Source organism: Mesorhizobium sp. B2-6-1 (genome assembly GCF_006440475.1).
Taxonomy (GTDB): domain Bacteria; phylum Pseudomonadota; class Alphaproteobacteria; order Rhizobiales; family Rhizobiaceae; genus Mesorhizobium.
In genome coordinates, this window is the sequence record NZ_VFUH01000004.1 from 169,993 (window position 1) to 283,926 (window position 113,934).

Consider the following 113,934-nt stretch of genomic DNA (forward strand, 5'->3'; position numbering starts at 1 on the left):
GAACTGCTGTCCGCAGAGCGCGAGGTGGTGCTCGAGCCGGACGGCGCCAGCGATCCTTCGATCACCTATGCGGTGGTGTGGAAACAGCGGCCGAACCTGTTGGGATCGCTGCCCAATCTGCGCGCCATCTTCTCGATCGGCGCCGGCGTCGACCACATCTTCTCCGATCCCAGCCTGCCGGACGTGCCGATCGTCAAGGTCGTCGCCGGCAACCTGGCCCAGCACATGACCGAATATGTCGTCTGGCGGGTGCTCGATCATCACCGCCAGGGCCTGCTGTACCGGTCGCAGCAGCCGAAGAAGATATGGCGCGAGCCGGCGCAGCGCACCGCTGAAGACATCTCTGTCGGCATCATGGGGCTCGGCAGTCTCGGCCGCGCGGCGGCGTCGGCGCTGTTGTCGCTCGGCTTCGCGGTCAATGGCTGGTCGCGCACGGACCGGCCGATGGAAGGTGTCGCGACCTATTGCGGCGAGGCCGGGCTTATCCCGTTCCTCAATGCCACAGACATACTGGTCGTGCTGCTGCCGCTGACGCCGGATACCAAGGGTATCATCAATTACGGCGTGCTGAAGGAATTGCGCAAGCGCAACGGTCTTGGCGGCTCGGTGCTGATCAATGCCGGTCGCGGCCGCCTGCAGAAGGACGCCGACATCGTGCGCGCGCTGGACGACGGCACGCTGAAGGAAGCGAGCCTCGACGTGTTCGAGGTCGAACCGCTGCCGAAGACCAGCCCGCTATGGGCCCATCCGAAAGTGTTCGTGACGCCGCATGCCGCGGCCACGTCCGATCCCGTCCATCTGGCGCCGATCATGCTGCGCCAGATGGACGCCTTCGAGCGGGGCGAAAAGCTGGAGAACCTGGTGGACCGCAAAGCGGGATATTAGGCCGCTGGCATGTGGTCATCGGGACCGCCTTCAGGCGACATGTGTTAGCCGGGCAGAGCGAACTTCTTCTGCTTGTCCGGCTTGCCGCAATCGCGGCGCTCGATAGACCGGTTCATGGCGTCGATCTCGCCGCTTGCCTTGTCGGCATCGCGCTTGGTCTTGGAGCGGATATCCGGAATGAACGGGCCGAAGCCCATCGCGGGGTTGGAGAATGTCGGCTTGGCCTGCTGGGACAGATTGTATTGCCGAGCCAGGGCGTTGCGTTGCGCCAGCAACTGGCCGCAAGGCACGCTGTCATATTGCAATGAGGACTGGACGTTTTCGTCCTGGCGCTCGGACATGGAGTTGCCGACACAGCCCGCCATAACGAGGCAAGATGCCAAGGCCATCATGTTCCAGCGCATGGAAAATCCCTCCGTACGACACTGCCCCGACATAATCCGGCATGCGATTGGGGCTTTTTCGCAGCAGAGGCACCCGCAGGCCTCAGACCGCGTCGCCTGACTGCTGCCCGGCGGTTGGCTGTAGGCCGAGTCAGCAGTCTCTTGCAACAGGCTTCCCGCGCCCGAATTAGCCACTATCTTGGAACAATGCGCGCCAGCGACCTGCTCCATCCCCGGCCCGAGGGCCTTTACTGCCCGCCGGGCGACTTCTTCATCGACCCGGTGCGGCCGGTCAACCGGGCGCTGATCACGCACGGCCATTCCGACCACGCACGCTCCGGCCACGGCTCGGTGCTGGCGACGCAGCAGACACTGGACATCATGGGGCTTCGCTATGGCGAGGGTTTTGCAGGCACGACACAGGCGGCTAGACTGGGCGAGCGAATTGCCTTCAACGGCGTCGACATCAGCTTTCATCCGGCCGGCCATGTGCTGGGCTCGGCGCAGATCGCGGTCGTGCGTCAGGGCATGCGCATCGTCGCCTCCGGCGACTACAAGCGGCAGCAGGACGCGACATGCCTGCCGTTCGAGCCAATCGCGTGCGATGTGTTCATCACCGAGGCAACCTTCGGCCTGCCGGTGTTTCGCCACCCGCCGGACGAGGAGGAGATCGCGCGGCTCCTGAAATCGGCGGCGCAGTTCCCCGAACGCTCGCATCTCATCGGAGCCTACGCGCTGGGCAAGGCGCAACGGGTGATGCGGCTGTTGCGCGACGCTGGCTACGACAAGCCGATCTATATCCACGGCGCGCTGGCCAAGCTCAGCGACTACTACCAGAGCCAGGGCATCGATCTCGGCAGGCTCGAGCCGGCGACGGTGGAGAGCGCCAGCAAGGATGATTTCACCGGCGCCATCGTCGTCGGCCCGCCGGCCGCCTTCGCCGATCGCTGGGCGCGGCGCTTTCCCGATCCGATCTCCTGCTTCGCCTCGGGCTGGATGCGCATCCGCCAGCGCGCCAAGCAGGGCGGCGTCGAGCTGCCGCTGATCATTTCGGATCATGCCGACTGGGACGAACTGACCGCCACGATCAAGGAGACCGGCGCAGAGGAAATCTGGGTGACACACGGCCGCGAGGAGGCGCTGGTGCGCTGGTGCGAACTCGAAGGCATCGCGGCGCGGCCACTGCATCTGGTGGGGTATGAGGACGAGGGCGATTGATGGCATGAATCGCTTCGCCGAACTGCTCGACCGCCTTGTGCTGACGCCGTCGCGCAACGGCAAGCTGACGCTGCTGACTGATTATTTCCGCAGCGTCGAGGATCCCGATCGCGGGCTGGCGCTGGCTGCCATCACCGGCGATCTCAACATCGCCGCGATCAAGCCGGCGATGCTGCGCATGCTGGTGACCGAACGCATGGACCCGGTGCTGTTCGGCTATTCCTACGACTATGTCGGCGATCTCGCCGAGACCGTGTCGCTGGTCTGGCCGCAGACGCCCGGAACCATACCGAACCGTGAGCCGACGCTCGGTGAGGTGGTCGCGAAGCTGCAGGCGGCGAGCCGCTCCGACGGCCCGAAAGTGCTGTCAAACCTGCTCGACAGTGCCGGCATCTCGGCCCGCTTCGCCATCATCAAGCTGGTCACCGGCGGGTTGCGCATCGGCGTGTCGGCGCGGCTGGCCAAGCAGGCACTGGCGGATTTCGGCAAGGTCGACGTCGCCGAGATCGAGGAACTCTGGCACGGGCTGTCGCCGCCGTACACAGCCTTGTTCGCATGGCTGGAAGGCAAGGCCGCAAAGCCCGAGAGGGCCGCGCGGGCACTGTTCCGGCCGGTGATGCTGTCCAACCCGGTCGGCGACGGCGATCTCGAGAGGCTCGACCCCGCCGATTACGCGGCCGAGTGGAAGTGGGACGGCATCCGCGTCCAGGCGGTGTCGGAAGGCGGCATCCGCCGGCTCTATTCGCGCACCGGCGACGATGTCTCCGGCGCCTTTCCCGACCTCGCCGAGGCGATGATTTTCTCGGCCACGCTCGACGGGGAATTGCTGGTCGGCGATCCCCGGGAAGCGACAGGGACATTCTCGGATCTCCAGCAGCGGTTGAACCGCAAGACGGTGTCACTGAAGATGCAGCAGCAATATCCGGCTTTCATGCGTTGCTACGACCTTTTGCAGGTCGGCGCGGAGGATTTGCGGGGATTGCCCTTCCGGGAGCGGCGCGTCCGCCTCGAAAACTTCGTGAAAACGCTCGACCCGAGCCGCTTCGATCTTTCGCCATTCGTCGCGTTCTCGGACTGGCAGGCGCTGGAGGAACTGCGCCGGGCGCCGCCGCACCCGATCATCGAAGGCGTGATGCTGAAGCGCTGGGATTCGCCCTATGTCGCCGGCCGGCCGAAGGGGCCCTGGTTCAAATGGAAACGTGACCCGCACACGGTGGACGCCGTGCTCATGTACGCCCAGCGCGGCCACGGCAAGCGCTCGAGCTTCTACTCCGATTACACGTTCGGCGTCTGGTCCGGAGCGGAAGGCGAGGAGGAACTGGTGCCGGTCGGCAAGGCCTATTTCGGCTTCACCGACGAGGAATTGAGGCAGATCGACAAATATGTCCGCGACAACACGATCGAGCGTTTCGGGCCTGTGCGCTCGGTGCGCGCCGACCGTGACAACGGGCTGGTGCTGGAAGTCGCCTTCGAAGGGCTCAACCGTTCGACGCGTCACAAATCCGGCGTTGCCATGCGCTTTCCCCGCATCTCGCGGCTGCGCTGGGACAAGCCCGCCAACGAGGCCGACCGCATCGAGACGCTGCAGGCGCTGCTCGATCGTTGATCGCACCCTCTCCGGTGCCGGCGCTCAAGGCTCGACGGAGACGCGTATCTCGTAAATGTTGACCGCCTTGCCCCGCTTGTCGAAATCGGAGTTGATGGCGATCGTTCCGGCCGAGCCGGGCCGCTTGTCAGGGAATTTCACGTCGAAGAGATATTCGTTGCGCTGCTGGCCGACCGCATAGCGTTTGCGGCCGCAATCACCAAGCTCGCCGAAATTGCAGTCGACCGAGATCTGCGTGTCCTTGCCGTCCTCGGCGCGGGCGACGATATCGAACACGGCGTGCTTGCCGGCGAGCTTCTCCAGCACGCCTTGCCCGACATCGAAGCTGATCGCCGAACCGGAAGCGCCGGACTGGATGCGCAGGAATGGCCCGGAATCGTCCTTCATCGTTTCCGCCTTGGCGTCCGACGGAGCGCTGACATGCGCCGGGTCGGTGGGCGAAAACACGTTGATCCAGTTGCGCGCCTGATCGGCAGCGCCGGGCTTTTCCGGCCCGGTCTCGCCATCGGCCGGTGTGAAATCGTCGTCCTCGACGGTCGGCGGCGCTTCGGGCGGAGCGGTGTCGAGCTGAGCCTGGGTCTTGAAGACGCCGGTCTGCATGGCGAAAAACAGCCCGATGCCGACCGCGGCGAGCAGCGTCACGGTGAGGAAGATGGCGGTCAGCGGCAGCCGCCGGCCCCTGATGCGCCTCTCGTCGCGATCGGGCGCCACTTCAGCCGTCGCCTCGGACGAAGCGGGAGCCGACATGTCGATGGACGGCACGCCGGAAAGGGTCGCGTCGGGCATGATGTCTGGAACGACCGGCAAGACGCGCGAGCGCGGGGCATCGGCAGCCGGCTGTGCAGGCTCGTCGACGGAAACTGCGGGCGGCGCCGCGCTCTCGCCGGTTGCGGCGGGTGCAGCCGGGCTCGCCGGAAGCTCGACCGCCGGTGCATCGGACTCAGCCTGGGGAGCGACATCCGGCACCGCCGGCAGGAATTCGGATTCGATTTCGGTGATCTTGGCCTGTATCGCCTTGCGGCGCTTGATGGCGACTTCCACCGTCACGCCGGGATTGGCCTGGAGCGCGCGGTCGAGCGCGGCGAAAGCCGAGCGATAGACCTTTTCGCGGTATGCGCGGTCCTCGGCATTGCCTCTTTCGAGGGCGTTCCGGATCGCTTTTTCGATTGCGTCCAAGCGAGATCCCTCTGTGCGTTGCCCAAACCTCGCCATGATCGTTAGCCGCAGCCGACCAATCAATCAACGGGCGAGCGTCCGCATTCTGCCTCGTTGGAGTGTCCAAAGTCCATCTTGGCGGTATTCCGGCAACGAAATCAACATGCTTCATTGATCTTTGCCGGCAGGGAGGCACGGGGCCAGGCGCAATGTCCCGGCCGATCGGTAAGGGCGTGGCAGCCGGCTTTGTCGGCGATGCGTCGGGGCGGAACGACGCGCAACACGAATTGCCGGGCCGCATCCTGAATTCGCGATCGCCCATCTTGAATTCGCCGTCGGTTGAGTCTATCACCCAGCCCATCTTGGAGGCCTAACGCTTCCCGGGCCGCTTTAGCTCAGTTGGTAGAGCACATCATTCGTAATGATGGGGTCGCGTGTTCGAGTCACGCAAGCGGCACCACTTCCCCAGCCACTGCTGCCGTCGTCATGACATCTGTCCCTGCCACAAGGGTAATCCACTTTCGGCAGCGAAGTCTTTGTCCTCCGCGTAGATCGGTTCGCCTCTTCTCACCACCCGCCGAAGCAGGGCCGCATCTTCGTTGGCGTGATATCGAAAGGCGTTTCGGGTGTCGTATCCGTGCCCGGCCTGGGACAGGGAAAACCCGCTGACGACGACAGGGGCGAAACCGGCGAAACGCGCCAGTATGATCGCGAAGGCCCCGGTGGAGATCTTCCGGTGCCAGCCGCGGAACATATGATACTTGCCGCTAAGCTGCCAGACGACGCTGGCAAGCTGCCATTTGGTAAGCGCCTGCAAGGTCTCATAATGATAGTCGAAGGTGCGACAACCGGCTTTCAGCTTGTCCTCGACATCAGGCCAAACCGGGATGATCAGGTGCTTTGCCTGCCGTCCTCTCAACAAATCACGCTTGTAGAAATCCTGTTCGCTGGCGTCGACAAAAATGCCGCGGCGGATCACGGCAATATCGGGAACGGGGAGGCCGACGGTTTCCGCCAAAAGCTGGGAAGCATTGACGGTCACAAGTGCCCAATCGGCATCATGTCCCTGCGGGAGGCGAAAATTCGGCGCCGAGCCCATCACCAAGGCGGGACCCGTGGCCTTGGGCAGGCGAAGAATTGGCTTTGAGAAGGCTGGCAAGAGATCCGAAAGCGGAGTTTTCATCCGGGAATCTGAACCGCCTGTTCCTCAAACGCGCGCAGGATGCTCTCTTCCCGGCTCCACAATTCGTCCCATTGCGTGGTGCCGGACCAACCCGCAAACCAAGGGCCGCCGAGCGTATAATGCGCCAGCGAGACATCGGCGGGATCGAGTTCGGAAGCCGAAGCCCCGACGAGGTAGTTCCACGCCAGGGGCAATTCGCCGATCTCATGGTCCTCAAGCCATTTGAAGGCGTGGAGGTCACGTCCGGGCCACGTATTGAGCATCTCCTTGGTCAGCCGCTTGTTGGCGGGATGATCCAGATTCCATAAAACGACCGACGACCAGTTCTTGCGGCGATAGAACGTCTGCGTTTGTCCGTCCATCTTGACCGCTTCGGATTCGCGTTGCTGGTGCTTGACCGCCATGATCGCGTAGGAAGGATCGAGCAGATCGAGCAGTTTGACCGGATCCTTTAGAAACAGGACGTCGCAATCGCAGAACATGGCCCAGCCGCTTTGCCCCATGAACGGAACGGCAAAGCGCGATATGGCAAACTCGGTCGCCATCGGCGCCTCGGAAATCGGGCACCAGAGCTTACCGTCACGTACTTCCATCGGCCGCGTCATGATTCCTTGGGCTACAAGGTCCTTGAGCACGAGCGGCTGTATCTGCAACGGGGTGCTTGTCCGCCGATAGGCGCTCCATCGCGCCACGTCTAGAACTCGGGATTCGCGCGGATCATAGCCAATGTAGATTGGTATCATGTGGCAGTTCTATAATCTGATGTGAATTTAGACGAATCTAGCATGGCAGCACTGCACGCGGAAGACCAGAAGCACATTCGCAATGCCGTGTGTCCGGGTTGCCACGAGCGTTTCATCTCTGAAGGTGTCGATGGTGTTTTTGCGCGACAAGAGCCAAGCAACCGGCATCGCGCCTCTTGACGACGGACCTGTCGAGCGGGTCGTCGCACTCACATTTGAGACAGCTCACCAGCAAGCCACATCGACCGTTGTTATTGGACCTCACATCTCCTGGCCTGGCCCGTCCAGAGTGGCAGACCGAGCGAGCCCGCCACATGCGGATCGCTCGTATAAAGGGGGAAACCGAGCGCCAACAGCGCCAGCAGGGTGGCACGGTCGGAACCGACGTGCATCCGGTCGATGTTCAGTTTGTTGTACACATGGCCGTGCGAACCTGGGTCAATACCCGTGATGATCACGGCCGGCGCGCCGTTATGCAAGGCGTAAAGGACCGCCGTGATCCCGGTCGAGAACTTCTCCTCCAGATGCATCTCGAAATTGGGCACACCCATCACTGCTTCGTAGAGCGCCATGCGCTGGTGACGGGTCATCGTGCGCAGGTCGCGACAGCGGTAGTTGAAGGCCGCGATGTTGCAGCGCAATTCCTCCATCGTGCGGTGTGCACGCACAATCCAGAGCAGATCGGTCTCCTGGCCGGTCAAGACGGCGCGCACGGCCACAGCGTTGGGCTTGGTCGCGTCAAGTTGGTTGACGTAAAGAAATGTCGCGTCAGGAGTACCCATCCCCCAGCGGGCAGTCACGGTCTGCGAGCCATTCACGGTAAAGAGTGTGAAAGCATCGCGCTGAAAACCCACCGGCGGGTTCGAGACCGGCGCGGAGCCTACGATGAGGACCGGCTTTGTAAGCGGCACAGGGTGCCGTGGCGCCTGGGGATGCAGCAGGCGATATAACAGTTTCCGCTTAACCACCAGAAGCGGGTGATCGAACAAGCGCTTGCGCAGCGGCTTCTGTGCATCGGGATTCGCTGCGCTATGCTCTGCAATCTCCAGAGCGATCCCCTTGGCCTTCGCCAAACCGGCCTCCTCTCAATGCTTTCCCGGGCATGTACTCCCCCCTGCCAGCCGGCGTTGATCAGCGGCTTGATCGTTGGGGCAGGCAGCAACCATAACGTGACGAATCATTTCCTCCGGCGCTCTGATGGGAACCCTTCGCTTTTCCCCAAGCGCTTCAAGCCTCTCTCACTCAATGTCGCAACTCTACTGTATTCGGCACGAGACTGCATGCGGGTTGCTGTTGTTTGTTGCTTCTGATCACGGTTCGATAGAACTCCGTCCGAAACTCATGGTGCCAGATCGGCAGCATCGCCGAAGCGATAGCCGCGCTCAATACTCAGCAGAGGATCAATCTCCACCAGCCGAACAGGAATTTCAACATCCAATTTCGACAGCAAACGGCAAGACACATTGCTGCAACTGCGACCGAATCTACAACTGGGACCGAGACCCGACCTCAAAACGCCGCCTGGCACTGTGGATCGCGATGCTGGCCGAATGCATCCGCCATTGTCGAGACCGAGGTTTGATGTGAAACTCCCGGCGTCAGCATGGGAGGTCAAAATGCCCAACAGTTTCAAGACCGGAGACGTCGTCAAGCTGAAGTCCGGAGGCCCGAAGATGACGATAAGCGACGGTGCCGCCTCCGGCACATATATGTGTCATTGGTTCAACCGCGAGGGCGATGTGTGGACCCCGCAGCATGCCGGCTTCAAGCCGGACCAGTTGGTGGTGGCGGACCAATCGACATAGAGCGGTTCACCGCTTCGCGGAAGCGGCGAAACGCTCTATCTCTTTGTTTTTACGCAATTCCCAAGGGAAAGCGCTACGCGCTTTTCCCGGAAAGCCGTACACACTTTTCTTGGAATTGCTCAAGTTCCTGCCCTTCAGCTGAAGGGTTCGAACATGGCGCAAGCAGCGCCCGATCGGGCGCGTTGTTGCGGCATGCGCCTGCCGGCACAAAAGTCACCGACGGATTTCTACCGCCGCTGCGTTTAACGGGAGAAGCGTCGCCACGGCACAATGCCATGGCAGCGCGCTAACCGGAGACGCCAGCATGATACGCCGTTCGATCCTTGCCGCTGCCTTGAGCCTGCTGACCGCCACGGCGTTCGCCCAGACGGCGACACAGCCTCCGGCCGCGACGTCCCCTTCTGCACCGCCCCCCACTGCCGCGCCAGCCACGTCAAAGACCAGGCCCGACATCACGCTGGCCAAGTTCCAGAAGCGGCGTGAGAAGGCGATCATGGCCGCCGACACGGATGGCGACGGCAAGATCAGCCTGCTGGAATGGGAGGCCCTCCAGGCAAAGCGCGGCACCAAGGGCGACCCGACACAGTCCTTCGCGCGCGCCGACTCGAACCATGACGGCTTCATCGACCGCGCCGAGCTCGATGCGTTCTTCGCCCAGCGCTTCGCCAGGCTGGACAAGAATGGCGACGGCGTTCTGAGCGTCGACGAAATGCCGGGCCACAAAACCGCTCCCAAGCCGGAGCAATGAACGGGGGTAATGGCACGCGATGAGCATCAGGGGTGCGCCAGCCGATGAGCGCGGATCCGGACGAGGAGCTGGTTCGCCGTATCGGCGCCGGCGATCCGGCGGCCGTGCAAACGCTCGTCGCGCGCAAACTGCCGCGTATCCTGGCGCTTGCCGTGCGCATGCTGGGCGACGCGGCGGAAGCCGAGGATGTCGCGCAGGAGACCTTCGTCCGAATCTGGCGGCATGCCTCGGGCTGGCGGCGCGGCAATGCCCGCTTCGACACCTGGATCCACCGGGTGACGCTGAACCTTTGCTACGACCGGCTGCGCCGCCGCCGCGAATGGGTGACAGACGATCTGCCGGAGGTGGTAGACCCGGCGCCGCTTCCGGATACCCAGCCGCGGGAAGACACGTGGCGCGTCGAACAGGCCTTGCGAGCCATCGCCCCGCGCCAGCGCGAAGCCATCATCCTGGTCTACTATCAGGACATGTCGAACATCGAGGCGGCCACGACCCTGGAGATCAGCGTCGATGCCCTGGAGAGCCTGCTTTCGCGCGGCCGCAGGGCGTTGCAGGCGATCCTGGCCAGGGACGGTGTCCATGAATGAGAACCGCGCCGCCATGAAGGCGCAGCGTTCGCGCCTTGCCGACACCGCCTGGCAGCCGGCTCCGATGATCGCCGCGCCGTGCGGGCACGCGATGCCAGCGGGCAAGGGGCCAACAGGCAAGGGAAAGACCGATGTCTGACCGATCCAGGGACGCACCGACGATGGATGCCGAACGCTTTGCCGTGCTGGCGGCAGCCTATGGCGGCGACTTGCGGCGATGGCCACAGGCCGAACGCGCGGCGGGCAGCATCCTTGCCGCAAGCGACGCGGGCGCGGCCATTCTGAGGGATGCCGGCAAGCTCGACGCCCTGCTCGACAGCTATCGCGTCGAAGCGCCCGGCAAAGCGCTGCACGGCGGCATAGTGAGGGCTGCCGACGGTCATCTTGCCCAACGCTGGCGCCGGCGCTTGTGGTGGCTGGGGCTCGGACTTGCCGGCATCGGCCTGGCCGGCGCGGTTGCCGGATCGGCTTTGGTGATCGTCGCCACGCCTGAGGTTCAGCCCGATCAGTATGTGCTGGACGCCAATACGACGGCGTTCGGCGATGCCGGTCCCGACGACACGATCGAGGAAAACCTATGAGCACGGGCCGCAAGCTCCTCATCGCGTCCGTGGCGCTGAACGTCTTCCTGGCCGGCGCCCTTGCCGGCGGCGCAGTCTGGCTGAGAAGCGGCAAGGCGGGCCAGGGCTATTCGCTGGAAGCGGTCGGAGGCCGGCTTCCGGACCAGGAACGCAGGATATTCCGCAAGGCGTTGCGTGAGGTCCGGCGCGAATCCCGCCAGGTCATCCTCGACGGCCAGCAGGCCAGGCGCGAGGCCGCCGACCTGCTGCGGCAGCCCACCCTCGACACGGCAGCGCTGACAGCCGCGCTCGAGCGGGCCCGCAACGCCGACGTCACCATGCGCATGCGGCTGGAGCAGCGCATCGTCGAGTTTGCCGCGGCAAGTTCGGCAGAGGATCGCGGCGTTCTGGCTGAGGGGCTGACAAGACGCGCCGGGCTGCCGCCGGCGCCAAAAAAATCGCCATAAGCACCGACGGAATGCGCCGAAGCCGCCGTTTAAGGCAAGAAGGGCACACCTGCCGGACCGCCTGGTGCGAACAGGTTTTCAACTTCGAGACCATTTGGAGTATCGTCATGAACCGTCTGACACAATACGCGGCGGCCGCCGCGCTTGCCTTGACCGGAACGGCCGCGACCGTTGCGGCGGCATCCGCCACGCCGATGCTGGCCCAGCCAAGCGCCCCGGCGCTGATCGAGCATGTGGCATGGGGTTGCGGCCCCGGCTGGCATCCCAACGACTGGGGGCGCTGCGTGCCCAATCGGGGGGTTGTGTATCCGCGTTATTACCGGCCCGGCCCGGTCTTCCACGTCTGGCACCCCCATCCTGTCTGGCACCCACATCGGGTCTGGCACCGCTGGCGTCACTGGTAAGCGTGCGCGGGGGCCAGCCGCTTCACCGGCCTGGCCCCCTCGACCGCAGCAACCGATCCGACCTGAGCGCATCGCGCCGAAAACGGGTTCATGCGCCGCGCTGGGCCTGAACAAGGAGCTGACGTGGCTATCCCGGCCAAAGGCTCCATGCCGCCGGACGCCGCCCTGGTCGGTGGTGCTGCTCGCCGGCGGCGCGATCAAGGGCGGCCGCGTCATAGCCGACTGGCCGGGCCTGAAGCCGGCCCAGCTCTACGAGCAGCGCGACCTGGCGCCGACCAGCGATGTCAGGGCGGTGCTGAAAGGCCTGCTCGCCGACCAGTTCGGGCTTTCGGCGGCGGTGCTCGTCGACAAGGTGTTCCCGGAGTCCGCGATGGTGAAGCCGATGCGCGATCTGGTCGTCTGAATTCCCATCGCACATGGCGATTAAGGTTAAATTTACTATGGAATTGTTCGAAAGCTGCAAATGACACAAAGCTCCCCCAAAGGAACGCACAGACATGTTCGTGGGGAAAGCCATATCTCGACCTCAAGGGCCTTTGCGGGCCTTCTGCCATCCGCTGGCGTTGGTGCTGATCAGCCTTGCGGGCGTTTTTGGTGCCGGCCGAGCCGAGCATGAATGGCTGTCGGTGCCGTTCTCGCTGACATTGGTGGCGGCGCTCGCGGGAGCGGTGTTCCTGACATCGGGGCGCCTCGCCTTTTCCGTCTATCTCGCCTGGATGGCCGTTGCCCTGGTGACGCTGATCTCGGCGGTCAAATTCCGGATGAAGGGGTTCTCGCTGCACTTCTACGACACGATCTTCGTGTCCTCGGATCCGGGAGTGTATCGCTTCCTGCTCGGCTCCTATCTCCACCTCATCCTGCCTGTCGCCGCGGTGTTGGTGCTTGGCATCGCCGCAGCGATCCTGATCTTTCGCGCCGACCGGAAGCTTGGCTGGCCCGCATCGGCGCGCGCCCTGCTTCTGGCCCTCCTCGTCACGCTGGTGCCGCTGACCTTTCCAGCCGAGGCTTCGAAGGACCGGTACTTCTATTATATGCAGGGCCGGCACATGTCGGCCTTCTTCATCTCACTGATGGATCTGCGCAACCTGGTCGTCGAGCCGGCGTTCGAGCAGCGGCTGCAGGCCGTCGCGCCACAGCCACCCTTCGCCGACACGGTCGACTGCGGCGACCGGGCAGCGCTTCCCGATATTTTCTTCGTGTTGAGCGAAAGCCAGTCCGATCCAAGCTATTTTCCGCAGATCGCCAGCGGCGCGGGATTCCGGCAGCGATTTGCACCTGCCGCCGGCGAGCCCCGCCCGATGCAGGTCGAGACGTTCGGCGGCGGCACCTGGATCAGCAATTTGTCCTTGATGACCGGGGTTTCGGCCACCGATTTCGGCTGGCGAAGTCCCTATCTGACGATCACGCTACAGGACAAGGTCGCCGGCGCGTTGCCGGAGTTGCTGGCGCGCTGCGGCTATCGAACGGCCGTCATGACGCCGATGGACTTTACCTTCGTCAACGAGGGGCCTTTCTTGAAGTCGATCGGGTTCGAGAACGTCCTCGACATCAAGGATATCGCCGCGCCCTTCTACCATCTGCGCGACCGTTTCTATTATCACGCGGCGGAGGCATTCATCGCCAGGCACCGCCGGGAAGACGGCCGGCCACTGTTCCTCGAAATCCAGACTATGTTTCCGCACTCGCCCTATGAGGGGCGGATGGAGCCGGGATTGAAGATGGAAGGCGAGCCTTTCGCGGACGATTTCCAGGCCGGCGAATATCTGCGCCGCATGGCGATCGCGCGCGGCGACCTTCAGGATTTTCTCAAGCAGCGGGAAGCGGAGGCCGGCAGGCGCGGCGCCGTGGTGCTCGAATTCGGCGACCACCAGTCCTCGGCGACCAAACCGTTTGTCGATGCGACCGCAGGCAGTGACGCGCTGGCCAAGCTTGACTCGCTCGCCTATCGCACCTTCTACACCCTCACGACCTTCCATCATCCACTGCGTCACCCGATGCCCGATATGGCGTCGCTCGATATTGCCTTTCTCAGCGCAAGCCTGCTCGATGCCGCCGGCCTGCCGATGTCACCCGTCATGTCTGATCTGGTGCGGTTGCGTGACCATTGCGGCGGCAGGTTCCATGGCTGTGCTGACCGGGCCGAGGTGGATGCACATCTGCGCCGCCGCGCCGATTCAGGACTGCTGCATCTTTTCCCGCAAGCTGCGCCGCTTCATTCACAAGTCGAAACACAGTGACGGCGCGACGCGGCCTCAGTGTGTCGGCCCGGCCCCCAGCGTCGCCACCGTCTTGAGGGCACCGTCGAGCATGTCGCCCTTCTCGTCCTTCAGCGCCGCCTCGCGCAGCCGCCTGATCCAGTCAGCGGCGTCGGCGCGCCCCTTGAGCAGGTCGAGCGCCGACAGCACGCGGTCGAACTTCGACTGGGCACGGACATGGGTGTCGCTGTAGCCCTTGATCAGCCGGCGGCAGTTGAGGATCTCGACGGCCAACGCATAGTCCTCACGCGCATGGCCCAGCGCCAGCGCGTACCAGCTCTCCAGATGTGCGGCTTCCACCTTGTGGCGCAGCAGGCGGCGGCGCCAGCGGCGCAGGCCGCCGATGAACCACAGAGCGGTGAAACCGGCAAAACTATCGGTACGGATGCGCCGGCCGCGATTGATGCGACGGTCAAGGAAGGCGGCGAGCTTCGGCCGGTTCTCGATGTAGCTGCCCAGCCCCGCCGGCAGCGTGCCGCAGAACTCCTCGATGCGCGGATGGAAATACTCGGTCACCTGCAGGACCGAGTCATCCCTGACGCCGACCTCCTTGCGCACGCGCCTGTCGCGGGTCGAGCGCGTCTTCAGGTCGGCGACGCGGATCATGTCGTCGTAGCATAGGGCGTTCGCCAAATGCTTGGCGGCGGCGATCGAGAGGGCATAGGCTCGATCAGGCCCGTCCAGCACGACGGCTTTGTCCAGGCGGTCGAGATATTCGCGTCCGTAGGCAATGTCCTGATAGTCCACGACCTTTCGCAGACCGCGCAGCGCCATGTCGCGCACCGCCACGGGCATCACGTCGATGCGGGCGGCCAGGGCCTGCCAGCCTCGCAGGAGGTCTTGCGGGCCACTCACCTGTCCAGCGGCCAGGGCGGAGCCGACGACAGCCGCTTCTGCCGGCTTTGGCGCAGCCGATGATGCCGTGCCGCGCGCGCGATCATAGGCGGCGCCGAAGGCGGCGAGGCTGGCCTTGACGCCGCGGCCACCGGCGCCGATCGCCTCTTCATAGCTTTCGCGTACGAACGGCAGGGCGTCGGAGCCCGCCAGCGCGCCAAGCAGGCTGGCCGAGATCATGGAGCCGCTGTCGGCCGCGATCTTTTCCATATCGAAAGCGATGAAGCGCTTCGATGCGGCTTCTGCCGTCGCGTACACCTTCGACGACGACGCCCTGCCGTCGCCGGGCTCGATCTTTTCCGACACGGCGGCGATGCGGTGCGAAGAGGTGATCAACGTCGTGCGGTCGGGGGTGACGAAGCCGCGGATAATCGCGCGGCCGGCTTCCATCAGCTCGGCGGCGATCAAAATGTCGACGTCGCCTTGCGAGGGCGACAGCGCGAAGACCGGCAGGCGGCCGGTGTCGCGGGCCGCCTCGACATAGTAGATGGTGGCGCCGGTGCGCTGGGCGACGCCGGCCACCGAGGTCGATTGCGCCACGTACCCGTTGCGCTCGGCGACGTCGGTGATCCAATCGGCAAGCACGCCGCCGCCCTGGCCGCCGACGGCAAGCACCGCAAGCTTGATAACGCGTTCGTCGTCGGCGGCGCCTGTCTTCGGGCGCAGTGAGGCGTTGTGATCAAGCATCGGCGAACACCAGACGGCGGCCTTCGCGGCGACGCTGCAAAAGACCGATGACGGCGCGCCGGGCGCTCTCGAGGAAGCGGTCCCAGCGGCTCGGGTTGTGCACGACATCGGCGCGATAGAAGGACGGGCACAGCACCGCCGCATCGGCGACCTCGCCGCAATTGCCGCAGCCGACGCAGTTCTGGTCGATGCTCGCGACGGGATCGTCGCGCAGCGGATCGTCGAGCGACGTCACCGACAGCGACGGGCAGCCGGACAGCCGCATGCAGGCATGGTCGCCGGTGCAGATGTCCTCGTCGACGCCGAACTTCGGCTTGACGACGCGCGTTCCACCCTTGATCGCATTGTCGACCAGGGGCTTTTCGCGGCGCTGGCGGTTGAGCATGCATTCCGACGAGGCGACGATGACCTTCGGGCCTTTCTCGTCCGTGGTCAGCGCCTCGCGCAGAGTGTCCTGCATCTTGCCGACATCGTAGGTGCGGTCGACATGGCGCAGCCACTTGACGCCCATGCCTTTCACCGCCTCTGTGATGGGATGCTTGGTCGACTTGGTCTTGTTGCCGGCGCGAGACGACAGGATATCCTGTCCTCCCGTCGCGGCCGAGTAGAAATTGTCGACGATGACGATGACGCCGTCGTTCTTGTTGAACACCGCATTGCCGATCGAGGAGGTCAGGCCGTTGTGCCAGAAGCCGCCATCGCCGACGAAGGAGATCGAGCGGCGCTTGGCGTCGGGTGAATTGAAGGCCGAGGCCGAGGCCGGGCCGAGCCCGTAGCCCATTGTGGTGGCGCCGAGTTCGAAGGGCGGCATGATCGAGAACAGGTGGCAGCCGATGTCGGACGCGATGTGGTGCTTGCCGAGTTCCTGTTCGACCAGTTTTGTCGCGGCAAAGATCGGCCGCTCCGGGCAGCCGATGCAGAAACCGGGCGGTCGACCTGGAACGACATTGATCAGGTCCGCCGTGTCGACGCCGTCGCCGACCTTGTTGGGAGCCCGCACTTCGCCGGGCAGAAGATGCGGCGCCTCGGTGCGCAGGAAGGCGCCGATGCCGTCGAGCATGACCTGGCCGGTATATTCGCCGGCCATCGGCAGGTGCTCCTTGCCGACCAGGCGGGTGCCACGCCCGGCCTTGTGCAGCATGGCGGCAAAGGCCTGTTCGATGTAGTTGGGCTGGCCTTCCTCGACGACCAGCACCGCCTGCTTGCCTTCGCAGAAGGACAGAAACTCGTCGTCGATCAACGGATACACGGCATTGAGCACGTAGAGCGGCACGTCGGTCTCGCCATAGGTGTCGGCAAGGCCGAGCCGCTGCAAAGCGCGGATGACGGAATTGTACATGCCGCCCTGCATGACGATGCCGACGGAGCCGTGATCGGAACCGAAGATCTCGTTGATCTTGCGGCTCTTGATGAAATCCACCGCCGCCGGCCAGCGCTTCGCGACCTTCTCCTTCTCGTGCAGGAAGGAAGCGGGCGGCAGCACGATGCGGCCGGTGTCGCGGCGGGGCGCCTCCAGCGCATCGGCCACCGTCATCGGCGGCCGCTTGTTGTCTTTGGCGGTGAAATGACCGTGGACATGGCAGCAGCGGATGCGCACCTGCAGCATGACAGGCGTGTTGGAGGCCTCGGACAACTCGAAGCCGTCTTCCACGGCCTTGACGATCGAGGGCAGGTTCGGGCGCGGATCGAGCAGCCAGACCTGGCTTTTCATGGCGAAGGCATGGCTGCGCTCCTGCATGATCGAGGAGCCCTCGCCATAGTCCTCGCCGACGATGATCAGCGCGCCGCCGGTGACGCCGCCAGATGCCAGATTAGCGAGCGCGTCGGAGGCGACATTGGTGCCGACCGTCGACTTGAAGGTCGCCGCGCCGCGGATCGGATAATGCACCGAGGCCGCCAGCATGGCGGTGGCGGTGGCTTCCGAGGCGCTCGCCTCGAAATGCACGCCGAGTTCGCCCAGAATGTCCTGTGCGTCGGCCAGCACGTCCATGAGATGGCTGATCGGCGCACCCTGGTAGCCGCCGACATAGCCGACGCCGCATTGCAGCAGCGCCTTGGTGATGGCGAGGATGCCTTCGCCGGCAAATTCCTCGCCCGCGCCGAGCCTCAGCTTTTCGACTTCCTTGGCAAAAGACCGTTCGGCCATTTTTGGCCTCCTTCCGTTGCCGCCCGGCTTCGGCGGCGCGTAGCTCTAGATGTCGTGCTTGCGAATGTTCTTCAGCATCTTCTGCAATGTCGCGATCAGCGCTGCATATTCGGCATCGTCGACATCGTCGAACATGGCCTCGAAAGCGTCATGCATGGCCGGCCAGGCACGGGTGAACTCGGTGCGGCCCTCGTCGGTCAGGAACACATGGCGGATGCGACTGTCGCTAACCCCCTGCTCGCGCCGCACAAGCCCCTGCCCCTCAAGGGTGTCGAGCGTGCGGCTCAAGGTCGACTGCTCGATCACCGTATAGACCGAGAGGTCGTTGACGGTGACGCCGTCGGTGACCGACAGCACCGCGAGCGCCCGCACCTGCGAAATGGTCAGGCCCTGCTTGCGGAAATCGTCGCGCAAGGTGGCGTTGTAGCGGCCCATGATGCGGTTCATCAGATAGGGCGCGAATTGCTGCAGGCCGATCTGGCCCAAGGTCGAAATGCGCTGGCGCTTTTCCGCGATTTTCTGCTCCATCACAGTCTCCCCGCCAGGAGAAAGCCGGAGCCGCCGCCGAGGCCCGCGCCCGGATGGGTCGAGGCGCCGATATGGTAGAGGTTCTTGATGCCGGTCTGGTGATTGCGGCTGGTCTTGAACGGCCGCCACAGGAAGGACTGGTCGACGGTCGAGGACCCGCCATAGGGGTCGCCGCCGACCAGATTGATGTTCATCGCTTCGAGATCAGCAGGCGAATAGGCGCGGCGCGCGATGACGCTGTCCTTGAAGCCATCGATATGACTGGCAAGGATCGCTTCGGCGCGATCGGCATAGACCTCGCGCAGCGCGTCGGTCCACTGCCCGTCCGCCGGTGCCTGCAGCTTGCCGGCGGCATCACCCTTGATGTGACGGGGAGCCTCGGGCAGTTGCAGCCACAGGATCGCCTTGCCTTGCGGGCAACGCGAGGGATCGAGCGCGTGCGGCTGGCCGACGCAGATGGTCGGCACTTCGGGCAGCATGCCCCGCACCGCCTCGTTGCAGGCCTTCGATACCCCGTCCAACCCAGGCGTCAGATGCAGCAGCGCCACCTTGTCCAACCCCTGGCCTCGCCATGAAGGCGGCTTGTCGAGGGCATAGTGGATCTGGAAATTGCCTTTGCCGTAGCGGTATTTTTGCGTCGCTTCGACGTCGGTTTTGGGGCCGTCACTGCCGAGCAGCCGACCGTAAAGCTGCGTTGGCGTGACCGAGCAGATGACGCTCTTCTTCGCATGGACGGTTTCGCCCGAGGCCAGCCGCACGCCGGTGGCGCGACCTTCGGTCAGGATGATCGAGGCAACGTCGGCCTCGGTGGAGATGACCCCGCCGCGCTCTTTGACAAGCGCCTCGAAGGCCGACAGCAGGTTCTTCGCCCCGCCCTTGACGATCGGCGCGCCCGCAGCTTCCAGCGCGAAGGCGATGACCTTGGCGATCTGGCCGGAGAAAGCATCTTCCGGCCCAAGTCCGGCATGCAGGACCCACGGTGCCCACAGCGCGCGTATGGTTTCGGACCGATAGGTGCTCTCCAGCCATCCGCGCGCCGGCACCAACGCATCGCCGAGAAAGGCGGCCAGCCCGCGCGGGCTCCGCCGCCAGGCATCACCGGCGAGCAGCTTCGCCGTCGGGTAGGTCCACAGGCTGCCGCCGAGCAGGCCGAACAGCAGCCCGGCATTGCGCTCGATGCCGCCGACATCCTCGGCGTGCTGGTCGCCGTCGCCTGCGGCGATCGCATTGAAGGCGGCGATGTTGGCGGCGCGGTCGGTGCTGAGCACGGCATGGCTGCCGTCGGGCCGCAGCACCCCCGTCGGGGTGGCCGCGTGACAGAACTCCAGGCCATGCCGGGCCAAGTCCTTGCCCAGCGCCGCGTAAGCCGGCGAGGTAATGAACAGCACGAATGTCGTCGCCATCACATCATGGATGAAACCGGGCGCGGTGATTTCCTCGGTGCGCATGCAGCCGCCAATGCGGTCGTTGCGCTCCAGCACGAGTACCTTTGCGCCCTTGCCGCCGAGCATCGCCGCGCAGACCAGCGCGTTGATGCCGCTGCCGACGATGATGTGGTCGGGGGCGTTCATTGGCGGTGGCTTTTCGTCGGCGGGTGGGATTCAATTGCGTGGGACAGCGCTCTACGGCGCCCCCCTCTGCCCTGCCGGGCATCTCCCCCACAAGGGGGGAGATTGGCCGTCATCTCGGCTTTCGCCAATTTCCAACGTCGCAGGATGGTATGCGGCGCCCGAGCCGCCAATCTCCCCCCAAGTGGGGGAGATGCCCGGCAGGGCAGAGGGGGGCGCCGTAGAGCGCGAGCGCCGCCAGTCTGCCTCCCTATCGCATCGCCCGCGCGCATGATCTTCTCCCGAAGATCCACTTCGCCCTATTTGCCCGGCACCAGCGCCAGGGCGCGGATCGGGCTGCCGGTGCCGTGCTCGATCTTGAGCGGCGCGGCGATCAGGATGGCGCCCTTCGGCGGCAACTGGTCGAGGTTGCACAGGCTGGCCAGACCATAGCGGTTGGCCTTGTGCATCAGCGTGTGGGCCGGGAATGGCGGCTCCATGCCGCCGGCCTTGCCGGCATCGGTGCCGATCGTCTCCGAGCCCCAGCCCTTGATGTCCTTGCTGATCAGGAACTGGATTGCTTCCGCCGTCGGGCCGGGCGTGTGTGGGCCGGTCTCGTTGGCGTTGAGGAATTCGGCTTCCGAGCCGTTGCGCTTGTACCAGTCGGTGCGCATCACCACCCATTCGCCGGCGTTGATGGCGCCATGCTTGGCTTCCCACGCCTTGATGTGATCGACGGTGAGCAGGAAATCATGGTCTGCGGCGGCTTCCTTGGAGCAGTCGATGACATTGACCGGACCAATAAAGTTCTGCGCCGGAATGGTGTCGGTGGCGCCATCCGGATAATCCTTGCCGCTGATCCAGTGCTGCGGCGCGTCGAAATGCGTGCCCGAGTGTTCGCCGAGCTTCAGCCAGTTCCAGGCCCACCAGGGACCATTCTTGTCGTAACGGGAGATGTTATGGATCTCGACCTTCGGCGTGTCGACGGCAAGTTCCGGCGGCAGCTTGATCAGCGGCGTGTCAGGACCGAGCGGCGCCGACAGGTCGACCACCTTGATGGCGCCTGAAAGAAGCTGGCCGGCGACTTCGCCGAGGAGTTGTTGCGTGTCCATGGTCTCTGTTCCCTCTTGTCTGATGTGCTGAAGGCTCGTCTCGGCCCTTAATATCCTACTAGACGAAAACATATGCATCTGCAATTATCTTTAAGCATAAAGGAAATGGGTGCGGGGCGTGAGCGAGTTCGACGCCATCTTTGTCGGGGCGGGCCACAACAGTCTGGCTTGCGCCGCGCATCTGGCACTCAAAGGCTGGAAAACCGGGGTTTTTGAGCGCAGTGCAACGATCGGCGGCGCCGTCCAGACCCGCGAGTTCACGCTGCCGGGTTTTCGGCACGATTTCGGTGCGATGAATCTGAGCCTGTTCGCCGGCTCGGCCTTCCACCGGAAATATGCAAATGAATTGAACGCCCACGGGCTGGAATTCGCGCCGGTCGCCGACTGTTTCGCCAGCGCCTTCCCGGACGGACGCTGGTTCGGCGTCAGCAACGATCTGGAAAAGACGGCCGCGCGCATGGCTGCCTTCTCCGCCGCCGATGCCGCCACGTGGCGCAAGCTGGTCGCCGCCTTCCCGGCGGAAGCAGAGCATCTGTTTCGCCTCTTGGGGTCACCGATGAGCGCCCGCGCCCTTGCCGGCACGGTGTGGAACCTTTGGCGCAAGAAGGGCCTTACCGGCGCGCTCGATACCGGGCGCCTGCTGCTTTCCTCGCCCCGCGCGTGGCTGGAGGAGACTTTCGAGTCGCCCCATGTGCGGGCGACGCTCGCCACCTGGGGCATGCATCTCGACTTTGCGCCCGACATCGCAGGCGGTGCCGTGTTCCCTTATCTGGAATCCATGGCCAACCAGAGTTTCGGCATGGTGCTGGGCAAGGGCGGCGCCCACACCATCATTCGTGCCTTATCGGGGATGGTCACGGGCGCCGGCGGCAAGATCTTCACCAACGCCGAGGTGGCCGAAATCACGGTTTCGGCCGGCAAGGCGACGGGTGTGCGGCTCAAGTCCGGTGAGACGCACACGGCCACCAGGGCGGTCATTGCCGGCGTTGCACCCAAGGCGTTGGCCGGCACGCTTTTGCCCAACGGTTCCGGCGACGCCGGCTTCGACACGGCGATGCAAAAATTCCGCCACGCGCCGGGCACCATGATGATCCATCTGGCGCTGGACGATCTGCCGGACTGGCGCGCCGGCGCCGAGTTGCGGCAGTTCGCCTATGTGCATCTGTCACCGTCGCTCGACGCCATGTCGCGCACCTATCAGCAGGCGATGGCGGGCGTGCTGCCGGACGAGCCGGTGCTGGTCCTCGGCCAACCAACCGCGGTCGATCCGTCGCGCGCGCCTCAAGGCAAGCATGTGCTGTGGGTGCAGGTGCGCATGCTGCCGGCAGAAATCCTTGGCGACGCCGCCGGCAAGATCACGCCCGCGCATTGGGATCAGGTCAAGGATCGCTATGCCGAGCGCGTGCTCGACATCGTCGAAACCTACGCGCCCGGCCTGCGAGCCAAGATCCTTGGCCAGGCCGTATTCTCGCCCATCGACCTCGAGCGCGAGAACCCGAACCTCGTCGGCGGCGACCAGGTTTGTGGTAGCCACCACCTGGCACAGAATTTCCTGTTTCGCCCGGCACGCGGCTACGCCGGTTGGAACACGCCTGTGGCCAATCTGCATCTCACCGGTGCCGCCACATGGCCGGGCGCCGGCACGGGTGCCGCCTCGGGCTTCATGCTGGCGCAACAGCTTGGCGGGAGGTAGCAGCCGAAAGGCATTGGGGTGGAGCAAGGCAAGGTACGGTTGCCCAGGGAACCCGCTGATCAAACAACGAAGCCGTGCACGGAAAACAGAAAAACCAACAAGGGGAACGACCATGACAATCAACAGACGCGAATTGCTCGGATACGGTGCCGCCGCACTCGGGGCGACGGCCATCGGCCTGCCGAAGATCGCCGGGGCGGCGGCCGGCGAACTGACCATCGCCTACAATGTCAACCTGCCGTCCTGGGATCCGACCACCGGACCTTCGGCGGTCAACCCGACCATCCAGGGCCTCTACCAGTCGGTGTTCGATCAGTTCATCCCGCAGAAGCCGGACCTGTCCTTCGCGCCGGGGCTGCTCACCGAGTGGGGCTGGAATGACGACCGCACCAAGATCATGATGACGGTGCGCGAGGGCGTAACCTGGCATGACGGCTCGCCGTTCACGCCCGAGGACGTGGTCTGGTCGTTGCAGCGGGCCGGCGATGAAAAGACCGGCAACCCGATCCAGTTCGTGTGGAAGAACGTCAACAACTTCAAGATCGAGGGCAACAAGATCACGGGCGATGTCGTGCAGTTCGACCCGGTCTACTTCAAGTGGATGTCGTTCCTCACGGGCTACATCATGCCGAAGGCCTATTACGAGAAGATGGGCGCCGAAGGTTTCGAAAAGGCTCCGATCGGCACCGGCCCGTACATGGTCGAGAAGTTCGAACGCAACGCCTTCCTGCGGCTGAAGGCCAATCCGAAGTACTGGGGCGGCAAGCCGGCATTCGAGAACGTGACGATCAAATTCGTCACAGACGCGGCGAGCCGTGTCGCCGAAATCGAGTCCGGCTCCTCGCAGGTGACGCTCGAGATTCCCTATGAGGAGTATGACCGCCTGATCGCCAAGGACGGCCTTGCCGGCTCGATCAAGAATGTTTCCGACATCGGCATGATCTTCTTCAACGACGTCGAGGCGATGCTGGACAAGAACGTGCGCCAGGCAGCCGTCATGGCGGTCGACAAGGAGCTTCTGGTCAAGCGGCTGCTGCGCGGCTACGGCCAGCCGCTCGCCACGCTGGAAACGCCGGAATACGCGGCCTACGACGCGTCGATCAAGGTCGAGCACAATCCGGAAAAGGCCAAGCAATTGCTGGCCGCTTCCGGCTATTCGCCGGAGAAGCCGGTCAAGTTCACCATCCAGACGACCAAGGGCTTCAAGCCCAAGGACTACGAGATGATCCAGGCGATCGTCGGCATGTGGCGCAAGGTCGGCATCGAGGCCACCATTGAAGTCTACGAGATCGCCAAGCATTACGAATTGCGCGCCGCCGACAAGCTGGCGCCGGCGGCCTTCTACAACTGGGGCAACGCCATCGGCGACCCGACCACCTCGACCGGCTTTGCCATGTATGGACCGAGCCCGCACTCGGTGTGGGACAGCCAGGATCTGATCGACATGATCAACCCGCTGTGGGGTGAGAAGGACGAGGCCAAGCGCATCGCCGGCTGGAAGGCGGTGGACAAATACATCGCCGAGCAAGTCTATGTGCTGCCGCTGATGCAGTATGCGCAGCCGATCGTGCATGCCAAGGGCGTCAACGTCGTGCAGCATGTGTCCGGCGCGCTGTTGCCGGCCCTGATGACCCCGGCCTGATATCGGCCGGGCTTGCCGCGCGCCGTCCATAGCGTCGGCGCGCATCTTCTTTCGGCATACGAGTCTGCGGGCTCCAGCAAAGATTTACATGCTCCTGCAACGATTCCTGATCCGTCTTTTGACGATGCTGATCACGCTGTTCGGCGTGGCCGTCGTCGTCTTCGTCGTGATCCGCATCGCTCCCGGCGATCCGATCGCCATGATGCTGCCGCCCGGCGCGACCGATGTCGACATCGCCCGGCTGCGGGCGCTCTACGGCCTCGACAAGGCGATTGTCGAGCAGTTCTTCATCTGGCTGTCCGGCGTCGTCAAAGGCGATTTCGGCACCTCGATCTCGCTGCGGCAAGACGTGCTCGGGCTTGTCTTCAACCGGCTGCCGGCAACGCTGGAACTCGCCATCGTCGCGCTTATCATGGCGGTGGCGATCGGGGGGACGATGGCCATCCTCGGCGCCCGCGAACGAGGCACGGCGGTGGAAGCCGGCATCGACATCGCCAGCGGGGCGGCACTTTCCATTCCCGACTTCCTCTGGGGCCTGGTGCTGATCCTGCTGTTCGGGGTGCTGGTGCCGATCTTCGACATTTCCGGCCGGGTCTCGCCGCAACTCGACCTGCCCTTCGTCAGCCAGTTCTATCTGTTCGAAAGCTTGCTTCGGCTCCGCCTCGATCTCACATGGGATCTCCTGAAGCACATGCTTATGCCGGCAGTGGCGTTGGCATTGCCGCTGGCGGCGATCATCTCGCAGCTACTGAAACAATCGCTGAAGGAAGTGCTCGACCTCGACTATGTCGTGCTGGCGCGGGTGAAGGGTTTTTCGGAAACGCAGGTCATCCTGCGCGAGGCGCTGAAGAATGCCGCCCTGCCCACGCTGACGCTGGTCGGCGTGCAGTTCACCTTCCTGATCGGGGGCACGGTCATCGTCGAGCGGCTGTTTTCCTATGAGGGTCTCGGCAACATGGCGATCGACGCGGTCATCAACCGCGACCTGCCGCTGATCCAGGGCATCGTGCTGGTCTTCGCGCTGTTGTTCGTGCTGATCAATCTCGCCGTGGATATGATGTATGCGCTGCTCAATCCGAGGCTGCGCCATGGATGAGAGGCGCATCTCGAGACACGGCTCAAGCGCCAGGCTTTGGCTGGCCGGCGGCTGGCTGCTGCTGGTGCTGCTGGCGGCGATCCTGGCGCCGCTGGTCGCGCCGCGGGACCCGCTCGCGCAGGATCTTATGCTCGAACGTTTGCCGCCGTTCTGGCTCGATGGCGCGGAGCCCGGCTATTGGCTGGGCACCGACAGCCTCGGCCGGGATCTCTTGTCACGCCTGATCTTCGGCGGGCGCATCGCCTTCATCGTTGCGTTCGCCGCCGCCAGCGCCGCCTGCCTTGTCGGCTCGACCCTGGGCTTGATCGCTGGCTATTTCGGCGGCTGGGCCGACCGCATCATCTCGCGCATCGTCGATGTCTGGATGGCATTCCCGCCGGTGCTGTTCGCCATCCTTTTGGTTGCCGTGCTCGGCACGGGTTTGAGCTCTGTCATCCTGGCGATCGCGATCATCGACTGGACGCGTTTCTGCCGGGTCATCCGCGCCGAGGCGATGGGCCAGTCGCGCATGGACTATGTCGAGAACGCCCGCATCGCCGGCTATGGCCGCATCGGCATCATGCTGCGCGAAGTGCTGCCCAATGTGGTGCCATCGATCGTGGCGCTGCTGTCGCTGGAAATGGGCATCGCCGTCATCGTCGAGGCGATCCTGTCCTTCGTCAACCTGTCGATCTCGACCGACGACCCGACCTGGGGCGGCATCATCGCCGAGGGCCGGCTGTCGATCCACCAGGCCTGGTGGGTGCTGGTATTCCCGCTGATCACACTGATCCTGACCGTGCTGTCGTTCAGCCAGTTCGGCGAGGCGCTGAAGACACGTTTCGATCCGGTGCTGCGATGAGCGCCTGTCTCGATATCAAGGAGTTGAGCGCCGTGCTGCCGAACGGCCAGCGCGTGCTGCGCTCGGTGTCGCTTGCCGTGCAGCCCGGCGAAGTGCGAGCCCTGGTCGGTGAAAGCGGCGCCGGCAAGACGATGATCGGCAAGGCGGTACTTGGCGTCTTGCCGTCGAGCGTGCGCATCGTCGAGGGCGATATGCGGCTCGAGGGCGAAGATCTCGGCAAGCTCAACCCGAAGGCACGGCGCACGCTGATCGGCGCGCGCACCGCACTGATCCCGCAGGATCCGCTGACCGCGCTCAACCCGTCGCGCCGCATCGGCCCGCAAACGATCGACCGGCTGGTGCGCATCCTCGGCTGGAGCGGCGAGAGGGCCGAAACCCGCATCCGGCAATTGCTGGACGAGGTGCAGATCCGTGACCCCGACCGGGTACTGAAAAGCTACCCGCACGAGCTTTCCGGCGGCATGCGCCAGCGCGTGCTGATCGCCGCAGCCTTCGCCGCCGAGCCCCGGCTGATCGTCGCCGACGAGCCGACCACGGCGCTCGACGTCACCGTGCAGAAGCAGATCCTGCGGCTCATCGCTGCGTTGCAGCGCGAGCACGGCACGGCGATCCTGTTCGTCACCCACGACCTCGGCGTCGTCGCCAAGATCAGCCAGAAGGTCTCGGTGCTCTATGCCGGCAAGGTCGTGGAAGAGGCCGAAACAGCTGCCCTCTTCGCGGCACCGCAGCACCCCTACACACGGGCACTGATGGCGGCAACGCCGCGCTACACCGATCCCCTCGCCTCGCTAAAGCCGGTCGACGAGGCAGTGCTGGCCGGGCTTGCCACGGAGATTGCGGCCGCGGACCAGGCGTGGAGGCGACCGCATGGCTGAGCCGCTGTTTTCCGTGCGCGGCCTGAAAGTCGCGCTGCCCGACATGACCCGCAAGCCGCTGATCGGCCGCGCGCCGCTGGCGGAAATCCTAAAGGGCCTGGACTTTGACCTGCCCAAGGGATCGGTGACCGGCATCGTCGGCGAGTCCGGATCCGGCAAATCGACGCTCGGCCGTGCCCTGGTACGACTGCTGGAGCCCAGCGCCGGCAGCATCAGCTTCGAGCGCCTCGACATCACGCATCTGCCGGAGGCGGAGTTGCGGCCGCTGCGCCGCGATCTGCAGATGATCTTCCAGGATCCTATGTCGTCGCTCAACCCGCGCCGCACCATTGCCAGCATCATTGCCGCGCCGCTGAAGCAGAACGGGCTTGGCGACAATCTCAGGGACCGCGTGGCCGAGGCCTTGCAGCGCGTCGGCCTGCCGCAGAGCTTCGCCGGCCGCTACCGCCACGAACTGTCGGGCGGCCAGCGCCAGCGCGTCGGCATAGCGCGCGCGCTGGCGCTGGCGCCGAAATTCGTGCTGGCCGACGAGATCGTCTCCGGCCTCGACGTCTCGACGCAGGCGCAGATCCTCACCCTTCTGGAGAAACTGGCGGAGGAGATGGGGCTGACGGTCGCCTTCATCAGCCACGATCTGTCGGTCATCCGGCGGCTGTGCCGGCAGGTCATCGTCATGCGCGAAGGCAGGATCGTCGAAGCGAGCGCGACGGACGCTCTCTTCGAAAATCCCCGACAGACCTACACGCGCGACCTGATCGCGGCCATCCCACTGCCCGAAATCGACGACGGCTGGCTGGATATTCCTTCCGCTGCCAAGGCTCCGACATGAATGCATACGCACGCCGAAAAGCGGGCTCGGATGTGCGACCGGCCAATGACAAAGCCCCGCCAAATGGAGGAGAAACTGACATGAAGACAACAATTCGAAATGCAGCACTCGCTGCCGCCATCCTCGGCAGCACCGGTATGGCGGCAGCAAGCTCGATCCCCGGTATGCGCGGGCACGACCACACCGGCATCACGGTTCCCGACATGAAGCAGGCGGTCGATTTCTTCACCGACGTGGTCGGCTGCAAGAAGGCGATGTCGTTCGGCCCGTTCGCCGACGACAAGGGCACCTTCATGCAGGATCTTCTCGGCGTCGATCCGAAGGCTGTCATCGAGCAGGTCACCATGGTTCGCTGCGGCACGGGGTCGAATATAGAGCTGTTCAAATACACCGCGCCGGACCAGAAGGACCTGACACCGAAGAACAGCGACATTGGCGGTTTTCACATCGCCTTCTATGTCGACGACGTCGCGGCGGCGAAAGCCTATCTCGAGGCCAAGGGCGTAAAGACCAGGTTGGGGCCGCTGCCGGTCAAGGAAGGACCCGCCGCCGGCCAGACCATCCTTTACTTCCAGGCGCCTTGGGGCTTGCAACTGGAAGCGATCAGCTATCCCGACGGCATGGCTTACGAGAAGAGTGCCGAGACGGTGCTGTGGAGCCCGAAGAACCCGGAAAAGTGACCCCACGGACCGCGCGTGCGGCGATGCGCGAGCGCGCGGTCCGCTATTTCGCATAATCGTTTCGGCATAAAACTTTAAGCTTGAAATATCTTGGCCCCGGCGCGATACTGAAATCAAGCAAGCGAAGAGGAGATCGCACAGATGAAGGTTGCGGTTCTCGGCGGCGGACCAGCCGGCCTTTACTTCGCCATTTCGATGAAGCTGAGGGACGCCGCGCACGATGTGACGGTTTTCGAGCGTAATCGCGCCGACGACACGTTCGGCTGGGGCGTCGTTCTGTCAGCCGAAACGCTTGAGAATCTGGCCAGGAACGATCCGGTCAGCGCCGTCTGGATCAAGAAGCATTTTGCGTATTGGGACGACATCGCCGTGGTCCATGACGGCGTGCGCACTGTATCCTCAGGCCACGGCTTCTGCGGCATCGGCCGCAAGCGGCTCTTGATCCTGTTGCAGCGGCGCGCACGCGAGCTCGGTGTCAAGCTGGTGTTCGAGACCGACATCGCCGATCCCCGGCCCTATATGGAGACGCATGACCTGGTCGTCGCCGCAGACGGGCTGAATTCCAGGGCGCGCAACAGCTTCGTCGACATCTTCAAGCCCGACATCGACACGCGCAAATGCAAGTTCGTGTGGCTCGGCACCCACCAGAAATTCGACGACGCCTTCACCTTCATCTTCGAAAAGACCGAGCATGGCTGGGTGTGGGCGCACGCCTACCAGTTCGACAGCGACACCGCGACCTTCATCGTCGAGTGCAGCGAACAGACCTGGGCCGCCTTCGGCTTCGGCGCCATGACGCAGCAGGAATCCATCGCCGTCTGCGAGCGCATCTTCGAAAAGCATCTTGGCGGCCACAAGCTGATGACCAATGCCAACCACATCAGGGGTTCGGCCTGGATCAATTTCCCGCGCGTGCTGTGCGAGCGCTGGTCGTTTGAGAATCTGGCGCTGATGGGCGACGCGGCGGCCTCAGCCCATTTCTCGATCGGCTCCGGCACCAAGCTGGCGCTGGAAAGCGCTGTCGCGCTGGCCGAGTATGTCGAAACCGAACCGGACCTAAAGGCCGCCTTCCGCAAATATGAGGACGCGCGCCGCACCGAGGTGCTGAAGCTGCAGTCGGCGGCGCGCAACTCGCTCGAATGGTTCGAGGAGGTCGAGCGTTATCTCGGCCTCGATCCGGTGCAGTTCAACTATTCGCTGCTGACCCGCTCGCAGCGCATCAGCCACGAAAACCTGCGGCTGCGCGACGCGGAGTGGCTTGAAAGCGCGGAGGAGTGGTTCCAGCGCCAGGCGGGCGCCGGCGCCAACAGACTCCGTCGCGCCCCGATGTTCGCGCCCTTCCAGCTGCGCGACATGCGGCTCAACAACCGCGTGGTCGTGTCGCCGATGGCACAATACAAGGCTGTCGACGGCTGCCCGACGGACTGGCATTTCACGCACTATGCCGAGCGTGCCAAGGGCGGCGCCGGGCTCATCTATATCGAGATGACCTGCGTCAGTCCGGAAGGGCGGATCACGCCCGGCTGCCCGGGCTTCTATGCGCCCGAACATGAGATGGCGTGGAAACGGCTGGTCGGCTTCGTCCATGCCGAGACCGAAGCGAAGATCTGCGCGCAGATCGGCCATTCCGGCGCCAAGGGCTCGACACGGGTTGGTTGGGAAGGCACCGACGTGCCGCTGGCGGCGGGCAACTGGCCCGTCATGGCGGCATCGGCGGTGGCGTGGTCACCTGAGAATCAGGTGCCGAAGGCGATGGACCGCGCCGACATGGACAGAGTGCGCGACGGGTTCGTGGCTTCGGCTGAGATGGCCGACCGCTGCGGCTTCGACATGCTCGAGATCCACGCCGCGCACGGCTATCTCCTGTCGTCCTTCATCACGCCGGTCACCAACCGGCGCACGGATGCGTATGGCGGTTCGCTGGAAAACCGCATGCGATATCCCCTTGAAATCTTTCGCGCCGTACGCGCCGCCTGGCCGGCGCAGAAGCCGATCTCAATGCGCATTTCGGCCAATGACTGGGTCGGCATCGAAGGCGTAACACCCGCCGACGCCGTCGAGATCGCGCGGCTGTTGCATGAGGCCGGCGTCGACATTTGCGACGTCTCGGCAGGACAAACTTCGGTGCTGGCAAAGCCGGTCTATGGCCGCATGTTCCAGACGCCGTTTTCCGACCGCATCCGCAACGAGGTCGGCATGGCGACGATGGCGGTCGGCAACATCTATGAGCCGGACCATGTCAATTCGATCCTGATGGCCGGCCGCGCCGACCTGGTGGCGCTGGCACGGCCGCATCTTGCCGATCCCTACTGGACGCTGCATGCGGCGGTGGCGCTCGGCGACCGTGGCGTGAAATGGCCGGATCCTTATCTGCCGGGGCGCGACCAGATCTACCGACTGGCCGAACGCGACGCCGCAGCGGGGCTGAAAGTATGACGGCCGCCGCGATGATCGCCGGCAGCCATGCCCTTGTCACCGGCGGCGGGTCTGGTGTCGGCCGAGCGATCGCTCTGGCGCTGGCTGGTGCCGGCATCGACGTCACCATATGCGGCCGCCGCGAGGCGGAGCTGGCCAAGGTGGCTGGCGAAAGCAAAGGCGTTTTCGCCATCACTGCCGATGTCACCAATGAGGCGGCGATGGCATCGCTTTACGAGACGGCGGAGGCCGCGCGCGGGCCGTTCGACATCGTCGTCGCCAATGCCGGCATGGCGGGCAGCACGCCGGCGCACAAGACCACGCTGGCCGACTGGCAGCGGACGCTGGACGTCAACCTGACCGGCGCTTTCCTGACGGTGAAGCCGGCGCTCGCCGGCATGGCCGCGCGCAAGGCGGGCCGCATCGTCTTCATCGCGTCTACCGCCGGACTGAAAGGCTACGCCTATGTCGCGCCTTACGTGGCGGCCAAGCATGGCGTCGTCGGCCTGATGCGGGCGCTGGCTGCCGAGACGGCGAAATCCGGCGTGACCGTCAATGCGGTGTGCCCGGGGTTTGTCGAGACGGACATGTTGGACGAGTCCATCGAGCGGATCGTTGAAAAAACCGGCCGTTCGACTGAACAGGCGCGGGCGAGCCTTGCCGCGACCAATCCACAAGGCCGCTTCATCCAGCCGCAGGAAATTGCCGCCGCCGTGCTGTGGCTGTGCGGCGATGCGGCGGCGTCGATCACCGGACAGGCAATTTCGATCTCAGGAGGCGAAACATGGTAGCCGGCCCCCTGCCCGCGCCGTCGGGACCCGGCAAGGACCGCTTGCGGCTGTGGATCAGGCTGCTGCGCGCCTCGCGCACGATCGAGGCCGAACTGCGCGAGCGGCTGAAGAAGGAATTCAACACGACGTTGCCGCGCTTCGACGTGATGGCCGCGCTCTACCGAGCGCCCGAAGGCATGCTGATGAGCGATCTGTCGCGCTTCCTGCTGGTATCCAACGGCAATGTCACGGGCATCGTAGATCGGCTCGTATCCGAGGGGCTGGTCGCGCGCGCCCGCCGCAATGGCGACCGCCGCACCTCGATGGTGCGGCTGACGGATGAGGGCTCGAAGTCCTTCGCAGTCATCGCTGCCGCTCACGAGGGCTGGGTCGGCGAATTGCTGGGCAAGGTGAGCGAGGACGACGCGCGCCGGCTGACCGGCATGCTGACCTCGTTCCGCAGCAACTGGGAGGGACGCGAATGAGCAAGATGGCCGGCTTCAAGCCGAAGCATTTCCTCTGGCAGGTCGAAGGCCGGATCGCCAAGGTCCGGCTCGACCGGCCGGAGCGCAAGAACCCGCTGACCTTCGACAGCTATGCGGAACTGCGCGATACATTCCGCGACCTCGTCTATGCCGACGATGTCGATGCCGTGGTGTTCCTGTCCAATGGCGGGAATTTCTGCTCCGGCGGCGATGTCCACGATATTATCGGCCCGCTGGTCAAGATGGACATGAAGCAGCTCCTGGCCTTCACCCGCATGACCGGCGATTTCGTAAAGGCGATGCTGAATTGCGGCAAGCCGATCATCGCGGCGGTCGACGGCGTGGCGGTCGGCGCCGGCGCCATCATCGCCATGAGCTCCGACATCCGCATCGCCACGCCGGACGCCAAGACGGCATTCCTGTTCACCCGCGTCGGTCTTGCCGGCTGCGACATGGGAGCCTGCGCGATCCTGCCGCGCATCATCGGCCAGGGCCGCGCCGCCGAACTGCTCTACACCGGCCGCAACATGACGGCTGCCGAAGGCGAGCGCTGGGGGTTCTACAACAGATTGGTCGATGCCGCATCGCTCGAGGCCGACGCGCTCGACATGGCGGCGCGCATCGTCTCCGGCCCGACCTTCGCCCACGGCATCACCAAGACGCAGTTGAACCAGGAATGGTCGATGGGCCTTGACCAGGCGATCGAGGCGGAAGCTCAGGCGCAAGCGATCTGCATGCAGACGCGCGATTTCGAGCGGGCGTACAAGGCGTTCGTTGCCAAGGAAAAGCCGGTGTTCGAGGGGAATTGAGGATGAGCGGGTTGATGGAGACGTTGGCGGGACAGCGCCCCCCTCTGGCCTGCCGGCCATCTCCCCCTCTAGGGGGGAGATTGGCAGCTTCGGCGGCGGCAGCCATCCTGCGGCGCAGGCGATTCGCGAAAGCCGAGATGAGGATCGATCTCCCCCTTAGAGGGGGAGATGTCCGGCAGGACAGAGGGGGGCGCCGTAGAGCACGGACTCTGGAGAATAGCGGAGGCAGAAATGCCTGACCGCTCCTTCCTCGACTGGCCCTTCTTCGAAGACCGTCATCGCGAACTGGCCGGGCACCTCGAGGCATGGTGCGCGAAGAACCTGCCCGTCGATCACCATGACGTCGACACTGCCTGCCGCGAGCTGGTGCAAAAACTCGGCCGGGACGGCTGGCTCAAGCCGACGGCGCTCGACACCGACAATCCGGGACCGCTCGACGTGCGCACCTTGTGCATCACGCGTGAGACGCTGGCGCGGCATGACGGGCTCGCCGATTTCGCCTTCGCCATGCAAGGGCTCGGCACCGGAGCGCTCAGCCTGTTCGGCACGCCGGAACAACAGCAATGGCTTTCGAAGACGCGCGCCGGCAAGGTCATTTCCGCCTTTGCGCTGTCGGAACCGCGCTCGGGATCGGATGTCGCCAATATGGAGATGACAGCGACCCGCGATGGTGACGGCTATGTCCTGTCGGGCGAAAAGACCTGGATCTCCAATGGCGGCATCGCCGATCTCTATGTCGTCTTTGCCCGCACAGGCGAGGCACCCGCCGCCAAGGGGCTATCAGCCTTCATCGTGCCCGGGGACAGCAAGGGCCTCGGCATCGCGGAGCGCCTGGAAGTCATAGCGCCGCATCCGCTGGCACGACTGTCTTTCGATCAGGTCCGCCTGCCCGCCTCGGCGCTGATCGGCAAACCGGGCGACGGCTTTCGCATCGCCATGTCGGTGCTCGACGTGTTCCGCTCGACCGTCGGCGCGGCGGCACTCGGCTTTGCTCGCCGCGCACTCGATGAAAGCATCAAGCGGGTGGCCGAACGCAAGCTGTTCGGCGCGCCGATGGCCGAGCTGCAGATGGTGCAGGGCCATATCGCCGACATGGCGCTCGACGTCGATGCCGCGGCGCTTTTGGTCTACCGCGCCGCCTGGACCAAGGACATGGGCGCGGCGCGGGTAACGCGCGAGGCGGCGATGGCCAAACTGTTCGCCACCGACAAGGCGCAGGAGGTGATCGACAAAGCGGTGCAACTGCATGGCGGCGACGGCGTCCGCAAGGGTCACATCGTCGAAAGCCTGTATCGCGAGATCCGCGCGCTGCGCATCTATGAGGGTGCTTCCGACGTGCAGAAGGTGGTGATCGCGCGACAGGTGATGGGGGCGGCCTGAACAGGGCGCGTCGTCGGACTGGACTGTTTTCGAACGCGGATATTGCGGAGAGTTGAAATGCACGAGATCCTACAGCCGGATGGCTGGGCCAAGCCAGTCGGTTACGCCAATGGCGTAGCGGCTCGCGGGCGGCTTGTCTTCGTCGGCGGACAGGTCGGCTGGAATGGGCTGTGCCAGTTCGAGACCGACGATTTCGTCGGACAGGTGCGGCAGACGCTTCAAAATATCGTCGCGGTGCTGGCGGAGGCCGGAGCTGAGCCGCGGCACATCACGTCGATGACGTGGTATTTCACCGATAAGAGCGAATATCTGGCCAATCTCAGGGGTATAGGCGAGGCCTATCGCAAGGTGATCGGCCGGCATTTCCCGGCGATGGCCGCGATGCAGGTGATGGCACTGGTCGAGGACCGAGCCAAGGTGGAGATCCAGGCCACCGCGGTTATTCCGGAATAATCGGCCGTCGCTTCGTCATCCTGGGTGCAGCAAGGAGCGTAGCGATACGGCGCAGACCCCAGGATGAGAAATCAGGAAGGCATGGGCCAGACTATTCTCCGCGAAGGCCGGCCTGCTCCAGCAGCGGCAGCACGTGATCGCAGAAATAGGGGAGTTCCTGCGTGTAGTTGACGAAGGACAGCGCAATGCCCTGGTAGCCATGCCCGGCAATGGCGGCCATAGCGGCGGCGATCGTTTCGGGCGTTCCGACCAAGGGATAGGTGCCGGCGCCGCCGGCGAAACGCTGGCGATAGCGGTCATAGGCATACGGGTCGTGCGACCGCGAGAATTCCTTTTTGCCGGCCATATGGGCATCGACCGCCTCACGGTCGGCCAGATCGACGGCATAGCGTGTGTAATAGGCCTGCGCCTCCTCCATCGTCGGCCGGCAGACGACATGCGCCACGGTGTAGACGCCGACCTCGCGGCCAGCCTTGCCGGCCCGCTCACTGATATCGGCGACATGTTTGCCGGCATCGGCCATCTCGGAAAAGGTCGTGAACAGATAGTCACATCTGGCGGCAGCGAAATCGCGGCCCGGACCGCCGAAAGCCGCGTTCATCGTCACCGGTCGCGGAACTTGCAGGCTGGCCGGCCGGCTCACGGCTTCCTTGAGACGATAATAAGTGCCCTCATAGTCGAGAGGTTCAGCCGACGCATACAGCCTTTCCAGAATTTCGATCCATTCGGCGGCCTGATCATACCCCTTCTCGACCAGCGGCGTGCCGAACATGCCGAATTCCTTCGGGTTCCAGCCGCAGACGATGTTGAGGCCGGCACGGCCCTGGCTGATATGATCGACCGTCGCCAGCGCCTTGGCGGCGTAGAGCGGATGCACGAGGGGCACATGCACGGTCATGAACAGGCCGATCCGCTCGGTGGCCACACTGAGCGCCGCCGCCCAGGTGAAGGTCTCGAACGACCATTCGCGCACCCTGTTGCGGCCGCCAAAGCCGCGCCAGCGCGCGATCGGCAGCAGGAATTCCAGCCCCGCGCGGTCGGCGATCTGCGCCGCCGTCAGATTGTCGTGCCAGCTTGCCGTCCAGCGTTCAGGCACATCCGATATGGCAAGGCCGCCGTCGGCATTGGTCGAGAAGACGCCGAGCTTCAGTCTGTTTGGGCCGTGCAGGGGATGCGCTTTGATCATGTCCGGAACTCGCGGCGGGAGATCGACACGCTAGGCCCGCGCGAAAATATTTCAAGCCTGAAATAGCTTCGCCTCGCCGCTGTTTGCGGATATGAATTCCGGCACGACAACAAGGGGATGGAACGATGAGCGGGTTTCGCCACAAATGCATCTGTAGGGAAAGCCTCGTCGGTTCCTTTGCCGCCATTCCGCATCCCGTTGCGGTCGAGGTGATGGCGCAGTCCGGTCTCGATTTCCTCTGCATCGATTGGGAACATGCCCAGATTTCGCGCGACATGATCGAGGCGATGGTGCGCGCGGCCGACATCCATCGCGTGCCGGCCATTGTGCGCGTGCCCGGCCATGCACCGGAAGCGATCGCCGCGGCATTGGACAGCGGCGCGCAAGGCGTGCTCGTCCCGCGCGTCTCGACCGCCGCCCAGGCGCAGGCGGCGGTGAAGGCCTCGCGTTATCCGCCGACCGGCGAGCGCGGCGTCGGGCCCGGACGGGCCGCCGGCTATGGCTACCGCATCTCCGAATATCTCGCTCAAGCCAATGACAGCATCGTCGTGGCGGTTCAGGTCGAGACATCGGAAGGGCTGGCCAATATCGAGGCGATCGCCGCCGTCGAGGGTGTCGACGTGATCTTCGTCGGGCCCGGCGATCTCTCCGTATCGATCGATGCGATCGGCCCGAAAGGCGCCGACAAGCTCGCGCAAGCGATCCGCAGGATCATCGATGCGACGATCGCGCATGGCAGGACATCCGGGATCTTCTGCGCGAGGCCGCAGGATGTCGCCCAATGGGCGACACTCGGCGCCAGTTTCTTTATCCTGGCCAGCGACACGATGTTTCTGGGGGCTGGCGCTGCCGCCGGCAAAGCCGGCGCGGATGCTGAGCTGGGCGGTAGCGGCCGCAGCTAGCGCTATCGAAAGGTTTGCCAGGCGCCGTCGCCGCCAACTTTTTAAGCTTAAAACTTTTGCCTTGAAAACTGCCGCGGTTTGGATAAGCATTCCTCGATCGATGGCGACTGCCGTTCCGGACGGGCTTGCCGGACATCCATCGTGGTGCATCGGGTGGGATCAAAGGGTTTCAGTCCTTGTCGTTCATGCTGCCCCCAGTCATCCTCCGACACGCGCCATGCGTGCGATGGCGTGCGCGCGCCAGATCCGCGATCCGCATACCGAGAGCATCGCCAACCTTGCCTTCCCGCCCATGTGCGTCTGCCGCGACCGGACAGCGCCCGACCGTATGGCGGCGAGCATGAATTGACGCCCCGCTGGGAGGTGGGGCGGCAAGAAACCGTGCGGGCATCAGCCCGCCCGATCAACAACCAGAGGGAACACCCCAGAGGGACCAACAATGAGCCTGACCCGTCGCAATCTCATCCTCCTCGCGGCCGCCATCGGCATCGCCGCCGGACCGGCAACCGCCTATGCCGCCGATGTGCTCAATGTCGGCGCCTACCCGACCAACCCTCCGTTCGAGTACAAGAACGAGAGCGGCACTTTCGAGGGCTTTGAAGTCGACATCGTCAACGAAGCGGCAAAGCGCGTCGGCATGACCACCGACATCGCCGATCTCGGCTTCCAGGCGCTGTTCGCCGCCACCACCTCGAAGCGCATCGATGTCGCCATCTCGTCGATCACCATCACGCCGGAGCGGCTGAAGTCGCAGTCGTTCACGCAGCCTTACTATGATTCCGACATGGGCATCGCCACCAAGACCGACAGCCCGATCAAGGCCGAGGCCGACCTCAAGGGCAAGATCGTCGGCGTGCTGTCCGGCTCGACCGGCGAGACCTGGGTCAAGGCGCATCAGGAGGCCGATGGCCTCAGCGACGTAAAGGGCTATGACACACAGCAGAACCTTTTGCTCGACCTCAGCGCCGGGCGCATCGACGCGGCTGTCAGCGACATTCCGGGCATGCAGTACTCCTTCACCAAGATGAAGGATCTCACCGTCAAGGAACGCATCAAGACCGGCGAACAGTACGGGCTGATGATGACCAAGGACCACCCGCTGCTCGGCAAGCTCAACGACGCGCTGACGGCAATGAAGAAGGACGGCACGCTGGCCGCGATCCACAAGAAGTGGTTCGGCAGCGACGCGCCCGCCGATTCCTCGACCGCCAAGGAAATGCCGGTGCCGAAGGCCTGAGCGGCGGCCGCCAAGGAGAACGTGCCGGCTCGAAAGGCCGGCACGTTCCGTTTGATACATAGTCTCCCGGAACCAGCGCGGCGCGGCAAAACCGCTTTCGCTGTTCCGGACCTCTGCTCCGGCGTCAAGGGACGCCAAACGGTTCGGGAAAGCCTCCCATGTCGCTGCTCGATACGTTCTTCAACGCCGACGTCATCGCGTCCAGTCTGCCGGCGCTGCTGCGCGGCTTTCTCAACACGCTGCTGCTCGGCCTGCTCAGCATCGGCATCGGCATCCCCATCGGCCTGGTGATCAGCCTGTTGCGGCTTTATGCGCCGAAGCCGCTCAGATGGCTGGCGGTCGGCTACACCGACATCTTCCGCGCGCTGCCGGTGCTGGTGGTGCTGATCCTGATCTACTATGCGCTGCCCTTCCTCGGCATCCGCCTGTCGTCCTGGGCTTCCGCCGTGACGGCCTTCGCCATCATCATGTCGGCCTATTCGGCGGAAGTGTTCCGCTCCGGCATCGAAAGCATTCCGCGCGGCCAGTTCGAGGCGTCGCAGGCGCTCGGCCTGCCGTTCCTTTTGACCTTGCGCAAGGTGGTGCTGCCGCAGGCGGTGCGCGTGGTCATCCCGCCGATGACCAGCAACTGCGTCTCGATGTTCAAGGACACCTCGCTCGCCTCCACCGTGGCGCTGCCGGAACTTTTGAAAGAAGCGACCAATGCGCAGTCGCTCTACGCCAACCCCTCGCCGCTGATCGGCGCAGCCCTGGTCTATCTCATCTTCCTGTGGCCGATGGTTCGCCTCGTCAGCCTGCTTGAAGGCCGTTTCAAAACCGAGAAGACGCGCTGACCGCGCCTTCAACTTCCCCTCTACCGAGCACTTCGCAGGAGACGACCATGAACAAGCATCAAGCCGCCAATGCGACCGGCACTTCCGGCGCATTCCCTGTTGAAAGAATCCGGGCGATGTTTCCGGCCTTGCAGCGGGCAGGCGACTTCATCTTCCTGGACAACGCCGCCGGCGCGCAGATTCCGCAGAGCGTGCTCGATGCGGTGACCAACCATCTGGTATCGCACAATGTGCAGCGCGGCGGCCGCTATGGCCGCAGCGTCACCGTTGACCAATCGGTCGCCGATGCGCGGACAAGCGTGGCACTGCTGATCAATGCCTACAGCCCATCCGAGATCTGCTTCGGCATGAACGCCACCTCGTTCATCCGCCTAGTCAGCCTCGGCATCGGCCAGATGCTTGGAGAGCGCGACGAGATCGTCGTCACCGACATGGACCATGACGCCAACATCGCGACATGGCTGGCACTCGAATCCGCCGGCGCCAAGTTCAAGTGGTGGCGCATGCGCGAGGACGGCAACCTGCATATCGACGATCTGCGCCCGCTTGTTTCCGATCGTACCCGGCTTGTCGCCTGCACGGTGACGGCGCATTCCATCGGCTCGATCGTCGACGTCGCTTCGGTGGCAGGGATCGCGCACGCCGCCGGCGCCGAAGTGTTCCTCGACTGCGTGCATTACGGGCCGCATGGGCTGATCGACGTCCAGGCATGGGATTGCGACTATCTCGTCTGTTCCGGCTACAAGAATTTCTCGCCGCATATGGGTTTCCTGTGGGGCCGCTTCGAAACGCTGAAGCGGCTGCCGACCTTCCGCGAGGACTTCATCCCCGACGAGCCGCCCTACAAGGTCGAGGCCGGCACCTTCATTTACGAGAACGTGTCGGGCATGGATGCGGCGGTCCAGTATCTGGAACTCATCGGCCGCAACCTTGCCCCGTCCAACAACCGCTCGCGGCGCGAAAACATCGTCGCCGGCATGGGCGCCATCCGCGACTACGAGCTGGTGCTGGCGCGCGAGATGCTGGCTGTGCTGAAGAGCTGCGGGGCAACGATCTACGGCGTTTCCGAGGAGGCCCGGATCAACGAACGCGTGCCGACCTTCTGTTTCAACATCGGCAAATTGTCGCCGCAGCGGATCGTCGAGGAAATGGCCGAGATGCAGATCGGCATTCGCGACGGCCACATGTACGCCCCGCGCCTGATGAAGCGCCTCAACCTGTCGATGGACAGCGGCGCCATCCGCGCCTCGCTGGTGCACTACAATACGGTAGACGAGGTCAGGCGTTTCAGTGAAGCGCTGCGGGCTGTCATCGCGAAGCTGTCGTAGCGCTCGACCCTTTTCGCGAGAGAAACCGGAGGCTTGACTGCCTCCGTTTCGTCATCCACGGGCGGAGCAAGGAGCGGAGCGACGCGGCGCAGACCCGAGGATGACGACCACCGCGGCTTAAGCCGCTTTCTTCTTCGCCAGCCTCGCCTTGATGCTGGCGACATCGGCGCGCGGCGTGGCGGCGAACAGGGTCCTGGTGTAGCTGTGCTTGGGGTCTGAAAAGACCTCGTCGCGCGAGCCGTATTCGACCGCCTCGCCGAAATACATCACCATCACGTCGTCGGCGATGTAGCGCACCACGGAGAGATCGTGGCTGATGAAGACATAGGTCAGCTGGAATTCGTCCTGCAGGTCGGCGAGCAGGTTGAGCACCTGTGCCTGCACCGACAGATCGAGCGCCGAGACCGGCTCGTCCAGCACCAGAAGGCTCGGGTTCAGCATCAGCGCACGGGCGATGGCGACGCGCTGGCGCTGGCCGCCCGAGAACATGTGCGGATAGCGGTTGTAGTGCTCGTGACCGAGGCCGACCTTCTTCAGCATCTTCATGGCGAGGTCGCGCCGCTCGGCGGCCGTCTTGTCGGTGTTGATCAGCAGCGGCTCGCCCAGCACGTCGCCGATCTTCTGGCGCGGGTTGAGCGATCCGTAGGGGTTCTGGAAGACGATCTGCACCTTGCGGCGCATCTCCTTGGTCAATCCGCCCCTGGCGATGTCGACCTTGTTGCCGTCGATGAACAGTTCGCCCGATGTCGCCGGATCGATGAGCGTGATGATGCGGGCGAGCGTGGACTTGCCGCAGCCGCTTTCGCCGACGATGGCGAGCGTCTTGCCCTTATCCACGGTGAACGAGACGCCCTTGACCGCGTGCACCGTGCGCGGCCCGCTGAACAGGCCGCCGCCGATATGGTAGTCGCGAACGATGTTCTTGCCTTCGAGGACGGTGGTGCTCATGCGGAGGCTCCCGCGGCCGAGGGCGCCGGCTCGAACAGCATGTCGGAAACGGTCGGCAGCCGGTCGCCGACCGCGTTCTCCGGCAGCGCCGACAGCAGCGCGCGCGTGTAGTTGCTTTTCGGGCTCTCGAACAGCGACAGCACGTCGGCCTCTTCCATCTTGCGGCCCTTGTACTGAACGATGACGCGGTCGGCTGTCTCGGCCACCACGCCCATATTGTGGGTGATCATGATCAGGCCCATGCCGTATTTGGCCTGCAGCGAAACCAGGAGATCAAGGATCTGCTTCTGGATGGTAACATCGAGCGCGGTGGTCGGCTCGTCCGCGATCAAGAGCTTCGGATTGCAGGCGATGGCGATGGCGATCATGACGCGCTGGCACTGGCCGCCCGACATCTGGTGCGGAAACGAGCTCAGCCGTTCTTCCGGATCGGCAATGCCGACGAGCTTCATCAATTCGATGGCGCGCGCGCGGCGCTGGGCGCGGTCCATGCCCATATGGAAGCGCAGCACCTCCTCGATCTGGAAGCCGACGGTGAAGCACGGGTTGAGGCTGGCGATCGGCTCCTGGAAGATCATGGAGATATCCTTGCCGACGATCTTGCGCCGCTCGGACGGGCTGAGCTTCAGCAGATCGACGCCGTCGAAGGCCATGCGGTCGGCCTTGACGGTCGCGGTGTTGGGCAGCAGCCCCATCACCGCCAGCATCGCCACCGATTTGCCGGAACCGGATTCGCCGACGATCGCCAGCACTTCGCGCGGCTCGATCGACAGGTCGATGCCCTGCACGGCCATGAACGGACCGGCGGCGGTGTCGAAGGAAACGGTGAGGTTCTTGATCTCGAGCAGGGACATGCTCACGACCTCTTCAGCTTGGGGTCGAGCGCGTCGCGCAGGCCGTCGCCGATCAGGTTGATGGCAAAGACGGTGATCAGGATGGCAAGGCCGGGGAAGGTCACCACCCACCAGGCGCGCAGGATGAACTCGCGCGCCTCGGCCAGCATCGTGCCCCATTCCGGCGTCGGCGGCTGCGCGCCCATGCCGAGGAAGCCGAGGGCGGCGGCTTCGAGGATGGCGTTGGAGAAGGACAGCGTCGCCTGCACGATCAGCGGCGCGATGCAGTTGGGCAGGATGGTGACCAGCATCAGCCTGAGATGGCTTGCGCCCGCGACCTTGGCCGAGATGACATATTCGCGGTTCTTCTCCGCCATCACGGCGGCGCGGGTGAGCCGGGCGAAGTGCGGCTGCAGCACGAAGGCAATGGCGATCATGGCGTTGACCAGCCCAGGTCCGAGAACGGCGACCAGCACCAGCGCCAGCAGCAGCGACGGGAAGGCCAGGATGATGTCCATGATGCGCATGATGAGCGTATCCACCCAGCCGCGGCAGTAGCCGGCGAGCAGGCCGAGGATGACGCCAGAGATCAGCGCCGTGGTGACGACGACGAAGCCGATGGCGAGCGAGAAGCGCGAGCCGTAGATCAGGCGCGAGAGAATGTCGCGGCCGACGGCGTCGGTACCGAGCAGGAACTGGGCGCTGCCGCCCGCCTGCCAGGCCGGCGGCGTCAGGAAGAAGTCGCGGAACTGGTCGTCCGGCGAATGCGGGGCGAGCAGCGGCGCGAAGACCGCGATCAGGATCAGCAGCGCGAAGACGAAGAGGCCGATCACCGCGCCCTTGTTGATCGAGAAATAGTGCCAGAACTCGGCGAACATCTGCAGCCGGGCGTCCTGCGGCCTGACGACGGTCGCGGCTTCGATTGTGGCAGGGCCTTCGTTGGTCATGTCAATTCGCCCGGATACGCGGGTTGATGACGGCATAGAGCACGTCGACGATGAGGTTCACCGACATGACGATGAGCGCGATCAAAAGCAACCCGCCTTGCACGGTGAAATAGTCGCGCTTGGAAATAGCGTCGATCATCCATTTGCCGATGCCTGGCCACGAAAAAATGCTCTCGGTCAGGATGGCGCCGGTCAGGAGCGTGCCGACCTGCAGGCCAATGGTGGTGACGACCGGGATCAGCGCATTGCGGAAAGCGTGCAGCCCGATGACGCGGCGAGGCGCCAGGCCCTTGGCGCGCGCGGTGCGCACATAGTCCTCGCCGAGGACCTCGAGCATGGCCGACCGCGTCTGCCTGGCGATGACGGCAAGCGGAATGGTGCCGAGCACGATGGTGGGCAGGACGAGGTGCGACAGGGCCGAGCGGAATGCACCCTTCTGTCCGGAGATCAGGGAATCGATGGTCATGAAGCCGGTTACCGGCTTGAAGAAATAGAGAAGGTCGATGCGGCCGGAAACCGGCGTCCAGTGCAGCATGCCGGAGAACACGATGATCAGCAGCAGCCCCCACCAGAAGATCGGCATGGAATAGCCTGCCAGCGCCGTTCCCATGGTCAGTTGGTCGAACCAGGAGCCGCGGCGGATCGCGGCGAAGATGCCGAAGGCGACGCCGATGACGATGGCGAAGATCATGGCGAAGATGGCAAGTTCGACCGTCGCCGGGAACCGCACCAGGAAATCCTTGAGCACCGGCGTCTTGGTGGAAAACGAGGTGCCGAAATCACCGCTGAGGATATTGGCCAGATAGGTCAGGTACTGTCGCCAGATCGGCAGGTCGAAGCCGAACTGGTGCATCAGCGCAGCGTGACGTTCGGGCGACAGGCCGCGTTCGCCCGCGAGCACCAGCACCGGATCACCGGGCAGGATGCGCACGAAGCCGAAGGCGAGGATGGTTATCCCGATGAAGGTCGGGACGATGAGGGCGAGCTTGCCGAGGATATAACGCAGCATGGCGGGCGAGGTGGGACGGCGCTGTGGCGCCGCCCCGTTTCGCGAACCTTATTCGGCGATATCGACGCCGTCGAAGCGATGGATGCCGAGCGGATCCATCGCAAAGCCGGAGACGGTCTTCTGCATCGGCATGAACACCTTGGAGTGTGCGAGCGTCGCCCACGGTGCCTGTTCCTTGAAGATGACCTGCGCCTGTTCGTAGAGCTTGGTGCGCTCGGCCTGGTCGGAAACCGTCTTGGCCTTGTTGATGAGCGCATCGAAGTCCTTGTTGCACCATTCCGCGCGGTTGTTCGAACCGACGGAAGCGCAGCTCAAGAGCACACCGAGGAAGTTGTCCGGATCGCCATTGTCACCGGTCCAGCCGACGATGACGGCGCCGTCGTGATCGACCGCCGAAGCGCGCTTGAGGTATTCACCCCAATCGTAGCTGACGATGTTGACTGTGACGCCGACCTTGGCGAAGTCGGCCTGGATCAGCTCGGCGGTGCGGCGCGCGTTCGGCATGTAGGGGCGCGACACAGGCATGGCCCAGACATTCATCTTGAGGTCCTTGACGCCGGCCTCTTCGAGCATCTTCTTGGCCGCATCCGGATCGTACGGATCGTCCTTCACGTCCTTGTTGTAGGACCACATGGTCGGCGGGATCGGGTTGACGGCCACCTGGCCGGCGCCCTGGAAGACCGCGTCGATGATAGCCTTCTTGTTGATGGCCATGTTGAGCGCCTTGCGCACGCGCACGTCGTCGAACGGCTTCTGCTGGGTGTTGTACATCAGCGCACCGACATTGAGGCCTTCCTGCTCGTCGACCTTCAGGTTCGGATCGGCCTGCAGGCCGGCGATGTCGGCCGGCGCCGGGTAGGACATGATGTTGCATTCGCCGGCCTTCAGCTTCTGCGCACGGACCGCCGGATCGGTGGTGATGGCGAAGACAAGGTCGTCGATCTTCTGCTTGCCGCCCCAATAGTCGGGGTTGGCCTTGTAGCGGATGGCAGCGTCGGTCTGGTAATCGACGAAGATGAACGGGCCGGTGCCAATCGGCTTCTGGTTGAACAGTTCAGGCGTCTTGTCCGCCTGCAGCTTGTCGGCATATTCCTTGGAAACGATTGAGGCGAAGTCCATGCCCAGCGTCGGGATCAAAGTGATCGCCGGCTCCTTGAGGGTGAACTTCACCGTCAGGTCATCGACCTTCTCGACCTTGGTGATGTTGTCGCCGAACTGGTCATTGTAATACTGGTAGGCAATGCCCGGTATGTACTGGAACCAGGGGCCGTTCTTGTCGACCTGACGCTGGAACGAGAACACCACGTCGTCGGCGTTGAAGTCGCGCGTCGGGGTGAAATAGTCGGTAGCGGCGAACTTCACGCCCTTGCGAAGCTTGAACGTGTATTCCTTGCCATCGTCGGAAATGGACCAGCTTTCGGCCAGGCCCGGCGAGACCGTCGTCTTGCCATGGTCGAATTCGACGAGGCGGTTGAAGACCGTACGCGAAGACGCATCGAACGTCTGTCCCGCGGTGTAGGGCGCCGGGTCAAAGCCTTCCGGCGAAGCTTCGGCGCAGTAGACCAAGGTTTTTGCGTTGGCCACGCCGCCCAGGACGCTTGCAGCCAGCAACGCGGCTGCAAAAGTCAGTTTCTTCCTCATTGAGCACTCCCTGATGTTTTTCCAAGCCCCTCTATCAGGCTCGCGAAGCGCGCATATAAGCACCGTTTCTCCGGCTTTGGAACACCCAGTTTGCCTACCCCATGGTAAGCGGGAAAAAAATCCTCCCTCCCGCGAAAAAATGGAAAAATTCAGTATTTTTTTCTATTCACAACATTATTAACGACCGCATTTTTTTATTGATCACCAATCTCACGAGATCGACGTCGCGCCCGCTTTCATGTGACCGGGGACGCCGGACGATGCAGGGCCGCTGCGCCCATGGCGAGAAAGATTTTCGGCGGCAAATCTTTCGACGGCTTGCCGCTTGGGCAAGGCTTGCACGCCCGCCGATAGAGGCCATACATAGACAAGGCACCAGCGGCAGCGGGGGACGCCTCTGTTGTCAGGAGGCGAGCGCGGCAGGGACGAACAAAACAGGGAGGGACGGTTGGCAAAAGCATCGAACAGGACGGCTCCGCCGAAGACGGCCAAGGCGACCCTGAAGCCGGCCGCGGGCGCCGACAAGCAGCCAACGCCCCCTGCCAAGAACACAAAGGGCGCAAAGGCAAGGGCCGCAGGGAAACCTTCCGCCGGCAAGGCGGACGCTGTTGTCAAACCGGCCACGAAGCCGGCGGCCAAAGCCGTCCCCGCAAAGACGTCGGCGAAGGCCGGAACTGCTAAAACCGGGGCGACAAAGACCAGTTCGACCAAGGCCGGGACGACGAAGACTGGCGCGAGCCAGACCGGGGCGACCCAGACTAGCAAGACTGGCGCCGCACAAGCCGCATCCGTGGCCAAGCCGGCACCGGCGGCCTCGAAACCGGCGGCCGCCAAGCGATTGCCGAAAGCGCTCACCGCCCTTGCCGCAGGCTTGCCGGAAAAGCCCTGGCTGGAAAGCTACCCGAAGAACATGCCGGCCGAGATCGGCGCCCTGCCCTACAGCTCCATCGGCGATTTCCTCGTTGCCGCCTGCAAGCAATTTGCCGGCCAGCCGGCCTTCACCTGCATGGGCAAGTCGATCACCTATGCGGAACTCGAACGGCTTTCGGCGGCGTTCGGCGCCTACCTGCAATCGACCGGGTTGCCCAAAGGCGCACGCGTCGCCCTGATGATGCCGAACGTGCTGCAATATCCGGTGGCGATGATGGCGGTGGCGCGCGCCGGCTACACGGTGGTCAATGTCAACCCTCTCTACACGCCGCGCGAGCTGGAACACCAGCTCAAGGATTCCGGGGCACAAGCGATCATCATCCTGGAGAACTTCGCCAGCACCTTGCAAGCGGTGATCGCCAGGACGTCGGTCAAGCACGTCGTCGTCGCGGCCATGGGCGACATGCTCGGCGGGCTCAAGGGAAGCATCGTCAATCTGGTGGTGCGCCGCGTCAAGAAGATGGTGCCGGCCTGGTCATTGCCCGGCCATGTCAAGTTCAACGCGGCGCTGAAGGTGGGCAGCGGCATGGGTTTCAAGCCGGCCAAGGTAGCGGCCGACGATATCGCGTTCCTGCAATATACCGGCGGCACCACGGGAATCTCGAAGGGTGCTATCCTGCTGCACAGCAACGTGCTGGCCAATGTCGCGCAGAATTCGCTGTGGCTGCAGGACGCCTACACGGTCAAGCCAAAACCCGCCCATCTCAACCTCATCTGCGCACTGCCGCTCTATCATATCTTCGCGCTGACCGTGAATGCGCTGATGGGCATGCAAATGGGTGGACAGAACATACTGATCCCCAATCCGCGCGACATCCCCGGCTTCGTCAAGGAAATGGGCAAGTATCCGATCCATATCTTTCCAGGCCTCAACACGCTGTTCAACGCGCTGCTCAACAATGAGGATTTCCGCAAGCTCGACTTCAAGCCGCTGCTCCTGACGCTGGGCGGCGGCATGGCGGTGCAAAAGGGCGTCGCCGAGCGCTGGAAGGCGCTGACGGGCTGCCCGGTCAGTGAAGGCTACGGCCTGTCGGAGACGTCGCCCGTGGCAACGGCCAACAAGTTCAGCTCCGGCGAATTCACCGGCACGATCGGCCTGCCGCTGCCGTCTACCGAGATCGCCATCCGCGACGAGGAGGACAACAATTTGCCGCTCGGCGAGGTCGGCGAAATCTGCATCAAGGGGCCGCAGGTGATGGCGGGCTACTGGAACCGGCCTGACGAGACCGCCAAGGTGATGACCAAGGACGGCTTCTTCAAGTCGGGCGACATGGGCTTCATGGACGAGCGCGGCTACACCAAGATCGTCGACCGCAAGAAGGACATGATCCTCGTTTCCGGCTTCAACGTCTATCCGACCGAGCTCGAGGAAGTCGTGGCGCTGCATCCCGGCGTGCTCGAAGTGGCGGCAATCGGCGTGCCGGACGAGCATTCGGGCGAAGTGCCGAAACTGTTCATCGTCAAGAAGGACCAGGCGCTGACCGCCGAGGCCATCACCGCCTATTGCCGTGAGAACCTGACCGGGTACAAGCGGCCCAGATACATCGAATTCAGGACAGAACTGCCGAAGACGCCGGTCGGAAAGATCCTGCGGCGCGCATTGCGCGAATAGGAGCCGGCTTGGACCACGATCTTGCCGGCGACGATGCGCCAGACCGGCGCCAGCGCCTCGACCCGGCCGAGTTCATCAAGGCCAACATGCGCCTTGTCCCTGCGCCTGCGCTTCCAGAAATCCGGTTTTACACGGCGCACCCCAGCAGCGGATTGAGACGGCTCGTCGAGCCCGAAGGCGATGCGGAAGACGCACCGGAGCCACAACCGCCCTACTGGGCCTACGCATGGGCCGGCGGCACCGTGCTCGCGCGCTATGTCCTCGACCATCCGACGACCGTGGGGGGACGCCGCGTGCTCGACCTTGGTGCCGGTTCCGGCATTGTCGGCATCGCTGCCGCGAAGGCCGGGGCCCGCGAAGTGATCGCCGCCGAGATCGACCGAAACGGCGTCGCCGCGCTCGGTCTCAATGCAAAAGACAACGGCGTCACGATCTCGGTGATCTGCAAAGACATTACCACCGGTCCGCCACCAGCGGTCGACCTTGTGCTGGCTGGCGACGTGTTCTACGGACCCGATGTCACCCAACGCATGATCCCCTTCCTCGACCGCTGCCTTGCCGCTGGCGTCGAGGTCCTGATCGGCGACCCGCGCCGCGCCGATCTACCATTGTCGCGGCTCAGGCTGCTCGCCGAATATCAGGTGCCGGATTTCGGCGACGCGAAGGGCGCCGCAAGCAGGCCGAGCGGCGTCTTTTCCTTCGAAGCCGAGACGCCGCTAGCGACGAGATCAGATCGTCTCCTTGACCCGCGCTGAAAGGAAATCCGGCAGGTCGACAACCGAATCCAGGATCACGTCGGCAATTCCGGCCAGAGATTCACGCGTGCCGGTGCCCGAGAGCACGCCGACCGCCAGGCCGCAGCCGCCGGCACGAGCCATTTCGAGATCGTGGCGGTTATCGCCGATCATGGCGACCTGCGTCGGCTCCAGGCCGGTGAGATCGCAGAAGGCCTGGATCGTATCCGGCGCCGGCTTGGGATTGGCCACCGCGTCATAGCCGTAAGCGGCGTCGAACAGCTGCGCGACGCCGAGCGTTACCAGCGTTTTTTCCGCGCCGCTGGTCGAATCGTTGGTGGCGACGCCGAGCCGATAGGACCTTGCGTGCAAGGTGCCGAGCGTTTCGACGATGCCCGGCAGAGCCACCGCCATCGCCGAGCCCTGCACCGAGGTGATCTGGTTGAAGCGGGCGACGGCCAGCATCTGGTCTTCGTCGGACAGGCGCGGAAACCACAATTCAACGACGTCGAGATTGGTGCCGGAGGCAAAGATGGAATCGGGCTTGAAGCGCCTGTTGGCGAAATCGAAGCCCGCGGCCGCAAGCAGCCTGTCGGCCTTCCAGCGGTCGCCTTCGGAGGCGTCCATGGCCATGAAGTCGGCAACCCCGAGCCAGGTCGCATTGAAGTCGACAAGCGTTCCGTCCTTGTCGAACAATATTCCCTTGATGTCTGCCAACTCAGTCACTCCGAACCACGCAAATGGTGGATGTGTTCCACCAGGCCGGCGGTCGAGGCATCCCGCTTTGCGGCACTTTCCTTGCCTTCCACGACTGGCAGAAGGCCGGTGGCCAGTTCCTTGCCGAGCTCGACGCCCCATTGGTCGAAGGAGTTGATGTCGAACAGCGTTCCCTCGACGAAGACGCGGTGTTCGTAGAGAGCGATCAGGCGGCCGAGCGTGCGCGGGTCAAGCTTGCGATAAAGAATGGTCACCGAGGGCCGGTTGCCGGAGAAGACGCGGTGCGGGGCAATACGATCGACATCGGCCGGCTTCATGCCCTTGGCCAGCATCTGCGCGCGCGCTTCCTCCAGCGTGCGGCCCCTCATGAAGGCTTCCGACTGCGCCAGGCAGTTGGCGAGCAGCAGGTCGTGATGGTGCTTCAGCTCCGGCTCGTGGCCGTTCGCCGCGGCGAGGAATTCGACCGGAATGAAATCGGTTCCCTGGTGCAGGAGCTGGAAGAAGGCGTGCTGGCCATTGGTGCCGGGCTCGCCCCAGACCAGCGGCCCGGTCGGCGTCGCCACGGGGCCGCCGTCCAGGGTGACGCTCTTGCCGTTCGATTCCATGTCGAGCTGCTGGAGATAGGCCGGCAGCCTGGACAGGCGCTGGTCATAGGGGATGACCGCGCGGGCCGGGTATTTGCAAACGACGCGATGCCACCAGCCGAAAAGGCCAAGCAGCACCGGCAGGTTTTTGGCCAGCGGCGCTGTGCGGAAGTGTTCGTCCATTTCGTGCGCGCCATCGAGGAAGGCGCGGAAATCGCGTGGACCAATGGCGATCATCACGGGAAGGCCGATGGCGCCCCACACAGAATAGCGGCCGCCGACCCAATCCCAGAAGCCGAAGACGCGGTCCGGCTCGATGCCGAACTTCGCCACCAGGTCGAGTGCCGTCGAGACAGCGGCGAAGTGCTTGCCGATCGCTTCCTTGCCGAGCGCCTTCTGGACCCAGTCGCGCGCCGTCTGCGCATTGGTCATCGTTTCGACCGTGGTGAAGGTCTTGGAGGCGACGATAAAAAGCGTGCTCTCGGCGGAAAGGCCCTTCAGCGTGTCGTGGATATGGGCGCCGTCGATGTTGGAGACATAGTGCGCGCGCGGACCGTCATGATAGGGCGCCAGCGCCAACGTCGCCATGGCCGGGCCGAGATCGGAGCCGCCGATGCCGATATTGACGATGTCGGTGATCTTCTTGCCGGTGGCGCCTGTCGCCTTGCCGGAACGCACCGCGTCGGCGAAGGCGCCCATCGCGTCCAATACGGCAATGACCTCCGCCTTCACATCCTGCCCGTCGAGCATGATGCCCTTGCCGGTCAGGTTGCGCAGGGCGGTGTGCAGAACAGCGCGGCCCTCTGTAACGTTGATCTTCTTGCCGGCGAACATGGCGGCGCGGCGGCCTTCGAGATCGGCGGCGTCAGCCAGATTCTCCAGCAGGTCCATCGTGCGCGCATCGACGGCGCATTTCGACCAGTCGAGCAACAGGTCGCCGTCGCTGGCGGAGAACGTCTTGAACCGCTGCGGATCGGCGGCGAAGGCCTGGCGCATATCGCCGGCTGCCGCGGCGCGATGGTCGCGCAAGGCGGCAAGCTGTTTTTGGAAGGCTGACTGATCCACCGGCGGGCTCCTGGGACTGTTAAATTATCTTAGCAGACCGGATGTTTCCGGCGCGTGTCGTCGCGCCAAACTATTGAGCCGAATTCCGTCCGGTCAATACGCGGCGATGACGCACTGCGTTACACGGGATGCGAAGGCCGAAAGATCACTGGCATAAATCCCAAAGATCAGAAAAATTGATTGGCGCAACCCCTTGTGCCACCGTTACATTCGACTGGTCCAGCCAAACGAAAAAAGCTGGCCATCGAGGAACATTTCCCATGCCACAGCGCAACGACACGGCCATATGGTCCGGCCTGTTCCGGATTTCGGCCGAATCCGGCCAGACTTTGCAGGCACAGATCCGCCAGGCGATCGTGGCCGCTATTCTCGACCGCCAGATCGCCGCTTCGATGCCGCTTCCGTCATGCCGGATATTGGCCGAAAAACTCGGCGTGGCGCGCGGAACCGTGGTGCTGGCCTTCCAGCAACTGGTCGACCAGGGCTTCCTGGTGGCGCGCGAGCGGCGCGGCCATTTCGTCAATCCCGACGTTTTGGCGACGCCGGCCAAGCCGCACCAGAAGGCGCCCGACCAGGCCAACGAGATCGACTGGAAGGCACGCCGGCAGATCGCGGCCAGCGACATGCCGTCGCCAGCCAAGCACGAGAACTGGATCAAGTCGTCCTACCCCTTCGTCTATGGCCAGTTCGATCCGGCGCTGTTCCCGACCGCCGAGTGGCGCGAGTGCAACCGCATGGCGCTTGCCGTGCTGGAGATCCGCAACTGGGCCTCCGACATGGTCGATCGCGACGATCCGCTGCTGATCGAGCAGATCCAGGCGCGGCTGCTGCCCAGGCGCGGCATCTTCGCCAACCCCGACGAGATCATCGTCACGCTGGGCGCCCAGAACGCGCTCTACATGCTGGCGACGCTTTTGATGACCAAGGGCTCGAAGGTGGCGATGGAGGATCCGGGCTACCCCGACGCACGCTCGATCTTCCGGCTCGCCGGCGCCGACATCCAGCCGGTGCCGGTCGACCAGTCCGGCATCGTAACCTCTTCGATTCCCAACGATTCCGGCTTTGTCTTCGTCACGCCCAGCCATCATTGCCCGACCATGGTGCCGCTGTCGGCGGAACGCCGGCAGGACCTTCTGGCGCGCGCCAACCGCTACAACCAGATCATCATCGAGGACGGCTATGACAGCCAGCTTCTCGACGAGGCGCCGCAGCAAGCCTTGAAGAGCCTCGACCGCTCCGGCCGCGTGATCTATGTCGGCTCGATGTCGAAGACGCTGGCTCCGGGCCTGCGGCTTGGCTACATCGTGGCCTCGGCTGGACTAATCGCCGAACTCAGGGCGCTGCGCCGCTTCATGCTGCGCCATCCGCCGGCCAACAACCAGCGCGCGGTCGCGCTGTTCCTGTCGCTCGGCCACCACGAAGCGCTGGTGCGGCGGCTGTCGAGCGCCTTCGACGAGCGGCGCAAGCGCCTGGTCCATGCGATTTCCGCTTTCCTGCCCGAGTGGCGTTCGACCGACTCGGCCGGCGGCACGTCGCTGTGGCTGGAGGGACCGCGCGGCACCGATTCCCGCGGACTGGCCGAGGCCGCCGCCTCGCGCAGCGTCATCATCGAACCAGGCGACCGCTTCTTCGACCGCACCGAAAAGCCTTCGCGTTTCATGCGCTTGGGCATCTCCTCGATCGCGCTGCAGCATATCGAGCCCGGTATCCGCGAACTTGCAACCGCCGCGGGCCGCAGGCCGGCCGCCGCCTGATCACCTGGGCCTGACCACCTCCCGGGAGCCGCGCAACAGCGGCTCCTGCTTCTTTAGCACTGGCATATGCAACCGGACCGGCTGGCTCATAGGCTGTGCCAATGCCGGCGGCATAGTCGAGGCCTAAAGGGGACGAAGCAGCCGATGGTGGACCAACCGCCGCCCTGCTTCCGAGAAAAGGTGGAGTGCTTCCATGTCAGTGGCTGTCGAAAAGCAGGAAGCGGCCGACCAGCGTTCGCGCCGCTCCGGCGGACGCGAAGCGCGTCGCGCCATGCGGGCGGCGCCGCTCGCCGACGACATCAGGCCGGTTCGCGCCGGCCTTGAGGGGGGGAGCTATGGCCCCCTGCGCGGCACTGATTGCGAGCGCATCCACGAAGCGGTGCTGACCCTGCTGGAGACGGTCGGCTTCGCCAACGCAATCCCGTCCTGCATCGAGGCGCTGACCAAGGCCGGCGCCAGCCATGGCGACGACGGCCGTATCCGTTTCCCGCGCGCACTGGTGCTCAACACGATCAAGCGGGCGGCGCGGCATTTCACGCTCCACGGCCAGGACCCGAAGCACGACATGGTGATCCAGGGCAAGCGCGTGCATTACGGCACGGCGGGTGCTGCCGTGCATCTTGTCGACGTCGAGAAGCGCGAGTATCGCGAATCCTTGCTGCAGGACATCTATGATGCCGCGCGCATCGTCGACGGGCTCGACAACATCCATTTCTTCCAGCGGCCCATGGTGCCGCGCGACATTCCCGATCCGCTCGAAATGGACTTCAACACGCTCTATGCCTGCGTGATGGGCACGTCCAAGCATGTCGGCACGTCCTTCACGGTGCGGGAGAACGTGCAACCGGCGCTCGAAATGCTCTACGCGATCGCCGGTGGCGAGGAGAATTTCCGGGCCCGGCCGTTCGTGTCGAACTCCAACTGTTTCGTCGTGCCGCCGATGAAATTCGCCGAGGACGCCTGCGGCGTGCTCGAGGCCTGCGTCGAAGGAGGCATCCCGATCCTGCTGCTTTCGGCCGGACAGGCCGGGGCCACCGCTCCGGCGGCGATCGCGGGTGCGGTGGTGCAAGCCGTGGCCGAAGTGCTGGCCGGCCTTGTCTATGTCAACACCATCAAGCCGGGCCATCCGGCGATCTTCGGTACCTGGCCGTTCGTGTCGGACCTGCGCACCGGCGCCATGTCCGGCGGCTCGGCCGAACAGGCGGTGCTGACCGCGGCTTGCGCGCAGATGGCGCAGTTCTACGACCTGCCAGGCGGTTCGGCCGCAGGCATGACGGATTCGAAACTGCCCGACATCCAGTCCGGCTATGAAAAAGGCATTACCAATGTGATGGCCGGCCTTTCCGGCCTCAACCTGGTCTACGAATCGGCCGGCATGCATGCGTCCCTGCTCGGCTTCTGCCTGGAAAGCCTGATCATCGACAACGACATGCTGGGCCATTGCCTGCGCTGCGTGCGCGGCATCGAGGTGACGGACGACGCGCTGTCGATCGACACCATTGCCGATGTCTGCCTGAAAGGCCCGGGCCACTATCTCGGCAACGAGCAGACGCTGAAGCTGATGCAGACCGAATATTTCTACCCCGCCGTCGGCGACCGGTTTTCGCCGAAGGAATGGAACGAGAAGGGCCGACCCGACATATTGCAGCGGGCGATCGTCGAGAAGAAGCGCATCCTCGCCGAACGCTTCCCGCGCCATGTGCCGAAGCCGCTCGACGACAGGCTGCGCGCCCGCTTCGGCGACATGATCAAGCTGCCGCGCAACGGCATGGGCGGCTGAGAAAGCCCCCCTTTGAAAATAGGTTAATCCGCGCTCAGCCCATAATGTTCGACGACCTCGGTATTGACCAGCTTGGCGTGTAGCGCCATCAGCACGATCTGGGCGTCGAAACTGTCTCCGGCATCGACCGCGGCCTCTATCCGACGCTCCACGTCCTGCCGCGGCTGCGCGCCATGAGAGCGCTCGAATGCCTCAGGCCCAGCAATACAATAGCTGAACAAACACGCCACTTGCGCATAAGCCTGCGGCGGCGGCTCGTCGGGCCAGTGATCCTTCATCAGGTTGACGATGGTGAGCTTTACGCCCTCCGGCACAAGGGCGGGATGCAAGTCGGCTCCGCGCAATGCGGCATCGAGCTGCCTGAGGTCGCTTGAACGGCCGAACATGCCGAGGAAACCGAGGGAAGAGCGTCGTTTGGCCATCATGGTCCAATCTGTTTCCCAGCAAATTGAGTGGCCTGGCAACGGAACGCAAATGCCGTGCAGGTGGTTTCTGCCCATGTCAGCTGGCTATTCGTGACAGGGACGCATTATCTGCGCCCCGGTTCGAACAGTTCCACCAGATTGCCGGATGGGTCCCGCAGCAATATCTGGCTGCCGCCCATGCCCTTGACGATTTCGTTCCTGAAAGCCTGGCCGGCAGTTTTCAGCTTGCGAACCACGCCTTCGAGATCCTCCACCTCGATCTGAATGCGGTTCCAGCCGCCGGGTTCGGGCACGCTGCCGTCGGGCATCGGCTGCGACGCCCCACCAGGACCGCCAGCGGCATTGAGCAGAAGCCGCAGGTTGCCCCTGGCAAGCATGGCGAACGATGGCGCCGGGTGCATGGCGACCGTGAAGCCGAGATGGTCGCGGTAGAAGGCGATCGCCTTGTCGACGTCATTGACGATATAGCGGACACTGACCGTTTCCATGGTCTCCTCCGTGTCGAAGCTACCCACTCGCCGCAAGCAATAAGACACCCGCCAGGGCCGATCCGGCAAGCGTCGGCAGCATGCCGATTTTCAGCTTGAGGATGGCGATCATGGTAGCGCAGGACAGCAGCGCGGCACGCCAGTCGATCGAGGACAGCACCGGCATCTCCATTCCGAGCCCCGTCGCGCGCACGTCGCGGAAGATGACGTGCAAGGCGAACCACAGGGCCAGATTCATGATGACGCCGACGACCGCCGCGGTGATCGCGCCCAATGCCGCCGACAATGCCTTGTTGCCGCGCAGCGCCTCGATGTAGGGCGCGCCGAGGAATATCCAGAAGAAGCACGGCGTGAAGGTAACCCACAGCGTAAGCAGCGCTCCAAGCGATCCGGCAAACAACGGATATGGCGATCCGGAATGGCGCAAGCCTGCAAGGAAGCCGACGAACTGCAGGACCAGGATGAGCGGTCCTGGCGTGGTTTCGGCAAGGCCCAGGCCATCGACCATTTCGCCTGGCGCAAGCCAGCCAAGAGAACCGACGGCCGCTTGCGCGACATAGGCCAGAACGGCATAGGCGCCGCCGAAAGTGACGACCGCCATGAGGCTGAAGAAGCCGCCGATCTGCGTCCAGACGCTGTTTGCCGACGTGAACGCCCAGATCAGCACAACCGGTCCAAGCCAGATCGGCAGCCAGATCGCGATGGTGCGCGGCGCGTGCCATCGCGTCGGCCTGGTGTGGGCCAGTTCGCCGCGCTCGAACATCAGATCGACCGCGCCCGTGGCGTCGGGAGCTTCGTCCTTGCCATGCGCGGCGCCAGAAAACAGGGCCGGCGCGATGCCGTTTCCGACCCATCCCACCAGTCCTGCAAACAGGACGAGGAGCGGAAAGGGGACGTTGAGCACGTAGATGCCGACAAAGGCGCAAAGCGCGATCGCCGCCATAACCCGGTTCTTCAAGGCGCGCCGGCCGATGCGGATCACGGCCTCGACCACGATCGCCAGCACCGCCGCCTTCACCCCGAAAAACAGCGAGTCGACCAGCGGCGCATCGCCATAGAGCGCATAGAGGATGCTCAAGGTCAGCATGACGACCGCCCCGGGCACGACGAAGAGGATGCCGGCGACAAGACCGCCGATCGTCTTGTGCAGCAGCCAGCCGATGTAGATGGCGAGTTGCTGGGCCTCGGGGCCAGGCAGCAGCATGCAGTAGTTCAGCGCATGCAGGAAACGCTGCTCGCCGATCCAGCGCTTTTCCTCGACCAATTCCCTGTGCATGAGCGCGATCTGCCCAGCCGGTCCGCCGAAACTGAGCAACCCGATCTTCGCCCAGAGTTTCGTGGCCTCGCGGAAGCTCGGGACCGCAGGCGCCTCGATGAGGTCAGCACTTTCCTCGGAAAGGAGGGAGCTCATGACGCCTTCGCCCCGGCCGGCCAATTGTGCGTTTCGTCGGTGGCATCGCGGCACCAGCGGAAGAACGCGTCGTAAAGCAGCATGCCGGCATCCAATTGTTGCAGGTCATCCCGAAACATGCGCGACAAGCCAAGCGAGGCGGCGAGAAATCCCGCCGCCTGCGGAACCAGGTCGAGGCTGGCCGTGTCGGCTGCGCGCACGATCACGGCGAGGCGGTCGAGCGCTTCGGATTCGAGCCCGAACTCCTCGAGCATCGTGTCGAAGGTGCAGCGCTCGCCGCGATGGCTCCAGAACGCATTGTCGATGTCGAAAGGCACGGCCTGAAAACGATCGGCGACATCGGGCACTTCCGCGGCGTCGACGAACAGGAAGACCGCTTGAGGATCGACGAAACGGCGGATCAGCCAGGGGCAGGCAATGCGATCGACTTTGGGCCGGGCCCGCGTCACCCAGACGGTGCGGCCCTTGTCGTCACGAGGCGGCATCCTGTCGGCACGGACCAGAAGGCCGTGGGCGTCCCGCCAGGCTTCGAAGCCGCCTTCGAGCGATTCGGCGGCAATCCCTTCATGACGCAACCATGCGGCGACGCCTTGCGAGAGCTTTTTTCCCTGCTGGCAGACGACCGCCACGCGGCCACCGGCGAAGTCGGCTGCCCAGGTCTGGACGGTTTTGAAATCGCGCCGGTACGACGCCGGCAGCAAACGTGGATCGGCGTTGTAGTCGTCCTCGGTACGGATATCGAGGATTGCAGGCGCGCCCGGCAAACCGACCATACGGATCAGTTGCGGCACGGTGACAGCGGTTGTTGACGGCATGGCGTCCACCTCCTGAAAGAGAAGCCTGGACGCGAACGTTGGGCTGACGCCTCACGGGGTCGTCGCGATGAACCCCTTGCAGCGATGGTGGATTTGTTGGGCAGGCTTGTCAAGGACGCAATGTCCCCGGCCTGTGGCAGGCCGCGAAACGGAAAGACGACCGGCGGCCGATCAGGCCGCCGATCGGCGATCGCTATCCGTCAATTATCGCTTGAAACGATCGATGATTGTCCGGGGAATAATCAGTGATTGTCCCGGGGCACGCCCTTCGTATGAGCGACGTCCTGGTATTTCACCGCCGGTTTCAGCACCATGCCGCCCGAGAACTGGTCGACCATACCGCGCTGGATTTCCTGCCATGGTGTCTGGTGCTCGGGATAATGGTAGCCGCCATTGTTCTGCAGCTCGGCGCGGCGGCGGGTGATCTCGTCATCGGTGACGAGAATGTTGGCCGTGCCCTTTTTCAGGTCGATGCGAACGCGGTCGCCTGTCTTGAGCAACGCAAGCCCCCCGCCGATGGCGGCTTCCGGCGAGGCGTTGAGGATGGAGGGCGAGCCTGACGTGCCGGACTGGCGGCCGTCGCCGATGCAGGCCAGCGCGTGGATGCCCTTCTTGATGAGATAGGCCGGCGGCTGCATGTTGACGACCTCGGCGCCGCCGGGATAGCCGACCGGACCGGCGCCGCGCATGAACAGGATGGTGTGCTCGTCGATCCCTTGCGCCGGGTCGTCGATGCGGGCGTGGTAATCCTCCGGACCGTCGAAGACCATGGCATTGCCCTCGAAGGCCTCGGGGTCCTTCGGGTTGGAGAGATAGCGCTCGCGGAATTCGGGCGAGATGCCGCTGGTCTTCATGATTGCCGAATCGAACAGATTGCCCTTGAGATTGATGAAGCCGGCATTGGCCTTCAGCGGCTCGGCGACAGTGCGGATGACCTCGCGGTTCTCGTTGACGGCATCGCGGCAATTGTCGCCCATTGTCTTGCCGTTGGCGGTCAGAGCATCCGGATGCGGCAGCAGCCCGGCTTTCATGAGCTCCGCCACCACGGCCGGCACGCCGCCCGCGTGATGGTAGTCCTCGCCCAGATATTCGCCCGTCGGCTGGAGATTGACGATGAGCGGCACGTCGAGGCCGATCTTCTGCCAGTCGTCATTGTCGAGCGGCACGCCGAGATGGCGGGCGATGGCGTTGAGATGGATCGGCGCGTTGGTGGAGCCGCCGATCGCCGAATTGACGACGATGGCGTTCTCGAACGCCTTGCGCGTCATGATGTCGGAGGGCTTCAAATCCTCGTGCACCATATCGACGATGCGTTTTCCCGTCTCGTAGGCGATCTGGCCGCGCTCGCGATAAGGAGCCGGAATCGCGGCCGAACCCGGCAGCTGCATGCCGAGCGCCTCGGCCAGCGAGTTCATGGTGGTGGCGGTGCCCATGGTGTTGCAGTAGCCGGTGGACGGCGCCGAGGAGGCGACGATGTCCATGAACTCGTCGTAGCCGATCTCGCCGGCCGACAGGCGCTGGCGCGATTCCCAGACGATGGTGCCCGAACCGGTGCGCTTGCCCTTGTGCCAGCCGTTAAGCATCGGACCGACCGACAGCGCTATGGCCGGAATGTTGACGGTCGCCGCCGCCATCAACAGCGCCGGCGTCGTCTTGTCGCAGCCGATGGTGAGCACGACGCCGTCAAGCGGATAGCCATAGAGCACTTCTACCAGGCTGAGATAGGCAAGGTTGCGGTCGAGAGCTGCGGTCGGGCGCTTGCCGGTCTCCTGGATCGGGTGGCACGGGAATTCGAAAGGAATGCCGCCCATCGAGACGATGCCTTCGCGCACGCGTTTGGCGAGCTCGATGTGGTGGCGATTGCAAGGCGACAGGTCGGAACCGGTCTGGGCGATGCCGATCAGCGGCTTGCCCGACATCAGTTCGGCGCGCGTCAGCCCGTAATTCAGGTAGCGCTCCAGATAAAGTGCCGTCATGCCCGGATTGTCGGGGTTGTCGAACCACTCCTGCGAGCGAAACTTTTTCTTTCCTGTGGGGGCGCCAGCCATCATGGTCTCCGTATTTGTATGACAAATCGATATGACAACGCGCGGGTGCAGGCAAGGGGCACGCGTGATCTGAATCCGGACTTTGGTGCGATAGACATCAATCGGGCCGCACGCTACCAACAATCCGACATTGGTCGTCCGGGAGGTTCTGATGGCTTTGGTGATCGAGGGCGAGGAGCGCATCGCCGCACCCCTCCAGAAAGTGTGGGAAGCGCTGAACGATCCGGCGGTGCTGAGAGAAAGCATCCCCGGCTGCCAGAGCCTGGAAATGAAGTCGCCGACCGAGATGGCGGCGACGGTGGTGCTGAAGATCGGCCCGATCAAGGCGACCTTCAACGGCGAGGTGACGCTGAGAAATCTCAATCCCCCGCATGCCTACACGATCCAGGGCGAAGGCAAGGGCGGCATCGCCGGCTTCGCCAAGGGCGGCGCCGACGTGACGCTGACCGAGGATGGGGCGGACGCGACGGTGCTCAAATACGCCGCCAAGGCCGAAGTCGGCGGCAAGATTGCCCAGCTCGGCAGCCGGCTGATCGAATCGACCTCGAAGAAACTGGCGGGACAGTTCTTTTCGAGCTTCGGCGAGAAGGTGGGTGCTGCTTAGGCTGGTCTATCCAGCGTTGGCGCCGCCTGGACGAAAATTACTCGAAGACGATGCTCGGCACGGCGTCCGCGGCCGCGCCGCGCTCTTCGTTGACCCTGTCCCAGACCTTCGAAGCGATATCGCGATAGATCTTCGCTTCGGCACTGTCAGGCTTCGATGCCACCACCGGCGCACCTTCATCCGAGCTTTCGCGGATGCCCATCTCCAGCGGCACCTCGCCAAGGAAGGTGACGCCGAGGCGCTCGGCCTCGCGGCGTGCGCCGCCATGGCCGAAGATGTCGTAGCGCTTGCCGGTGTCGGGGGCGAGGAAATAGCTCATGTTCTCGACGATGCCGAGCAGCGGCACGTCGACCTTCCTGAACATGTTGAGGCCCTTGCGAGCATCGATCAGGGCCAGATCCTGCGGCGTCGAGACGATGACCGCGCCGGCCAGCGGCACCTGCTGGGCCATGGTGAGCTGGGCGTCACCGGTGCCGGGGGGCATATCGACGACGAGCACGTCGAGCGGCCCCCATTCGACTTCGCGCAGCATCTGCGTCAGCGCCGACATCACCATCGGACCGCGCCAGATCATCGGCGTTTCCTCGTCGACGAGGAAGCCCATCGACATCACCTTGAGACCGTAATTCTGCATCGGTTTCAGGATCTTGCCGTCGACGGTCTGCGGCCGGCCGCGGATGTTGAGCAGCCTTGGCATGGACGGGCCATAGATGTCGGCATCGAGCACGCCCACCTTCAGCCCGTTGGCGGCGAGGCCGAGGGCCAGATTGACGGCCGTGGTTGACTTGCCGACACCGCCCTTGCCGGACGCAACCGCGATGATCGCCTCTATGCCGGGCACGCCGCGCTTGCCCTGGCTGTGCGAGGCAGGCGCATGGGGCGCCGGGCGCGGCGCGGCAACGGGCGGGGCGGGACGTGGCGCCGGGCGCGCCGCGACAGGCGCCTCCATGCCGCCGCCCTTCTTCTCCGCCGTCAAGGCGACGACGGCGCCAGCGACACCTGGAATAGCTTTCACGACACGCTCGGCCGCGGCGCGCAATGGCTCCATCTCCTGCGCCCTGGCGGCCGGAACGGTGATCGAGAAGAACACTTTCGAATCGGCGATGAAAATCTCGGAAACCATGCCGAGGTCGACGATGTTGCCGGTGAAATCGGGGCCATTGACCGTTTTCAGGCGCTCGATGACGGTTTCCTTGGTGACGGTTTCCTTGGTAACGGACATGGCTGTTGCTTCCCTGGCGTTCGGCTGCTGCTCACATAGTGCAGATCGCCGGCGGCTCCAAGCGCCAGGCCGCGACATCAGCCTGCCAGGCGAACCGCCAGATAGGTCAGTGCCGAAATCGCCGCCGTCGCCGGCAAGGTGACGACCCATGCGATGACGATGTTGCCGGCTATGCCCCAGCGCACCGCCGAGACACGGCGGGCGGCGCCGACGCCGATGATGGCGCCGGTGATGGTGTGCGTGGTCGAAACCGGAACACCGAGCCATGTCGCGGCGAAGAGGGTGATGGCGCCGCCGGTCTCGGCGCAGAATCCCTGCATCGGGTTGAGCCTGGTGATCTTCGAGCCCATCGTGTGGACGATGCGCCAACCGCCGAACAGCGTGCCCAGCGCCAATGCCGATTGGCAAGTCAGGACCACCCAGAGCGGCACGTAGAAATCCGTTCCGAGCATGCCTTGGGAATAGAGCAGCACGGCGATGATGCCCATGGTCTTTTGCGCATCGTTGCCGCCATGACCGAGCGAATAGAGGGAGGCGGAAAAGAACTGCATGACACGGAAGGTACTGTCGACGGCGAACGGCGTCTGGCGCACGAACAGCCAGGAAACCACCAGGATCAGGAGAAGCGCCAGGACAAAGCCCGTCGCCGGCGACAGGACGATGGCGGCGACCGTCTTGCCGAGCCCCGCCCAGACGATGGCACCCGTGCCGGCCTTTGCGACGCCTGCCCCCACCAATCCGCCGATCAGCGCATGCGAACTGCTCGACGGGATGCCGGCGATCCAGGTGACGATATTCCAGACGATGGCGCCGACCAGGGCGGCGAAGATCACCGCCGGGGTGACGATGCTTGCATCGATGATACCCTTGCCCACGGTTTCGGCGACATGAAGGCCAAAGAACATGAAGGCGATGAAATTGAAGAAGGCCGCCCAGAACACCGCGTAATGCGGTCTCAGCACCCGGGTCGAGACAATGGTGGCGATCGAGTTGGCGGCGTCGTGCAGGCCGTTGAGGAAATCGAAGAACAGCGCGACGGCGACGAGGCCGACCAGCAGGGGAAAGGCGATCGCGACTTCCATCGCCTAGACGTTCTCGATGACGATGCCGCTGATCTCGTTGGCGACGTCCTCGAAGCGGTCGACCACTTTCTCCAATTGGCCATAGATCTCCGAGCCGATCAGATAGGCCATCGCATCGCTGCGGCCGTGCCGCCTGAAGAGATCCTTCAGGCCCTGCTCATGCAGATCGTCGGCTCGGCCTTCGGCACGCATGACTTCCTCGGCGAGTTCGTTCAGGCGCGCACTGTTGGCGCCGACCTTGGCCAGCAGCGGGATCGCCTCCGCGACGAGCCTGGCGGCATCGACAATGACGGCGCCCATTTCCTGCATCAGCGGATCGAATTCCCTCTTCTCGAACAGCCGCACCGTCTTGACGGTCTTGTGCATCATGTCGATGGCGTCATCCATCGACTGGATCAGGTCCTTGATATCGCCGCGGTCGAAAGGCGTGATGAATGAGCGCCGCACGGCAAGCAGGACTTCGGCGGTGATATGGTCGGCTTCGTCCTCGAGATCGACGATCTTTTCGCACCAATGCTCGATGTCCTTGCCCAGGAGGAGCTGCTGCAGGGCCTCCGCGCCGCCGACCACCGTGCGGGAATGCCGCTCGAACAGGTCGAAGAAGCGATCTTCGCGCGGCAACAGCTTGCGGAACCAGCCCAGCATGTTCGTCCCTCCCGGCGCACCAGTTCCATCCACATAGCGCCGCATGCGCCCATGGGGAACAGTAAGCCGGCTGAAAGATGTGGATGCAGCCAATTGCAAGCACCGCTCGCGAACGGCAATTACCGGCCATCGCCGGCAAAGCGGGGCTCGTCAAGCGACGGGGGCGACCTATTTCCAAGGAGACGCCGGGGACGACAAGCAGCGAAGGAGAAACGATCATGCTTGCAAACAGCAACGCGACGGCCAACCTCGCGGTGAAAGACCTGGCGAAGGCAAAGGCTTTCTATGAGGGGACGCTCGGCCTGAAACAGGTGCATGACGAGGGTGGCGAACTGATCGTGTACAAAAGCGGCGACACCACGATCAACGTCTATCGCTCTCAGTTCGCCGGAACCAACAAGGCGACGGCGGTGACGTGGACGGTCGGCGATGAGATCGACACCGTCGTCAGCGGGCTGAAATCGAAGGGCGTTGCCTTCGAACACTACGAGATGCCCGGCCTGACACTGGAAGGCGACATCCATGTCGGTCACGGCATGAAGGTCGCCTGGTTCAAGGATCCGGACGGTAACATCCTCAATCTCGTCGACCGATAGGTTTCTGCGATCAAGCATCGGCTTGGGGCGATCGACATCGCAGTGGCCGGCAGCCCTCTGGCGCGGTGCGGCGGCGGCGGTTAGCTTCAGATATGATCGACAAGCTGGAATTTTTCATCGCGCTGGCCAAGGAAGAGCATTTCGGGCGGGCTGCCGAAGTGTGCGGCGTCACCCAGCCCACCTTGTCGGCCGGCATCAAGCAACTTGAGGGTCAGCTGGGCGTGATGCTGGTCCTGCGCGGCTCGCGCTTCCGGGGCCTGACCCCGGAGGGCAAGCAGGTGCTGGTGTGGGCGCGCCGCATCGTCGGCGATACCAGAACCATGCGCGAGGAGATGCGGGCGGCGCGGCACGGCTTGTCGGGACGTATCCGCATCGCCGCCATTCCCACCGCGCTCGCCATGGTGGCGCGGCTGACGACGCCATTCCGCGAAAAACACCCCGGCGTCACCTTCTCGGTACTGTCCCGGACCTCGATCGAAGTGCTGTCGCTGCTCGGCAATTTCGATATAGACGCCGGCATCACCTATCTCGACAACGAACCGCTCGGACGAGTGACCAGCGTACCACTCTACGATGAGCGCTATCAGCTGATCACCGCCATCGGAAACCCCTATTCCGACCGCGACAAGGTGACATGGGCCGAGATCAGCCACCTGCCGCTCTGCCTGCTGACCCCGGACATGCAGAACCGCCGCATCATCGACCAGCACCTGGCCGAGGCCGGTGTCGAGGTCCGGCCGACGCTGGAATCCAATTCGATGATCGTGCTGTTCTCGCATATCCGCACCGGCAAATGGTCCTCGATCATGCCGCTCAACCTCACGGAAACGTTCGGCTTTTCCGAACCTATCAGGGCTATCCCGATCGTCGAGCCGGACGCCAGCCACACGGTCGGGCTGGTGGCCGCGTTGCGCGAACCGCATACGCCGCTGGTTTCGGCGCTGCTGGACGAGGCGATGGCGCTTGCAGACGATTTCCGCGCCCACCGGTAGGTTAGGGAATGCAGGCGCTGGAGCTCGATAGAAAATTTCTATCGAGCGACGGATCAGCTTTATTGATTTCAGGGGTTTCTCCTGATTTTGTAAAGACTTAGCGATAAAGCCACCGACCAGGGAGGGCGCTGCGTGACGATGCAGCCTGCAAGTACCGAGATCGCATCGCGCACGGCCGCGATCATCCAGGAGCTGAAAGATCTCGAAGGTCCGCTGCTGCCGATCCTCCATAACATTCAGGAAGAGTTCGGCCATGTGCCGCAGGCAGCACTCCCGGTCATTGCCGACGGACTGAACCTTTCCAGAGCAGAGGTGCACGGCGTCGTCACCTTCTATCACGATTTCCGCGCCCGCCCGGCAGGCCGGCATGTGCTCAAGCTCTGCCAGGCCGAAGCTTGCCAGTCGATGGGTTCCGACGTGGTCGCCGCCAGGATCAAGCAATTGCTCGGCATTGATTTCCACGAGACGGCGAAAGACGGTTCGGTGACCCTGGAGCCGGTTTATTGCCTCGGGCTGTGCGCCTGCTCGCCCTCGGCGATGCTCGATGGCGAGGTGATCGGGCGGCTCGACAACGAGAAGATCGAAGAGATCGTCGCGGAGGTGCGCTCATGATCCCGCGCATCTACATTCCCGGCGATTCCGGCGCGCTGGCGCTCGGTGCCGAAAGGGTCGCCAAGGCTGTTCGTGCTGAACTCGCCGAGCGCGGCGTTGAGGCCAAGATCGTCCGCAATGGATCGCGCGGCGCCTATTTCCTAGAGCCTATGGTCGAGGTCGCCACAGCAAACGGCCGCGTCGCCTACGGGCCGGTGAAGCCTTCCGACGTCAAGAGCTTGTTCGACAGCGGCTTTCTCACCGGCGGCCATCACAAGCGCTGGCTGGGCGCGCCGGACAAGATCCCGTTCCTGGCCAAGCAGACCCGTCTGACCTTCGCGCGCTGCGGCATCAACGACCCGCTGTCACTCGACGCCTATAAGTCGCTTGGCGGGCTGAAGGGCCTGCAGAACGCGGTGGCCATGGCGCCGGCCGAGATCGTCAGCCAAGTTACGGAGTCCGGCCTGCGCGGCCGCGGCGGCGCCGGCTTCCCGACCGGCATCAAATGGAAGACGGTGCTCGATACGACATCCGAGCGCAAATACATCGTCTGCAACGCCGACGAGGGCGACAGCGCCACCTTCGCCGACCGCATGATCATGGAGGGCGATCCCTTCGTGCTGATCGAAGGCATGGCGATCGCCGGCATCGCCACCGGCGCGACCAAGGGCTTCGTCTACATCCGCTCGGAATATCCGCATGCGGTGGCGGTGATGAACAAGGCCGTCGAGGTCGCCCGCAAGGCCGGGGTGCTCGGCGTCAACGTGCTCGGTTCGCCCAACGCCTTCGACATGGAGATCCGCGTCGGCGCCGGCGCCTATGTCTGCGGCGAGGAGACCTCGCTTCTGAACAGTCTGGAAGGCAAACGCGGCGTGGTGCGCGCCAAGCCGCCGCTGCCGGCAATCCAGGGCCTTTTTGGCAAGCCGACGGTGATCAACAACGTCATCTCGCTGGCTTCGGTGCCTGTCATCATGGACAAGGGCGCCGCCTACTACAAGAATTTCGGCATGGGCCGCTCGCGCGGCACGATCCCGATCCAGATCGCCGGCAACGTCAAGCGTGGCGGCCTGTTCGAGGCGGCTTTCGGCATGACACTGGGCGAAATCGTCGACGATATCGGCGGCGGCACGGCCACCGGCCGGCCGGTGAAAGCGGTGCAGGTCGGCGGTCCACTCGGCGCGTATTTTCCGCGCGCTTTGTTCGACACGCCGTTCGATTACGAGGAATTCGCCAAGCGCGATGGACTGATCGGCCATGCCGGCATCACCGTATTCGACGACACCGCCGACATGCTGAAGCAGGCGCGCTTCGCCATGGAGTTCTGCGCCATCGAAAGCTGCGGCAAGTGCACGCCCTGCCGCATCGGCTCGACGCGCGGGGTGGAGACCATCGACAGGCTCGCCGCCGGCATCGAGCCGGAGAAGAACCTCGCCCTGGTTACCGATCTCTGCAACACGATGAAGTTCGGATCGCTCTGCGCGCTGGGCGGCTTCACGCCCTACCCGGTGATGAGCTCGATCACGCATTTCCCCGAGGATTTCAAGCCCGCGCCGGCGCGCGTGGCTGCTGAATAGGAGCTGGCAGATGAACATCAAAGCCGACTTCCCGACGCTCATCGAAGAGATCGATTACGGAACTCCGCAATCGAAGGCTGAGAAGCGGATCACGCTGACCGTCGACGGCCGCAGCATCAGCGTGCCGGAAGGCACGTCGATCATGCGCGCCGCGATGGAAAGCGGGGTCGAGATCCCGAAGCTATGCGCCACGGACATGCTGGACTCGTTCGGTTCCTGCCGCGTTTGCCTGGTCGAGATCGAAGGGCGCGGCGGCACGCCGGCGTCCTGCACGACGCCTGTCGGCGAAGGCATGGTGGTGCGCACGCGGTCGGAACGGCTCGACGCCATTCGCCGCGGCGTCATGGAGCTCTATGTCTCCGACCATCCGGTGGGCTGGAACGAGAAGGCCGGCACCGGCGCCAGTGAGTTCGACGCGGTGGCGAAGTCGGTTGGCCTGACCGAGAACCGCTACGGCGTCGAAGGCCGCAATCACGTCAAGGAGGATGGCGTCGCGCCCGGCCACGGCTCGCTGGCCGTCGACTACGTCGCGCGTGACGAATCCAATCCGTATTTCACCTATGATCCGGCGCAATGCATCGTCTGTTCGCGTTGCGTGCGGGCCTGCGAAGAGGTGCAGGGCACCTTCGCGCTGACGATCGAGGGCCGCGGCTTCGAATCGCGCATGGTCGCCGGCATGCACGAGGATTTCATCGCTTCCGAATGCGTGTCCTGCGGCGCCTGCGTGCAGGCCTGCCCGACCGATGCGCTGCGCGAGAAGACAGTGCTCGCCAAGGGCCTGCCGGAACGCTCGGCCGTCACCACCTGCGCCTATTGCGGCGTCGGCTGCTCGTTCAAGGCCGAAGTGAAGGACGACGAGGTCATCCGCATGATGCCCTACAAGGAGGGCAAGGCCAATCACGGCCATTCCTGCGTGAAGGGCCGCTTCGCCTATGGCTATGCCACTCACAAGGACCGCATCCTGTCGCCGATGATCCGCGAGAAGGTCAGCGATCCCTGGCGCGAAGTGAGTTGGGAGGAGGCGATCGCCCACACGGCCAAGGAGTTCCGCCGCATCCAGTACCAGTACGGACGTACGGCGATCGGCGGCATCACCTCGTCGCGTTGCACCAATGAGGAGACCTATCTGGTCCAGAAGCTGGTGCGCCAGGGCTTCCGCAACAACAATGTCGATACCTGCGCGCGCGTCTGCCATTCGCCGACCGGCTACGGGCTCGGCCAGACCTACGGCACCTCGGCCGGCACGCAGGATTTCGATTCCGTCGAATTCACCGACGTCGCCGTCATCATCGGCGCCAATCCGGCTTCCGCACACCCGGTGTTCGCCTCGCGGCTGAAGAAGCGGCTGCGCCAGGGGGCCAAGCTGATCGTGCTCGACCCGCGCCGCACCGAGATGGTCAAGTCGGCGCATATCGAAGCCGACTACCACCTGCCGCTGAAGCCCGGCACCAATGTCGCCGTGCTGACGGCGCTCGCACATGTCATCGTCACCGAAGGCCTGTTCGACGAGGCCTTCGTCCGCGAGCGCTGCGACTGGACGGAATTCCAGGACTGGGCGTCCTTCGTCGCCCTGCCGGAGAACAGCCCCGAAACCGTCGGCAAGCTGTCCGGCGTCGATCCCGAACTGATCCGCGGTGCGGCACGTCTCTACGCCAAGGGCGGCAACGGGGCGATCTACTACGGCCTCGGCGTCACCGAGCACAGCCAGGGCTCGACCACGGTGATGGCGATTGCCAATCTCGCCATGGCCACCGGCAATATCGGTCGCCCGGGCGTCGGCGTGAACCCGCTGCGCGGCCAGAACAACGTGCAGGGCTCGTGCGACATGGGCTCCTTCCCGCACGAACTGCCAGGCTATCGCCATGTCTCGGGCGACGCGGTGCGCGACATCTATGAAAGCCTGTGGGGCGTGAAGCTGGACGACGAACCCGGCCTGCGTATCCCCAACATGCTGGATGCCGCCGTCGACGGCTCCTTCAAGGGCATCTACATCCAGGGCGAGGACATCCTGCAGTCCGATCCCGACACCAAGCATGTCGCCGCCGGACTGGCCGCGATGGAATGCGTGGTCGTGCACGACCTTTTCCTCAACGAGACGGCGAACTACGCGCATGTGTTCCTGCCGGGCTCGACCTTCCTCGAGAAGGACGGCACCTTCACCAATGCCGAGCGCCGCATCAACATGGTGCGCAAGGTGCTGGAACCGAAGGCGCGTTACGCCGATTGGGAAGCGACGCAGGAGCTTGCCCGTTCCGTCGGGCTGGACTGGAACTATGCGCATCCGTCCGAGATCATGGACGAAATCGCCAAGACGACGCCGAGCTTCGCCGGCGTCTCCTTCGAGTTGCTCGACCGCCTCGGATCGGTGCAGTGGCCCTGCAATGAGAAGGCCCCTCTCGGCACCCCGGTCATGCATGTCGACGGCTTTGTGCGCGGCAAGGGCAAGTTCATCCGCACCGAATATGTGGCGACGGACGAGCGAACCGGGCCACGCTTCCCGCTGCTTTTGACCACCGGCCGGATCCTGTCGCAGTACAATGTCGGCGCGCAAACGCGGCGCACCGACAATATCATGTGGCACTCCGAGGACCGGCTGGAGATCCATCCGCACGACGCCGAGAACCGCGGCCTGCGCGACGGCGACTGGGTGCGGCTGACCAGCCGCTCCGGCGAGACGACGCTGCGCGCGCAGATCACCGACAGGGTGTCACCGGGCGTGGTCTATACGACCTTCCACCATCCCGACACGCAGGCCAACGTCATCACCACGGACTTTTCGGACTGGGCGACCAACTGTCCGGAATATAAGGTGACGGCAGTGCAGGTCGGTGCCTCCAACGGACCATCGGAATGGCAACGCGACTATGACGAGCAAGCGCGCAACAGCCGCCGCATCGCCCCGCTGGAAGCGGCGGAGTAGAACTTGGACGAGACATTCGACAATAAGAGCTTCAATCTTGACGGTTGATCGCCCCCTACTTCGTCGAGCTTCGCTCGACACCTCTTCCCCGATCGACGGGGGAGAAGAAAGGCGCGAGGGGTGCGTCTCGTGACTCGCAAACGCCCCGCCATCACCGAAATGTCCCGTCTCGCTCGCCGCGCCAGCGGCACGGCAGCGGCCCGCCGCATGGTGCCGGAAGAAACGCCGGTGGCGTTCTCCTTTGCCGGCACGGCGCACGCGGTGATGATGGCGAGCCCGGCCGATTTGAAGGATTTCGCGCTCGGTTTCTCGCTGACCGAAGGCATCATCGCTTCACCCGAAGAGATCGAGGCGATCGAGGTCGAGGATCTAGGCGCCGGCATCGACATCCAGATTCGACTGAAGGACCAGGCCAACACGCGCTTCGAGGCGCGGCGGCGCAGGCTCGCCGGACCGGTTGGCTGCGGGCTCTGCGGCATCGAATCCATCGAGGAAGCGATGCGCGCGGTCGATTCGGTTGGTGCGTCTAAACTTACGCTTGATGCCGGCGACATCGTCCGTTCCGTCAAGCTTCTCTCCAGGATGCAGCCGCTGCACAGCGAGACGGGCGCGGTGCACGCCGCCGGCTTCTATATCCCCGGCAAGGGCACCGTCATTGCGCGCGAGGATGTCGGCCGTCACAACGCACTGGACAAGCTGGCCGGTGCATTGGCCAAGGCCGGCATCGACGGCGCGACCGGCGCGGTGGTGGTGACGTCGCGCGTCTCCGTCGAGATGGTGCAGAAGACGGCGACGATCGGCTCGCCCTTCATCATTGCCGTCTCTGCGCCGACCGCGCTCGCCGTCCGCACCGCCGAACAGGCCGGCATGACGCTGGTGGCCTTGGTTCGCGGCGACGATTTCGATATTTTCACCCATCCGGACCGGGTGGTTCGCGGAGTTGCCAAACATGTCGCATGACGAAGACCACATCATGAGCACCAGCGAGAAGCTGGTGCGGATGGCCAACCAGATCGCGGCCTTTTTCCACTCCAGGCCGCGCGAAGAAGGCGTGGCCGGAGTGGCCGAGCATATCAACAAATTCTGGGAGCCGAGGATGCGGCGTCAGTTCTTCGAGATGCTGGACAGCGGCGGCGACGGCTTCGATGAACTCGTCGTGGCTGCCTCGACCAGGATCAAGCGGCCGGTCTCGCCCGCCGAGGCCGATCTGAAGCTCGGGCTCAAGCTTCCCCCAGGCGACGTAGCCGTCTCGCAAAAATAGCCATTGGTTCGCGTCCGCTTATATTTCCTTCCGCTAAAGTTTAAGCTGCCGCACGCGACGCAGCTCTGCTATGGTCGGCGATCCGAAATCGTCAGGCCGGGCGGAACAACTCGTGAGGCCGATCGAGACCCGATACGCCCGTAGCGGCGACGTGCGGATCGCCTATCAGGTGGTCGGCCAAGGCGCGTTCGATCTCGTCTTCGTGCCGGGCTTCATCTCCAACCTCGACCTGCATTGGGAGGATGAAGGCTATAGCAGGCTGCTGAAACGGCTTTCCGCCTTCTCAAGGCTGATCCTATTCGACAAGCGCGGCACCGGCCTGTCCGACCGCGTCGATGCCAACCATCTCCCCAGCCTCGAAACGCGCATGGACGACGTGCGTGCGGTGATGGACGCGGCCGGCAGCGGCCGCGCGGCCCTGCTCGGCGCCTCGGAAGGCGCTCCGATGGCCATGCTGTTCGCCGCCACCTATCCGGAGCGGACACGCGCCCTGGCGCTCTATGGCGGCTATGCCCATTTCCACCGATGGGTGATGCCGCCGGACCGGCTGGAGGCATTCATCGCGACGACGGAAACCGCCTGGGGCACAGGCGCCACCTTGCCGCATTTTGCGCCCGGCCGCGTCGAAGACAGTCACTTTGCCGCCTGGTGGTCGCGATTCGAGCGGCTGTCGGCAAGTCCGACGGCGGCGGCGGCGCTGGCGCGCATGAATGCCGGCATAGACGTGCGCGGCATACTCTCGGCGATCAGCGCGCCGACGCTGCTGATCCACCGCCGCAACGACGCGCGCGTCGATCCCGATGCCAGCCGCTTTCTCGCCCGGAAGATTCCGAACGCCCGGCTTGTCGAAATCCCTGGGCGCGACCACCCGGTGTGGACCGGTGACGTCGACAGGGTCGCCGACCTGATCGAGGAATTCCTGACCGGCGAGCCGGCCGTGGCCGACAGCGAGCGCGTGCTCGCCGCATTGCTGGTGACGCGTATCTACGATACGGCGCGCCTCGGCGACCGCATGTGGAGCGAGCGCAGCCAGCGATTCCAGGAGACCTGGCGATTGCTGGTGGGGCGCCATGGCGGACGTGTCGCAGGCACGCATGGCGAGCTGATGATCTCGCGCTTTGACGGTCCGGCGCGCGCCATACGCTGCGCGGCGGCATTGCGCGAAGCGGCGCAGGAGATCGGTGTGGCCAGTGCACAGGGCGTGCATGTCGGCGAGATCGAGATGCGCGGACCGCCGGTCGGCTTGACTGCACGCGTGACCATACAACTTGCGGCCCATGCCAGCCGCGGCGAGATCCTGGCGTCGCGGCTGGTTTCCGACCTGGCGACCGGCTCCGGCCTACACTTCATCGATGGCGGACGCATTGCGCTCGACGAGTTGGACGAGCCGTTGGCGTTTGTTCTTGCGACGTCCGAGCAGCATCTGGAACCCGCCTGCCGATCCAAGCCCAGGCCTGCCGAACCGGCCGCGCTGACGGCGCGCGAAAGCGAGGTGGTGAGCCTGATCGCCGACGGCAAAAGCAATGCCGCGATCGCCGCCGAGCTCAACCTCAGCGAGCATACGGTCAAGCGTCACGTCGCCAACATATTGCTCAAGCTCGACCTGCCGTCGCGGGCGGCGGCGGCCGCGTTTTCGGCACGGAACCCTGGCCCGCACGGGCCATAAAGGCCATGGCGCTTTCGGGCGAAGCGGCCGATGGCGTCGGGGATTATCAATTCTTCCCATGCAGGCCAGGCGATATCGCCGTGACGGTACTGCGAAGGGAGGATGAAATGGTGAAATCAAGTCGCAAGACCAGATTGCTCGTCATCGCGGCCGGCGCCGGCGCCTTGCTGGCCCTGGCTCCGGCGCGGGCCGAGGATGCCTCGGCGACGGCAGCATACAAGGACATAGCGGCCACGCTCGGCTCCGTGCCGGACATGTTCAAGACTTTGCCTGACGTGGCGGTCGCCGGTGCCTGGGCCGAGATAAAGTCGATGCAGCTCAACCCCAAGACCGCACTCGACGGCAAGACCAAGGAACTCATGGGGCTTGCCGTCGCCTCGCAGATTCCTTGCCAGTACTGCGTCTACTTCCACACCGAGGCCGCCAAGCTCAACGGCGCGACCGACGAGGAGATCAAGGAAGCGGTGGCGATGGCGGCGATCGTTCGCCACTGGTCGACGATGCTCAACGGCAGCCAGGTCGACCTCACAGCCTTCAAGAAGCAGACCGACGACGTGTTCGCGGCCGTGAAGGCCAAGTCGCAGTGACACTATCGCTGCACGGCGATGACCGCCGGGCAGCACTTTGCTCATCAACCGCCCGATCGGGAAGACGGGCCCATGGAGGACGAAATGCTGACCAAGACACAGACCGTTGACGGCGCGGCAATCAAGAAAGCCATCGAAGGGCGCGACGGACAGATGCTGTCGAGCTTTTACGCCGACGATGCGGTGTTGCGGGTCGTCGACCGCAACAATCCGCCGAGCAAGCCGCGCGAGATCCGCGGCCGAGCGGCGATCAGCACATTCTGGGACGACATCTGCAGCCGGGCAATGACCCACAAGGTCGACACCACCATCGCCGATGGTGACAATCTCGCCTTCACCCAGGCCTGCGCCTACCCGGACGGGACCAAGGTGTTCTGCGCGGCGATGCTGGAACTCAAGGGCGGGCGGATTGCACGGCAGACGGTCGTGCAGGCCTGGGACGAGTAAGCGGCATCAGCCGCATCTTCGGAGGAGGAAAACATGTTCAGCGCCAGATGGCAGATCGACGCCAGGTTCGGACACAAGCAGACCGTGCTCGACCTCTTGCGGAAATGGGAATCCGAGATCGGTTCGCAGGTCGGCGTCGCCGACCTGAAGTTCCAGATCATGACGGGTTCGATCGGCGCGCGGGAGGCGACGGTCGAATCTCACCACCAGGTCGAAAGCCTGGCCCAGTTGGAAGAGTTCTTCGCCAGGATCGGCAAGATCGACGCGCATGCCAAATGGGGCAAGGAGATCGAGCCTTACGTCGTGTCGGGCACCAGCCTCTGGCAGATTTTCCGCATCGTCGAATAATGCATGTCGCCCAAAGGTGCCCATAGAACAACGATCTGAAGCGCGCCGCATCGGTCCCTTTCGACGCGACGCGCTTTCGCTACCATGACGGCTTCCGCCTGCCCGCTATGGCTCTCCCGGGCCATTTCCCCACTGGCCCTTTCGGGCGAAGCAGCGAGGAGCCGGATCGGTGCAATGTGCTCTCCTGCACCATCCTGCGCACCCGACGGATGGACGGCACAAGCAAAGCAACAAGATAAATCGTCGCGTCGAAACCATATGGCGCGGGCGCGATCAGGGAGGAAACCGATGACCGACGAAACCTATGCAAAACTGCGTGAAGGCTTGCGCGGAGAGCTGATCCTGCGCGGCGAAGCCGGCTATGAGGAGGCCCGCAAGGTCTACAACGGCATGATCGACAAGAGTCCGGCGCTGATTGCACGCTGCGTCGATGTCGCCGACGTGATCGCCGCTGTAAGGTTCGCGCGCATAAACGACCTCCTCATCGCCGTGCGCAGCGGCGGCCACAACGGCGCGGGATTGGGGATTTGCGACAACGGTCTCGTCATCGACCTGTCGATGATGAAAGGCGTCCATGTCGACCCGAAAACCCGCACCGTGAGGGTCGCGCCCGGCTGCACTTCGGGCGACGTGGACCACGCCACCCATCCTTTCGCGCTCGCCGTTCCGTTCGGCATCGTTTCGACCACGGGCGTCGCCGGCCTTACCCTCGGTGGAGGAACCGGCTATCTCACGCGCAAATACGGCCTCACCATCGATAATCTGATCGAGGCCGATCTGGTGCTGGCCGATGGCAGCATGGCGAAGGCCAGCAAAAGCGAGAATCCCGACCTGTTCTGGGCGCTCCGGGGCGGCGGCGGCAATTTTGGCGTGGTAACCAGCTTCCTGTTCCAGGCTCATCCGGTGAACATGATCTTCGGCGGTCCGGTGTTCTGGGACGCCAGGCACGCGTCGGCGGTCATGCGTACCTATCGCGACTACCTGCCGGAAGCGCCGGAAGACCTCGGCGCTTTCGTCGGCCTCAAATCCGTCCCTTCGAGCGATCCTTTCCCGCGCGAGCATTGGGGCAACCGCGCCTGTGCCATCATCTCGTGCTACAACGGCACGGAGGAGGACGGGCGCAAGGCCATGGCGCCGCTGCTGGACACCTTGCCGCCGCCAATGTTCAACTGGATGGGCGTAATGCCGTTCCCGGCGATGCAGTCGCTATTCGACCCGCTCCTTCCGAAAGGCCTGCAATGGTACTGGAAGGGCGATTTCGTCAAGTCGCTTCCCGACGAAGCGATCGCGACCCATATCGCACAGGCCGCCCAGGCGCCCAGCGAATTGTCGCTGATGCATCTATACCCGATTGACGGCGCCGTCCGCCGCGTCGGCAAGGACGAGACCGCCTGGAACGCGCGTGACGCAAGCTGGTCGATGGTCATCGCCGCCATCGACCCCGATCCGGGCAAAGCCGCCGACCTGACCGCGTGGGCACGGAATTACTGGGCGAGCGTCCATCCCCATAATGGCGAGGGCGGCTACGTGAACTTCATGATGGACGATGAAGGAGACGCGCGCTTGCAGGCGAGCTATGGCGGAAATTACGAGCGGCTGAGCCAGGTTAAGCGAACCTACGACCCATCCAATGTCTTCCGGGTCAACCTGAACATCAAGCCTGCGACATCGGCGATGCCGGGCCGGACGGCCGCGTAGTGCCGGGGTCTCGCCGCTGATGCCGTTCGGCGGCCGTGCCTGTCAAATGCAGCGCAATCGCGAAGTGGAATGGCGCTGACGACCCTCTCAAGCGGGGTCGCCGGCGCCGGCCACAGCCATATAAGATCTGCCTTTGCCGGAACGAGACAGATTACCCGTGCGCCACCATCACATGGCGCACGGCGGTATAATCCTCCAGTGCGTAGAGCGACATGTCCTTGCCGTAACCGGACTGCTTCAGCCCGCCATGCGGCATCTCGTTGGTCAGCATGAAGTGGGTGTTGATCCAGGTGCAGCCATATTGCAGGCGAGCGGCGGTCGCCATGGCGCGTGAGACGTCCCTGGTCCACACCGACGATGCCAGGCCATAATCGCTGTCATTGGCCCAGTTCACCGCCTCGTCGACATCCGTGAAGCGGGTCACCGAGACGACCGGACCAAACACTTCGCGGCGCACGATCTCGTCCTCCTGCAAGGCGCCGGCGACGACGGTCGGCTGGTAGTAGAAGCCGGTGCCCTCGTCCGGCTTGCCGCCGGTGGTGATCTCGATGTGCTTCAATTCCGAGGCGCGCTCGACGAAGCTCGAGACACGGTCGCGTTGGCGGCGCGAGATCAGCGGGCCGATCTCGTTCTCGGCATCGTCCGGCAGATTGTACTTGATGGTCGACACGGCCGAGGAGAGATCGGCGACGAGCTTGTCGTAGACCTTCTTGCCGGCATAGATGCGGCAGGCGGCGGTGCAGTCCTGGCCGGCATTGTAGTAGCCGAAAGCGCGCAGGCCGTTGACCACGGCGCCGAGGTCGGCATCATCGAAGACGATGACCGGGGCCTTGCCGCCGAGTTCCAGATGCGTGCGCTTGACCGACTTGGCGGCCGCCTGCAGCACCTTCTTGCCGGTGGCGACATCGCCGGTGATCGAGATCATGTTGACCTTGGGATGGTTGATCAGCGTATTGCCGACGCTGTCGCCGCGTCCGAGCACGACATTGACGACCCCTTCGGGCAGGATTTCGGCCAGGATCTTCGCCAGTTTCAGCGCCGTCAGCGGCGTCTGTTCCGACGGTTTGAAGACGACCGTATTGCCGCCGCCGATCGCCGGCGCCAGCTTCCAGGCCATCATCATCAACGGGTAATTCCACGGCGCGATGGAAGCGACGATGCCGATCGGATCGCGCCGGACCATCGAGGTGTGGCCCGGCAGGTATTCGCCGGCTACCTGGCCTGGCATGGAGCGGACGGCGCCGGCGAAGAAACGGTAGCAGTCGACGATCGCCGGGATTTCATCATTGAGCACGGCATTGATCGGCTTGCCGCAGTTCAGCGCCTCGAGCGCCGCGAATTCCCTGGCTTCGGCCTCTATGCGGTCGGCGATCTTAAGGAGATAGCCCGAGCGCTGCGCGGGCGTGGTACGCGACCAAGCCGTGAACGCCTTCCCGGCAGCCGTCACCGCCGCCTCGATCTGCGCCGGGCTCGCCTCGGGGAGATTGAGAATGGTCGCCCCGGTCTTCGGATTGAGGACCGACTCCTCGGTCTCGGTGCCTTTCTCGAACTTCGAGCCGATCAGCATCTGGGTGTCCATTGGTTTCTCCTTGAAGAGGAGCGAATGCGAATAGGGCTACCCGCTATTCCCTATTCGCTGTTTTCATTTCCCGCTGCCGGCGATCTGGTCGCCGTCGCGGGTCAGGTAGTAGGCGGCGAGGATCGGCAGCAGCGTCACCAGCACCACCACCATCGCCACGACATTGGTGACCGGGCGCTGGCGCGGGCGGATCAGTTCTTCAAGCATCCAGATCGGCAGCGTCTGCTGCTGGCCGGCGGTGAAGGTGGTGACGATGACCTCGTCGAACGACAGCGCGAAGGCCAGCATGCCGCCGGCAAGCAGCGCCGTGGCGATGTTGGGCAACACGATATGCCGGAAGGTCTGGAAACCATCCGCGCCGAGATCCATCGAGGCCTCGATCATCGAGCCCGAGGTGCGGCGGAAGCGGGCAACGGCATTGTTGTAGACGACAACCACGCAGAAGGTGGCGTGGCCGAGCACGATCGTCCAGAACGAGAACGGAATGTCGGCCAGCGCGAAAGCCGAACGCAGCGCAATGCCGGTGATGATGCCGGGCAGCGCGATCGGCAGGATGACCAGCAGCGAAATGGTTTCACGGCCGAAGAATTTCGTCCGTGACACCGCGGCGGCGCACAGCGTGCCGAGAACCAGCGCGATGGCCGTCGAGATGGCGGCGACGCGCACCGAGAGCGACAGCGCTTCCCACACGTCCGGCCGGTTCCAGGTGACAGCGAACCACTGCGTGGTGAGCCCCGGCGGCGGCCAGACGAAGCTCTTCTCCTCCGTCGTGAAGGCATAGACGAAGATCAGCAGGATCGGCAGATGCAGGAACAGCAACCCGCAAGCGGCGGCGATTTTGAGGCCAAGCGGAGCCGATTGGGCACGGTCAGAGCGCATCGAAGGCCCCCATGCGCTTGGCGCCCCAGAGATAGAAGCCCATGATGACGATGGGCACGACAGTGAAGGCGGCGGCGAGCGGGATGTTGCCGGCCGTGCCTTGCTGCGAATAAACGGCCTGGCCGATGAACAGGCGCGACGTGCCGATGATCTGCGGGATGATGTAGTCGCCCAATGTCAGCGAAAAGGTGAAGATCGAGCCGGCGACGATCCCCGGCAGCGCCAGCGGGAACAGCACATTGCGGAAGGTCTGGCCTGGCGAGGCACCGAGATCGGAAGAGGCCTCGACCAAATTGCCGGGCACGCGCTCGAGGGCTGCCTGCACCGGCAGGATCATGAAGGGCAGCCAGACATAGACGAAGACGATGAAGGTGCCGGTGAAGGACACCGACAGCGAGTTGCCGCCGACGACCGGCAGCGACAGCCACGCATCGAGCAACCACAACAGGTTCAGCTTGGCGAGCAGCCAGGTGAGAATGCCTTCCTTGGCCAGGATCAGTTTCCAGGCGTAGATCTTGACCAGGTAGCTCGACCACAGCGGCAGCATGACGCCGAGATAGAACAGCGCCTTCCAGCGGCCGCGCGCATAGCGCGCCGCGTAGTAGGCGATGGGGAAAGCGACGACGGCCGAGGCCAGGGTCACCAGGGCCGCCATCGTCACCGTGCGCAGGATGATGTCGAGATTGGCGGCCTGCAACAGGTCGCCATAGGTCTTCAACGTGAACTCACGATTGATGAGGCCGGAGAACTCGTCGATCGAGAAAAAGCTCTGCGCCAAAAGAGCGAACAACGAGCCGATGTAGACGATGCCGAGCCACAGGACCGGCGGCAGCAGCATAAGCAGAAGGAGCAGTTGCGGCCTGCGCCAGAAGAGGTCGGAGAGCGCGCCGCGTATGCCGCCGCTGCCGGGCAGGATGGCAGGGGCTGGGCTGGGGTTGAGCGCGGCAATGGTCATGGGGCCGCCGTGTGCTGAAGAGAATTATATGAGAGGCCGCGTTCTGCGTCGCCCCCCTCTGTCCTGCCGGACATCTCCCCCTCACGGGGGGAGATTGGCAATTTCTCGGCCTCGCCAATTCTGCGACGTTGGAAATTGGCGAAACCCGAAAGGGCAGCCAATCTCCCCCCTTGAGGGGGAGATGTCCGGCAGGACAGAGGGGGGTGCTTCGCGCAAGCCTTCATCACACCGGCTCGTCCATCAAATGCAGGCTCTCGCGGTTGAAGGTGAGCACCACCGCCTCGCCTTCCCTGGGCAAGGCCGTGCCGGCAGGCACGATGGCGTGCAATTTCAGACCGTCGGCATCGAGCGCCAGCCTGGTGGTCGCCCCGAGATAGTTAGTTGAGACGAGGCGCGCGGCGACGCCCTCGCCGCTCGCCGCGCGGCCGACGCGGATGGATTCGGGGCGCAGGCTGCCCCAGCCGCGCTGGCCGCAATAACGCTGGACGAAATCCGGCGGCAGCACGTTGGAGGAACCGACGAAATCGGCGACGAAGCGAGTGCTCGGCCGCTGGTAGATATCTTCCGGCGTGCCGATCTGCATGATCCTGCCGTCGTTGAAGACGGCGACGCGATCGGCCATCGACAGCGCCTCGCCCTGATCGTGGGTGACGAAGACGAACGTTATGCCGAGCGCCTTTTGCAGCGACTTCAGCTCTTCCTGCATGTTCTCGCGCAATTTGAGGTCGAGCGCGCCGAGCGGCTCGTCGAGCAGCAGCACCTTGGGCTGGTTGACCAGTGCGCGGGCCAGCGCGACGCGCTGGCGCTGACCGCCGGAAAGCTGGCCGGGGCGGCGGGCGCCGTAGCCGGGCAGCCTGACCAGCGACAGCGCCTCTTCCGCTGCCTTGTGCCGCCCGGCTTTGCCGACGCCCTTGACCATCAAACCATAGGCGACATTGTCGAGCACATCGAGATGCGGGAACAGCGCATAGTCCTGGAAGACGGTGTTGACGTTGCGGCGATAGGGCGGAACACCCTCGGCGCGCTCGCCGAAGATCGAAATCGAACCCGCCGTCGGCTGCTCGAAGCCGGCAATGAGGCGCAGGCAGGTCGTCTTGCCGGAGCCCGACGGCCCGAGCATGGCGAAGAACTCGCCAGGCACGATTTCGAGGTCGACCGTGTCGACGGCGCGCACGCTGCCGAAATGGCGCGAGACTTTTTGAAAGGAAACGGCTGAGGTCATGGAGTGTCCTGATCTGCCGGGCTCATCGATCTCAGGCGGCGCCGCCCCTCATCCGCCTGCCGGCACCTTCTCCCCGTGAAGGACAGGGGAAGGGACGCGCGCCAACGCTGGCGATACCCTCTCCCCGTTCTTCACGGGGAGAGGGTAAGGGTGAGGGGCGGCGCCGGCTTCGGCAAAGTAAGGCTAGGTCACCGCCCGCCGATGACGCCGATATAGTCCGACACCCAGCGGTAATAGGGCACGCACTGGTCGTTCTGGGTGGCGCATTTGGTCACCGGCGTCTTCCAGAACTTGATCTTGTCGAAATTTTCGTAGCCGTTGGTCTTGCAGCCTTCGTCGGTCAGCAGCTCGTTGCCCTTGCAGGCGGCGGGGACGACCGGCAGCGAGCCGAACCAGGCCGAGACGTCGCCCTGCACCTTGGGCGAAAGCGAGTGTTCGAGCCACATATAGGCGCAGTTCGGATGTGCCGCGTCGGCTTCCATCATGGTGGTGTCGGCCCAGCCGGTGACGCCTTCCTCCGGCACGGTCGAGGCTATGGGCTTCTTGGCCGCGATCAGCGTGTTGACCTGGTATGGCCACGAGCCGGAGGCAACCACGCCTTCGTTCTGGAAATCGTCGACCTGGATGGCGGCGTCGTGCCAGTAGCGGCCGACCAGCGTGCGCTGGACGCGCAGCAACTCAAGCGCGGCCTTGTACTGGTCCTCGTTCAACTCATAGGGGTCCTTGATGCCGAGCTCCGGCTTGTGGAACATCAGGTAGTTGGCGGCATCGGCAATGTGGATCGGGCCGTCATAGGCCTGGACGCGGCCCTTGTTGGACTTGCCGTCCGGCAGCTTCATCTCCTCGAAGACGATGTTCCAGCTCTTGGGCGCTTCCTTGAAGACATCGGTATTGTACATCAGCACGTTCGGCCCCCACTGGTAGGGAACGCCGTAATGCACCTTGTCGACGGTGAACCAGGGGGCGTCCTTGATGCGGTCGTCGACCGTCTTCCAACTCGGGATGAGATCGGTATTGATCGGCTGCACGCGCTTGCCGGCAACGAGGCGCAGCGATGCATCGCCCGAAGCGGTGACGAGGTCGAAGCCGCCCTCGTTCATCAGCGAGACCATCTCGTCCGACGTGTTGGCGGTCTTGACGTTGACCTTGCAGCCGCTTTCCTTCTCGAAGGCGGTTACCCAGTCATAGCCCTTGTCGGTCTCGCCACGCTCGATATAGCCCGGCCAGGCGACGATGTTGACCTCGCCTTCACCCTTGCCGAGCTCAGTGACCTGGGCGACGGCCTGGCCGGAGAAGGTCAGCGCGACCGTCAATGCAGTGCATGACTTCAGGAATGAATTCATCATCGATCTCCCATTGATAGGCCCGCGCTTCGGCGGCGGCTTTGTTCCCTGAAGCGAAGTTGCTGTGAAAATCCCGGTTTCGCAAATTCATTTATCAGAAGGGGGATATCGGTTTTTCCGATAGATTAGCGGCCGTTCTTGTCGGGGCGCTGGCGAACCATGCGCTGCGACTGCGCCAGACCGATGAAATCGCGCGCAGCCTGCGGCAGGCCGGAGCCGCGGCGCCAGACCATCCCGACCTGGACGACGGGCAGGGCACCGGAGACGTCGCGCGACTCGATGCGGTCGCCTTCCAGCGACCACGGCCGGTAGACGAGGTCGGGCAGCAGCGCCACGCCCGCGCCGGTGGCGACGAGGCTGCGCACCGCTTCGACCGAACGGGTGCGGAAGGCGACATGCGGCTTGGCGCCGATTGCCGTCAGCAACTTGCCGGTGTTCTCCTCGATCTCGTCGACGGTCAGCATGATCAGCGGCTCCGAAGCGATGTCGCCGATGCCGATGATGTCGGCGCCGGCGAGCGGATGCCCGAGCGGCAGCCACAGGCGGTAAGCCGAGACTTCAAGGATTTCCGATTGCAGCGCGGTTCGGTCGCGCAGATTGGACGTGACCATCACGGCGATGTCCAGCTTGCCGCCGATCAGCAGATGCTCGAGATAGTCGCCATTGTCCTCGATTGCCGAGACCTCGACGCCGGGATAGGCACGACGGTAGCGGGAAAGCAGGTCCGACAGCACATAGCCGGCGACCAGCGAGGTGACGCCGAGCTGCAGCCGGCCGCCCGCTGTCGCCTGCTCGCCGAGGAAGGCGCGGCGCGCATCGGACACATCGGCCAGGATCTTGGTGGCATGACGCAGGAACTGGTGGCCCTTGTGGGTGATGTTGAGGCCGCGCGGATGGCGGTCGAATAATTCGACGCCGAGATCGCCTTCGAGCTCCTTGATCGCTTCGGTGACCGAGGATTGCGAAATGGAGAGGTTCTGCGCGGCACCCGACACCGTGCCCTGCTCGGCGACGGCGATGAAGAACTGCAACTGGCGGATGGTGAAAGCCATGGCCGGACTAAACACGGCGGGGACGACACTGGGAAGTGGAAACGGATCGGCAACTTGACGGCCCCCAGAATTGTAACTAAATAAGTTACATGAAACGCAACAGCCGGCTGTCTTCCACCTTGCACATTCTGGTCCACATGGCCGAGAAGCCCGAGCGGGCGCTGACCTCGGAGCAGCTTGCCACCTTCATCCATACCAATCCGGTCGTGGTGCGCCGCACCATCGCGGGGTTGCGGGATGCCGGCATCGTCACCTCTTCACGCGGACATGGCGGCGGCTGGCTGCTCGGGCGCCCGCCCGACGAGATCTCGCTGGCCGAAATCAGCGCCGCGCTTGGCGAGACGCTGCTGCAGTTCGGCACCGAGCCGGAGAGCCCCGGCTGCCTTGTCGAGCAGGCCGTCATCGCCGTCCTCGACGATTTTCGGATCGCGGCGGAGAAGCTGCTGGCGGAGAAGCTCAGCCGTATCACGCTGGCCGACCTGACCGCCGACTTCCGCCGCCGTTACGACCTCATCGGAGTCTCCAGCCATGCAGTATGATCTTGCCGTCGTCGGCGGCAGCTTTGCCGGCCTGTCCGCCGCCATCCAGGCGGCCCGGGCCCGGCGCAACGTCCTGGTGATCGACGCCGGCCAGCCCCGAAATCGGTTCGCCGCGCATTCGCACGGCTTCCTCGGCCAAGACGGGCGCACGCCAGGCGCCATCCTGGAGGAGGCAAGACGGCAGTTGCTAGCCTATCCGACGGCTCGCCTTGTCAAGGGACGTGCGGACAAGGCGGTCGCCAATAGCAGCAGCGACTTCGAAATCAGCACAGAGGGCGGCGAGACCTTTGGCGCCGCGCGGCTGGTTCTGGCCACCGGCGTGCGCGACATCCTGCCGGAAGTTCCCGGGCTGCCGAGCAGTGGGGCAAGACCGTGCTGCACTGCCCCTATTGCCACGGCTACGAGGTTTCCGGCGGGCCGCTTGGCGTGCTGGCGACCGGGCCCATGTCCCTGCATCAGGCGCAGTTGATCGCCGACTGGGGCGACGTCACGCTGTTCGGCAATCGCCTGATCGAGCCCGATGCCGAACAGATGTCTGTCCTGGAAGGCAAGAATGTGAGGTTCGAACCCGCTGCGGTCGCCGAACTGCGGGAGGATGGCGCGGGCGGCTTGACGGTGATCCTCGACGGCGGCCGAAAGGCGGGGGTTCGCGCGATATTCACCGCGCCGCGCAATACAATGGCGAGCCCGGTGGCCGAACAGCTCGGTTGCGGCTTCACGGACGGTCCCCTTGGCCCGGTGATATCAATCGATGACAGGCAGCAGACGACGGTCCCCGGCGTCTACGCCGCCGGGGACGCGTCACGCGCGATGCACAACATCGCCTTCGCCGTATCGGGCGGCGCCTTCGCCGGCATATGCGCCCACCAGTCGCTGGTATTCGGTTAGCTCAGGCTGCCTCGCCCGCGACGCTGAGCCGCGCGCCGGCCTGCGCCAGGCCAGCAGCGATGTCGCGCGGCGGCGGCCGGTCGGTGGCGAGCTCGGAAAAGCCATCGAAGCCGCAGACCTGGACCAGGCCCTGGCGCCCGAACTTGGAATGATCGGTGACGACGAGCGAACGCTGGCCGCGCGACAGCACCATGCGGGCGAACTCGGCCTCGTCGAGATCGTAATCCATGACACCCGTCACCGCATCGACGGCACCCGTCGAGATCACCGCATGGCTGACCGAGAAGCGGCTGACGAAGTCGATGGCCGAGGCGCCGAAGGCGGCGCCGGAATCGCTGCGCAGCTCACCGCCGGCCATGTAGACCTTGTTGCCGTTGACGGTGGCCAGCGTGCGGGCGATGTCGGATGAGTTGGTGACGACCGTCAGCCGCCGATGGCCGAGCAGTTCACGCGCCAGGAACGAGGTGGTCGTTCCCGTGTCGAGCATGATCGATTCGCCGTCGCGGATGGTGGCGGCGACCATGCGGGCGATGAGGCGCTTGGCCTCGGCGTTCTCGCGCATGCGCCGTTCGAACGGCGCTTCGCCGATCGTCGACGGCAGGCCGACGGCGCCATGCATCTTCAGGAGCGAGCCGTCGCTGGTGAGGGGCTTGACGTCGCGGCGAACGGTTTCCAGCGAGACGCCCAGCCGGTCGGCCAGGCTGGCGATGGTGACGGTGCCTTCCTCCTGCAGAAACCGCAGGATTTCGCCGTGCCGCTTGGAATGGCTCATCGGGTCATTTCCAGTCGCGCCATGATGCAGTGACCGCTTCTATGGCAAATCTGCCGCATATTACAAGGAATCTCGAAAGAATACGGGCAGGAAAGCAGAAAAAGCCACAGAATCTCGTTGACAACGTGGCTTACCCGGCGTGACACTGATGCCGTGTCAGGCTCGCACTGCCACGGAAAAGCGATAGCGGAGCCTGATCCGAATTTGTGTGCCCCAAGGTCTGGAAACTGCCTGACGCGAGGGCGACTGGAAGAATTTTCTCATCCGCGGGGGCGGATGCCGGCCTCGAAGAGCCCGGCACGTGGGGCTCGTCGGTGCGGCGCGGGATACCGATCCCGAATGCCGCGCCGGCGAGGTCTTTGCCAGAACGAGCGTCCGGACAAACGGCGGGTCGCCACGGCGGCGCCGCCCCGTCGGCGCCTTGCCGTACGAAGGGCGAATTCATGACGGCCGAGGACCGCATCCGCGCCCTGCCTTGCTGGACAGGCAGCGTCGAGATCGAGCCGCTGCCCGGCGGGCTGAGCAATGCCAATTATCGGGTTAAGGACGCGGCCGGGAGGCATGTCGTGCGTTTCGGCAGGGACTATCCCTTCCACCACGTCTTTCGCGAGCGTGAGGTGATGACCGCACGCGCCGCGCATGCCGCCGGTTTCGCGCCGGCGGTCCGCCATGCCGAACCCGGCATTCTCGTGACGGAGTATCTCGGCGCCAAGACCTGTCTGGCTGAGGACGTGCGCGCCAATCTCGGCCGTGTCGCCGCCCTGATGCGCGGCTTCCACCGTGAGATGCCCAACCACGTCTCCGGTGCCGGCTTCATGTTCTGGGTGTTCCACGTCATCCGCGACTATGCGCGCACGCTGGAGGACGCCGGCAGCCGCAAGGCGAGCGACCTGCCGCGTCTGCTGATGCTGGCCGACGAGCTCGAACGCGCCCAGAAACTGCTGCCGATCGTGTTCGGCCACAATGATCTTTTGCCGGCGAATATTCTCGACGACGGCAGCAGGCTATGGCTGATCGACTTCGAATATGCCGGCTTCAATACCGCGATGTTCGACCTTGCCGGCGTCGCCTCGAACGCCGGCATGAGCGACGAGGAATCCTTCGCCTTCCTGACCGCTTATTTCATGAAGGAGCCGGACGAGGCGATCCGCCGCTCGCATGCAGCCATGCAATGCGCCTCGCTGCTGCGCGAGGCGATGTGGAGCATGGTTTCGGAACTCTACCTCGACGTGCCCGGCATCGACTACGTCGCCTACACGGAAGAGAACCTGACGCGGCTCGATGCCGCGCTGGAAAACTACCGGACAAAATACGGGACCTGAATTCATGACCTTGCCAACCCAGGCAGCGATCGTCGTCATCGGCGGCGGCATTATCGGCTGCTCGACGGCCTACCATCTGGCCCGCGACCACAAGGCAGATGTGGTGCTGCTCGAACAGGGCAAGCTGACCTCGGGCTCGACCTGGCACGCCGCCGGCCTGGTCGGGCAGCTGCGCTCGTCGGCCTCGATCACCCGCGTGCTCAAATATTCGGTCAACCTCTACAAGGGGCTGGAGGCCGAGACCGGCCTTGCCACCGGCTGGAAGATGAGCGGGTGCCTGCGCCTTGCCACCAATGCCGACCGCTGGACCGAGTACGAGAGGCTGGCGACGACAGCCAAGAGCTTTGGCATGGACATGCAGTTGCTGTCGCCGGCGGAGGTCAAGAACATGTGGCCGCTGATGGAAACCGGCGATCTCGTCGGCGCTTCCTGGCTGCCGACCGACGGTCAGGCGAGCCCATCCGACGTCACCCAGTCGCTGGCCAAGGGCGCGCGCATGCATGGCGCAAGGCTTTACGAGGAAGTCCGCGTCACCGGCTTCGAGATCAAAGGCGGCCGCATCATTGCGGTGAAGACCAGCATGGGCGACATCGCCTGCGATAAAGTGGTGAACTGCGCAGGACAATGGGCACGGCAGGTTGGCGCCATGGCCGGCATCAACGTGCCGCTGCAGCCGGTGAAGCACCAGTTTATCGTCACCGAGAAGATCGACGGGCTAGCGACCGATGTCCCGACCATCCGCGACCCGGACCGGCGCACCTATTTCAAGGAAGAGGTCGGCGGGCTGGTGATGGGCGGCTATGAGCCAAACCCGCAGGCCTGGACGACTGATCTCCCCGGAGGCGACGTGCCCAATGACTGGGAGTTCCGGCTGTTCGACGACGACTATGATCATTTCGAACAGCACATGAGCCAGGCGATCGCGCGCGTGCCGGCGCTGGAAACCGTCGGCGTCAAGCAGATGATCAACGGGGCCGAGAGTTTCACGCCGGACGGCAATTTCATCCTCGGCGTGGCGCCCGAATGCGCCAACATGTTCGTCGGCGCCGGCTTCAACGCCTTCGGCATCGCTTCGGGCGGCGGCGCCGGCTGGGTGCTGGCGCAATGGGTGGTCGATGGCGAGGCGCCGTTCGATCTGTGGGTCGTCGACATCAGGCGCTTTTCCAGCCTGCACCGCGACCGGCACTGGGTCCGCGAGCGCACGCTGGAAGCCTATGGCAAGCACTACACGATCGGCTTTCCGCATGAGGAGTATCTTTCCGGCAGGCCGCGCATCGTTTCGCCGCTGTACAACAGGCTGAAACAGCATCGCGCCGTGTTCGGTTCGAAGCTCGGCTGGGAGCGGCCGAACTGGTTCGCCCCCGAAGGCGTCGACCCGCGTGACGTCTATTCCATGGGCCGGCAGAATTGGTTTTCAGCCGTCGGCGACGAACATCGCCATGTGCGCGAGAAGGTCGGCATCTTCGACCAGTCGTCCTTCGCCAAATACGAGCTGACCGGGCCCGACGCGCCGAAGGCGCTGGACTGGATCTGCGCCAACGACGTCAACAAGCCGGCCGGCGGGCTGACCTATACGCAGCTTCTCAACACGCGCGGCGGCATAGAGGCCGATCTCACCGTGTCGCGGTTCGGCGAGGACAGGTTCTATATCGTTACCGGCACGGGCTTCCGCACCCATGACCTGTCCTGGATCAGCGACCATGTCGAAAAGGAGCTCGACATCACGCTCACCGACGTCACCGAGGATTTCGGCACGCTGTCGCTGATGGGACCGCGCGCCCGCGAAGTGCTGGCCGGCGTGACCGATGCCGACGTTTCCAACAGCGGTTTCCCATTCGGCCATGCCCGCGAGATTGTCGTTGCCGGCCACACCGTGCGGGCGTTGCGCGTCACCTATGTCGGGGAACTCGGCTGGGAGCTGCACGTGCCGATCTCCGCAACCGGCGAGATCTTCGACGCGTTGATGTCGGCAGGCAAGCAACATGATATCCGCCCGGTCGGCTACCGGGCCCTGGAATCGCTGCGACTGGAAAAGGGCTATCGCGCCTGGGGCTCCGATATCACCCCCAACGACACGCCGCTGGAAGCCGGCCTCGGCTGGGCGGTGAAGCTTCGCAAGAACACGGATTTCGTAGGGCGGCGCGCCTTGGAGAAAATCACTGGCGGGCCATTGAAGAAGCGTTTCGCCGGCTTCACGGTCGACGATCAGGACATCGTGCTCGTCGGGCGCGAGACGATCCTGCGCAATGGCGAGCCGGTCGGCTATCTCAGCAGCGGCGGCTACGGCTACACCGTGGAGAAGAACATCGGCTACGGCTATGTGCGCAATGCCGACGGCGTGAGCGACGATTTTCTCGCCTCGGGCCGCTATGAGCTGGTCGTGGCGATGCAGCGCACGCCGGCAAAGATCCATCTCGAGCCGATGTATGATCCGGCCGGGAACAGGATCAAAGCCTGATCAGTTCACACGCAAGGCGAGGCAGCGGCTGGGCACCGTGTCGGCCTCGCCCGGCATCGAGACGTACGGGCGCGTTTCCTCGATGCGGGTGACCAGCCCCTGCGCCTCCAGCTCCGCGACCCGCGCGTTAAAGCCCAGATCCCAGATCGTGTTCTTGACCGTCAGCACGATCACGCCGCCCGGCCGGCAGATGCGGATCAGTTCGTCCAGCCCTTCGGCACCGACATGGCCCGAGGTAAAGACGCCGGCCGAGATCACCCCGGCATAGGCATTGTCGGCAAAGGGCAGCGGCCCGCCAAGCGCCAGGCAATGCAGGGCCGAATAGACGCCCTTGCGCTCTGCCTGATCCAGCATGCCTTGCGAGATGTCGAGCGCCTCGACCTCGGGATAGCCGGCAATGTCGAGCCATTCGCCGATGAGCCCGGTGCCGGCCCCGGCATCGAGCAGCGGGGCCGAGCCACGCGGCAGATGCCTTGCCAGCAAGGCCAGGCAGATGGTGGGATGACGATAGCCGGCGGCCGACATGTCGCTGTCGTAGGTCTGCGACCAACGGTCATAGAGCGCCGCCACGTCTTCCGGGCGCTTGGCCGCGTAGGCAGCGCCAAGCGCGCCCTTATGCTTGCTGTCGGTCACTTTCGTCCTGTCCGCCATGCCCTAAATTGGTCTCGCACGGATGATAGCCAAAGCACGAATTTTGTGGAACCGTCTCTGCGACAAATAACAGCGGGGGAGCGGGCATGACAATGGACGAGGCCCGGACAAAACTTGCCGCCATTCCCATGCTGGCCGGCTATAACGGGACGCTGGAGCGGCTTGGCGGCCTCACCAACCTGGTTTTCAAGGCCGGGGACTTCTGCCTGCGCATTCCAGGCAAAGGCACCGAGGAATATATCAACCGCGCCAATGAGGCGGTGGCGGCGCGCGAGGCGGCTAAGGCAGGCGTCAGCCCCGAGGTGCTGCATGTCGATCCGGGCACCGGCGTGATGGTGACGCGCTTCATCGCCGGCGCCGTAACCATGTCGCCGGAAAAATTCAGGGTTCGGCCGGGCAGCCCGGCGCGTGCGGGAGAGGCCTTCCGCAAGCTGCATTCGTCCGGTGCGGTGTTTCCGTTCCGTTTCGAACTGTTCGCGATGATCGATGACTATCTGAAGGTGCTGTCGACCAAGGAGGTCGCCCTGCCCGCCGGCTATCACGACGTGGTGCGCGAGGCCGGTGGCGTGCGCGCGGCGCTGTCGGCCCACCCGCTGCCCGTCGTCGCCTGTCATTGCGACCCGCTGTGCGAGAATTTTATCGATGCGGGTGACAGGATGTGGATCGTCGACTGGGAATATTCAGGAATGAACGATCCGCTCTGGGATCTTGGCGACCTCTCCGTCGAAGGCAAGTTCGATGCCGCGCAGGACGAGGAGATGATGCGCGCCTATTTCGGCGGCGAGGCGAAACCGGCGGAGCGCGGCCGCATCGTCATCTACAAGGGGATGTGCGACCTGTTGTGGACACTGTGGGGACTGATCCAGCTCGCCAACGACAATCCCGTCGACGATTTTCGGGCCTATGCCGACGGCCGCTTCGCGCGCTGCAAGGCGCTGATGGAGACGCCGGAATTTTCACGGCACCTGGCGGCGATCCGCGAGGGCTAATTCACGCCCTTCGGCACGTTTTCAGGCGGCACCGTCGTGTCGACCACCTTCTGGCGATGGAAGATGAACAAGCCGGCCAGCACGACGATGACCGAGCCGATGAGGATGCGCGGGCCGGGAACGTCGCCGAAGAACGCCAGCCCGAAGACCACCGCCCATAGAAGCAGCGTGTAGTGCAGCGGCGCCAGCGTCGAGGCCGGGGCCAGCTTGAGCGCCCGCGTGATCATCAGATGGGCACCGCAGGAGACGATGCCGAGCAGCAGCATGGCGCCGAAATCGAGCGCCGACGGCGTGTGCCAGGCGCCGATGGTCAGGGCGCCGCCGACCAGCAGCGTGCCGATGGTCTGCCATGTCACCAGATTGGTGTCGCTGGTGCCGCGCAAGCGCCGGTTGAGGATGATGGCGAAAGCGAAGGCAATGCTGCCCGCCAGCGCGAAGCCCGACGACAGCGAGAAAGCCGCCGAGGAGGGCTTGAGCATGATCAGCACGCCGCAGAAGCCGAGCAGGATCGCCATCCAGCGGCGCCAGCCGACCTTCTCGCCAAGCAGGAGATGCGAGAGTGCCGCCACATAGATCGGCCCGGCCATATAGAAGCTCATCACATCCGCAAGCGGCAGATAGACGACGGCGGCATAGAAGAGCCCGGTATCGAGCGTGGTCATGATGACGCGCAGGACCTGCAATTCGGGCCTTTCCATGCGGAACAGCTTGGCGGCGCCCTGGTGGGCGATCATCGGACCGAGCACGAAAAACGCGCCGATCGACCTGATCAGCACCACCTGGCCGACGGAAAAGCTGGCGACCAGCCATTTGCCCATGGCGTCGTTGAGCGCAAACAGGAAGTCGCCGGCCAGCATCAAAAGAATGCCGGCCAGAAGCACGTTCCTGATTGTGGAATTCTGCGCCACGGGTTGCGTCATGCCGATCCATTGCCTGTCTAGAGCGGTTCACCGTTTTACGAAAACGGCGAACCGCTCTATCTCTTTATCTCGCCCAATTCCGGACGGAAAACCGTACACACTTTTCCTGGAATTGCTCCAGGCCGCGTCGTAGACGGAAGCGGCCGTTTTGACGAGGAGAAATCCGGGAATCGGCAAGGCCAGCGCCGGGAATCGGCTGGGTCTAGGACGATGTGTGCCGCCGGTTCACCAGTGCCGGCCTGCCGGGGACGGCAAGCCGGGTGTCCTGCCTGGTTCGTTCCGCCACCACCTTGCCCCTGGCGATGACGCAAATGCGTTCGGGGCGCAGGCGAATGGCCTCGACCGGATTGCCGGCGTCGAGAACGACCAGGCTGGCGCGCTTGCCGACGGCGAGGCCCAGATGATCGAGCCCCATGATGGCGGCATTGACGTTGGTGACCATGTCGAAACAGCGCGCCATGTCGGCCGGGCTCGACATCTGGGCGACGTGAAGCCCCATGAAGGCGACGTCGAGCATGTCGGCGGTGCCCAGCGAATACCAGGGATCGAGCACGCAATCCTGGCCCCAGCCGACGCGGATGCCCAGCGCCAGCATCTCCTTGACCCGGGTCATGCCGCGGCGCTTGGGAAACGTGTCGTGGCGCCCCTGCAGCATGATGTTGATCAAAGGATTGGGGATGACGGAGACGCCCGCCTCGGCGATCAGCGGCAGGAGTTTCGAGACGTAGTAATTGTCCATGGAATGCATCGAGGTAAGATGCGAGCCGGCCACCTTGCCCTGAAGGCCGAGACGCTGCGTCTCATAGGCCAGTTGCTCGATGTGACGCGACAGCGGGTCGTCGGTCTCGTCGCAATGCAGGTCGACCATCAGGCCGCGTTTTGCCGCGATCTCGCAAAGCTCGGTCACCGAGCGGGTGCCGTCGGCCATGGTGCGCTCGAAATGCGGAATGCCGCCGACGATATCGACACCCAGATCCAGCGCGCGGATGGTGTTTTCCCGTGCACCGGGCGAGCGGTAGAGCCCATCCTGCGGAAAGGCGACCAATTGCAGGTCGATATAGGGCGCCACCGTCTTCTTGACATCGAGCAGCGCCTCGACCGCCAGCAGCCTGTCGTCGCAAACGTCGACATGGGTGCGGATGGCGAGCAATCCCATCGACACCGCCCAGTCGCAATAGGCGAGCGCGCGATGGCGCACCGCTTCATGCGTCAGAAGCGGCTTCAGTTCGCTCCACAGAGCAATGCCTTCAAGCAGCGTGCCCGAGGCGTTTATCCGCGGAATGCCGTAGGAAAGCGTCGCATCCATATGGAAGTGCGGGTCGACGAACGGCGCAGAGACCAGATTGCCCCGCGCGTCGATCGTCGTGCCGGCGTTGCCATCGAGCTTCGGCTCGATCGTCGCGATCGTCTCGCCGACGATGCCGATGTCGGCAACCCTGCCGTCAGGCAGTGTGCCGCCGCGAACGATAAGGTCGAAATCCATCTGTGTCGTCCCCGAAGAATCAGCACCTGTCGGCTGCCGCCGTGATCGCGGTGGGCGAAAAATCTTGCCACGTGGCGCCGCCCCTCATCCGCCTGCCGGCACCTTCTCCCCGTATAGAGACGGGGAGAAGGGAGATGCTGCGACCTCGCCGCCATTTTTGCAACGTCTACAATTGGCGAAATCTTTGGTTATAGCCCTTTCTCCCCGTCACTTACGGGGAGAAATGTCCGGCAGGACAATGAGGGGCAGCACGAACCTGGCCGATTCGAGCGCTACTCCGGAACGTGCCTCACCGCACCCTTGTCGGCGCTGGTGGCGAAGGCGGCGTAGGCGCGCAACGCGGTCGTCACCTTGCGCTTGCGTTTTTCTTCGGGCTTCCAGGCCAGGGCGCCCTTGGCCGCCATCGCCGCCCGGCGGCTGGCGAGCTCCTCATCGCTCACGGCGAGGCGGATCGAGCGGTTGGGGATGTCGATCTCAATCGTGTCGCCTTCCCGCACCAGCCCGATCGTGCCGCCTTCGGCGGCTTCCGGCGAGACATGGCCGATCGAGAGCCCCGACGTGCCGCCGGAGAAGCGCCCGTCGGTGATCAGCGCGCAAGCTTTGCCCAAGCTTTTCGATTTCAAATAGCTGGTCGGATAGAGCATTTCCTGCATGCCGGGGCCGCCGCGCGGTCCTTCATAGCGGATGACGACGACGTCGCCGGCCTTGATCTCATTCGAGAGAATCGCCTTGACCGAGGCATCCTGGCTTTCGAACACCCGCGCCGGGCCGGTGAATTTCAGGATCGACTCGTCGACGCCGGCCGTCTTCACGATGCAGCCGTCGAGCGCCAGGTTGCCCTTGAGCACGGCAAGGCCGCCGTCTTTGGAAAAAGGCGTCTTCGCCGAGCGGATAACGCCCGTCTCGCGGTCCAGATCGAGCTCGTCCCAGCGACGATCCTGGCTGAAGGCGACCTGCGTCGGCACGCCGCCGGGCGCGGCGAGGAAGAAATCTCGCACGTTCTGGCTTGAGGTGCGCGAAATATCCCAATGATCGAGCGCCTCGCCGAGGCTTGATGTGTGCACGGTCGACAGGTCGCGGTTGATCAGTCCGGCTTGGTCGAGCTGGCCGAGGATCGCCATGATGCCGCCGGCGCGGTGGACGTCCTCCATGTGCACGTCGGACTTGGCCGGCGCCACCTTGCACAGCACGGGCACCCGCCGCGACAGCCGGTCGATATCCTCCATGGTGAAGTCGACCTCACCCTCATGCGCCGCGGCCAGGATGTGCAGCACGGTGTTGGTCGAGCCACCCATCGCGATGTCGAGCGTCATGGCGTTCTCGAACGCGCCCTTTGAAGCGATGCTGCGCGGCAGCGCCGTCTCGTCGTCCTGCTCGTAATAGCGTTGGGCGAGATCGACGATCAAGTGTCCGGCCTCGACGAACAGCCGCTTGCGGTCGGCGTGCGTCGCCAGTGTCGAACCGTTGCCCGGCAGCGACAGGCCGAGCGCTTCGGTCAGGCAGTTCATCGAATTGGCGGTGAACATGCCCGAGCAGGAACCGCAGGTCGGGCAGGCGGAGCGCTCGATGACCTTGACGTCCTCGTCGGAGATCTTGTCGTCGGCGGCGGCGACCATGGCGTCGACCAAGTCGAGCGCCTGCGCCTTTCCGGCGAGCACCACCTTGCCCGCTTCCATCGGCCCGCCGGAGACGAAGACGGTCGGGATGTTGAGGCGCAGCGAGGCCATCAGCATGCCGGGCGTGATCTTGTCGCAATTGGAGATACAGACCATGGCGTCGGCGCAGTGGGCGTTGACCATGTACTCGACGGAATCGGCGATCAGTTCGCGCGACGGCAGCGAATAGAGCATGCCGTCATGGCCCATGGCGATGCCGTCATCGACGGCGATGGTGTTGAATTCCTTGGCGACGCCGCCGGCCTTCTCGATCTCGCGCGCGACCAGCTGGCCGAGATCCTTCAGGTGGACGTGGCCCGGCACGAACTGGGTAAAGGAGTTGACCACGGCGATGATCGGCTTGCCGAAATCGCTGTCCTTCATGCCGGTGGCGCGCCAGAGGCCGCGGGCGCCGGCCATGTTGCGGCCATGGGTGGTGGTGCGGGAGCGATAGGCAGGCATGAACTTTCCTTAGCTGGCTGGCTGCGCCCGATGCGGAGCGTCGCGGCCCTGAATATGGATCGCAGGCGTTATAGACCGGCAATTATTGTCTGGCCACATTTTTGCAATGCGCCAGATTCTCCAGAAAAATTCAGAGTTTGCGAAAAAGATCGCCTCCCGTGTCGGATCGCCTGCCGGACGCCCGTCCTTGGATCAACGGCAAGGGAGTGGGACCATTTTCTCAGACAGCCGTTCCATTGTAGCAGCAAGAAGCAACCGAGGAGCACGACATGCAAAAGATCACCACCTGCCTGTGGTTCGATGGACAGGCCGAAGAGGCGATGAACCACTATGTCTCCATCTTCAAGAATTCGAAGGTGCTGAGCGTCATGCGTTGGCCCAAGGGCCACGCCGATGAAGGCAAAGTGCTGCTGACCACGTTCGAGCTCGACGGCGTACCGTTCCAGGCGCTCAACGGCGGACCGCAATTCAAATTCAATGAGGCGATGTCACAGTCGATCGACTGCAAGACGCAGGAAGAGGTCGACTATTTCTGGGAGAGGCTCACCGAGGGCGGCGAGCCCGGCCCCTGCAGCTGGCTGAAGGACAAGTTCGGCGTCTCCTGGCAGGTGGTGCCGGAACAGCTGCCGCGCCTGCTCCAGGATCCGGACCGGGAAAAGGCCGGCCGGGTGATGAGTGCGATGATGAAGATGGGCAAGATCGACATCGCCAAGATCGAAGAGGCAGCGAAGGGGTGAGAAGTGGTCCGCGTAAGCGGACGGAAAGCCAATTGATTGGCTTTTCCGAGCTTCGAACGCCCTGAGCCTGCGAAGGGCAGGGCTGTCCATTGATTTTTGAGGCCGGCGCTGCCCCTCATCCGCCCTTCGGGCACCTTCTCCCGTGAACGGGGAGAAGGGAAGACCGCCCCTCAAGCCGCCTTGTCGCGGACCTGATAGTCCTTGATCGTGGCGAAGCGGATCGCTTTCCAGCGCTCGGCTTCGTAGTTCAGCGAGAAGGCGTGCTGGGCGAGGAACACCGGGTCGTTGTCGAGGTCGCGGGCGATGTCGCCGCGATGGGCTTCGATGAAGCGCTGCACTTCCGTCTTGTCGTCGGCCGATATCCAGCGGCAGACCGAAAAACGCGACATCTCGAATTCGACCGGCAGTGTGTATTCGAAGTTCAGCCGCTCCTTCAGCACGTCGAGCTGCAGCGCACCGACGACGCCGACGATGGCCGGCGAGCCGTCTTCCGGCGAAAACAGCTGCACGACGCCCTCCTCCGCCATCTGGTGCAGCGCCTCCTTCAGCTTCTTGGCCTTCATCGCATCACCGAGCCGCACACGACGCAGGATTTCCGGGGCGAAGTTCGGCACGCCGCGGAACAGGATTTCCTCGCCCTCGGTCAGCGTGTCGCCGATGCGCAGCGTGCCGTGGTTGGGGATGCCGACGACGTCGCCGGCAAAGGCCTCGTCGGCGGTGACGCGGGTGCGGGCGAAGAAGAATTGCGGCGCAGACAGGCTCATCGGCTTGCCGGTGCGCACCAGCTTGGCCTTCATGCCGCGCTCGAGCTTGCCCGAGCAGACGCGCACGAAGGCGATGCGGTCGCGGTGGTTGGGATCCATGTTGGCCTGGATCTTGAAAACGAAGGAGGTCATCTTGTCCTCGGTCGCCTCCACCATCCGGGTGTCGGCATCCTGCGCGCGCGGCGGCGGCCCGAAAGCGCCGAGCGCCTCGATCAGGTCGCGCACGCCGTAATTGCGCAGCGCCGAGCCGAAATAGACCGGCGTCAGATGGCCCTCGCGAAAGGCGTCGATGTCGAGCGGACGGCAGGCTTCGCGCGCGAGTTCCAGCTCCTCGATGAAGGCCTCGCGCTCGTTTTCCGGCAACAGGCCGGCGACGCGGTTGGAATCGGGACCGTTGACCGGAGTGCGTTCCTTCTCGTCATCGCCCTTGCGCACGGCGTTCAGCGCCAGGTGGTAAGTGCCCGAAAACGTCCTGCCGCGGCCGATCGGCCAGGTGATGGGCGCGGTATCGAGCGCCAGCTTCTGCTCGATTTCGTCCAGTATCTCGAAGGGATCGCGGCTCTCGCGGTCCATCTTGTTGACGAAGGTGATGATCGGGATGTCGCGCAGCCGGCAGACCTCGAACAGCTTCAGCGTGCGCGGCTCGATGCCCTTGGCGGCGTCGATGACCATGACCGCTGAGTCGACCGCCGACAGCGTGCGGTAGGTGTCGTCGGCGAAATCCTCGTGGCCGGGCGTGTCGAGCAGATTGAAGACATTGTCCTCATACTCGAACGTCATCACCGAGGTGACGACCGAAATGCCGCGTTCGCGCTCGATCTTCATCCAGTCCGATCGGGTCTGGATGCGGTCCTTCTTGGCCTTGACCTCGCCGGCAAGCTGGATGGCGCCACCGAACAGCAGCAGCTTTTCGGTGAGCGTCGTCTTGCCGGCGTCCGGGTGGGCGATGATCGCGAAAGTACGGCGGCGCGATACCGCCTGTTCGATGTCTTCAGCCAATTTATGGAATCCTGTCTGTGGCGCGGGCTTCTAGCAGCGCTTTCCCGGCCTGTCGAACAGATTTGCCCGGATTGGTCCGCCGGCTCTTGAGATAGGGACGACGCGATGGCATCAGAAGACCTGTTCGATGGAGATCCTGCATGAGCAAGAAAGTGATCGTCATCGGCGCCGGCATCATCGGCGCCTCGATCGCCTGGCACCTGGCCAAGGCGGGCGCGCAGGTGACGGTCATTGCCGACAGCGCTGCCGGCGGCGTGGCGACGCCGAACTCGTTTGCCTGGATAAATGCCAGCTGGGGCAATCCGGAACCGTATTTCCGGCTGCGCATCCGCTCCACGGCGGAATGGTCGCGGCTGGCGCAGGACCTGCCCGGCCTTCCGCTCGCCTGGTGCGGCGGGCTGTGCTGGGACTTGCCGGCGGACAAATTGGAGGCCTATGCGGCGGAGCATTCGTCCTGGGGTTATGGCATCAGGCGGGTCGACCGCGCCGGCGCGGTCGGCATCGAGCCCAATCTCGCCGGGCTTCCCGACTTTGCCTTACATGTCGCCGAGGAGGGTGTCGCCGAGCCGGTCGCAGCGACGAACGCGCTGCTGGCCGACGCCGAACGGCGCGGTGCGCGCTTCGTCTCCAGCACGGTTACAGCGCTTGTTCAGACCGGGGGCAGGACGACGGGCGTGGACACCGCCCATGGCCTGCTCGCCGCCGACGAGGTGGTGATCGCGGCTGGCGTCGGCTCGCCAGAGATTGCCGCGACGGCCGGCATAAGGCTACCGATCGAAATGCCGCCCGGCCTGATCGTCCATTCGCGGCCTTACAAAAAATTGCTCAACGGGCTGGTGCTGACCGAGCGGCTGCACATGCGCCAGACGGCGCAAGGCCGCATCATCGCCGGATCAGATTTCGGCGGTGCCGATCCGGGGATGGATGCGGCGGCGACGGCGCGCGAGCTGTTTGCGGCGCTGCAGGCCATGCTGCGCGGCGGTGACGGCCTGGAGCTCGATTTCCATACGCTCGGTTACCGGCCGACGCCGATCGACGGCTTCCCGATCATCGGCCGCGCCGAGGGCATGGACGGCCTCTATATCGCGGTCACGCATTCCGGCATCACGCTGGCGCCGGCGGTCGGCTTGTTCGCCGCGCGCGAAATCCTCGACGGCGAGCGCGATCCGCTGCTGGCGCCCTATGGGTTGGATCGATTCGCTCAATAGCTTGGTGGACGGCTCTCTACGGCAATTCGCGCCGCGAGGAGGCTACCCGGCCAACGCCAGCTTCGCGGGGGGCCGGCGCAAACGGCTGAATATTCATGCCATCCCTGGTCATGGTGATGAAGCTCGATGGCGGGATCGCCTGCCAGTCGCCGCCTTCACGGTCGAAGGGTTCGGAGACGATGCAGCGGCCGCCGCCCTTGGAGGCGGTATAGAGGGTGGGCGCGTGGTCGTCCGTGGCGTAGCGGACCGCGTGGAGCGCCTGCCCGTCGGAAAGGGCGGCCGTCAGCTTCAGCGCCGGCTCGATGCCGGCACGCCGCGAAGCCTCCAGCACGCGGCTGGTGGCACGGGCGACGGCGCCTTGCGGATCGGCGGCCAACCCTTCGTCGATCATCAGGAGAAAAAACAGCTCGGAATCGGTGGTGCCCTCGCGCTGGTCGAAGACGGCGTCGGACAGCGAATTTTCCAGCGCGCGGCGGATCTTCTCGAAGCCGCCGATCTGGCCGTTGTGCATGAACGACCAAGGGCCCGAGATGAAGGGATGGCAATTCATGCGGCTGGTGGCGCCGCCGGTCGAGGCGCGCACATGGGCGAGAAACAATCCGGATTTGATCTGTCGGCACAAGCTCTTCAGATTGGGATCGGACCAGGCCGGCAGGATGTCGCGGTAGAGGCCGGGCTCGGGCCGGTCGCCATACCAGGCAAGGCCGAAACCATCGCCATTGGTCGGCGACTTGGCTTCCTCGGCGCAATGGCTCTGGGCGATCAGCGAGTGGCAGGGCGCCGTGAGGATGTTTTCGAGGAAGACCGCTTCACCGAGATAGGCCGCCCACCGGCACATCGCTTCGTCCGTTCCTAGGCGCGGTCCGGAAGGGCCTTGGGCTCCTTGACCGCGTGCGAACCTCTGTTGTGCGTCCGCTCGTAAAGTTCGCGGACGATTCGGCTGGCGGTAGTCTCGAACAGAAATGGCAAGAAAGCGTGAACGAGGGCGGCCCCGGCGGCCGTCAGCAGGCGCGAGGAAAACCAGGCGGCAAAGGCCATGTGACCGAAATAGGTTTCGCCGACCTTGGCCGGATGGGAGGTGAAAATCCGTGCGACCGACATGTTGCTTCCCCTTCAGCGCTTCAAGTTCTCGATAGGGGTATCCTGGCACGGTTCGTCGGTTCATCGGTCTCAAAATGTCCTTGTATTTTGCTTGTTCGTGGGACAAACATCCCACATGGCCATCGAAATCGACGAAATCGATCGGAAATTGCTCGCCGAATTGCAACGCGACGGCACGTTGTCGGTCGATCAGCTGTCCGAACGGGTAGCCTTGTCGCGCAACGCCTGCTGGCGGCGCGTCAAGCGGCTGGAGGAGGATGGCGTCATCACTGGCCGGGTGGCGTTGGTCGATGCCGAGAAGCTCGGGCTCGGCCTCTCCGTGTTCATCCTGGTCCGGACTTCAAATCATGATCCCGAGTGGTTGCAGAAATTCCGGGCGGCGGTGACAGGCTTTTCCGAGATCACCGGAGTCTACCGCATGTCCGGCGACCTCGACTATGTCTTGCGCGCCCGCGTCGCCGACGTGAAGGCCTATGACCGGCTCTACCAGCGGCTGATCGCCAAGGTGGCGCTGTCGGACGTTTCGGCGTCCTTCGTGATGGAGGAGATCAAGGAGACCACAGTGGTGCCGATGGAAGTGCGCTAAGGATTGGCTCCGGCCATAGTGATGCCCGAAAGAAAGCCGTTGATAGGGTCGAGGGCGAATTGACCGAATCGGCAATCGCGCCGATAGGATCGATTTTATGCGCGCAGCCATCCAAAATTCCTCCGTCATCGGTCCGACCGTCGGCTTCGTAAGGTTGCCGCATGGGGAAGGACTCCCCCTCCCTGCCTATGAAAGCCCCGGCGCCGCCGGCATGGACCTGCGCGCGGCGGTGCCCGACGATCGGCCGCTGCTGATCCTGCCGGGAAAACGTGCGCTGGTGCCGACCGGACTGATCCTGGAAATCCCCGAAGGCATGGAAGGCCAGGTGCGGCCGCGCTCCGGCCTTGCCTTCAAACACGGGCTGACCGTCCTCAACACGCCGGGCACGATCGACAGCGACTATCGCGGCGAGGTGAAGGTGCTGCTGGTCAATCTCGGCGACGAGGATTTTGCGGTGACGCGCGGCATGCGCATCGCCCAGATCGTGTTCGCCGCGGTGACGCAGGCGGGCGTCGAAGAGCGCGCCCTGGCCGGCGGCACGGCGCGCGGTTCGGGCGGGTTCGGCTCGACCGGCACGGCCTGATGAACATACCGAAACTTGTCATCTTCGACTGCGACGGGATTCTGGTCGATACCGAGAACCTGGCCAACCGGCGTCTCGCCGAATGGCTGAGCGAAGCCGGGTATCCCACCAGCTTTGAACATTGCCGCAAGAACTTCTCCGGCCGCAGCATGGTCTCAGTGCAGAAGCAGATCGAAGAAAAGACCAGCGTCAGGCTCGGCGCCGACTTCGTCGAGCGCTGGAATGCAGGGCTGCCGGACCTGTTCGCCCATGGGGTCGAGGCGATTCCCTATGTCCGGGAGTTCGTCGAGGCTGTCCGCGCGGCCAGCATCGCCTATTGCGTCGCCACCTCGGCGAGGGTGTCGAAAATGCACATCACGCTTGGCCAGACCGGCCTGCTGCCGCTGTTCGAACATGCGATGTTTTCCTCGACCATGGTCGCGCGCGGCAAGCCGTTTCCGGACCTGTTCCTGCATGCGGCCAAGACGATGGGCTTTGCGCCTGCCGACTGCATCGTCATCGAGGACAGCGTCGCCGGCACGCAGGCCGGCATCGCCGCCGGCATGCGGGTATTTTCCTATCATGGCGATCCCTACAGCGACCGTGACGGCTTGATGCGAGCCGGCGGCATCCTGTTCGACGACATGCGCACACTGGCCGGACTGGTGCCAATCCACTGATCTGGACCGTTTTTCTGGGGTTGCGAGGACGCGCCGGACGAATTGTCAGCAGAGAACGCGAAACGCTTCTGAGCCAACCGCATTCGTTTGCCCGGGCAAGGCGGGCAAGCTAAAATCCGCGCCATCGCACTCAACACGATGGGGGAACTTCCATGGACAAGGGCAAGATCTTTCGCGACCTGCATGCCTCGACCTTCGTCATGCCCAACCCTTGGGACGTCGGCACGACGAAGCTGCTTGGATCCTTCGGTTTCAAGGCGCTGGCGACGACCAGCGCCGGTTTCGCCTTCTCGCGCGGCCTGCCGGACGGCGCGGTGACCTTCGACCAGATGATCCATCATTGCCGCGAGGTGACGGCGGCAACCGAGCTGCCGGTTTCGGCCGACCTCGAACGCGGCAAGGGCGACAGCGCCGAGCAGGCCGCCGAAACCATCTTCGCGGCTGAAGCCGCCGGCCTTGCCGGCTGCTCGATCGAGGACCACACCGGCGACCCGAACAAGCCGATCTATGATTTTTCGCACGCGGTGGAGCGCGTCGCGGCGGCGGCGGAAGCGGCCCGCGCGCTGAAACGCGATTTCGTCTTCACCGCGCGGGCGGAGAACTTCCTCTGGGGCAAGTCCGACCTCGACGACACGATCAAGCGGCTGCAGGCATTCGAGAAGGCGGGCGCCGACGTGCTCTACGCGCCGGGCATCGGCGACGTCGAGATGGTGCGCACGGTCTGCTCGGCGGTGAGCAAGCCGGTCAACGTCATGGCAAGGCCCGACTTCACCATTGCCGATCTGACCGCGGCCGGGGCAAAGCGCGTTTCGCTTGGGCCGTGGCTCACCAACTTCGCCTATGGCATGCTGGAAACGGCGGCGCGCGAGATCCAGCAGGACGGCACGTTCGGCTTCGCCCGCGCCGCCATGCCCTTCGGCAAGTTGCAGGCGCTGTTTGGCAAATCGGGATAAGCGGGCCGGACACATGACGCTGACCGTCGTCGACATGCACACCGGCGGCGAGCCGCTGAGGATCGTCACCGGGGGTTATCCCGATATCCCGAAGGGCACGATCCTGGAAAAGCGCGCCTATGTGCGCGACCATCTCGATCATCTCCGGAAAATCCTGATGTTCGAGCCACGCGGACATTACGACATGTACGGCGCGCTGCTGGTCGAGCCCGATTTGCCGGGCGCCGACCTTGCCGTGCTGTTCATGCACAATGAGGGCTATTCGACCATGTGCGGCCACGCCATCGTCGCGCTCGGCCGCTATGCCGTCGACGAAGGGCTGGTGGCCAAGCAGGAACCGGTGACGATGGTCAACATCGAGGCGCCCTGCGGCATGGTCGTCGCCTCGGTCGAGGTGCGCGACGGCAAGGCGGGTGCTGTGTCGTTCGACAGCGTGCCGGCTTTCTTGTTCGCACGCGACCGCAGGATCGAGCTGCCCGGCTACGGCGCGATCGGCTTCGGCATCGCCTATGGCGGCGCCTTCTACGCGCTGGCCGACTGCCACCAGTTCGGATTGGAATTCGGCCGCGATCGGGTGCGCGATTTCGTCGATGCGGCGACGGCGCTGACCGAAAGGCTGAAGCAGGAATTCCCCCTGTCACACCCCGACCATGTCGACGTCGCCTTTCTCTACGGCACCATTTTGACGGACGGGCGGGATACGTTTTCGGGTGAGCCGACGAAAAACGTCTGCGTCTTCGCCGAGGCGCAGGTCGACCGGTCGCCGACCGGCTCCGGCGTCACCGCCCGGCTGGCGGCGATGCATGCCAAGGGCGAGATCGCAACAGGCCAGACACGCACTTTCGAGAGCATCGCCGGCTCGCGCTTTTCCGGCGCGGTGGCGCGGACGGCGAAAGCCGGACCGCATGAAGCGATCATCGCCCGCGTCGGCGGCCGCGCCTACTATTGCGGCCGGGCGGAATTCATCGTCGAGCCCGACGACGAACTGGGGCGCGGCTTTCTGCTGCGGTAGGGACTGGCGCATCAACGGGACGGCTTGCTCCCCCGATCGGGCCGGGCCGAGATCGCCTTGTGCAGATGCACCATCATGGCTGCGGCGAAGAGCGGCGTCACCAGATTGAGCACCGGCACGGCAAGGAAGGCCGCTATCACCAGGCCGGCGAGAAAGACCGTCCCGGCATGGTGCCGGCGCAAGGCCCTGGCCTCTTCTTCCGGACGGAAGCGCATAGCGGCGAATTCGAAGAACTCGCGCCCAAGCAGGTAGCCGTTGACGATGAAAAAGGCGGCGATGTTGATGCCCGGCACCAGCAGGAGCAGCAGGGCGACGATGTTGCCCAAAACGACGACGCCGAAGAACTTTATCGCCAGCACCAGCGAGCGCAGCGCCGGCATGGCGCGGCCGGGCGGATCGCCGGGATAATCGGTACGCTCCACCACTTCGGCGACATCGTCGAGGAACAGACCGGCGATGACGGCCGTGACCGGCGCGACGAGCAGCGCCATGCCGAAAGCAAGCGCGATGGCCGCGATGATGCCGCCCAGCCAACCGGCCCAGGACGGCAGGCCGGGAAAGAGCGTCTGCAGCCATGGCAGCGCCAGCCACTCGACGAGGCTGGTCAGCCCGAACCACAAGGCAACCAGAGCAAGCACAGTCAAGCCCAGCGTCTTGAGGAAGACGGCGCGGAATTCGGGCGACAACAACTGGCCGGCGGCGGCACGGGCGGCGCTGGAGATCACGGTGCTTCCTCGCTTCGGCGGATTGCCCCTGGGAGGATAGGCAGCAGGTTCGCCGGTCACAAGCTCTATTGCCTGCCGTGGGTCAAGGCGGTCGTTTCAGGTTTCGAACTCTCCGCATCACCCCTCTTGCGAGCGCCGGCGCCGCCCCTCACTGTCCTGCCGGACATCTCTCCCCGTAGAACGGGGAGAGAGGAGCTGGCGGCAACCCCGGTGCCTCCATCGCAACGTGGTGATTGGCGAAACCAGTGATGACAGCGCCCTTCTCCCCGTCACTTACGGGGAGTTGAGGAGCGTCCGCGAAGCGGACGAAAAGCCAACTGCTTGGCTTTTCGAGTGACGAACGCCGGCAGGCGGATGAGGGGCGGCGCTACCTCGACAATCGGAGCCATGTGGTCTGAGGCGATTGCCCTGTCTGCCTATTGTGCGAGCGCCGGCTTGCGGGTGGGAATGGTCATGGCCGCGACGCCGGCGACGACGAAGGCCATGCCGAGCCAGGCCGTGGAACCCAGGCTTTCGCCAAGGAAAACGGCGCCGATGCCGACGCCGATCGGCACGCGCAGATAGGCCTGCGAGGTCGTGCCGACCGAGCCCAGCGTGTGGATCAGGCGGAAATAGATGACGAAGGCCAGCGCGGTCGAAAACACCGACAGGCCGAGCAAGGCCAGGATCGACGCCGTCGACGGCGCGAGCGTCCAGGGCTGGTCGACGGCGAGGCTGAGCGGCACCAGGATAACGGCGCCGCAAAGCATTGAGCCGGCGGCGGGCAGCATCGGGTCGAGGCCCTTGAAGCCTCGGCCGAAGATCGCCGCCCCCGCATAGCAGACCGTTGCAAGGACGATGGCAAGCTGCGCCCAAAGTTCATGGCCGAGACCGCCCAGCGCCTGTGTGCCCACGATGAGGCAGATGCCGGCAATGCCGGCGCCGACGCCGATCAGTTTGCGCAGCGTCACCCGTTCGTGGCGGGTGATGAGCGCGGTCAACAGGAAGGTGAAGATAGGCGACGTCGCGTTGAGGATGGTGGCGAGGCCGGCATCCACCGAGCGCTCGGCGGCGGCGATCAGGGTGAACGGGATGACGCTGTTGAGGCACGCCTGGAAGGCGAAACGACGCCAGCTCGCTGCATCGCCTGGCATAGCGAGCCCGCGCCAGCGGATGATGGCCAGCAGGATCGCGCCCGCGATCAACGTGCGGGCGGCGATGAACGTCACCGGCGGGATCGTCTCGACGCCGATCTTGATGAACGTATAGGAGGCGCCCCAAAGCACCGCCAGGAGGGCGAGCAGCGCCAGATCGGTGTTCATGTCGTTTCTTGCAGGCATGGGCTTGCCGCCTTCGGACCGGGATCGAACGGCCCTTTTTAGGCAAAGCCGCGGTAAAATGCTTCGGCCACGACCGAATTGTCGTAGCGCCTAGGCGTCAGGCGATATGAACATGGCCTAGGCAAACCGGTTGCAAATCGCTAGACCCGCGCCCGGCCGGCATGGCAAGAAGCCGGCGCGGATTTTGGCGGAGACATTGATGCCGGACTATGACGTGCTTTGCATCGGCAACGCGATTGTCGACATCATCGCCCAGTGCGAAGAGGAATTCCTGGAGACCAACGGCATCATCAAGGGCGCGATGAATCTCATCGACACGCACCGCGCCGAACTGCTCTACAGCCGCATGGGCCCGGCGATCGAGGCGTCCGGCGGCAGCGCGGGCAACACGGCGGCCGGCGTTGCCTCCTTCGGCGGCCGCGCCGCCTTCTTCGGCAAGGTCTCCAACGACGCGCTCGGTGAGATCTATGCGCATGACATCCATGCCCAAGGCGTCGCCTTCGACACCAAGCCGCTTCAGGGCGAGCCGCCGACGGCGCGCTCGATGATCTTCGTCACCCCCGACGGCGAGCGCTCGATGAACACCTATCTCGGCGCCTGCGTCGAGCTCGGGCCGGAGGATGTCGAGGCCGACAAGGCGTCGGGCGCCAAGGTTACCTATTTCGAGGGCTATCTGTGGGATCCGCCGCGCGCCAAGGAGGCGATCCGGCAGACGGCCAAGCTGGCGCACGCGGCGGGCCGCGAAGTGTCGATGACCTTGTCGGATTCGTTCTGCGTCGACCGCTACCGCGACGAGTTCCTCGAGCTGATGCGCTCGGGCACCGTGGACATCGTCTTCGCCAACAGCCACGAGATCAAGTCGCTCTACCAGACCTCGTCCTTCGACGAGGCGCTGGCCCGGATCCGCAAGGACTGCAAGGTCGCCGCCGTGACGCGCTCGGAAAAAGGATCGGTCATCGCGCGCGGCGACGAGACCGTCGTCATCCAGGCGACCGCCATCAAGGAGCTGGTCGACACGACAGGCGCCGGCGATCTCTACGCTGCCGGTTTCCTGCATGGCTACACGCAAGGCCGCGACCTCAAGACCTGCGGCGATCTCGGCTCACTGGCGGCCGGCCTGGTGATCCAGCAGATCGGGCCGAGGCCAAGGCAGAATCTGCGTCGCGAGGCCGAACTGGCGGGGCTGCTGTAGGGGGGCGGTGAAGCTGCCGATCTCCCCCCTCGTGGGGGAGATCGCCGGCAGGCCAGAGGGGGCGCTGTCCCGCTGGCATCTCCAGGGTTCTACACTGCCGCCAAGCCCGAAATGAACGGCATGAGCGTACTGTCATGTCGGGGCGCCAGTTCGAAGAGTATGGGCACGCGGAAGGGAACCACCGCAACCTAGCGATCCTTCGCGCCCCCCTCTGCCCTGCCGGGCATCTCCCCCACGAGGGGGAGATCGGCAGCTTCACCGTCGCGCGGCTGTCACACATCGCACCTACACGCAATCGGGGCGTCCTTGACTGACATTTGGGCGCCCTCAGCCAGTTGGGGTGCCAAGATGCAAGACAGCAAGCTGTCGGGCGGCCGGATTTGTTGCCGCCGCGATTTCCGCTTTCCACATTAGAAATTCAGCAACGGGCCGCGATCGGGGAGGAGCGCTCGCGGCCAGAAGACAGACGCATGAACAGATTTCATACAACCAAACAAGACGACTTCGCGGACATGGTCGCGGAGAAGGTCGAGCGGGCGCTTGCCCACTATGACGAGGCCATCAACAAACCCACCATGGTCTCGGTCGGCAAGATCGCTGGCAGCATAGCGTCCGCCCTCACCTTGTTGTCGCCGAAGCATCAGCGCGCCATCGATGCCATCCATGCCGACCTTCCGGGGCTGGCGTCGAAATTCGTGCGTGCGCTGGCCGTGGAAGCCGCGCGCCGCAGCGAAGCCGGCACCGCGGGCGCCACAAATCCGTCGGCGGGTTTCGACGGCCCCGCCTCCCCCCTTCCGCGCACCCAGTCCGACGATCTCGAATCGATGCTGATCGAAGACTGGGCCGGGCGGGTCGCCGGTTCGACCTATCTGGAGGAACACCTGCGCATTGCCCGCTCGACCCTGCACCGCTGGCAAAGGCGGGGCGAGGTGGTCGCCTTGCGCAAGGGCGGCCGCAAGCACGTCTTCCCGCTGGCGCAGTTCGTGGACGGCAGGCCGGTGGCGGGCATTCGAGACGTGCTGTCGTTGATCGGCAATCCGAGGCTGGCATGGCTGTGGCTGACCCGCCCCTCGGCGCTGCTCGACGGGCGCATTCCCATCGACCTGCTGCGGCAAGATCAGGTCAAGGAGGTCGTCGAGGCGGCGCGGGTGTTTTCCGCGGGTTAAGCGCGACCAGATCCGCCGCAGCTCTCGCATCCGACGCGCGGACCTTCCTCAGGTCCCCGCCGTGTAGGCCGCGATCGCCGCCATGTTGACGATATCGCTGTCCTTGGCGTTCAGCGAGACGATCTGCACCGGCTTGTTCAGCCCGACCAGCAGCGGGCCGATGACCGTCGAGCCGCCGAGCTCCTGCAGCATCTTGGTGGAGATCGAGGCGGAGTGGAAGGCCGGCATGATCAGCACATTGGCCGGGCCGGTCAGCCTCATGAACGGGTATTGCGCCATGGCACGGGCGTTGAGCGCGACGTCGGCGGCCATCTCGCCGTCATACTCGAAATCGACGCGGCGCTTGTCGAGGATGCGCACGGCTTCCTGGATGCGCTCGGAGCGCTCGCCGTGGGGATGGCCGAAGGTGGAATAGGCGAGCATGGCGAGCCTCGGCTCATAGCCCATGCGGCGGGCAAAGCCTGCCGCTTCCTCCGCGATATCGGCGATCTGCTCGGCGTTCGGCATGTCGTGCACGGCGGTGTCGGCGACGATCACGGTGCGGCCGCGCGCCAAAACGATCGACACGCCGATGACGCGATGGCCCGGCTTGGCGTCGATGACGCGCCTGACATCGTCGAGCGCGGTGGAATAGTTGCGGGTGACGCCGGTGACGATGCCGTCGGCATCCCCCAGCGCCACCATGCAGGCGGCGAAATGGTTGCGGTCGTTGTTGATCAGGCGCTGGCAGTCGCGGAACAGGAAGCCTTTGCGCTGCATGCGCTCGTAGAGATAATCGGTATAGACCGAATTGCGGCGCGACAGGCGAGCATTGATGATCTCCAGCCCCTGCTTGTCGAGGTCGATGCCGGCGTGCCTGGCGTTCTCCTTGATGACGTCGTCGCGGCCGAGCAGGATGGCGGTGCCGAGCCGCTGGTTCACATAGGAGACGGCGGCGCGCATCACTTGCTCCTCCTCGCCCTCGGCGAAGACGATGCGCTTGGGCTGGCGGCGCACACGGTCGTAAATGCGCTGCAAGGTCGAGGCGATCGGATCACGGCGGGCCGACAGCTCCTGCGCGTAGCGGTCGAGATCGAGGATCGGCTTGCGGGCGACGCCAGAATCCATCGCCGCCCTGGCGACGGCCAGCGGAATGGCCGAGATCAGGCGCGGATCGAACGGCACCGGGATGATGTAGTTGGGGCCGAATTTCGGCCGGTTGCCCTGGTAGGCTGCGGCGACGTCGTCGGGCACGTCCTTGCGTGCCAGGTCGGCAAGCGCACGCGCGGCGGCGATCTTCATGTCGTCATTGATGGTGGTGGCCCGCACATCCAGCGCGCCGCGGAAAATATAGGGGAAGCCGAGCACGTTGTTGACCTGATTGGGATAATCCGAACGCCCGGTCGCCATGATGGCGTCGGTGCGGATCTCCGCCACTTCCTCGGGCGTGATCTCGGGATCGGGGTTGGCCATGGCGAAGATGATCGGGTTCTTGGCCATGGAACGCACCATGGCGGTGGTCAGCGCGCCCTTGGCGGAAAGGCCGAGGAACACGTCGGCGCCGTCCAGCGCCTCGGCCAGCGACCGCGCGTCGGTCTTGACCGCATGCGCCGACTTCCACTGGTTCATGCCTTCGGTGCGGCCCTGGAAGACCACGCCCTTGGTGTCGCACAGGATGATGTTTTCGGGCGCAAAGCCCATCGCCTTCATCAGCTCGATACAGGCGATGCCGGCCGCACCGGCGCCGTTGCAGACCATCCTGGTGGTCTTCATGTCGCGGCCGGTGATCTCCAGCGCGTTGATCAGGCCGGCGGCCGAGATGATGGCGGTGCCGTGCTGGTCGTCGTGGAAGACCGGGATGTCCATCAGCTCGCGCAACCGCTGCTCGATGATGAAGCATTCCGGCGCCTTGATGTCCTCCAGGTTGATGCCGCCGAAGGAGGGCCCAAGGAAGCGCACGCAGTTGATGAACTCGTCGGCGTCCTCGGTGTCGACCTCGAGGTCGATGGAATCGACGTCGGCGAAGCGCTTGAACAGCACCGCCTTTCCCTCCATGACCGGCTTGGAGGCCAGCGCGCCGAGATTGCCCAAGCCCAGGATCGCGGTGCCGTTGGAGATGACGGCGACCATGTTGCCGCGCGACGTGTAGTCGAAGGCGCGGCTGGGATCCTCCGCGATGGCCAGTACCGGCACGGCGACGCCAGGCGAATAGGCGAGGCTCAAATCGCGCTGCGTGGCCATCGGCTTGGTGGCGACGATCTCGAGCTTGCCGGGCCGCCCCATGGCGTGGAATTCGAGCGCTTCCTGCGCGCTGACGGACGGACCGCTGTTTTCGGTTTTCCTTGCCATGATGCTTTTGATTTCCTCGCCATGCGGCACCTCCTTGAGGCGGGTGCCTTGTGTGATTCCGAATTAAGACTACGCGCCGCCGCGTGTAAACCGCCAAGCGTTACCGAACTGGCGTCGGAAGGACGCATGGCGTTCAATGGTGGTTGATCTCCGTTCTTCCCCTGCTTTTCCAATGGCCGGCATTAAACCCCGCCGCCACATCTGCTAGCGTGAGCGCATGAACATGCACATTCAAAACGAACCGGACGCTCCCGAGGCGATCACGCCGGCAGCCGCTGGCGGCGTCACGCCGATGATGGAGCAGTTCATCGAGATCAAGGCGGCGAACCCGGATTCGCTGCTGTTCTACCGGATGGGCGATTTCTACGAGCTGTTCTTCGAGGATGCGGAGAAGGCGAGCCGGGCGCTCGGCATCGTGCTGACCAAGCGCGGCAAGCATCAGGGCCACGACATCCCGATGTGCGGCGTGCCGGTGCATGCGGCGGATGACTATCTGCAGAAACTGATCGCGCAGGGTTTCCGCGTCGCCGTCTGCGAGCAGATCGAGGATCCGGCCGAAGCCAAGAAGCGCGGCTCCAAATCGGTGGTGCGCCGCGATGTGGTGCGGCTGGTGACGCCTGGCACCATCACCGAGGACAAATTGCTGGCGCCGTCGGAATCGAGCTTCCTGATGGCGCTGGGACGGGTGAAGGGCAGCAGCGATGCAAGAGGCGGGGAGCGCGGCGGCGCGACCGGGAACCAGGGGAGCTTTGCCCTGGCCTGGATCGACATTTCGACCGGCGCTTTCCGGGTCACAGACACCACCGCAGACCGGCTGCTCGCCGACATCTTCCGCGTCGATCCGCGCGAGCTGATCGTCGCCGATCCGGTGTTCCACGATCCCGAATTGCGACCGGTATTCGACATGCTCGGCCGCGTCGCCAACCCGCAGCCGCCGAGCCTGTTCGATTCGGCCTCGGCGGCCGCGCGCATCGCCCGCTTCTTCGAGGTGGCGACACCGGACAGCTTTGGTGCGTTTTCCCGTGCCGAGCTGTCGGCGATCTCGGGCGCAATCGCCTATGTCGAAAAGACGCAGAAGGCCGAGCGGCCGCCGCTGTCGCGGCCCGAGCGCGAGGAGGCCGGCTCGACTTTGTTCATCGACCCGGCGACGCGCGGCAACCTGGAACTCCTGCGCACGCTGTCGGGCAGCCGTGAAGGCTCATTGTTCAAGGCGATCGACCGCACGGTGACCGGCGGCGGCGCCAGGCTGCTCGCCGACCGGCTGATGGCGCCGCTGACCGATCCGGCGGCAATTGCCGCGCGGCTGGATTCGGTGTCGTTCTTCCGTTCCGAGACGCGGCTTTGCCAGACCGTGCGGGCGAGCCTGAAGAGCGTCGCCGACATGCCGCGCGCGTTGTCGCGGCTGGCGCTCAACCGCGGCGGCCCGCGCGACCTCGGCGCGCTGCGCGCCGGCTTCGAGGCGGCCGGCGCGATCGCGGAGGTCTTTGCCGCGACCGCCCTGCCCCAGGAATTGGCGGCGGCGCTCGCCGCCATCCGGGCGCTGCCGCACGCGCTTGCCGGGCATCTGACGCAGGCACTTGGCGAGGAACTGCCGCTGCTGAAGCGCGACGGCGGCTTCATCCGAGGCGGCTACAACGCCGAGCTCGACGAGATGCGGGCGCTGCGCGACGAGTCGCGAAAAGTGATCGCCGGGCTGGAGCGTTCGCTGATCGAGGAGACCGGCATTCGGTCCCTGAAGATCCGGCACAACAATGTGCTCGGCTACTACATCGAGGTGACCGCCAACCATCACGCGGTGATGACCGGCAGCGATGGCGCCAAGGCGCGCTTCATCCACCGCCAGACCATGGCCAACGCCATGCGCTTCACCACGACGGAGCTGGCGGAGCTGGAAACAAAGATCGCCAATGCCGCCGACCGGGCGCTGAGCATCGAGCTTGCCGCCTTCGACGCGCTGACGGCGGAAGCGGTCGGCGAAGCGGAGAAGATCCGCGCCGGGGCCGATGCGCTCGCCGTGCTGGACGTGTCGGCGGCGCTCGCGCTTTTGTCGGAAAGCGAGGCCTGGTGCCGGCCGCTGGTCGATGCCAGCCTTGCCTTCGAGATTTCGGGTGGGCGCCATCCCGTGGTCGAACAGGCGCTGCGGCGCTCGGGCGAAGGGCCGTTCGTGGCCAATGACTGCGACCTGTCGCCGGAGGGCCGCGCCAAGAACGGCGCGATCTGGCTGCTGACCGGCCCCAATATGGGCGGTAAATCGACATTCCTGCGGCAGAACGCGCTGATCGCCATCCTGGCCCAGACCGGCTCTTTCGTGCCGGCGACATCGGCTCATATCGGCGTCGTCGACCGCCTCTTTTCCCGCGTCGGCGCCTCGGACGATCTGGCGCGCGGCCGATCGACCTTCATGGTCGAGATGGTCGAGACGGCGGCGATCCTTAACCAGGCCGGCGAACGGGCGCTGGTAATCCTCGACGAGATCGGCCGCGGCACCGCCACGTTCGACGGCCTGTCGATCGCCTGGGCCGCGGTGGAATATCTGCACGAGAAGAACCGCTGCCGGGCGATCTTCGCCACGCATTTCCACGAAATGACCTCGCTTGCCGGCAAGCTGGCGCGGCTCCACAACGTCACCATGCGGGTCAAGGAATGGGAGAACGACGTCGTCTTCCTGCACGAGGTCGGCAAGGGCGCGGCCGACCGCTCCTACGGCGTCCAGGTGGCGCGGCTGGCCGGCCTGCCGGAGGCGGTGGTGGACCGTGCCAAGGAAGTGCTGCACCAGCTCGAGGAAGGCGAGGTTTCGGGCAAGACCAACCGGCTGGTCGACGACCTGCCGCTGTTTTCAGTGGCGGTGAAGCGGGAAGCGCAGAAGCCGGTCAAGAGCGACGCGCTGGGCTTCGCACTCAGTGACATCAATCCCGATGAGATGACGCCGAGGGAAGCGCTGGAAGCGCTTTATCGGTTGAAGGGGTTGGCGGGGACGTAAATTGAACCTGCTGGCACGGCGGTATCGCCGAAACCGCCAATCTCCCCCCTTGAGGGGGAGATGTCCGGCAGGACAGAGGGGGGCCTCGTAGAGTGCCGGCCTTGATTAACTT

Annotated in this window: 103 protein-coding genes, 1 tRNA gene and 3 pseudogenes (1 of these 107 only partly in view); 63 read left to right on the forward strand and 44 right to left on the reverse strand. The window is 64.4% G+C overall.

Annotation, left to right across the window (positions count from 1 at the left end; genetic code table 11):
- Positions 1-885, forward strand: the 3' portion of a protein-coding gene (locus FJ443_RS11215; RefSeq protein WP_140496893.1) for a glyoxylate/hydroxypyruvate reductase A. The gene continues 57 nt to the left of window position 1, outside the view; 885 of the gene's 942 nt are visible here — the last part of the coding sequence; the start codon falls outside the window, past its left edge; its stop codon occupies positions 883-885.
- A gap of 44 nt (positions 886-929) precedes the next feature.
- On the opposite strand, the gene FJ443_RS11220 is transcribed toward FJ443_RS11215, so the two are convergent.
- Positions 930-1,289: a hypothetical protein gene (locus tag FJ443_RS11220; protein WP_140513098.1), complete on the reverse strand. Its 360-nt coding sequence runs from the start codon at positions 1,287-1,289 to the stop codon at positions 930-932.
- Positions 1,290-1,475: 186 nt separating this feature from the next.
- Here FJ443_RS11220 and FJ443_RS11225 point away from each other — a divergent pair, with 186 nt between their 5' ends.
- Both FJ443_RS11225 and FJ443_RS11230 read left to right on the forward strand, forming a co-directional pair.
- On the forward strand, positions 1,476-2,486 hold the full coding sequence (locus tag FJ443_RS11225; protein WP_140513096.1) for a ligase-associated DNA damage response exonuclease: 1,011 nt from the start codon (positions 1,476-1,478) through the stop codon (positions 2,484-2,486).
- A 4-nt stretch (positions 2,487-2,490) separates the two neighbouring features.
- Positions 2,491-4,092, forward strand: coding sequence for a cisplatin damage response ATP-dependent DNA ligase (locus FJ443_RS11230; protein WP_140580457.1), 1,602 nt, complete (start codon positions 2,491-2,493; stop codon positions 4,090-4,092).
- A gap of 24 nt (positions 4,093-4,116) precedes the next feature.
- Here the strand turns inward: FJ443_RS11230 and FJ443_RS11235 are convergent, their stop codons facing one another.
- The gene (locus FJ443_RS11235) at positions 4,117-5,268 is read right to left on the reverse strand and encodes a hypothetical protein (protein WP_140664025.1); all 1,152 of its coding nucleotides are present in this window, start codon (positions 5,266-5,268) and stop codon (positions 4,117-4,119) included.
- A 363-nt stretch (positions 5,269-5,631) separates the two neighbouring features.
- Between FJ443_RS11235 and FJ443_RS11240 the strand changes: the two genes are divergently transcribed.
- Positions 5,632-5,707, forward strand: a tRNA-Thr gene (locus tag FJ443_RS11240).
- A 24-nt stretch (positions 5,708-5,731) separates the two neighbouring features.
- Here FJ443_RS11240 and FJ443_RS11245 read toward each other — a convergent pair.
- The gene (locus FJ443_RS11245; RefSeq protein ID WP_140664027.1) at positions 5,732-6,430 is read right to left on the reverse strand and encodes a hypothetical protein; all 699 of its coding nucleotides are present in this window, start codon (positions 6,428-6,430) and stop codon (positions 5,732-5,734) included.
- Complete coding sequence (locus FJ443_RS11250) at positions 6,427-7,023, reverse strand: hypothetical protein (RefSeq protein WP_224646591.1); 597 nt, start codon at positions 7,021-7,023, stop codon at positions 6,427-6,429. The genes FJ443_RS11245 and FJ443_RS11250 overlap by 4 nt, the downstream gene beginning before the upstream one ends.
- A gap of 255 nt (positions 7,024-7,278) precedes the next feature.
- On the opposite strand from FJ443_RS11250, the pseudogene FJ443_RS31645 reads away from it, so the two are divergent.
- Positions 7,279-7,414, forward strand: a pseudogene (locus FJ443_RS31645) (IS630 family transposase); the annotation flags it as partial.
- Between the two features lie 10 nt (positions 7,415-7,424).
- On the opposite strand, the gene FJ443_RS11255 reads toward FJ443_RS31645, so the two are convergent.
- Positions 7,425-8,246, reverse strand: coding sequence for a membrane-anchored protein (locus FJ443_RS11255; protein ID WP_246672686.1), 822 nt, complete (start codon positions 8,244-8,246; stop codon positions 7,425-7,427).
- 543 nt (positions 8,247-8,789) lie between these two features.
- Between FJ443_RS11255 and FJ443_RS11260 the strand changes: the two genes are divergently transcribed.
- From FJ443_RS11260 to FJ443_RS11295, 9 genes and pseudogenes are all read left to right on the forward strand, one after another.
- Positions 8,790-8,978, forward strand: a complete 189-nt coding sequence (locus tag FJ443_RS11260; RefSeq protein ID WP_140496939.1) for a DUF2158 domain-containing protein — start codon at positions 8,790-8,792, stop codon at positions 8,976-8,978.
- Between the two features lie 304 nt (positions 8,979-9,282).
- On the forward strand, positions 9,283-9,726 hold the full coding sequence (locus tag FJ443_RS11265; protein WP_140496941.1) for an EF-hand domain-containing protein: 444 nt from the start codon (positions 9,283-9,285) through the stop codon (positions 9,724-9,726).
- A gap of 44 nt (positions 9,727-9,770) precedes the next feature.
- A complete protein-coding gene (locus FJ443_RS11270) occupies positions 9,771-10,313 on the forward strand; it encodes an RNA polymerase sigma factor (protein WP_140524064.1) in 543 nt (180 codons plus the stop codon).
- Positions 10,306-10,452 (forward strand): hypothetical protein, encoded by a 147-nt coding sequence (locus tag FJ443_RS31135; protein WP_181171798.1) that lies wholly within the window; start codon positions 10,306-10,308, stop codon positions 10,450-10,452. Before FJ443_RS11270 ends, FJ443_RS31135 begins: the two co-directional genes overlap by 8 nt.
- Positions 10,445-10,894 (forward strand): hypothetical protein, encoded by a 450-nt coding sequence (locus tag FJ443_RS11275; protein WP_140664029.1) that lies wholly within the window; start codon positions 10,445-10,447, stop codon positions 10,892-10,894. Before FJ443_RS31135 ends, FJ443_RS11275 begins: the two co-directional genes overlap by 8 nt.
- Positions 10,891-11,340 carry a periplasmic heavy metal sensor gene (locus FJ443_RS11280; RefSeq protein WP_140496947.1) on the forward strand — a complete coding sequence of 150 codons (450 nt, stop codon included), beginning with the start codon at positions 10,891-10,893 and terminating at the stop codon, positions 11,338-11,340. The genes FJ443_RS11275 and FJ443_RS11280 overlap by 4 nt, the downstream gene beginning before the upstream one ends.
- Before the next feature lie 107 nt (positions 11,341-11,447).
- Positions 11,448-11,744 (forward strand): hypothetical protein, encoded by a 297-nt coding sequence (locus FJ443_RS11285; protein WP_140664032.1) that lies wholly within the window; start codon positions 11,448-11,450, stop codon positions 11,742-11,744.
- A gap of 169 nt (positions 11,745-11,913) precedes the next feature.
- Positions 11,914-12,147, forward strand: a pseudogene (locus FJ443_RS11290) (hypothetical protein); the annotation flags it as partial.
- A gap of 94 nt (positions 12,148-12,241) precedes the next feature.
- Positions 12,242-13,981, forward strand: coding sequence for a sulfatase-like hydrolase/transferase (locus FJ443_RS11295; protein ID WP_246681215.1), 1,740 nt, complete (start codon positions 12,242-12,244; stop codon positions 13,979-13,981).
- A 15-nt stretch (positions 13,982-13,996) separates the two neighbouring features.
- Here FJ443_RS11295 and FJ443_RS11300 read toward each other — a convergent pair whose 3' ends face one another.
- From FJ443_RS11300 to FJ443_RS11325, 5 genes are all read right to left on the reverse strand, one after another.
- Positions 13,997-15,580: an indolepyruvate oxidoreductase subunit beta family protein gene (locus FJ443_RS11300; RefSeq protein WP_140664034.1), complete on the reverse strand. Its 1,584-nt coding sequence runs from the start codon at positions 15,578-15,580 to the stop codon at positions 13,997-13,999.
- Positions 15,573-17,726: an indolepyruvate ferredoxin oxidoreductase subunit alpha gene (locus FJ443_RS11305; protein WP_140664037.1), complete on the reverse strand. Its 2,154-nt coding sequence runs from the start codon at positions 17,724-17,726 to the stop codon at positions 15,573-15,575. The genes FJ443_RS11300 and FJ443_RS11305 overlap by 8 nt, the downstream gene beginning before the upstream one ends.
- Before the next feature lie 45 nt (positions 17,727-17,771).
- A complete protein-coding gene (locus FJ443_RS11310; RefSeq protein ID WP_140496955.1) occupies positions 17,772-18,254 on the reverse strand; it encodes a MarR family transcriptional regulator in 483 nt (160 codons plus the stop codon).
- Complete coding sequence (locus FJ443_RS11315) at positions 18,254-19,825, reverse strand: NAD(P)/FAD-dependent oxidoreductase (protein ID WP_140664040.1); 1,572 nt, start codon at positions 19,823-19,825, stop codon at positions 18,254-18,256. Before FJ443_RS11315 ends, FJ443_RS11310 begins: the two co-directional genes overlap by 1 nt.
- Before the next feature lie 296 nt (positions 19,826-20,121).
- Positions 20,122-20,913, reverse strand: coding sequence for a cyclase family protein (locus FJ443_RS11325; protein WP_140496959.1), 792 nt, complete (start codon positions 20,911-20,913; stop codon positions 20,122-20,124).
- A gap of 118 nt (positions 20,914-21,031) precedes the next feature.
- On the opposite strand from FJ443_RS11325, the gene FJ443_RS11330 reads away from it, so the two are divergent.
- The 13 genes from FJ443_RS11330 to FJ443_RS11395 all read left to right on the forward strand — a co-directional run bounded on the left by FJ443_RS11330 (position 21,032) and on the right by FJ443_RS11395 (position 34,881).
- Positions 21,032-22,606: an NAD(P)/FAD-dependent oxidoreductase gene (locus FJ443_RS11330; protein WP_140556777.1), complete on the forward strand. Its 1,575-nt coding sequence runs from the start codon at positions 21,032-21,034 to the stop codon at positions 22,604-22,606.
- Between the two features lie 112 nt (positions 22,607-22,718).
- The gene (locus FJ443_RS11335; RefSeq protein WP_140664043.1) at positions 22,719-24,248 is read left to right on the forward strand and encodes an ABC transporter substrate-binding protein; all 1,530 of its coding nucleotides are present in this window, start codon (positions 22,719-22,721) and stop codon (positions 24,246-24,248) included.
- An 88-nt stretch (positions 24,249-24,336) separates the two neighbouring features.
- Positions 24,337-25,344, forward strand: coding sequence for an ABC transporter permease (locus tag FJ443_RS11340; protein ID WP_140664046.1), 1,008 nt, complete (start codon positions 24,337-24,339; stop codon positions 25,342-25,344).
- Complete coding sequence (locus tag FJ443_RS11345; protein ID WP_140523761.1) at positions 25,337-26,185, forward strand: ABC transporter permease; 849 nt, start codon at positions 25,337-25,339, stop codon at positions 26,183-26,185. The genes FJ443_RS11340 and FJ443_RS11345 overlap by 8 nt, the downstream gene beginning before the upstream one ends.
- Positions 26,182-27,060, forward strand: a complete 879-nt coding sequence (locus tag FJ443_RS11350) for an ABC transporter ATP-binding protein (protein ID WP_140664049.1) — start codon at positions 26,182-26,184, stop codon at positions 27,058-27,060. Before FJ443_RS11345 ends, FJ443_RS11350 begins: the two co-directional genes overlap by 4 nt.
- On the forward strand, positions 27,053-27,889 hold the full coding sequence (locus FJ443_RS11355) for an ATP-binding cassette domain-containing protein (protein ID WP_140556782.1): 837 nt from the start codon (positions 27,053-27,055) through the stop codon (positions 27,887-27,889). Before FJ443_RS11350 ends, FJ443_RS11355 begins: the two co-directional genes overlap by 8 nt.
- A gap of 80 nt (positions 27,890-27,969) precedes the next feature.
- Positions 27,970-28,569, forward strand: coding sequence for a VOC family protein (locus FJ443_RS11360; RefSeq protein ID WP_140629986.1), 600 nt, complete (start codon positions 27,970-27,972; stop codon positions 28,567-28,569).
- A gap of 141 nt (positions 28,570-28,710) precedes the next feature.
- A complete protein-coding gene (locus tag FJ443_RS11365; RefSeq protein WP_140629988.1) occupies positions 28,711-31,005 on the forward strand; it encodes a bifunctional salicylyl-CoA 5-hydroxylase/oxidoreductase in 2,295 nt (764 codons plus the stop codon).
- Positions 31,002-31,775 carry an SDR family NAD(P)-dependent oxidoreductase gene (locus tag FJ443_RS11370; protein WP_140523750.1) on the forward strand — a complete coding sequence of 258 codons (774 nt, stop codon included), beginning with the start codon at positions 31,002-31,004 and terminating at the stop codon, positions 31,773-31,775. Before FJ443_RS11365 ends, FJ443_RS11370 begins: the two co-directional genes overlap by 4 nt.
- The gene (locus FJ443_RS11375; RefSeq protein ID WP_140513060.1) at positions 31,769-32,239 is read left to right on the forward strand and encodes a MarR family transcriptional regulator; all 471 of its coding nucleotides are present in this window, start codon (positions 31,769-31,771) and stop codon (positions 32,237-32,239) included. Before FJ443_RS11370 ends, FJ443_RS11375 begins: the two co-directional genes overlap by 7 nt.
- Positions 32,236-33,048, forward strand: coding sequence for an enoyl-CoA hydratase family protein (locus tag FJ443_RS11380; protein ID WP_140496981.1), 813 nt, complete (start codon positions 32,236-32,238; stop codon positions 33,046-33,048). The genes FJ443_RS11375 and FJ443_RS11380 overlap by 4 nt, the downstream gene beginning before the upstream one ends.
- Positions 33,049-33,279: 231 nt before the next feature.
- On the forward strand, positions 33,280-34,428 hold the full coding sequence (locus tag FJ443_RS11390; protein WP_140523745.1) for an acyl-CoA dehydrogenase family protein: 1,149 nt from the start codon (positions 33,280-33,282) through the stop codon (positions 34,426-34,428).
- A gap of 57 nt (positions 34,429-34,485) precedes the next feature.
- Positions 34,486-34,881: a RidA family protein gene (locus FJ443_RS11395; RefSeq protein ID WP_140664051.1), complete on the forward strand. Its 396-nt coding sequence runs from the start codon at positions 34,486-34,488 to the stop codon at positions 34,879-34,881.
- A gap of 91 nt (positions 34,882-34,972) precedes the next feature.
- Here the strand turns inward: FJ443_RS11395 and FJ443_RS11400 are convergent, their stop codons facing one another.
- Complete coding sequence (locus FJ443_RS11400; RefSeq protein WP_140664054.1) at positions 34,973-36,067, reverse strand: LLM class flavin-dependent oxidoreductase; 1,095 nt, start codon at positions 36,065-36,067, stop codon at positions 34,973-34,975.
- 125 nt (positions 36,068-36,192) lie between these two features.
- On the opposite strand from FJ443_RS11400, the gene FJ443_RS11405 reads away from it, so the two are divergent.
- From FJ443_RS11405 to FJ443_RS11420, 4 genes are all read left to right on the forward strand, one after another.
- Entirely contained in the window at positions 36,193-36,969 is a 777-nt protein-coding gene (locus FJ443_RS11405) for an HpcH/HpaI aldolase/citrate lyase family protein (RefSeq protein WP_140664058.1), read from the forward strand.
- A 439-nt stretch (positions 36,970-37,408) separates the two neighbouring features.
- On the forward strand, positions 37,409-38,206 hold the full coding sequence (locus FJ443_RS11410; RefSeq protein ID WP_140496991.1) for an ABC transporter substrate-binding protein: 798 nt from the start codon (positions 37,409-37,411) through the stop codon (positions 38,204-38,206).
- 158 nt (positions 38,207-38,364) lie between these two features.
- A complete protein-coding gene (locus FJ443_RS11415) occupies positions 38,365-39,039 on the forward strand; it encodes an amino acid ABC transporter permease (protein ID WP_140556801.1) in 675 nt (224 codons plus the stop codon).
- A 47-nt stretch (positions 39,040-39,086) separates the two neighbouring features.
- Positions 39,087-40,367 (forward strand): cysteine desulfurase-like protein, encoded by a 1,281-nt coding sequence (locus FJ443_RS11420; RefSeq protein WP_140664062.1) that lies wholly within the window; start codon positions 39,087-39,089, stop codon positions 40,365-40,367.
- 117 nt (positions 40,368-40,484) lie between these two features.
- Here the strand turns inward: FJ443_RS11420 and FJ443_RS11425 are convergent, their stop codons facing one another.
- The 6 genes from FJ443_RS11425 to FJ443_RS31650 all read right to left on the reverse strand — a co-directional run bounded on the left by FJ443_RS11425 (position 40,485) and on the right by FJ443_RS31650 (position 46,456).
- Entirely contained in the window at positions 40,485-41,315 is an 831-nt protein-coding gene (locus FJ443_RS11425) for a dipeptide ABC transporter ATP-binding protein (protein WP_140664065.1), read from the reverse strand.
- The gene (locus tag FJ443_RS11430) at positions 41,312-42,169 is read right to left on the reverse strand and encodes an ABC transporter ATP-binding protein (RefSeq protein WP_140497000.1); all 858 of its coding nucleotides are present in this window, start codon (positions 42,167-42,169) and stop codon (positions 41,312-41,314) included. Before FJ443_RS11430 ends, FJ443_RS11425 begins: the two co-directional genes overlap by 4 nt.
- Positions 42,170-42,171: 2 nt before the next feature.
- Positions 42,172-43,026 carry an ABC transporter permease subunit gene (locus FJ443_RS11435; RefSeq protein ID WP_181169874.1) on the reverse strand — a complete coding sequence of 285 codons (855 nt, stop codon included), beginning with the start codon at positions 43,024-43,026 and terminating at the stop codon, positions 42,172-42,174.
- 70 nt (positions 43,027-43,096) lie between these two features.
- Positions 43,097-44,104: an ABC transporter permease subunit gene (locus FJ443_RS11440; RefSeq protein ID WP_140497004.1), complete on the reverse strand. Its 1,008-nt coding sequence runs from the start codon at positions 44,102-44,104 to the stop codon at positions 43,097-43,099.
- A 48-nt stretch (positions 44,105-44,152) separates the two neighbouring features.
- Entirely contained in the window at positions 44,153-45,745 is a 1,593-nt protein-coding gene (locus FJ443_RS11445; protein ID WP_140497006.1) for an ABC transporter substrate-binding protein, read from the reverse strand.
- Between the two features lie 210 nt (positions 45,746-45,955).
- Complete coding sequence (locus FJ443_RS31650) at positions 45,956-46,456, reverse strand: hypothetical protein (protein WP_246681216.1); 501 nt, start codon at positions 46,454-46,456, stop codon at positions 45,956-45,958.
- 127 nt (positions 46,457-46,583) lie between these two features.
- Between FJ443_RS31650 and FJ443_RS11450 the strand changes: the two genes are divergently transcribed.
- On the forward strand, positions 46,584-48,287 hold the full coding sequence (locus tag FJ443_RS11450) for a long-chain fatty acid--CoA ligase (protein WP_224646604.1): 1,704 nt from the start codon (positions 46,584-46,586) through the stop codon (positions 48,285-48,287).
- Positions 48,288-48,295: 8 nt separating this feature from the next.
- A complete protein-coding gene (locus FJ443_RS11455) occupies positions 48,296-49,042 on the forward strand; it encodes a methyltransferase (RefSeq protein WP_181175095.1) in 747 nt (248 codons plus the stop codon).
- Here the strand turns inward: FJ443_RS11455 and FJ443_RS11460 are convergent.
- Entirely contained in the window at positions 49,016-49,738 is a 723-nt protein-coding gene (locus FJ443_RS11460) for an HAD family hydrolase (RefSeq protein WP_140664071.1), read from the reverse strand. The two genes, FJ443_RS11455 and FJ443_RS11460, sit on opposite strands and share 27 nt — an antisense overlap.
- Before the next feature lie 5 nt (positions 49,739-49,743).
- Positions 49,744-51,387 (reverse strand): glucose-6-phosphate isomerase, encoded by a 1,644-nt coding sequence (gene pgi / locus FJ443_RS11465; RefSeq protein ID WP_140664074.1) that lies wholly within the window; start codon positions 51,385-51,387, stop codon positions 49,744-49,746.
- Positions 51,388-51,647: 260 nt separating this feature from the next.
- Here pgi and FJ443_RS11470 point away from each other — a divergent pair, with 260 nt between their 5' ends.
- Together FJ443_RS11470 and FJ443_RS11475 are read left to right on the forward strand one after the other, a co-directional pair.
- Positions 51,648-53,141 (forward strand): PLP-dependent aminotransferase family protein, encoded by a 1,494-nt coding sequence (locus FJ443_RS11470; protein ID WP_140664076.1) that lies wholly within the window; start codon positions 51,648-51,650, stop codon positions 53,139-53,141.
- Between the two features lie 193 nt (positions 53,142-53,334).
- Positions 53,335-54,921 (forward strand): trimethylamine methyltransferase family protein, encoded by a 1,587-nt coding sequence (locus tag FJ443_RS11475; protein WP_140559714.1) that lies wholly within the window; start codon positions 53,335-53,337, stop codon positions 54,919-54,921.
- A 23-nt stretch (positions 54,922-54,944) separates the two neighbouring features.
- Here the strand turns inward: FJ443_RS11475 and FJ443_RS11480 are convergent, their stop codons facing one another.
- The 5 genes from FJ443_RS11480 to FJ443_RS11500 form a co-directional block, all read right to left on the reverse strand.
- Positions 54,945-55,343, reverse strand: a complete 399-nt coding sequence (locus FJ443_RS11480) for a hypothetical protein (protein ID WP_140497299.1) — start codon at positions 55,341-55,343, stop codon at positions 54,945-54,947.
- 107 nt (positions 55,344-55,450) lie between these two features.
- The gene (locus FJ443_RS11485) at positions 55,451-55,834 is read right to left on the reverse strand and encodes a VOC family protein (protein ID WP_140664079.1); all 384 of its coding nucleotides are present in this window, start codon (positions 55,832-55,834) and stop codon (positions 55,451-55,453) included.
- 19 nt (positions 55,835-55,853) lie between these two features.
- Positions 55,854-57,245, reverse strand: coding sequence for a chromate efflux transporter (chrA, locus tag FJ443_RS11490; protein ID WP_140497020.1), 1,392 nt, complete (start codon positions 57,243-57,245; stop codon positions 55,854-55,856).
- Positions 57,242-58,060, reverse strand: a complete 819-nt coding sequence (locus tag FJ443_RS11495) for a sulfurtransferase/chromate resistance protein (protein WP_140497022.1) — start codon at positions 58,058-58,060, stop codon at positions 57,242-57,244. Before FJ443_RS11495 ends, chrA begins: the two co-directional genes overlap by 4 nt.
- Before the next feature lie 242 nt (positions 58,061-58,302).
- The gene (locus FJ443_RS11500) at positions 58,303-60,108 is read right to left on the reverse strand and encodes an IlvD/Edd family dehydratase (protein WP_140497024.1); all 1,806 of its coding nucleotides are present in this window, start codon (positions 60,106-60,108) and stop codon (positions 58,303-58,305) included.
- Positions 60,109-60,259: 151 nt separating this feature from the next.
- Between FJ443_RS11500 and FJ443_RS11505 the strand changes: the two genes are divergently transcribed.
- Positions 60,260-60,712 carry a carbon monoxide dehydrogenase subunit G gene (locus FJ443_RS11505; protein ID WP_140497026.1) on the forward strand — a complete coding sequence of 151 codons (453 nt, stop codon included), beginning with the start codon at positions 60,260-60,262 and terminating at the stop codon, positions 60,710-60,712.
- A gap of 37 nt (positions 60,713-60,749) precedes the next feature.
- Here the strand turns inward: FJ443_RS11505 and FJ443_RS11510 are convergent, their stop codons facing one another.
- From FJ443_RS11510 to FJ443_RS11520, 3 genes are all read right to left on the reverse strand, one after another.
- Entirely contained in the window at positions 60,750-61,934 is a 1,185-nt protein-coding gene (locus FJ443_RS11510; RefSeq protein ID WP_140664082.1) for an Mrp/NBP35 family ATP-binding protein, read from the reverse strand.
- A gap of 77 nt (positions 61,935-62,011) precedes the next feature.
- Positions 62,012-63,016: an inorganic phosphate transporter gene (locus FJ443_RS11515; RefSeq protein ID WP_140497030.1), complete on the reverse strand. Its 1,005-nt coding sequence runs from the start codon at positions 63,014-63,016 to the stop codon at positions 62,012-62,014.
- 3 nt (positions 63,017-63,019) lie between these two features.
- Positions 63,020-63,661 (reverse strand): DUF47 domain-containing protein, encoded by a 642-nt coding sequence (locus FJ443_RS11520; RefSeq protein WP_140497032.1) that lies wholly within the window; start codon positions 63,659-63,661, stop codon positions 63,020-63,022.
- Between the two features lie 218 nt (positions 63,662-63,879).
- Between FJ443_RS11520 and FJ443_RS11525 the strand changes: the two genes are divergently transcribed.
- The 12 genes from FJ443_RS11525 to FJ443_RS11580 all read left to right on the forward strand — a co-directional run bounded on the left by FJ443_RS11525 (position 63,880) and on the right by FJ443_RS11580 (position 76,341).
- Complete coding sequence (locus FJ443_RS11525; RefSeq protein WP_140556809.1) at positions 63,880-64,257, forward strand: VOC family protein; 378 nt, start codon at positions 63,880-63,882, stop codon at positions 64,255-64,257.
- A gap of 92 nt (positions 64,258-64,349) precedes the next feature.
- Positions 64,350-65,249, forward strand: coding sequence for a LysR family transcriptional regulator (locus FJ443_RS11530; protein WP_140664085.1), 900 nt, complete (start codon positions 64,350-64,352; stop codon positions 65,247-65,249).
- Between the two features lie 132 nt (positions 65,250-65,381).
- Positions 65,382-65,861 carry a formate dehydrogenase subunit gamma gene (locus tag FJ443_RS11535; RefSeq protein WP_140664088.1) on the forward strand — a complete coding sequence of 160 codons (480 nt, stop codon included), beginning with the start codon at positions 65,382-65,384 and terminating at the stop codon, positions 65,859-65,861.
- Positions 65,858-67,414, forward strand: coding sequence for an NADH-quinone oxidoreductase subunit NuoF (locus FJ443_RS11540; protein ID WP_140523691.1), 1,557 nt, complete (start codon positions 65,858-65,860; stop codon positions 67,412-67,414). The genes FJ443_RS11535 and FJ443_RS11540 overlap by 4 nt, the downstream gene beginning before the upstream one ends.
- A 10-nt stretch (positions 67,415-67,424) precedes the next feature.
- Positions 67,425-70,334 (forward strand): formate dehydrogenase subunit alpha, encoded by a 2,910-nt coding sequence (fdhF, locus tag FJ443_RS11545; protein ID WP_140664090.1) that lies wholly within the window; start codon positions 67,425-67,427, stop codon positions 70,332-70,334.
- A 129-nt stretch (positions 70,335-70,463) separates the two neighbouring features.
- Positions 70,464-71,294: a formate dehydrogenase accessory sulfurtransferase FdhD gene (fdhD, locus tag FJ443_RS11550; protein WP_140664093.1), complete on the forward strand. Its 831-nt coding sequence runs from the start codon at positions 70,464-70,466 to the stop codon at positions 71,292-71,294.
- Positions 71,284-71,595, forward strand: a complete 312-nt coding sequence (locus FJ443_RS11555) for a formate dehydrogenase subunit delta (RefSeq protein WP_140559723.1) — start codon at positions 71,284-71,286, stop codon at positions 71,593-71,595. Before fdhD ends, FJ443_RS11555 begins: the two co-directional genes overlap by 11 nt.
- A gap of 112 nt (positions 71,596-71,707) precedes the next feature.
- Positions 71,708-73,261, forward strand: a complete 1,554-nt coding sequence (locus tag FJ443_RS11560; protein ID WP_140630026.1) for an alpha/beta fold hydrolase — start codon at positions 71,708-71,710, stop codon at positions 73,259-73,261.
- A gap of 107 nt (positions 73,262-73,368) precedes the next feature.
- The gene (locus tag FJ443_RS11565; protein ID WP_140630028.1) at positions 73,369-73,848 is read left to right on the forward strand and encodes a carboxymuconolactone decarboxylase family protein; all 480 of its coding nucleotides are present in this window, start codon (positions 73,369-73,371) and stop codon (positions 73,846-73,848) included.
- Between the two features lie 84 nt (positions 73,849-73,932).
- The gene (locus tag FJ443_RS11570; RefSeq protein WP_140497301.1) at positions 73,933-74,295 is read left to right on the forward strand and encodes a nuclear transport factor 2 family protein; all 363 of its coding nucleotides are present in this window, start codon (positions 73,933-73,935) and stop codon (positions 74,293-74,295) included.
- A gap of 33 nt (positions 74,296-74,328) precedes the next feature.
- The gene (locus tag FJ443_RS11575; RefSeq protein ID WP_140497050.1) at positions 74,329-74,643 is read left to right on the forward strand and encodes a hypothetical protein; all 315 of its coding nucleotides are present in this window, start codon (positions 74,329-74,331) and stop codon (positions 74,641-74,643) included.
- 288 nt (positions 74,644-74,931) lie between these two features.
- A complete protein-coding gene (locus FJ443_RS11580) occupies positions 74,932-76,341 on the forward strand; it encodes an FAD-binding oxidoreductase (RefSeq protein ID WP_140630031.1) in 1,410 nt (469 codons plus the stop codon).
- A 151-nt stretch (positions 76,342-76,492) separates the two neighbouring features.
- Here the strand turns inward: FJ443_RS11580 and FJ443_RS11585 are convergent, their stop codons facing one another.
- The 6 genes from FJ443_RS11585 to FJ443_RS11610 form a co-directional block, all read right to left on the reverse strand.
- Positions 76,493-77,920 (reverse strand): gamma-aminobutyraldehyde dehydrogenase, encoded by a 1,428-nt coding sequence (locus FJ443_RS11585; protein WP_140664096.1) that lies wholly within the window; start codon positions 77,918-77,920, stop codon positions 76,493-76,495.
- A 63-nt stretch (positions 77,921-77,983) separates the two neighbouring features.
- Positions 77,984-78,799, reverse strand: a complete 816-nt coding sequence (locus FJ443_RS11590; protein ID WP_140497056.1) for an ABC transporter permease — start codon at positions 78,797-78,799, stop codon at positions 77,984-77,986.
- On the reverse strand, positions 78,789-79,754 hold the full coding sequence (locus FJ443_RS11595) for an ABC transporter permease (RefSeq protein ID WP_140497058.1): 966 nt from the start codon (positions 79,752-79,754) through the stop codon (positions 78,789-78,791). The genes FJ443_RS11590 and FJ443_RS11595 overlap by 11 nt, the downstream gene beginning before the upstream one ends.
- Before the next feature lie 223 nt (positions 79,755-79,977).
- Positions 79,978-80,976, reverse strand: coding sequence for an ABC transporter ATP-binding protein (locus FJ443_RS11600; RefSeq protein WP_140580508.1), 999 nt, complete (start codon positions 80,974-80,976; stop codon positions 79,978-79,980).
- A gap of 188 nt (positions 80,977-81,164) precedes the next feature.
- A complete protein-coding gene (locus FJ443_RS11605; RefSeq protein WP_140664098.1) occupies positions 81,165-82,319 on the reverse strand; it encodes an ABC transporter substrate-binding protein in 1,155 nt (384 codons plus the stop codon).
- A 125-nt stretch (positions 82,320-82,444) separates the two neighbouring features.
- On the reverse strand, positions 82,445-83,371 hold the full coding sequence (locus tag FJ443_RS11610; RefSeq protein ID WP_140513010.1) for a LysR substrate-binding domain-containing protein: 927 nt from the start codon (positions 83,369-83,371) through the stop codon (positions 82,445-82,447).
- Between the two features lie 89 nt (positions 83,372-83,460).
- Between FJ443_RS11610 and FJ443_RS11615 the strand changes: the two genes are divergently transcribed.
- Together FJ443_RS11615 and FJ443_RS11620 are read left to right on the forward strand one after the other, a co-directional pair.
- Positions 83,461-83,910, forward strand: coding sequence for an Rrf2 family transcriptional regulator (locus FJ443_RS11615; protein ID WP_140523665.1), 450 nt, complete (start codon positions 83,461-83,463; stop codon positions 83,908-83,910).
- Positions 83,900-84,798, forward strand: a pseudogene (locus FJ443_RS11620) (NAD(P)/FAD-dependent oxidoreductase). Before FJ443_RS11615 ends, FJ443_RS11620 begins: the two are co-directional and overlap by 11 nt.
- A 1-nt stretch (position 84,799) precedes the next feature.
- Here the strand turns inward: FJ443_RS11620 and FJ443_RS11625 are convergent.
- Entirely contained in the window at positions 84,800-85,570 is a 771-nt protein-coding gene (locus tag FJ443_RS11625; RefSeq protein ID WP_140497069.1) for a DeoR/GlpR family DNA-binding transcription regulator, read from the reverse strand.
- Between the two features lie 443 nt (positions 85,571-86,013).
- On the opposite strand from FJ443_RS11625, the gene FJ443_RS11630 reads away from it, so the two are divergent.
- Both FJ443_RS11630 and FJ443_RS11635 read left to right on the forward strand, forming a co-directional pair.
- Positions 86,014-86,892, forward strand: coding sequence for a phosphotransferase family protein (locus FJ443_RS11630; protein ID WP_140497071.1), 879 nt, complete (start codon positions 86,014-86,016; stop codon positions 86,890-86,892).
- 4 nt (positions 86,893-86,896) lie between these two features.
- On the forward strand, positions 86,897-89,350 hold the full coding sequence (locus tag FJ443_RS11635; RefSeq protein WP_140664101.1) for an FAD-dependent oxidoreductase: 2,454 nt from the start codon (positions 86,897-86,899) through the stop codon (positions 89,348-89,350).
- Here FJ443_RS11635 and FJ443_RS11640 read toward each other — a convergent pair whose 3' ends face one another.
- Positions 89,351-89,983 carry a class I SAM-dependent methyltransferase gene (locus tag FJ443_RS11640; protein WP_181165288.1) on the reverse strand — a complete coding sequence of 211 codons (633 nt, stop codon included), beginning with the start codon at positions 89,981-89,983 and terminating at the stop codon, positions 89,351-89,353. It lies immediately after the preceding gene.
- Positions 89,984-90,087: 104 nt separating this feature from the next.
- Here FJ443_RS11640 and FJ443_RS11645 point away from each other — a divergent pair, with 104 nt between their 5' ends.
- Complete coding sequence (locus FJ443_RS11645) at positions 90,088-90,990, forward strand: phosphotransferase family protein (protein WP_140497077.1); 903 nt, start codon at positions 90,088-90,090, stop codon at positions 90,988-90,990.
- On the opposite strand, the gene FJ443_RS11650 is transcribed toward FJ443_RS11645, so the two are convergent.
- From FJ443_RS11650 to ilvD, 3 genes are all read right to left on the reverse strand, one after another.
- A complete protein-coding gene (locus FJ443_RS11650) occupies positions 90,987-91,910 on the reverse strand; it encodes a DMT family transporter (RefSeq protein WP_140523654.1) in 924 nt (307 codons plus the stop codon). The two genes, FJ443_RS11645 and FJ443_RS11650, sit on opposite strands and share 4 nt — an antisense overlap.
- A 202-nt stretch (positions 91,911-92,112) precedes the next feature.
- Entirely contained in the window at positions 92,113-93,393 is a 1,281-nt protein-coding gene (locus FJ443_RS11655) for an amidohydrolase family protein (RefSeq protein WP_140523652.1), read from the reverse strand.
- A gap of 272 nt (positions 93,394-93,665) precedes the next feature.
- Positions 93,666-95,510 (reverse strand): dihydroxy-acid dehydratase, encoded by a 1,845-nt coding sequence (gene ilvD / locus FJ443_RS11665; protein ID WP_140664105.1) that lies wholly within the window; start codon positions 95,508-95,510, stop codon positions 93,666-93,668.
- Between the two features lie 269 nt (positions 95,511-95,779).
- On the opposite strand from ilvD, the gene FJ443_RS11670 reads away from it, so the two are divergent.
- Complete coding sequence (locus tag FJ443_RS11670) at positions 95,780-96,247, forward strand: VOC family protein (RefSeq protein WP_140497085.1); 468 nt, start codon at positions 95,780-95,782, stop codon at positions 96,245-96,247.
- Between the two features lie 170 nt (positions 96,248-96,417).
- Here the strand turns inward: FJ443_RS11670 and FJ443_RS11675 are convergent, their stop codons facing one another.
- Positions 96,418-98,010, reverse strand: coding sequence for a peptide chain release factor 3 (locus FJ443_RS11675; RefSeq protein WP_140497087.1), 1,593 nt, complete (start codon positions 98,008-98,010; stop codon positions 96,418-96,420).
- Positions 98,011-98,150: 140 nt separating this feature from the next.
- On the opposite strand from FJ443_RS11675, the gene FJ443_RS11680 reads away from it, so the two are divergent.
- The gene (locus FJ443_RS11680) at positions 98,151-99,218 is read left to right on the forward strand and encodes an FAD-binding oxidoreductase (RefSeq protein WP_140664108.1); all 1,068 of its coding nucleotides are present in this window, start codon (positions 98,151-98,153) and stop codon (positions 99,216-99,218) included.
- Between the two features lie 16 nt (positions 99,219-99,234).
- On the opposite strand, the gene FJ443_RS11685 is transcribed toward FJ443_RS11680, so the two are convergent.
- Both FJ443_RS11685 and FJ443_RS11690 read right to left on the reverse strand, forming a co-directional pair.
- A complete protein-coding gene (locus FJ443_RS11685; protein WP_140664110.1) occupies positions 99,235-100,056 on the reverse strand; it encodes a class II glutamine amidotransferase in 822 nt (273 codons plus the stop codon).
- A gap of 14 nt (positions 100,057-100,070) precedes the next feature.
- The gene (locus tag FJ443_RS11690; RefSeq protein WP_140512988.1) at positions 100,071-100,319 is read right to left on the reverse strand and encodes a DUF6356 family protein; all 249 of its coding nucleotides are present in this window, start codon (positions 100,317-100,319) and stop codon (positions 100,071-100,073) included.
- A gap of 115 nt (positions 100,320-100,434) precedes the next feature.
- Here FJ443_RS11690 and FJ443_RS11695 point away from each other — a divergent pair, with 115 nt between their 5' ends.
- The 5 genes from FJ443_RS11695 (at position 100,435) to FJ443_RS11715 (ending at position 104,112) form a co-directional block, all read left to right on the forward strand.
- Positions 100,435-100,905 carry an Lrp/AsnC family transcriptional regulator gene (locus FJ443_RS11695; protein ID WP_140497095.1) on the forward strand — a complete coding sequence of 157 codons (471 nt, stop codon included), beginning with the start codon at positions 100,435-100,437 and terminating at the stop codon, positions 100,903-100,905.
- A gap of 97 nt (positions 100,906-101,002) precedes the next feature.
- The gene (gene dut, locus FJ443_RS11700; protein ID WP_140649441.1) at positions 101,003-101,488 is read left to right on the forward strand and encodes a dUTP diphosphatase; all 486 of its coding nucleotides are present in this window, start codon (positions 101,003-101,005) and stop codon (positions 101,486-101,488) included.
- Positions 101,488-102,147 (forward strand): HAD family phosphatase, encoded by a 660-nt coding sequence (locus FJ443_RS11705; protein WP_181175096.1) that lies wholly within the window; start codon positions 101,488-101,490, stop codon positions 102,145-102,147. Before dut ends, FJ443_RS11705 begins: the two co-directional genes overlap by 1 nt.
- Positions 102,148-102,299: 152 nt before the next feature.
- Positions 102,300-103,100, forward strand: coding sequence for an oxaloacetate decarboxylase (locus FJ443_RS11710; protein WP_140523629.1), 801 nt, complete (start codon positions 102,300-102,302; stop codon positions 103,098-103,100).
- A gap of 13 nt (positions 103,101-103,113) precedes the next feature.
- The gene (locus tag FJ443_RS11715; protein ID WP_140664116.1) at positions 103,114-104,112 is read left to right on the forward strand and encodes a proline racemase family protein; all 999 of its coding nucleotides are present in this window, start codon (positions 103,114-103,116) and stop codon (positions 104,110-104,112) included.
- An 11-nt stretch (positions 104,113-104,123) separates the two neighbouring features.
- Here the strand turns inward: FJ443_RS11715 and FJ443_RS11720 are convergent, their stop codons facing one another.
- A complete protein-coding gene (locus FJ443_RS11720; RefSeq protein ID WP_140564932.1) occupies positions 104,124-104,837 on the reverse strand; it encodes a sulfate transporter family protein in 714 nt (237 codons plus the stop codon).
- Between the two features lie 416 nt (positions 104,838-105,253).
- A complete protein-coding gene (locus FJ443_RS11725) occupies positions 105,254-106,138 on the reverse strand; it encodes an EamA family transporter (protein ID WP_224618297.1) in 885 nt (294 codons plus the stop codon).
- A 217-nt stretch (positions 106,139-106,355) separates the two neighbouring features.
- On the opposite strand from FJ443_RS11725, the gene FJ443_RS11730 reads away from it, so the two are divergent.
- A complete protein-coding gene (locus FJ443_RS11730) occupies positions 106,356-107,348 on the forward strand; it encodes an adenosine kinase (RefSeq protein WP_140523618.1) in 993 nt (330 codons plus the stop codon).
- 470 nt (positions 107,349-107,818) lie between these two features.
- The gene (locus FJ443_RS11735; protein ID WP_140664119.1) at positions 107,819-108,514 is read left to right on the forward strand and encodes an antitoxin Xre/MbcA/ParS toxin-binding domain-containing protein; all 696 of its coding nucleotides are present in this window, start codon (positions 107,819-107,821) and stop codon (positions 108,512-108,514) included.
- Positions 108,515-108,562: 48 nt separating this feature from the next.
- Here the strand turns inward: FJ443_RS11735 and FJ443_RS11740 are convergent, their stop codons facing one another.
- Positions 108,563-110,842, reverse strand: a complete 2,280-nt coding sequence (locus FJ443_RS11740; protein WP_140497115.1) for an NADP-dependent malic enzyme — start codon at positions 110,840-110,842, stop codon at positions 108,563-108,565.
- 217 nt (positions 110,843-111,059) lie between these two features.
- Here FJ443_RS11740 and mutS point away from each other — a divergent pair, with 217 nt between their 5' ends.
- Positions 111,060-113,822, forward strand: coding sequence for a DNA mismatch repair protein MutS (mutS, locus tag FJ443_RS11745; RefSeq protein ID WP_140664122.1), 2,763 nt, complete (start codon positions 111,060-111,062; stop codon positions 113,820-113,822).
- Positions 113,823-113,934 lie beyond the last annotated feature (112 nt).

Coding starts and splice junctions, on each gene's coding strand:
- FJ443_RS11220 (WP_140513098.1), bottom strand. CDS start 1,289: ATGCGCTGGAACATGATGGCCTTGGCATCTTGCCTCGTTATGGCGGGC.
- FJ443_RS11225 (WP_140513096.1), top strand. CDS start 1,476: ATGCGCGCCAGCGACCTGCTCCATCCCCGGCCCGAGGGCCTTTACTGC.
- FJ443_RS11230 (WP_140580457.1), top strand. CDS start 2,491: ATGAATCGCTTCGCCGAACTGCTCGACCGCCTTGTGCTGACGCCGTCG.
- FJ443_RS11245 (WP_140664027.1), bottom strand. CDS start 6,430: ATGAAAACTCCGCTTTCGGATCTCTTGCCAGCCTTCTCAAAGCCAATT.
- FJ443_RS11250 (WP_224646591.1), bottom strand. CDS start 7,023: ATGGAAGTACGTGACGGTAAGCTCTGGTGCCCGATTTCCGAGGCGCCG.
- FJ443_RS11260 (WP_140496939.1), top strand. CDS start 8,790: ATGCCCAACAGTTTCAAGACCGGAGACGTCGTCAAGCTGAAGTCCGGA.
- FJ443_RS11265 (WP_140496941.1), top strand. CDS start 9,283: ATGATACGCCGTTCGATCCTTGCCGCTGCCTTGAGCCTGCTGACCGCC.
- FJ443_RS11270 (WP_140524064.1), top strand. CDS start 9,771: ATGAGCGCGGATCCGGACGAGGAGCTGGTTCGCCGTATCGGCGCCGGC.
- FJ443_RS31135 (WP_181171798.1), top strand. CDS start 10,306: ATGAATGAGAACCGCGCCGCCATGAAGGCGCAGCGTTCGCGCCTTGCC.
- FJ443_RS11275 (WP_140664029.1), top strand. CDS start 10,445: ATGTCTGACCGATCCAGGGACGCACCGACGATGGATGCCGAACGCTTT.
- FJ443_RS11280 (WP_140496947.1), top strand. CDS start 10,891: ATGAGCACGGGCCGCAAGCTCCTCATCGCGTCCGTGGCGCTGAACGTC.
- FJ443_RS11285 (WP_140664032.1), top strand. CDS start 11,448: ATGAACCGTCTGACACAATACGCGGCGGCCGCCGCGCTTGCCTTGACC.
- FJ443_RS11295 (WP_246681215.1), top strand. CDS start 12,242: ATGTTCGTGGGGAAAGCCATATCTCGACCTCAAGGGCCTTTGCGGGCC.
- FJ443_RS11300 (WP_140664034.1), bottom strand. CDS start 15,580: ATGCTTGATCACAACGCCTCACTGCGCCCGAAGACAGGCGCCGCCGAC.
- FJ443_RS11305 (WP_140664037.1), bottom strand. CDS start 17,726: ATGGCCGAACGGTCTTTTGCCAAGGAAGTCGAAAAGCTGAGGCTCGGC.
- FJ443_RS11310 (WP_140496955.1), bottom strand. CDS start 18,254: ATGGAGCAGAAAATCGCGGAAAAGCGCCAGCGCATTTCGACCTTGGGC.
- FJ443_RS11315 (WP_140664040.1), bottom strand. CDS start 19,825: ATGAACGCCCCCGACCACATCATCGTCGGCAGCGGCATCAACGCGCTG.
- FJ443_RS11325 (WP_140496959.1), bottom strand. CDS start 20,913: ATGGACACGCAACAACTCCTCGGCGAAGTCGCCGGCCAGCTTCTTTCA.
- FJ443_RS11335 (WP_140664043.1), top strand. CDS start 22,719: ATGACAATCAACAGACGCGAATTGCTCGGATACGGTGCCGCCGCACTC.
- FJ443_RS11340 (WP_140664046.1), top strand. CDS start 24,337: ATGCTCCTGCAACGATTCCTGATCCGTCTTTTGACGATGCTGATCACG.
- FJ443_RS11345 (WP_140523761.1), top strand. CDS start 25,337: ATGGATGAGAGGCGCATCTCGAGACACGGCTCAAGCGCCAGGCTTTGG.
- FJ443_RS11350 (WP_140664049.1), top strand. CDS start 26,182: ATGAGCGCCTGTCTCGATATCAAGGAGTTGAGCGCCGTGCTGCCGAAC.
- FJ443_RS11355 (WP_140556782.1), top strand. CDS start 27,053: ATGGCTGAGCCGCTGTTTTCCGTGCGCGGCCTGAAAGTCGCGCTGCCC.
- FJ443_RS11360 (WP_140629986.1), top strand. CDS start 27,970: ATGAAGACAACAATTCGAAATGCAGCACTCGCTGCCGCCATCCTCGGC.
- FJ443_RS11365 (WP_140629988.1), top strand. CDS start 28,711: ATGAAGGTTGCGGTTCTCGGCGGCGGACCAGCCGGCCTTTACTTCGCC.
- FJ443_RS11370 (WP_140523750.1), top strand. CDS start 31,002: ATGACGGCCGCCGCGATGATCGCCGGCAGCCATGCCCTTGTCACCGGC.
- FJ443_RS11375 (WP_140513060.1), top strand. CDS start 31,769: ATGGTAGCCGGCCCCCTGCCCGCGCCGTCGGGACCCGGCAAGGACCGC.
- FJ443_RS11380 (WP_140496981.1), top strand. CDS start 32,236: ATGAGCAAGATGGCCGGCTTCAAGCCGAAGCATTTCCTCTGGCAGGTC.
- FJ443_RS11390 (WP_140523745.1), top strand. CDS start 33,280: ATGCCTGACCGCTCCTTCCTCGACTGGCCCTTCTTCGAAGACCGTCAT.
- FJ443_RS11395 (WP_140664051.1), top strand. CDS start 34,486: ATGCACGAGATCCTACAGCCGGATGGCTGGGCCAAGCCAGTCGGTTAC.
- FJ443_RS11400 (WP_140664054.1), bottom strand. CDS start 36,067: ATGATCAAAGCGCATCCCCTGCACGGCCCAAACAGACTGAAGCTCGGC.
- FJ443_RS11405 (WP_140664058.1), top strand. CDS start 36,193: ATGAGCGGGTTTCGCCACAAATGCATCTGTAGGGAAAGCCTCGTCGGT.
- FJ443_RS11410 (WP_140496991.1), top strand. CDS start 37,409: ATGAGCCTGACCCGTCGCAATCTCATCCTCCTCGCGGCCGCCATCGGC.
- FJ443_RS11415 (WP_140556801.1), top strand. CDS start 38,365: ATGTCGCTGCTCGATACGTTCTTCAACGCCGACGTCATCGCGTCCAGT.
- FJ443_RS11420 (WP_140664062.1), top strand. CDS start 39,087: ATGAACAAGCATCAAGCCGCCAATGCGACCGGCACTTCCGGCGCATTC.
- FJ443_RS11425 (WP_140664065.1), bottom strand. CDS start 41,315: ATGAGCACCACCGTCCTCGAAGGCAAGAACATCGTTCGCGACTACCAT.
- FJ443_RS11430 (WP_140497000.1), bottom strand. CDS start 42,169: ATGTCCCTGCTCGAGATCAAGAACCTCACCGTTTCCTTCGACACCGCC.
- FJ443_RS11435 (WP_181169874.1), bottom strand. CDS start 43,026: ATGTTCGCCGAGTTCTGGCACTATTTCTCGATCAACAAGGGCGCGGTG.
- FJ443_RS11440 (WP_140497004.1), bottom strand. CDS start 44,104: ATGCTGCGTTATATCCTCGGCAAGCTCGCCCTCATCGTCCCGACCTTC.
- FJ443_RS11445 (WP_140497006.1), bottom strand. CDS start 45,745: ATGAGGAAGAAACTGACTTTTGCAGCCGCGTTGCTGGCTGCAAGCGTC.
- FJ443_RS11470 (WP_140664076.1), top strand. CDS start 51,648: ATGCCACAGCGCAACGACACGGCCATATGGTCCGGCCTGTTCCGGATT.
- FJ443_RS11475 (WP_140559714.1), top strand. CDS start 53,335: ATGTCAGTGGCTGTCGAAAAGCAGGAAGCGGCCGACCAGCGTTCGCGC.
- FJ443_RS11480 (WP_140497299.1), bottom strand. CDS start 55,343: ATGGCCAAACGACGCTCTTCCCTCGGTTTCCTCGGCATGTTCGGCCGT.
- FJ443_RS11485 (WP_140664079.1), bottom strand. CDS start 55,834: ATGGAAACGGTCAGTGTCCGCTATATCGTCAATGACGTCGACAAGGCG.
- chrA (WP_140497020.1), bottom strand. CDS start 57,245: ATGAGCTCCCTCCTTTCCGAGGAAAGTGCTGACCTCATCGAGGCGCCT.
- FJ443_RS11495 (WP_140497022.1), bottom strand. CDS start 58,060: ATGCCGTCAACAACCGCTGTCACCGTGCCGCAACTGATCCGTATGGTC.
- FJ443_RS11500 (WP_140497024.1), bottom strand. CDS start 60,108: ATGGCTGGCGCCCCCACAGGAAAGAAAAAGTTTCGCTCGCAGGAGTGG.
- FJ443_RS11505 (WP_140497026.1), top strand. CDS start 60,260: ATGGCTTTGGTGATCGAGGGCGAGGAGCGCATCGCCGCACCCCTCCAG.
- FJ443_RS11510 (WP_140664082.1), bottom strand. CDS start 61,934: ATGTCCGTTACCAAGGAAACCGTCACCAAGGAAACCGTCATCGAGCGC.
- FJ443_RS11515 (WP_140497030.1), bottom strand. CDS start 63,016: ATGGAAGTCGCGATCGCCTTTCCCCTGCTGGTCGGCCTCGTCGCCGTC.
- FJ443_RS11520 (WP_140497032.1), bottom strand. CDS start 63,661: ATGCTGGGCTGGTTCCGCAAGCTGTTGCCGCGCGAAGATCGCTTCTTC.
- FJ443_RS11525 (WP_140556809.1), top strand. CDS start 63,880: ATGCTTGCAAACAGCAACGCGACGGCCAACCTCGCGGTGAAAGACCTG.
- FJ443_RS11530 (WP_140664085.1), top strand. CDS start 64,350: ATGATCGACAAGCTGGAATTTTTCATCGCGCTGGCCAAGGAAGAGCAT.
- FJ443_RS11540 (WP_140523691.1), top strand. CDS start 65,858: ATGATCCCGCGCATCTACATTCCCGGCGATTCCGGCGCGCTGGCGCTC.
- fdhF (WP_140664090.1), top strand. CDS start 67,425: ATGAACATCAAAGCCGACTTCCCGACGCTCATCGAAGAGATCGATTAC.
- FJ443_RS11555 (WP_140559723.1), top strand. CDS start 71,284: ATGTCGCATGACGAAGACCACATCATGAGCACCAGCGAGAAGCTGGTG.
- FJ443_RS11565 (WP_140630028.1), top strand. CDS start 73,369: ATGGTGAAATCAAGTCGCAAGACCAGATTGCTCGTCATCGCGGCCGGC.
- FJ443_RS11570 (WP_140497301.1), top strand. CDS start 73,933: ATGCTGACCAAGACACAGACCGTTGACGGCGCGGCAATCAAGAAAGCC.
- FJ443_RS11575 (WP_140497050.1), top strand. CDS start 74,329: ATGTTCAGCGCCAGATGGCAGATCGACGCCAGGTTCGGACACAAGCAG.
- FJ443_RS11580 (WP_140630031.1), top strand. CDS start 74,932: ATGACCGACGAAACCTATGCAAAACTGCGTGAAGGCTTGCGCGGAGAG.
- FJ443_RS11585 (WP_140664096.1), bottom strand. CDS start 77,920: ATGGACACCCAGATGCTGATCGGCTCGAAGTTCGAGAAAGGCACCGAG.
- FJ443_RS11590 (WP_140497056.1), bottom strand. CDS start 78,799: ATGCGCTCTGACCGTGCCCAATCGGCTCCGCTTGGCCTCAAAATCGCC.
- FJ443_RS11595 (WP_140497058.1), bottom strand. CDS start 79,754: ATGACCATTGCCGCGCTCAACCCCAGCCCAGCCCCTGCCATCCTGCCC.
- FJ443_RS11600 (WP_140580508.1), bottom strand. CDS start 80,976: ATGACCTCAGCCGTTTCCTTTCAAAAAGTCTCGCGCCATTTCGGCAGC.
- FJ443_RS11605 (WP_140664098.1), bottom strand. CDS start 82,319: ATGAATTCATTCCTGAAGTCATGCACTGCATTGACGGTCGCGCTGACC.
- FJ443_RS11610 (WP_140513010.1), bottom strand. CDS start 83,371: ATGGCTTTCACCATCCGCCAGTTGCAGTTCTTCATCGCCGTCGCCGAG.
- FJ443_RS11615 (WP_140523665.1), top strand. CDS start 83,461: ATGAAACGCAACAGCCGGCTGTCTTCCACCTTGCACATTCTGGTCCAC.
- FJ443_RS11625 (WP_140497069.1), bottom strand. CDS start 85,570: ATGAGCCATTCCAAGCGGCACGGCGAAATCCTGCGGTTTCTGCAGGAG.
- FJ443_RS11630 (WP_140497071.1), top strand. CDS start 86,014: ATGACGGCCGAGGACCGCATCCGCGCCCTGCCTTGCTGGACAGGCAGC.
- FJ443_RS11635 (WP_140664101.1), top strand. CDS start 86,897: ATGACCTTGCCAACCCAGGCAGCGATCGTCGTCATCGGCGGCGGCATT.
- FJ443_RS11645 (WP_140497077.1), top strand. CDS start 90,088: ATGACAATGGACGAGGCCCGGACAAAACTTGCCGCCATTCCCATGCTG.
- FJ443_RS11650 (WP_140523654.1), bottom strand. CDS start 91,910: ATGACGCAACCCGTGGCGCAGAATTCCACAATCAGGAACGTGCTTCTG.
- FJ443_RS11655 (WP_140523652.1), bottom strand. CDS start 93,393: ATGGATTTCGACCTTATCGTTCGCGGCGGCACACTGCCTGACGGCAGG.
- ilvD (WP_140664105.1), bottom strand. CDS start 95,510: ATGCCTGCCTATCGCTCCCGCACCACCACCCATGGCCGCAACATGGCC.
- FJ443_RS11670 (WP_140497085.1), top strand. CDS start 95,780: ATGCAAAAGATCACCACCTGCCTGTGGTTCGATGGACAGGCCGAAGAG.
- FJ443_RS11680 (WP_140664108.1), top strand. CDS start 98,151: ATGAGCAAGAAAGTGATCGTCATCGGCGCCGGCATCATCGGCGCCTCG.
- FJ443_RS11685 (WP_140664110.1), bottom strand. CDS start 100,056: ATGTGCCGGTGGGCGGCCTATCTCGGTGAAGCGGTCTTCCTCGAAAAC.
- FJ443_RS11690 (WP_140512988.1), bottom strand. CDS start 100,319: ATGTCGGTCGCACGGATTTTCACCTCCCATCCGGCCAAGGTCGGCGAA.
- FJ443_RS11695 (WP_140497095.1), top strand. CDS start 100,435: ATGGCCATCGAAATCGACGAAATCGATCGGAAATTGCTCGCCGAATTG.
- dut (WP_140649441.1), top strand. CDS start 101,003: ATGCGCGCAGCCATCCAAAATTCCTCCGTCATCGGTCCGACCGTCGGC.
- FJ443_RS11705 (WP_181175096.1), top strand. CDS start 101,488: ATGAACATACCGAAACTTGTCATCTTCGACTGCGACGGGATTCTGGTC.
- FJ443_RS11710 (WP_140523629.1), top strand. CDS start 102,300: ATGGACAAGGGCAAGATCTTTCGCGACCTGCATGCCTCGACCTTCGTC.
- FJ443_RS11715 (WP_140664116.1), top strand. CDS start 103,114: ATGACGCTGACCGTCGTCGACATGCACACCGGCGGCGAGCCGCTGAGG.
- FJ443_RS11725 (WP_224618297.1), bottom strand. CDS start 106,138: ATGAACACCGATCTGGCGCTGCTCGCCCTCCTGGCGGTGCTTTGGGGC.
- FJ443_RS11730 (WP_140523618.1), top strand. CDS start 106,356: ATGCCGGACTATGACGTGCTTTGCATCGGCAACGCGATTGTCGACATC.
- FJ443_RS11735 (WP_140664119.1), top strand. CDS start 107,819: ATGAACAGATTTCATACAACCAAACAAGACGACTTCGCGGACATGGTC.
- FJ443_RS11740 (WP_140497115.1), bottom strand. CDS start 110,842: ATGGCAAGGAAAACCGAAAACAGCGGTCCGTCCGTCAGCGCGCAGGAA.
- mutS (WP_140664122.1), top strand. CDS start 111,060: ATGAACATGCACATTCAAAACGAACCGGACGCTCCCGAGGCGATCACG.